Annotated in this window: 106 protein-coding genes (2 of these 106 only partly in view); 48 read left to right on the top strand and 58 right to left on the bottom strand. The window is 47.4% G+C overall.

The features are described from left to right. Both U2F10_RS28510 and U2F10_RS28515 read left to right on the top strand, forming a co-directional pair. Window positions 1-1,144 carry the 3' portion of an IS5 family transposase gene (locus U2F10_RS28510; RefSeq protein WP_499871961.1) on the top strand. The gene continues 407 nt to the left of window position 1, outside the view, so only the last 1,144 of its 1,551 coding nucleotides appear in the window; its start codon lies beyond the left edge, outside the window; it ends in the stop codon at window positions 1,142-1,144. 79 nt (window positions 1,145-1,223) lie between these two features. After that, complete coding sequence (locus tag U2F10_RS28515) at window positions 1,224-3,062, top strand: tetratricopeptide repeat protein (RefSeq protein WP_499873967.1); 1,839 nt, start codon at window positions 1,224-1,226, stop codon at window positions 3,060-3,062. 191 nt (window positions 3,063-3,253) lie between these two features. Here U2F10_RS28515 and U2F10_RS28520 read toward each other — a convergent pair whose 3' ends face one another. The 4 genes from U2F10_RS28520 to U2F10_RS28535 form a co-directional block, all read right to left on the bottom strand. After that, entirely contained in the window at window positions 3,254-4,864 is a 1,611-nt protein-coding gene (locus U2F10_RS28520) for a flavin monoamine oxidase family protein (RefSeq protein ID WP_499873968.1), read from the bottom strand. A 182-nt stretch (window positions 4,865-5,046) separates the two neighbouring features. Continuing rightward, window positions 5,047-5,538, bottom strand: coding sequence for a DUF4079 domain-containing protein (locus tag U2F10_RS28525; RefSeq protein WP_499873969.1), 492 nt, complete (start codon window positions 5,536-5,538; stop codon window positions 5,047-5,049). 115 nt (window positions 5,539-5,653) lie between these two features. Further along, window positions 5,654-6,583 carry a helix-turn-helix transcriptional regulator gene (locus U2F10_RS28530; protein ID WP_499873970.1) on the bottom strand — a complete coding sequence of 310 codons (930 nt, stop codon included), beginning with the start codon at window positions 6,581-6,583 and terminating at the stop codon, window positions 5,654-5,656. Between the two features lie 207 nt (window positions 6,584-6,790). Then, complete coding sequence (locus U2F10_RS28535) at window positions 6,791-7,714, bottom strand: LysR family transcriptional regulator (RefSeq protein ID WP_499873972.1); 924 nt, start codon at window positions 7,712-7,714, stop codon at window positions 6,791-6,793. Between the two features lie 247 nt (window positions 7,715-7,961). Here U2F10_RS28535 and U2F10_RS28540 point away from each other — a divergent pair, with 247 nt between their 5' ends. Then, window positions 7,962-8,849, top strand: coding sequence for an aldo/keto reductase (locus U2F10_RS28540; protein WP_499873973.1), 888 nt, complete (start codon window positions 7,962-7,964; stop codon window positions 8,847-8,849). Between the two features lie 57 nt (window positions 8,850-8,906). On the opposite strand, the gene U2F10_RS28545 is transcribed toward U2F10_RS28540, so the two are convergent. Continuing rightward, window positions 8,907-10,673, bottom strand: a complete 1,767-nt coding sequence (locus U2F10_RS28545; RefSeq protein ID WP_499873975.1) for an N-acetylmuramoyl-L-alanine amidase family protein — start codon at window positions 10,671-10,673, stop codon at window positions 8,907-8,909. Between the two features lie 315 nt (window positions 10,674-10,988). On the opposite strand from U2F10_RS28545, the gene pyrG reads away from it, so the two are divergent. After that, window positions 10,989-12,677, top strand: a complete 1,689-nt coding sequence (gene pyrG, locus U2F10_RS28550) for a CTP synthase (protein ID WP_163663408.1) — start codon at window positions 10,989-10,991, stop codon at window positions 12,675-12,677. Window positions 12,678-12,723: 46 nt separating this feature from the next. Here the strand turns inward: pyrG and U2F10_RS28555 are convergent, their stop codons facing one another. The 3 genes from U2F10_RS28555 to U2F10_RS28565 all read right to left on the bottom strand — a co-directional run bounded on the left by U2F10_RS28555 (window position 12,724) and on the right by U2F10_RS28565 (window position 16,220). After that, the gene (locus U2F10_RS28555) at window positions 12,724-13,041 is read right to left on the bottom strand and encodes a DUF6464 family protein (RefSeq protein WP_284681674.1); all 318 of its coding nucleotides are present in this window, start codon (window positions 13,039-13,041) and stop codon (window positions 12,724-12,726) included. Window positions 13,042-13,191: 150 nt separating this feature from the next. Continuing rightward, window positions 13,192-14,991: an aspartate--tRNA ligase gene (gene aspS, locus U2F10_RS28560; RefSeq protein ID WP_163663404.1), complete on the bottom strand. Its 1,800-nt coding sequence runs from the start codon at window positions 14,989-14,991 to the stop codon at window positions 13,192-13,194. A gap of 200 nt (window positions 14,992-15,191) precedes the next feature. Then, complete coding sequence (locus U2F10_RS28565; RefSeq protein ID WP_006518281.1) at window positions 15,192-16,220, bottom strand: adenosine deaminase; 1,029 nt, start codon at window positions 16,218-16,220, stop codon at window positions 15,192-15,194. Between the two features lie 370 nt (window positions 16,221-16,590). Here U2F10_RS28565 and U2F10_RS28570 point away from each other — a divergent pair, with 370 nt between their 5' ends. The 5 genes from U2F10_RS28570 to U2F10_RS28590 all read left to right on the top strand — a co-directional run bounded on the left by U2F10_RS28570 (window position 16,591) and on the right by U2F10_RS28590 (window position 20,040). Continuing rightward, complete coding sequence (locus tag U2F10_RS28570; protein ID WP_163663403.1) at window positions 16,591-17,928, top strand: adenylosuccinate synthase; 1,338 nt, start codon at window positions 16,591-16,593, stop codon at window positions 17,926-17,928. Window positions 17,929-18,102: 174 nt separating this feature from the next. After that, window positions 18,103-18,393, top strand: coding sequence for a 50S ribosomal protein L25 (rplY, locus tag U2F10_RS28575; protein ID WP_163663401.1), 291 nt, complete (start codon window positions 18,103-18,105; stop codon window positions 18,391-18,393). Window positions 18,394-18,524: 131 nt separating this feature from the next. Then, window positions 18,525-18,824, top strand: a complete 300-nt coding sequence (locus U2F10_RS28580; RefSeq protein ID WP_163663399.1) for a hypothetical protein — start codon at window positions 18,525-18,527, stop codon at window positions 18,822-18,824. 111 nt (window positions 18,825-18,935) lie between these two features. Next, on the top strand, window positions 18,936-19,730 hold the full coding sequence (locus U2F10_RS28585; RefSeq protein ID WP_163663397.1) for a YdcF family protein: 795 nt from the start codon (window positions 18,936-18,938) through the stop codon (window positions 19,728-19,730). A 91-nt stretch (window positions 19,731-19,821) separates the two neighbouring features. Then, window positions 19,822-20,040: a hypothetical protein gene (locus tag U2F10_RS28590; RefSeq protein ID WP_163663395.1), complete on the top strand. Its 219-nt coding sequence runs from the start codon at window positions 19,822-19,824 to the stop codon at window positions 20,038-20,040. A 114-nt stretch (window positions 20,041-20,154) separates the two neighbouring features. Here the strand turns inward: U2F10_RS28590 and U2F10_RS28595 are convergent, their stop codons facing one another. Further along, a complete protein-coding gene (locus U2F10_RS28595) occupies window positions 20,155-20,397 on the bottom strand; it encodes a ferredoxin-thioredoxin reductase variable chain (protein ID WP_006518275.1) in 243 nt (80 codons plus the stop codon). Window positions 20,398-20,569: 172 nt separating this feature from the next. Beyond that, window positions 20,570-22,420 carry a PP2C family protein-serine/threonine phosphatase gene (locus tag U2F10_RS28600; RefSeq protein WP_499873976.1) on the bottom strand — a complete coding sequence of 617 codons (1,851 nt, stop codon included), beginning with the start codon at window positions 22,418-22,420 and terminating at the stop codon, window positions 20,570-20,572. 258 nt (window positions 22,421-22,678) lie between these two features. On the opposite strand from U2F10_RS28600, the gene U2F10_RS28605 reads away from it, so the two are divergent. Both U2F10_RS28605 and U2F10_RS28610 read left to right on the top strand, forming a co-directional pair. Next, window positions 22,679-23,056: an NfeD family protein gene (locus U2F10_RS28605; protein WP_499873978.1), complete on the top strand. Its 378-nt coding sequence runs from the start codon at window positions 22,679-22,681 to the stop codon at window positions 23,054-23,056. Between the two features lie 75 nt (window positions 23,057-23,131). Further along, a complete protein-coding gene (locus U2F10_RS28610; RefSeq protein WP_490794593.1) occupies window positions 23,132-24,088 on the top strand; it encodes an SPFH domain-containing protein in 957 nt (318 codons plus the stop codon). 83 nt (window positions 24,089-24,171) lie between these two features. On the opposite strand, the gene U2F10_RS28615 is transcribed toward U2F10_RS28610, so the two are convergent. Further along, the gene (locus U2F10_RS28615; protein ID WP_163663387.1) at window positions 24,172-24,561 is read right to left on the bottom strand and encodes a Fur family transcriptional regulator; all 390 of its coding nucleotides are present in this window, start codon (window positions 24,559-24,561) and stop codon (window positions 24,172-24,174) included. A 120-nt stretch (window positions 24,562-24,681) separates the two neighbouring features. Between U2F10_RS28615 and purS the strand changes: the two genes are divergently transcribed. Both purS and purQ read left to right on the top strand, forming a co-directional pair. Further along, on the top strand, window positions 24,682-24,948 hold the full coding sequence (gene purS, locus U2F10_RS28620) for a phosphoribosylformylglycinamidine synthase subunit PurS (RefSeq protein WP_006518270.1): 267 nt from the start codon (window positions 24,682-24,684) through the stop codon (window positions 24,946-24,948). Between the two features lie 93 nt (window positions 24,949-25,041). After that, window positions 25,042-25,740, top strand: a complete 699-nt coding sequence (purQ, locus tag U2F10_RS28625) for a phosphoribosylformylglycinamidine synthase subunit PurQ (RefSeq protein WP_499873979.1) — start codon at window positions 25,042-25,044, stop codon at window positions 25,738-25,740. A gap of 127 nt (window positions 25,741-25,867) precedes the next feature. Here purQ and U2F10_RS28630 read toward each other — a convergent pair whose 3' ends face one another. After that, complete coding sequence (locus U2F10_RS28630; protein WP_163663383.1) at window positions 25,868-26,110, bottom strand: hexameric tyrosine-coordinated heme protein; 243 nt, start codon at window positions 26,108-26,110, stop codon at window positions 25,868-25,870. Window positions 26,111-26,307: 197 nt separating this feature from the next. Here U2F10_RS28630 and U2F10_RS28635 point away from each other — a divergent pair, with 197 nt between their 5' ends. After that, window positions 26,308-26,781, top strand: a complete 474-nt coding sequence (locus U2F10_RS28635; protein WP_499873980.1) for a MarR family winged helix-turn-helix transcriptional regulator — start codon at window positions 26,308-26,310, stop codon at window positions 26,779-26,781. Between the two features lie 22 nt (window positions 26,782-26,803). On the opposite strand, the gene U2F10_RS28640 is transcribed toward U2F10_RS28635, so the two are convergent. From U2F10_RS28640 to U2F10_RS28665, 6 genes are all read right to left on the bottom strand, one after another. After that, a complete protein-coding gene (locus U2F10_RS28640; protein WP_499873982.1) occupies window positions 26,804-27,277 on the bottom strand; it encodes a hypothetical protein in 474 nt (157 codons plus the stop codon). 236 nt (window positions 27,278-27,513) lie between these two features. Continuing rightward, window positions 27,514-27,894, bottom strand: coding sequence for a HEPN domain-containing protein (locus tag U2F10_RS28645; RefSeq protein WP_499873984.1), 381 nt, complete (start codon window positions 27,892-27,894; stop codon window positions 27,514-27,516). Continuing rightward, window positions 27,891-28,229 (bottom strand): nucleotidyltransferase family protein, encoded by a 339-nt coding sequence (locus U2F10_RS28650; protein WP_499873985.1) that lies wholly within the window; start codon window positions 28,227-28,229, stop codon window positions 27,891-27,893. Before U2F10_RS28650 ends, U2F10_RS28645 begins: the two co-directional genes overlap by 4 nt. Before the next feature lie 57 nt (window positions 28,230-28,286). Continuing rightward, complete coding sequence (locus tag U2F10_RS28655) at window positions 28,287-29,096, bottom strand: inositol monophosphatase family protein (protein ID WP_499873986.1); 810 nt, start codon at window positions 29,094-29,096, stop codon at window positions 28,287-28,289. A gap of 4 nt (window positions 29,097-29,100) precedes the next feature. Then, window positions 29,101-30,561, bottom strand: coding sequence for a BCD family MFS transporter (locus U2F10_RS28660; protein WP_499873987.1), 1,461 nt, complete (start codon window positions 30,559-30,561; stop codon window positions 29,101-29,103). A 284-nt stretch (window positions 30,562-30,845) separates the two neighbouring features. Beyond that, entirely contained in the window at window positions 30,846-31,283 is a 438-nt protein-coding gene (locus tag U2F10_RS28665) for an Hsp20/alpha crystallin family protein (RefSeq protein ID WP_163703024.1), read from the bottom strand. Window positions 31,284-31,545: 262 nt separating this feature from the next. On the opposite strand from U2F10_RS28665, the gene U2F10_RS28670 reads away from it, so the two are divergent. Continuing rightward, the gene (locus tag U2F10_RS28670; RefSeq protein WP_499873989.1) at window positions 31,546-32,337 is read left to right on the top strand and encodes an SDR family NAD(P)-dependent oxidoreductase; all 792 of its coding nucleotides are present in this window, start codon (window positions 31,546-31,548) and stop codon (window positions 32,335-32,337) included. 10 nt (window positions 32,338-32,347) lie between these two features. On the opposite strand, the gene U2F10_RS28675 is transcribed toward U2F10_RS28670, so the two are convergent. Next, a complete protein-coding gene (locus tag U2F10_RS28675) occupies window positions 32,348-32,668 on the bottom strand; it encodes a hypothetical protein (protein WP_163663367.1) in 321 nt (106 codons plus the stop codon). 191 nt (window positions 32,669-32,859) lie between these two features. On the opposite strand from U2F10_RS28675, the gene map reads away from it, so the two are divergent. The 3 genes from map to U2F10_RS28690 all read left to right on the top strand — a co-directional run bounded on the left by map (window position 32,860) and on the right by U2F10_RS28690 (window position 35,327). Next, the gene (gene map / locus U2F10_RS28680; RefSeq protein WP_284681703.1) at window positions 32,860-33,678 is read left to right on the top strand and encodes a type I methionyl aminopeptidase; all 819 of its coding nucleotides are present in this window, start codon (window positions 32,860-32,862) and stop codon (window positions 33,676-33,678) included. Between the two features lie 35 nt (window positions 33,679-33,713). Then, window positions 33,714-34,256 carry a hypothetical protein gene (locus U2F10_RS28685; RefSeq protein WP_250566026.1) on the top strand — a complete coding sequence of 181 codons (543 nt, stop codon included), beginning with the start codon at window positions 33,714-33,716 and terminating at the stop codon, window positions 34,254-34,256. A 324-nt stretch (window positions 34,257-34,580) separates the two neighbouring features. Continuing rightward, window positions 34,581-35,327 carry an SDR family NAD(P)-dependent oxidoreductase gene (locus U2F10_RS28690; protein WP_163663365.1) on the top strand — a complete coding sequence of 249 codons (747 nt, stop codon included), beginning with the start codon at window positions 34,581-34,583 and terminating at the stop codon, window positions 35,325-35,327. A gap of 52 nt (window positions 35,328-35,379) precedes the next feature. Here the strand turns inward: U2F10_RS28690 and U2F10_RS28695 are convergent, their stop codons facing one another. Then, a complete protein-coding gene (locus U2F10_RS28695; RefSeq protein ID WP_163663363.1) occupies window positions 35,380-35,967 on the bottom strand; it encodes a protein kinase family protein in 588 nt (195 codons plus the stop codon). 322 nt (window positions 35,968-36,289) lie between these two features. Beyond that, complete coding sequence (locus U2F10_RS28700; RefSeq protein WP_163663361.1) at window positions 36,290-37,216, bottom strand: glycosyltransferase family 2 protein; 927 nt, start codon at window positions 37,214-37,216, stop codon at window positions 36,290-36,292. Window positions 37,217-37,413: 197 nt separating this feature from the next. On the opposite strand from U2F10_RS28700, the gene U2F10_RS28705 reads away from it, so the two are divergent. From U2F10_RS28705 to U2F10_RS28715, 3 genes are all read left to right on the top strand, one after another. After that, window positions 37,414-38,622 carry an argininosuccinate synthase gene (locus tag U2F10_RS28705; protein WP_499873990.1) on the top strand — a complete coding sequence of 403 codons (1,209 nt, stop codon included), beginning with the start codon at window positions 37,414-37,416 and terminating at the stop codon, window positions 38,620-38,622. A gap of 89 nt (window positions 38,623-38,711) precedes the next feature. Next, entirely contained in the window at window positions 38,712-39,929 is a 1,218-nt protein-coding gene (locus U2F10_RS28710) for an AAA family ATPase (RefSeq protein WP_499873991.1), read from the top strand. Continuing rightward, window positions 39,922-40,572 carry an HNH endonuclease family protein gene (locus U2F10_RS28715; protein WP_499873992.1) on the top strand — a complete coding sequence of 217 codons (651 nt, stop codon included), beginning with the start codon at window positions 39,922-39,924 and terminating at the stop codon, window positions 40,570-40,572. The genes U2F10_RS28710 and U2F10_RS28715 overlap by 8 nt, the downstream gene beginning before the upstream one ends. 18 nt (window positions 40,573-40,590) lie before the next feature. Here U2F10_RS28715 and ruvC read toward each other — a convergent pair whose 3' ends face one another. Then, window positions 40,591-41,085 (bottom strand): crossover junction endodeoxyribonuclease RuvC, encoded by a 495-nt coding sequence (gene ruvC / locus U2F10_RS28720; protein ID WP_499873993.1) that lies wholly within the window; start codon window positions 41,083-41,085, stop codon window positions 40,591-40,593. Next, window positions 41,086-42,165 (bottom strand): magnesium chelatase ATPase subunit I, encoded by a 1,080-nt coding sequence (bchI, locus tag U2F10_RS28725; protein ID WP_499873994.1) that lies wholly within the window; start codon window positions 42,163-42,165, stop codon window positions 41,086-41,088. It lies immediately after the preceding gene. 158 nt (window positions 42,166-42,323) lie between these two features. On the opposite strand from bchI, the gene msrP reads away from it, so the two are divergent. Next, window positions 42,324-43,307, top strand: a complete 984-nt coding sequence (gene msrP, locus U2F10_RS28730; RefSeq protein ID WP_163703709.1) for a protein-methionine-sulfoxide reductase catalytic subunit MsrP — start codon at window positions 42,324-42,326, stop codon at window positions 43,305-43,307. Here msrP and U2F10_RS28735 read toward each other — a convergent pair. Beyond that, window positions 43,304-43,735 carry a GNAT family N-acetyltransferase gene (locus U2F10_RS28735; RefSeq protein WP_163663355.1) on the bottom strand — a complete coding sequence of 144 codons (432 nt, stop codon included), beginning with the start codon at window positions 43,733-43,735 and terminating at the stop codon, window positions 43,304-43,306. The two genes, msrP and U2F10_RS28735, sit on opposite strands and share 4 nt — an antisense overlap. Between U2F10_RS28735 and U2F10_RS28740 the strand changes: the two genes are divergently transcribed. Further along, the gene (locus U2F10_RS28740) at window positions 43,728-44,009 is read left to right on the top strand and encodes a hypothetical protein (RefSeq protein ID WP_250564899.1); all 282 of its coding nucleotides are present in this window, start codon (window positions 43,728-43,730) and stop codon (window positions 44,007-44,009) included. The two genes, U2F10_RS28735 and U2F10_RS28740, sit on opposite strands and share 8 nt — an antisense overlap. Before the next feature lie 168 nt (window positions 44,010-44,177). On the opposite strand, the gene U2F10_RS28745 is transcribed toward U2F10_RS28740, so the two are convergent. Beyond that, window positions 44,178-44,582: a hypothetical protein gene (locus U2F10_RS28745; protein ID WP_163660576.1), complete on the bottom strand. Its 405-nt coding sequence runs from the start codon at window positions 44,580-44,582 to the stop codon at window positions 44,178-44,180. A 928-nt stretch (window positions 44,583-45,510) separates the two neighbouring features. Here U2F10_RS28745 and U2F10_RS28750 point away from each other — a divergent pair. From U2F10_RS28750 to U2F10_RS28760, 3 genes are all read left to right on the top strand, one after another. Then, window positions 45,511-45,849 carry a hypothetical protein gene (locus U2F10_RS28750; protein WP_006518245.1) on the top strand — a complete coding sequence of 113 codons (339 nt, stop codon included), beginning with the start codon at window positions 45,511-45,513 and terminating at the stop codon, window positions 45,847-45,849. Window positions 45,850-45,966: 117 nt separating this feature from the next. Further along, window positions 45,967-46,437 carry a YchJ family protein gene (locus tag U2F10_RS28755; RefSeq protein ID WP_163660578.1) on the top strand — a complete coding sequence of 157 codons (471 nt, stop codon included), beginning with the start codon at window positions 45,967-45,969 and terminating at the stop codon, window positions 46,435-46,437. Between the two features lie 340 nt (window positions 46,438-46,777). Next, window positions 46,778-47,527: a COP23 domain-containing protein gene (locus U2F10_RS28760; protein ID WP_163660581.1), complete on the top strand. Its 750-nt coding sequence runs from the start codon at window positions 46,778-46,780 to the stop codon at window positions 47,525-47,527. Window positions 47,528-47,675: 148 nt separating this feature from the next. Here U2F10_RS28760 and U2F10_RS28765 read toward each other — a convergent pair whose 3' ends face one another. Then, window positions 47,676-48,668 carry a cysteine synthase A gene (locus U2F10_RS28765; protein WP_163660582.1) on the bottom strand — a complete coding sequence of 331 codons (993 nt, stop codon included), beginning with the start codon at window positions 48,666-48,668 and terminating at the stop codon, window positions 47,676-47,678. A gap of 103 nt (window positions 48,669-48,771) precedes the next feature. Further along, entirely contained in the window at window positions 48,772-49,728 is a 957-nt protein-coding gene (locus U2F10_RS28770) for an ABC transporter substrate-binding protein (RefSeq protein WP_499873996.1), read from the bottom strand. Window positions 49,729-49,885: 157 nt separating this feature from the next. Here U2F10_RS28770 and U2F10_RS28775 point away from each other — a divergent pair, with 157 nt between their 5' ends. Continuing rightward, the gene (locus U2F10_RS28775; RefSeq protein ID WP_499868346.1) at window positions 49,886-51,202 is read left to right on the top strand and encodes an ATP-binding protein; all 1,317 of its coding nucleotides are present in this window, start codon (window positions 49,886-49,888) and stop codon (window positions 51,200-51,202) included. A 27-nt stretch (window positions 51,203-51,229) separates the two neighbouring features. Here U2F10_RS28775 and U2F10_RS28780 read toward each other — a convergent pair whose 3' ends face one another. Beyond that, the gene (locus tag U2F10_RS28780) at window positions 51,230-51,871 is read right to left on the bottom strand and encodes a peroxiredoxin (RefSeq protein WP_163660588.1); all 642 of its coding nucleotides are present in this window, start codon (window positions 51,869-51,871) and stop codon (window positions 51,230-51,232) included. 514 nt (window positions 51,872-52,385) lie between these two features. Between U2F10_RS28780 and U2F10_RS28785 the strand changes: the two genes are divergently transcribed. Beyond that, entirely contained in the window at window positions 52,386-53,084 is a 699-nt protein-coding gene (locus U2F10_RS28785) for a response regulator transcription factor (RefSeq protein ID WP_163660590.1), read from the top strand. 145 nt (window positions 53,085-53,229) lie between these two features. On the opposite strand, the gene U2F10_RS28790 is transcribed toward U2F10_RS28785, so the two are convergent. Then, window positions 53,230-53,655, bottom strand: a complete 426-nt coding sequence (locus tag U2F10_RS28790; protein ID WP_163660592.1) for a DUF1824 family protein — start codon at window positions 53,653-53,655, stop codon at window positions 53,230-53,232. A 141-nt stretch (window positions 53,656-53,796) separates the two neighbouring features. Between U2F10_RS28790 and radC the strand changes: the two genes are divergently transcribed. From radC to U2F10_RS28820, 6 genes are all read left to right on the top strand, one after another. Further along, window positions 53,797-54,564, top strand: a complete 768-nt coding sequence (gene radC / locus U2F10_RS28795) for a RadC family protein (RefSeq protein WP_163660594.1) — start codon at window positions 53,797-53,799, stop codon at window positions 54,562-54,564. 191 nt (window positions 54,565-54,755) lie between these two features. Further along, the gene (locus tag U2F10_RS28800; RefSeq protein WP_163660596.1) at window positions 54,756-55,319 is read left to right on the top strand and encodes a sodium-dependent bicarbonate transport family permease; all 564 of its coding nucleotides are present in this window, start codon (window positions 54,756-54,758) and stop codon (window positions 55,317-55,319) included. Between the two features lie 91 nt (window positions 55,320-55,410). After that, on the top strand, window positions 55,411-57,090 hold the full coding sequence (locus U2F10_RS28805) for a SulP family inorganic anion transporter (RefSeq protein ID WP_163660598.1): 1,680 nt from the start codon (window positions 55,411-55,413) through the stop codon (window positions 57,088-57,090). Window positions 57,091-57,348: 258 nt separating this feature from the next. Next, window positions 57,349-57,558, top strand: a complete 210-nt coding sequence (locus U2F10_RS28810) for a hypothetical protein (RefSeq protein WP_348917889.1) — start codon at window positions 57,349-57,351, stop codon at window positions 57,556-57,558. Between the two features lie 122 nt (window positions 57,559-57,680). Further along, entirely contained in the window at window positions 57,681-58,103 is a 423-nt protein-coding gene (locus tag U2F10_RS28815; protein WP_499873998.1) for a hypothetical protein, read from the top strand. 313 nt (window positions 58,104-58,416) lie between these two features. After that, complete coding sequence (locus tag U2F10_RS28820; protein ID WP_499874000.1) at window positions 58,417-60,270, top strand: pentapeptide repeat-containing protein; 1,854 nt, start codon at window positions 58,417-58,419, stop codon at window positions 60,268-60,270. Window positions 60,271-60,326: 56 nt separating this feature from the next. Here U2F10_RS28820 and U2F10_RS28825 read toward each other — a convergent pair whose 3' ends face one another. From U2F10_RS28825 to U2F10_RS28840, 4 genes are all read right to left on the bottom strand, one after another. Then, window positions 60,327-60,515, bottom strand: coding sequence for a hypothetical protein (locus U2F10_RS28825; protein ID WP_006518231.1), 189 nt, complete (start codon window positions 60,513-60,515; stop codon window positions 60,327-60,329). A 154-nt stretch (window positions 60,516-60,669) separates the two neighbouring features. Continuing rightward, window positions 60,670-61,488 (bottom strand): TolB-like translocation protein, encoded by an 819-nt coding sequence (locus U2F10_RS28830; protein ID WP_499874001.1) that lies wholly within the window; start codon window positions 61,486-61,488, stop codon window positions 60,670-60,672. 75 nt (window positions 61,489-61,563) lie between these two features. After that, window positions 61,564-62,847 carry an adenosylmethionine--8-amino-7-oxononanoate transaminase gene (gene bioA / locus U2F10_RS28835; protein WP_499874002.1) on the bottom strand — a complete coding sequence of 428 codons (1,284 nt, stop codon included), beginning with the start codon at window positions 62,845-62,847 and terminating at the stop codon, window positions 61,564-61,566. A 53-nt stretch (window positions 62,848-62,900) separates the two neighbouring features. Then, window positions 62,901-63,299 carry a DUF4399 domain-containing protein gene (locus U2F10_RS28840; RefSeq protein WP_250564805.1) on the bottom strand — a complete coding sequence of 133 codons (399 nt, stop codon included), beginning with the start codon at window positions 63,297-63,299 and terminating at the stop codon, window positions 62,901-62,903. A gap of 336 nt (window positions 63,300-63,635) precedes the next feature. Here U2F10_RS28840 and U2F10_RS28845 point away from each other — a divergent pair, with 336 nt between their 5' ends. Continuing rightward, on the top strand, window positions 63,636-64,103 hold the full coding sequence (locus U2F10_RS28845; RefSeq protein WP_163660612.1) for a porin family protein: 468 nt from the start codon (window positions 63,636-63,638) through the stop codon (window positions 64,101-64,103). 113 nt (window positions 64,104-64,216) lie between these two features. On the opposite strand, the gene U2F10_RS28850 is transcribed toward U2F10_RS28845, so the two are convergent. Further along, window positions 64,217-65,008 (bottom strand): SGNH/GDSL hydrolase family protein, encoded by a 792-nt coding sequence (locus tag U2F10_RS28850; RefSeq protein ID WP_163660614.1) that lies wholly within the window; start codon window positions 65,006-65,008, stop codon window positions 64,217-64,219. Between the two features lie 441 nt (window positions 65,009-65,449). Here U2F10_RS28850 and U2F10_RS28855 point away from each other — a divergent pair, with 441 nt between their 5' ends. After that, entirely contained in the window at window positions 65,450-66,616 is a 1,167-nt protein-coding gene (locus U2F10_RS28855; protein ID WP_499874003.1) for a 1-acyl-sn-glycerol-3-phosphate acyltransferase, read from the top strand. A 131-nt stretch (window positions 66,617-66,747) separates the two neighbouring features. Here the strand turns inward: U2F10_RS28855 and U2F10_RS28860 are convergent, their stop codons facing one another. Next, window positions 66,748-67,485, bottom strand: coding sequence for a leucine-rich repeat domain-containing protein (locus U2F10_RS28860; RefSeq protein ID WP_499874004.1), 738 nt, complete (start codon window positions 67,483-67,485; stop codon window positions 66,748-66,750). 608 nt (window positions 67,486-68,093) lie between these two features. Here U2F10_RS28860 and U2F10_RS28865 point away from each other — a divergent pair. Together U2F10_RS28865 and U2F10_RS28870 are read left to right on the top strand one after the other, a co-directional pair. Next, complete coding sequence (locus U2F10_RS28865) at window positions 68,094-69,887, top strand: adenylate/guanylate cyclase domain-containing protein (RefSeq protein ID WP_163660620.1); 1,794 nt, start codon at window positions 68,094-68,096, stop codon at window positions 69,885-69,887. Continuing rightward, the gene (locus U2F10_RS28870; RefSeq protein WP_163660622.1) at window positions 69,880-70,875 is read left to right on the top strand and encodes a pentapeptide repeat-containing protein; all 996 of its coding nucleotides are present in this window, start codon (window positions 69,880-69,882) and stop codon (window positions 70,873-70,875) included. The genes U2F10_RS28865 and U2F10_RS28870 overlap by 8 nt, the downstream gene beginning before the upstream one ends. Here U2F10_RS28870 and U2F10_RS28875 read toward each other — a convergent pair. Continuing rightward, a complete protein-coding gene (locus U2F10_RS28875; RefSeq protein ID WP_499874006.1) occupies window positions 70,872-71,147 on the bottom strand; it encodes a hypothetical protein in 276 nt (91 codons plus the stop codon). The genes U2F10_RS28870 and U2F10_RS28875 overlap by 4 nt on opposite strands. A 181-nt stretch (window positions 71,148-71,328) precedes the next feature. Here U2F10_RS28875 and U2F10_RS28880 point away from each other — a divergent pair, with 181 nt between their 5' ends. Together U2F10_RS28880 and U2F10_RS28885 are read left to right on the top strand one after the other, a co-directional pair. Further along, window positions 71,329-73,764: a hypothetical protein gene (locus U2F10_RS28880; protein ID WP_499874007.1), complete on the top strand. Its 2,436-nt coding sequence runs from the start codon at window positions 71,329-71,331 to the stop codon at window positions 73,762-73,764. Window positions 73,765-73,782: 18 nt separating this feature from the next. Continuing rightward, the gene (locus U2F10_RS28885; protein ID WP_499874008.1) at window positions 73,783-76,917 is read left to right on the top strand and encodes an SNF2-related protein; all 3,135 of its coding nucleotides are present in this window, start codon (window positions 73,783-73,785) and stop codon (window positions 76,915-76,917) included. A gap of 163 nt (window positions 76,918-77,080) precedes the next feature. Here the strand turns inward: U2F10_RS28885 and U2F10_RS28890 are convergent, their stop codons facing one another. Together U2F10_RS28890 and U2F10_RS28895 are read right to left on the bottom strand one after the other, a co-directional pair. After that, window positions 77,081-80,227 (bottom strand): efflux RND transporter permease subunit, encoded by a 3,147-nt coding sequence (locus U2F10_RS28890; RefSeq protein WP_499874009.1) that lies wholly within the window; start codon window positions 80,225-80,227, stop codon window positions 77,081-77,083. Window positions 80,228-80,230: 3 nt separating this feature from the next. Then, window positions 80,231-81,511 (bottom strand): efflux RND transporter periplasmic adaptor subunit, encoded by a 1,281-nt coding sequence (locus U2F10_RS28895; protein WP_499874011.1) that lies wholly within the window; start codon window positions 81,509-81,511, stop codon window positions 80,231-80,233. 461 nt (window positions 81,512-81,972) lie between these two features. Here U2F10_RS28895 and U2F10_RS28900 point away from each other — a divergent pair, with 461 nt between their 5' ends. Then, a complete protein-coding gene (locus U2F10_RS28900; RefSeq protein ID WP_499874013.1) occupies window positions 81,973-82,740 on the top strand; it encodes a class I SAM-dependent methyltransferase in 768 nt (255 codons plus the stop codon). A gap of 6 nt (window positions 82,741-82,746) precedes the next feature. Then, window positions 82,747-83,388 (top strand): pyridoxamine 5'-phosphate oxidase, encoded by a 642-nt coding sequence (gene pdxH, locus U2F10_RS28905; protein ID WP_499874014.1) that lies wholly within the window; start codon window positions 82,747-82,749, stop codon window positions 83,386-83,388. A gap of 113 nt (window positions 83,389-83,501) precedes the next feature. On the opposite strand, the gene U2F10_RS28910 is transcribed toward pdxH, so the two are convergent. The 11 genes from U2F10_RS28910 to U2F10_RS28960 all read right to left on the bottom strand — a co-directional run bounded on the left by U2F10_RS28910 (window position 83,502) and on the right by U2F10_RS28960 (window position 98,424). Beyond that, entirely contained in the window at window positions 83,502-86,069 is a 2,568-nt protein-coding gene (locus U2F10_RS28910; protein WP_499874016.1) for a glycogen/starch/alpha-glucan phosphorylase, read from the bottom strand. 191 nt (window positions 86,070-86,260) lie between these two features. Continuing rightward, entirely contained in the window at window positions 86,261-86,914 is a 654-nt protein-coding gene (locus U2F10_RS28915) for a hypothetical protein (RefSeq protein WP_499874017.1), read from the bottom strand. Between the two features lie 699 nt (window positions 86,915-87,613). Continuing rightward, window positions 87,614-88,816, bottom strand: a complete 1,203-nt coding sequence (locus U2F10_RS28920; protein WP_499874018.1) for an HhoA/HhoB/HtrA family serine endopeptidase — start codon at window positions 88,814-88,816, stop codon at window positions 87,614-87,616. Window positions 88,817-88,926: 110 nt separating this feature from the next. Next, on the bottom strand, window positions 88,927-92,046 hold the full coding sequence (locus U2F10_RS28925; RefSeq protein WP_499874019.1) for a COR domain-containing protein: 3,120 nt from the start codon (window positions 92,044-92,046) through the stop codon (window positions 88,927-88,929). A 143-nt stretch (window positions 92,047-92,189) separates the two neighbouring features. Then, the gene (locus U2F10_RS28930) at window positions 92,190-92,591 is read right to left on the bottom strand and encodes a type II toxin-antitoxin system VapC family toxin (RefSeq protein WP_499874020.1); all 402 of its coding nucleotides are present in this window, start codon (window positions 92,589-92,591) and stop codon (window positions 92,190-92,192) included. A gap of 10 nt (window positions 92,592-92,601) precedes the next feature. After that, window positions 92,602-92,832, bottom strand: a complete 231-nt coding sequence (locus tag U2F10_RS28935) for a hypothetical protein (RefSeq protein WP_163702517.1) — start codon at window positions 92,830-92,832, stop codon at window positions 92,602-92,604. A 129-nt stretch (window positions 92,833-92,961) separates the two neighbouring features. Then, on the bottom strand, window positions 92,962-93,105 hold the full coding sequence (locus U2F10_RS28940) for a hypothetical protein (RefSeq protein ID WP_163660650.1): 144 nt from the start codon (window positions 93,103-93,105) through the stop codon (window positions 92,962-92,964). A gap of 7 nt (window positions 93,106-93,112) precedes the next feature. Then, the gene (locus U2F10_RS28945) at window positions 93,113-93,820 is read right to left on the bottom strand and encodes a TIGR02466 family protein (protein ID WP_499874021.1); all 708 of its coding nucleotides are present in this window, start codon (window positions 93,818-93,820) and stop codon (window positions 93,113-93,115) included. Window positions 93,821-94,053: 233 nt separating this feature from the next. Further along, window positions 94,054-95,835 carry a hypothetical protein gene (locus U2F10_RS28950; protein ID WP_499874023.1) on the bottom strand — a complete coding sequence of 594 codons (1,782 nt, stop codon included), beginning with the start codon at window positions 95,833-95,835 and terminating at the stop codon, window positions 94,054-94,056. A gap of 59 nt (window positions 95,836-95,894) precedes the next feature. Next, entirely contained in the window at window positions 95,895-97,436 is a 1,542-nt protein-coding gene (locus U2F10_RS28955) for an OmpA family protein (RefSeq protein ID WP_499057032.1), read from the bottom strand. A gap of 247 nt (window positions 97,437-97,683) precedes the next feature. Continuing rightward, window positions 97,684-98,424 (bottom strand): PspA/IM30 family protein, encoded by a 741-nt coding sequence (locus U2F10_RS28960; RefSeq protein WP_163702521.1) that lies wholly within the window; start codon window positions 98,422-98,424, stop codon window positions 97,684-97,686. Between the two features lie 321 nt (window positions 98,425-98,745). Between U2F10_RS28960 and U2F10_RS28965 the strand changes: the two genes are divergently transcribed. After that, window positions 98,746-99,204 (top strand): DM13 domain-containing protein, encoded by a 459-nt coding sequence (locus tag U2F10_RS28965; protein ID WP_163660660.1) that lies wholly within the window; start codon window positions 98,746-98,748, stop codon window positions 99,202-99,204. Window positions 99,205-99,408: 204 nt separating this feature from the next. Here the strand turns inward: U2F10_RS28965 and ccmO are convergent, their stop codons facing one another. From ccmO to U2F10_RS28995, 6 genes are all read right to left on the bottom strand, one after another. Beyond that, window positions 99,409-100,215: a beta-carboxysome assembly protein CcmO gene (ccmO, locus tag U2F10_RS28970; protein ID WP_499874024.1), complete on the bottom strand. Its 807-nt coding sequence runs from the start codon at window positions 100,213-100,215 to the stop codon at window positions 99,409-99,411. A gap of 243 nt (window positions 100,216-100,458) precedes the next feature. After that, complete coding sequence (gene ccmN / locus U2F10_RS28975; protein WP_499874025.1) at window positions 100,459-101,169, bottom strand: beta-carboxysome scaffolding protein CcmN; 711 nt, start codon at window positions 101,167-101,169, stop codon at window positions 100,459-100,461. 27 nt (window positions 101,170-101,196) lie between these two features. After that, complete coding sequence (locus U2F10_RS28980) at window positions 101,197-103,206, bottom strand: RuBisCO small subunit-like domain-containing protein (RefSeq protein WP_499874026.1); 2,010 nt, start codon at window positions 103,204-103,206, stop codon at window positions 101,197-101,199. Between the two features lie 26 nt (window positions 103,207-103,232). Further along, window positions 103,233-103,535, bottom strand: a complete 303-nt coding sequence (gene ccmL / locus U2F10_RS28985; RefSeq protein ID WP_006518196.1) for a beta-carboxysome shell vertex protein CcmL — start codon at window positions 103,533-103,535, stop codon at window positions 103,233-103,235. Window positions 103,536-103,538: 3 nt separating this feature from the next. Further along, window positions 103,539-103,877, bottom strand: a complete 339-nt coding sequence (locus U2F10_RS28990; RefSeq protein ID WP_006518195.1) for a carbon dioxide-concentrating mechanism protein CcmK — start codon at window positions 103,875-103,877, stop codon at window positions 103,539-103,541. Between the two features lie 56 nt (window positions 103,878-103,933). Continuing rightward, entirely contained in the window at window positions 103,934-104,242 is a 309-nt protein-coding gene (locus tag U2F10_RS28995; RefSeq protein WP_006518194.1) for a carbon dioxide-concentrating mechanism protein CcmK, read from the bottom strand. 683 nt (window positions 104,243-104,925) lie between these two features. Here U2F10_RS28995 and U2F10_RS29000 point away from each other — a divergent pair. The 4 genes from U2F10_RS29000 to U2F10_RS29015 all read left to right on the top strand — a co-directional run bounded on the left by U2F10_RS29000 (window position 104,926) and on the right by U2F10_RS29015 (window position 112,007). Beyond that, a complete protein-coding gene (locus U2F10_RS29000; protein WP_163661709.1) occupies window positions 104,926-106,761 on the top strand; it encodes an NAD(P)H-quinone oxidoreductase subunit F in 1,836 nt (611 codons plus the stop codon). A gap of 10 nt (window positions 106,762-106,771) precedes the next feature. Next, window positions 106,772-108,349 carry an NADH-quinone oxidoreductase subunit M gene (locus tag U2F10_RS29005; RefSeq protein ID WP_499874027.1) on the top strand — a complete coding sequence of 526 codons (1,578 nt, stop codon included), beginning with the start codon at window positions 106,772-106,774 and terminating at the stop codon, window positions 108,347-108,349. Between the two features lie 8 nt (window positions 108,350-108,357). Further along, on the top strand, window positions 108,358-109,485 hold the full coding sequence (locus tag U2F10_RS29010) for a CO2 hydration protein (protein WP_499874029.1): 1,128 nt from the start codon (window positions 108,358-108,360) through the stop codon (window positions 109,483-109,485). A 158-nt stretch (window positions 109,486-109,643) separates the two neighbouring features. Continuing rightward, window positions 109,644-112,007 carry a heavy metal translocating P-type ATPase gene (locus U2F10_RS29015; RefSeq protein ID WP_499874030.1) on the top strand — a complete coding sequence of 788 codons (2,364 nt, stop codon included), beginning with the start codon at window positions 109,644-109,646 and terminating at the stop codon, window positions 112,005-112,007. 29 nt (window positions 112,008-112,036) lie between these two features. Here the strand turns inward: U2F10_RS29015 and U2F10_RS29020 are convergent, their stop codons facing one another. Together U2F10_RS29020 and psbP are read right to left on the bottom strand one after the other, a co-directional pair. Next, window positions 112,037-112,627 (bottom strand): Maf family protein, encoded by a 591-nt coding sequence (locus U2F10_RS29020; protein WP_163660672.1) that lies wholly within the window; start codon window positions 112,625-112,627, stop codon window positions 112,037-112,039. A gap of 3 nt (window positions 112,628-112,630) precedes the next feature. Then, entirely contained in the window at window positions 112,631-113,179 is a 549-nt protein-coding gene (gene psbP, locus U2F10_RS29025; protein ID WP_163660674.1) for a photosystem II reaction center PsbP, read from the bottom strand. A gap of 144 nt (window positions 113,180-113,323) precedes the next feature. Here psbP and U2F10_RS29030 point away from each other — a divergent pair, with 144 nt between their 5' ends. Then, window positions 113,324-113,716 (top strand): 4a-hydroxytetrahydrobiopterin dehydratase, encoded by a 393-nt coding sequence (locus U2F10_RS29030; RefSeq protein WP_163660676.1) that lies wholly within the window; start codon window positions 113,324-113,326, stop codon window positions 113,714-113,716. Between the two features lie 146 nt (window positions 113,717-113,862). Here U2F10_RS29030 and U2F10_RS29035 read toward each other — a convergent pair whose 3' ends face one another. Beyond that, window positions 113,863-115,343 carry the 3' portion of a DUF697 domain-containing protein gene (locus U2F10_RS29035; protein WP_499874031.1) on the bottom strand. 25 nt of this gene lie beyond the right edge of the window, so 1,481 of the gene's 1,506 nt are visible here — the last part of the coding sequence; its start codon lies off the right edge, out of view; its stop codon occupies window positions 113,863-113,865.

Genomic DNA, 115,343 nt, shown 5'->3' on the forward strand with positions numbered 1-115,343 from the left:
CGCCTCCGCCTCATCTGAGGACAGTGCATCCGAGAGCGATGATGACTCAGATCCACCAGCCCCGCCATCGAGTGGCAATCAAGGTCAATTGATTGTGGATGCGAGTTGTGCGCCTGCCGATATTCACTATCCGACTGACCTCGATTTACTCAACCAAGCGAGAGAGCACAGTGAACGGCTCATTGATGAGTTGTATCAACAGGTAGCAGGCTGTCTTCCAAAGAAGCCTCGAACGTATCGACAAACCGCCCGCAGAGACTACCTCAGGATTGTGAAACGGCGCAAGAAGTCACGCAAGTTGATTCGTAAAGGCCTCCGACAACAACTCAACTATGTGCGACGAAACCTAGGGTACATTGACCGGTTAATCAAAGCAGGCGCAACGCTTGCAGCGCTGAATCCACGAGAGTACAAGACCCTGTTGGTGATTTATGAGGTCTATCGCCAACAACAGCACATGTATCAACACAAGCAGCGACGGATTAATGACCGCATTGTGAGTATTTCACAGCCCCATGTACGACCCATTGTGCGCGGTAAAGCCGGAACCCCCGTTGAATTTGGAGCCAAATTCGCCATGAGTTGTGTGGCGGGCTATGTGTTTCTCGACCGTCTCAGTTGGGATAACTTTAATGAATCCGAAGACTTGATACCCCAGATAGAACGCTTTCGCGCCCGCACCGGACACTATCCCGCCTCAGTGCATGCCGACCAGATTTATCGGACACGCGATAACTTGAGGTGGTGTAAACAGCATGGCATCCGTCTAAGTGGTCCGCCCTTGGGTCGACCGTCACTCGATGAAGCTCAACACGCCTTCCTCCGACAACAAGCCCGAGACGATGAGAGTATTCGAGTCACTGTCGAAGGTAAGTTTGGTCAGGCCAAACGACGATTTGGACTCGGACACGTCATGGCCAAACTCGCCCAAACTGCTGAAACCATGATTGCCATCACTTGTTTGGTGATGAACTTGGAGAAACGGCTACGCCGTTTTATTGGCTTGTTTTTGATGGGGGTGATCCGCTTACTCCGCCGCTCTCAGGCAGATGTGAGACCCTTTACAGACACCTTAAGCAAGGACTGGCTGAAAAGGCTCGACCCTGGGAAAGGGGCTACTGACCCTGGCTGGGCTGCTGGATAATCCCTGAGATTTCTATTGAGTTTTTCAGCAAACCCTACTTAGGCTGGCAGAAGCCTACGGACAAATCCCTAAACCTCAAATGGCTAAGGGGATTCTAGAACAGACACTCACCTTAGCCGACTCAATCCCAGAAGAAGAGAAAGTTTTGTTCTTGATTAAGGTTGCAGAAACCTATGGAAAGCTTTCCGACTCTCCAAAGGCACAAGAGCTATTGCAGCAAATGCTGATCACGGTTAGCACAAGGCCAGAAAAAGAGAGAATTCCAGTCTTAAGTAAAATTGTAAAAGCATCTGGCCAAATTCCCGACACTCAGACTGCTCAAGCGCTATTGCAACAGATCGCTGCCGAAGCTAGCCTTATCTCAGATGCAGATGCTAGAGCTTGGGTCTTAAGCAAAATTGCAAAAGTCTATAGTCAACTGTCTAATGATCAAGCTACCCAGGAAGTTTTACAACAGATACTTGCCATTCTTAACGCTGTTTCAGACTGGGATAAGAGGAGTAGAAGACGTACAAGTGCTTTGGAAGGCATTACAGAATTATCTGGCCAGTTCTCTAATCCGAAAGCAGGTCAGGCAGCTCTCCAACATATACTCACAACGGTTAGCTCAATTCCAGCCTCAAGAACTAGAGCTGAGGCATTGTTGGATATTGCCCAAGTCTACAATCAGCTTGCTGACCCACAAGCCGCTAAAGAGGTTTTACAACAAGCAATTACGACAGCTAGCTCAATTCAAGACTTAAATGCTCAAGCTAGATTTTTGAAGAGAGTAGCAGAGGCCAGCGGCCAACTTTCTGCACCACAAGCTACTAAAGAGATTCTACAACAAACGCTTGCCGCAGCTAACTCAATTCCAGAGTCGCGTGACCAGGCGATGGTCCTAGGCAGCATTGCTGAGGTGTCTGGAGAGTTCTCTGACCCGCAAACTGCCAAAGAGATTCTACAACAAATAGTCACGGCAGCTAACTCAATCCCGGAATCTTATGACCAGGCTGTAATCTTAATCAGCATTGCCAAGGCATCTGGAAAGCTTATTGATTCTCAGATCACTCAAAATATTTTACAACAGGTAATCACTACAGTTAGCTCCATCCAGGAGGTGAGTGTCAAAGCTTGGGCCTTAACGGATATTGCCAAAGCACACAGCGAGTTCGGCGACTTACAATTAGTGCAAGATATCTTGCAACAGGCAGTCACGGCAGCTAACGATATTCCTGCCCCGGATACTAGAGCCAGAATCCTAATTGGCATTGTCGAAGCCTATGGACAGCTTGCTGATACTCAAGCTGTCGAAAAGCTTCTACTTCAGACAGTCGCTACGATTGACTCGATTCAAGATTCGACAGAGCAAACGAGAATCTTACTGTTAATCGCTATAACGCCTTGGCAACTCTCCGATACTCAAGTCGCTAAAGCAATTCTACAGCGAGCTACCGCTACAGATAATTCCATTCCAGAACCAGGTGCTGAAGCTTTGGTTTTGACTATAGTCGCAGGGATATCAGATCGTTTCTCCGGATCTCAAGCCACTGAAGAGATTTTACAGGAGGTACTTACCAAAACTGAACTCATCCCGAATTTTGTTACTAGAGCTTGGGTCTTGAGGAGTATTGCATTGTCATACGGAAAAATCAAAGATTTTGAGATGGCTAAAGCAGTTCTACAACAGTCGCTCACTTTGGACATGTCGATGGACTCTGATGCAAAAGCTGTGTTCTTAGATAGCTTTGCACGGGTTAGTGGAAAGCTTGCCGAGAACCAAGTCGTCACGGCATTGCTACAGCAAGTACTCACTGAAGCTAACTCTATCCAAGATCCAGGTAACAAAGCTACAGTTTTAAGGAGTGTTGCCGAGGCAGTTGAGATGGCAAGTGCATTAATCCAACAAACTGAACTACCTAAGTTTGGCCCAAATTAATGGCAACTTGCTCAGAAAACAGCTTCGTGGGCTGGGTTGAAGAATGAAACCCAGCAATCACAGAGCTTTACGTGCCTGACTTTGCGTTGGAGCGGATGTGAAGGCTAAAGCGTCAGGCTTCGTTATAAAATGGCCTCATACCGCTCAATTTTACCGTTGGGCAACAAAAGTGCCTAATGGGTGGAATGTTATTACGCTTTGTTAGCTTCTACCAATATTTCCTGAACAGCCCTTAGCGATGATTCCAGCGCACTTTGCATCCAACCTTGATTGGTTGATGTATGTTCCCCCGCAAAATGAATGCGCCCTTCTGGAACAATCCCATGTTCGTACAGACTCAATTGCTGATAGGGCCTGATCAAAGACCAAGCTCCTAAGCTCCAACGGTGATTGTCCCAACTCCAACTTTTCATACTCTGGATTGTTTGATTTTGATTAACCTGAGGATGAATCTTGGCGAGATTCTGCTGAACAATTTGATGGCGCTCCTGCTCAGGTAAATGCGCTAAATGACGGGCTAGCTTACCTGTCGTGTAGGATGCTAGCAAAACAGATGGAGCAGCCGAGATGGCAGGAGTTTTGGCCTGTGTATTATCTGAAGGATACTGGACTGTAGAGATGGGTAAATCGCTCGACGTACTCCCTCCGTATATCCCATCCTCTATTTCCCAAAAACGGCGATTCGTTACAGCGAATACCTTCGTAGCAGAAACATAGGAAAACTCCCGAATAGCCCGATGCTTAGCGGCAGAAAAGGGATTGTCCAGCCTAGATAAAACAGGGAAGGGAATCGTACAAAGAACAAAGTCTCCGACTTCTCTCTTGATGCTATTTTCTTCTACATAAACAGCTGCCGCCTTGGACGCTGAATCATCTCGCTCTAGGCTAATGACTTCACAACCCATTCTCGGTTTCGATTTGAGTTTGTCTGCCAAAGCAGTTGGGAAGCGATCGCTACCACCCACGATTTCCTCCATCTCGCCATAATTTGCGCCTACCCGGACAAAACTAAGTGCTGAACAATACATCAAACCGCCCAAAAAACCATTTGTCGCCGCCATCATTTCAATGGCATTGTCTGAAAAACCAGACGCTTTACACCACTGAAGCATAGACTGCTGATCCATCTCGCGAACGGCTGGATTTTGAATCTGCTGAGCAAAGATCTCAGCTTTCTCCTGGTCGTTCAATTGAGAAAGACGACTGCCAATGACGGCTCCTAAAACATCATTCGGCGTCAATCCTCTCTCCGAACCAGTTAGATTATAGAGACTACTCAACTGTTCGGGATTCTTCGCCCGTATCCGCTGATTGAGCAGATAGTAATATGCCTCAGGATTGACTGTTACCGATGGACGGAGTTGTAACTCACACTCATTAATGTAATGATGGGCTATCTCATGACTCTTAGCGATTTGCGATGCACCAACTTCGCCATACAGGTCATTCCCAAAGCGCAGGGTACGAACTCGTCCTCCAATATGATTGCGCTCCGCCTCTAGAATGACACATGAATGTCCCCGCTTTTCTAGCTCGTAAGCTGCACAAAGTCCTGCCATTCCTGCCCCCAAAATTATTACCTTCAAAGGTTGACTAGGATTAGGAGTAGCATCTAATTCGTTCAGCAAATTCGTAGACTTGATTTCTGTTTTAGAGGCCTTTGCATGTAATAGCTCTCTTGTGTGAATAAAACGAGATGTGAAAGCTGCACCACTTAAAGCAGCAACACCCCGCAAAAGCCAACGACGATTAATTTGGGATAAGGAGTTGACGTTAAAAAAAAATCGACTATCTTGATTCATTTGTAGTTATCCAAAGTGGCTTTCCAAAGCAAAATGAGAGACGAGTCGCTATTGGTGAAAGGGTTAGCGATTGCAAGATAGGTTTCTGTAAAGGCTGATGAATATAGTGTTGATTGAGTTTTTTCACCCTTGAAAGTCATTAATCGACTTAGTTCCTTTTAGACAGAGAAACCATCTGACCTCTATGGCTTATACTCACCAATAATCTCTAAAATGACTTCAAATCCCGTAATAAGCTGCCAGCCAAACAGACCTGTAATTGAGAATGCAAAAGCCATATGAATTTGACGTGCCCACTCTTTTCCTTTTTGCATAAAGGGAGCTAGGGCTGCGGCATTAGCCATCAAAACTGTCATGACAAGTCCGACGATGGTATGAGGGACGACATATAATTTGCCACTATTAAGATATTCAATCCCTAAAACACCAACACTTCCTATTGTCATAAGAGCTAAAAGTAATGCTGCGCTTTGATAGTGTCTTTGAGAAAACTTTTGTTGAACTAAGGTTTTCTTTGTTTCTCCAGTCGCTTTGCGAGCACGATGAGATTGCAATCCTAAGTAAAGTGCGTAAATCGTCAAGACGAACACAACCCACATCCAGGCTGGATGAATTGCATAAAGCCAATACTTCATCACTTCTGGAAGTGAGCCTCCAAACTGTAAGCCATTCATTTCTGAACCAAATATTTAAGCTTAATCTGTCAAACCCACCATTACCTGAGCATTTACAGTATGCATATGGTTCACTCTTGGTTTCTTGCCAATTTCTCCGATTTTTAGCACGTTCTTACAGAAGATGTTTAAGAAACGTCTTTGGCGTGACTCCAAACCATCGCTTAAAGTGGCGGTTGAGATGACTTTGATGGGCGAAGCCGACCTGGAGAGCAACTTCTGCGATTGGTAGCTTCCCTTCAACGAGAAGTTGCCTCGCCCGCTTAACTCGATGCTGAATCACATATTGATGCGGTGTGAATCCAGTCGATGCTTTGAAGAGCTGAGTGAAGTAGCTTGGACTCATTTGAGCAACAGCCGCAAGATCAGCTAAAGACAGTTTGCGATCCAGATAGGCATCAATGTATTCGAGCACCTGCCGCAATCGATAGCTTGGCAGTCCACCTGCTTGAGCTGGGAGTATTGGTTTTTGTGCAGTGTAATGGCGAATTAAGTGATTAAGCAGCGCGGTACAGAGGGAGTCTGCATAAAGCTGCCCCCCTAAGCCACTTGACTCAAGCTCGGCTTTTAGGGCTAATCCTATTCCATGAATTAACGGGTCAGCTGTTGCGAAATGGGGCACTAGTTCAGCGCTATCCCAGCTTCCCGTTAATTGCACCGCACTGAGAAATGCGGTTGGTTCAAGACTAAGAATCAGATAGCGATGCTCTGTATCCCAGCAAGCATAGTGGGGCATCTGGGCTGGAATAATGAGAATGTCGCCGACCTGAAAGTGATCTTCCTGAAACTGGGTATCTAACCTCTGTTCAGCCCAGGTTGGAGTCTCTAGGTGAACTAAAACCAAATGCTGATTGGAGACAGTTTCAGGAAGTTCATGGGGACGATGTTGATAGTAGCTTAGGTTAACCCCATGCCATTGTTTTGGTTGGCTTGAAAGAAGCGAGGCAGAGGGCAAAACCTGTAAAATCTCGCTATCTCTAGTGAAGTCAATCGCTATCGCGCTGCTTGAGGACTGTTTCTTAGTTCCAAAAGGGGCTTGTTTCACAGCGTCAGCTTATCAAAGGCTATTAAGATAATATAAGCATTGCGATTAGGATTTATCAATCTACACCACGCAAGAGCATTAGTGTTGTTGGCTCTTACAATCTTTTCTCAAGCGCAATGATTGTACATTAACCTTTGCGCTGAAAAAGAAACATGGGTCTTAAATCAAATTACCTATGTACTAAACACAAAATCAACCAGTGCTCCCTTAGCGATCGGGTTTCTGAATGCCAGGAATTTTGCCGATTTCGATCCTCAAACATTCGAGGAAGCGTCGCAAACGTTGAGGTTGGTAACGCCCTGGTAAGGTGGCCACGTGAATGGTGAGCCTTGGTGCACGCCATTGCGGCAGAATATCCACCAAACGCTGATCAGCCAAGTCTTCTTCAATAAACCAGCGAGGCAAGACTGATGCACCCATGCCCGCAAGAGTCGCTTTGTGCAGGGCGATGATGCTGTTGGTGGTCATTTGGGCAAAAGGAGTCACTAAAACCTGCTTGCCTTTGGCATTCGATAGAGGAATGCGATCGCCTTCAAAGGGTGTCAACACAACAAAGGGAAGCTGCCCCAATGTCTGTGGCTTATTGATTGAGCCATAGTTTGCCAGTAGCTGAGGCGAAGCAACAATCATACGCTCTACCTGCCCAAGGGCCTCAACTTTTAGGGAGTCGTCAGGGACAGGGCCAATTTTAATCCAACAGTCACAGCCAACTTCGGCAAAGCGAATATTACTATCTTGCAATTGCCAAACTAGCGAAATCTGAGGGTGTTGTTGCTGGAATCTCAGCATGCTATCCAGTAGTTGGTTTTGTCCCAGGGCGATGGGAGCAACCACGCTAATTTTGCCTCGGGGGGTGGTTTGGGCGTCAAGATGTCTTTCTTCAAGGGCTTCCCAGCTGTCTAGCAACTGACGAGCATCGGCGAGCAGTTCAGTTCCGGCCACAGTTAACGACAGGCTATGGGTCGTCCGGTGCATGAGTTGAGTTTTGAAACGAGTCTCTAACTCTGCCAACTGACGACTGACAGAGGGCTGCGACAGCCCCAAATCGCGAGCAGCCGCACTGATGCTGCCTGCATCGGCAATGCGTACAAAGGTATCCAGAAGATTCAGGCGATCAAGGGATTTGCTCATGCATAAAATGAATAACAGCTATTTTTGTTAATCGTCTACACAATATCAGTTGATCCTGTCATAGTGAATTTATCAACATGATGTAGTTGGATTTCATTCTGTTGTAGATGGTGAGGAGATGTTTTTATAACTATTTCAGGATCTTCGCGATCGCAAAATCATCCCCTAAACAGGAACAGAACAACCTATTTCTAAAAAGATAGGCAACCTCGTCAACATAAACTTTAAAGCTATTAGTCTTAAACCCATGGAGTCTCCCTTCTTTTCCACTTCTAACCCTCTGAACTTTTTACTTGGTGGTGATCTCCCGATCAACCGTTTAGGTTACGGGGCCATGCGCTTGACTGGACAGCCCGGTAACTTTGGCCCCTATGCAGATTGGGAAGGCGGTAAACAATTGCTGCACCACGCTGTAGACCGTGGAGTTAACTTGATCGACACGGCTGAGGCCTATGGCCCTGGTCATAACGAAGAAATTATCGCTGATGCCTTTTATCCCTACCCTGCGGGTTTAGTCATTGCTACCAAGGGAGGGATCAATAAGCCTGCACCTGACAATATTCAAGCAGATGGTAGACCAGAGAGTTTGCGGCAAGGTGTTGAGGGCAGTTTACGACGGCTCAATCTGGAGCGTATTGACCTTTATCAGCTGCACCGCCCTGACCCCAAAGTGCTTTTTGCCGAATCGATTCAGACGCTTGCCGAGCTACAACAGGAAGGTAAAATTCGCCATATTGGTGTCTCAAATGTCACCCTGGCTCAGCTCAAGGAAGCTGAAGCGATCGCACCTATTACCTCAGTACAAAATCGCTATAGCCTGCTCGATCGCACGCACGAAGATATCCTCAACTATTGCACTGCCCATCAGATTGCCTTCATTGCCTACGGTCCCCTGGCTGCCCATCCACTCAGACCTGGTTCTCCCTTAGTGGATGCTGAGGGAACTCTACGTGAAATCGCTAACGCCCATAATATGAGCCCGACACAGATTGCCTTGGCTTGGCTGTTGCATCGGGCCTCCAATATTTTGCTAATTCCAGGAACAACGTCGATCGCCCATCTCAAAGAGAACTTAGCCAGCGCAACGATTAGTCTCTCACAGTCAGAGTTTCAGCAGCTAAACAACCTTGGATAATGTTTAAATCAAAATTCAGGTACTGCATCATCAACATCACCATAACCCTTATCCTCCTCATTGATTGACTACCCACTCAGCCACTCCATTCGCTAACGCTTTAGCGAGTTGCTGCTGTGATTCTGGATTAACAATCCACTCAAACTCATAGGGGTTAATCATAAAGCCCAGCTCTAGTAAGACACTTGGTGTCACACTGGGTCTTGTGAGAGCTAAATTATTCCAATAGACACCGTAGGCTGGGCGATCTAACGTCTCTACTAAGTAGTTGTGCAAAAATAATGCCAGATCATGGGCCTGGGGGTGATACCAAAATGCGCCAATGCCTGCTGTATTGAGGGCATCACCATTATCAGGCAGTGCGTTGTAATGAAGGCTTAGCGCCATGGTGGGCTCTGTTGCCTCAATCACAGCAACTCGATCGCGTGGAAACAAATCATCGTCGCCTTCGCGCACCATCACAACCTCAGCGCCCAACACCTCTAGTTCATCTCTTACTAACTTAGAGATTAATAGTGCAACATCTTTCTCGGGATACCCATTGGGGCCACGGGCACCCAGATCTTCACTGCTGCCATGGCCAGGATCGAGCAATATTGTTGTGCCCTGTAGTGGTGCGACAGTGGCATCAATGGCGGGCGGATGTTTGAGCGAGAGAATCAGATTTGTTCCTTCATAACGCAGTTTATAACCCCACTGTTGATCGGTCTTAAAATGGAATGTATAGGAAGCCTTATCTGGCAAAATGGGCTGCCAGTCCATCCGTTCCACCACTGGGTTATCAGAGAAAAAGATAGTATCCGTTTGGGGGACAGTGTTGTGCAAAATCAGGGTCAGACTGTTGGTGTCTTGTTCCACCGTCATGGGCACTGGCACCTGTAGCGGAAAGATGACCTCAGTCCAGTCTGCTACTTGACGGGATCTGATGCCGCGAATGGTTGTTGTTACCGGGATAGGACTAGGAGAAAGCGAGACTTCTGATGCCCGAATCCAAGCGCCGTAATCTAGACGCACCCAATCCCCTTCACGACCGGTAACAGTAGCGCTGGTGCCTTGGGGAAGTGGTGTTAGACGAGAATAATCGGTGCTGGGGCCAGTGCGAGCAATGCCAGACTCTACGGTAACTTCCGCTACTTGAAAAGAGGTGGGAGAGAGAATCTCTATGGAGCCACTACCCGCCTGGGTGATTGTTTGCCCATTGAGGGTGAGCTGAAATTCGGGGGTGCCAAAGCTTCCCGGTTGATTAAAGGTGGCACAGCTGCCATACTGCGCAGCATTGAGTGCATAGGGCTCAGTTTGTTCAGTTAGTACAGCATAGTTGGGAGGTAGCTCAAAGCTGCCAGGCTGAACCCTAAGAGCGATGCTCTGACCGGCTAAATTAACGGCGACTTGGGCTTGAGGTGGAGCAACGGCTTCAAAACAAACCAATTCTCCTGGCTGACGAGCAATACTGCGGCTAGGCTCTAATGTATTTTCTGCAAAGGCAATGCCATTGATCTGAGGAGGCTCTAAGGAATCACGGGTAATGTTAAACGTGATGCTTTCACTGCCTTGGGTAATGGTGAATTGGTTCTGACCGATGGCTAAGGGGACTGTGGGGGCAAAATGTCCGGCTGAGCTGCGGTCGGTGATAGGGGTGCCGTTAATTAAAACATCACTGTCAGGGGCACCGGTGCCAATAAAGAAAATTCGATCTGATACGGTGGTGTGAGTGGACGGTGGATAGGCAACAAATAATTCAGCCATGGCTGGGTGAACAATTGCAAGCTGGCATGTTAATGCGGGTACTAATGCCCCCGCCAATGTTTTCCAACGATTTGCCATGGTGATTTACCCTCTATTCAACCCACGGGCGAAATTATAGCGGCTGTTGCTCCCCCTATAGGTTTTACGACTAGATGTAAGGACGAATAGAAAGAGAGTGTTACGTTTTAATCAACTAACGGGTCAAACTCATTCTGATTGCTCAGGGGTAAAACCAGGTATTTCTCTCCCATCGAGGGAATAATCTGGCCCTCTGAGGCTATGGCACAATTAACGGGGTCCACTGCATCCAACTTTTAACGGCCTGGTTTTTAAATTGAAACCTGGTTGTTTTGGGTTTGCATAATTATCCAATCTCCGCTTTGCGATCGCATTATGACTAAGTTTGTGTTTGTCACGGGTGGTGTCGTTTCCAGTATTGGTAAAGGCATTGTCGCGGCTAGTTTAGGCCGTTTGCTCAAGTCCCGCGACTATTCGGTGTCTATCCTCAAGTTGGATCCCTACATTAACGTTGATCCTGGCACCATGAGTCCGTTTCAGCACGGAGAAGTGTTTGTGACGGAAGATGGTGCCGAAACGGATCTGGATCTGGGTCACTATGAGCGATTTACCGATACCTCTATGTCGCGTCTCAATAGTGTCACCACCGGTTCGATTTACCAAGCAGTCATCAATAAAGAGCGGCGGGGTGAATACAATGGACGCACTGTGCAGGTGATCCCCCACGTTACCAATGAAATCAAAGAGCGGATTCGTCGGGTTGCTCAAAACCGCAACCCCGATGTAGTGATCGTGGAGATTGGTGGCACCGTAGGCGACATTGAGGGGCTACCATTTTTAGAAGCCATTCGCCAATTCCGTAAAGATGTGGGGCGCGAAAATGTTATCTACATGCATGTGACGCTGATTCCTTATATCCCGGCGGCAGGAGAAATTAAAACCAAGCCCACCCAACACTCGGTTAAAGAACTGCGGTCCATTGGTTTGCAGCCAGATATTTTGGTGTGTCGCTGTGCCCAGCCGATTCCCGAGCACATCAAGGCTAAGGTGTCGGACTTTTGCGATGTTCCCGAGGCCTGTGTGATTGCGGCAAATGATGCCCCCAGCATCTATGAAGTGCCTCTGCTGATGGAGCAGGAAGGCTTGGCAGAACAGGCTATTCGCTTGCTTAATTTAGAGGATCGCATCCCCGCCTTAGACAAGTGGTCCACCCTGGTGGAGCGGCTATACACGCCTACCCAAACCTTGGATATTGCCATTGTTGGTAAGTATGTCAGCTTGAACGATGCCTATCTGTCGGTGGTAGAAGCTTTGAGGCACGCTGCGATCGCAATCCATGCTGAAGTGAGTATCCGCTGGATCAGCTCAGAAGACATTGAAGCGAACGATCCGGCTGACTATCTAGAAGGTGTTCACGGCATTGTGGTACCGGGGGGCTTTGGCAGTCGTGGCATCGATGGCAAAATTCGCACCATTGAATACATCAAAGAACAGGGCATTCCCTTCTTAGGTTTATGCCTGGGGATGCAATGTGTGGTGGTGGAATGGGCTCGCAATGTAGCTAAGCTATCTGAAGCCAATAGTGCTGAAATTGATCCTGAAAGTGAAAACCCAGTCATTAACCTCCTACCTGAGCAACAGGATGTGGTGGACTTAGGGGGCACCATGCGCTTAGGTTTGTATGCCTGTCGTTTAGAGCCAGGTACCCTCGCCAGTCAGCTGTACGACCAGCCAGTCATTTACGAACGTCATCGCCACCGTTACGAGTTTAATAATGCCTACCGCAATCTGTTTTTAGAAACAGGCTATGTGGTTAGCGGCACCTCCCCCGACGGACGTTTAGTGGAGATTGTCGAACTGCCCGACCATCCTTTCTTTATTGCCAGTCAGTTCCACCCCGAATTTCAATCCCGACCCAATGCCCCTCACCCACTTTTCTTAGGCATGATCAAAGCCGCCGCAAAGCGCTCTGGCAATCCCTCTGCCATGGATGAGATCGCGCCTGCACCAGCGATGTCAGAACCAGAAACATGGACCCAATCCATTGCCGATCCGGTGGCTTAGTGCCTTGGGTGATAGCTGTTCAATGAACGGTCCCTAGGCCGTTGGTTCATCGGGCCATGGGTTCATAAGTACGTCCTTCATAGGAGCGGCAACCTTCACATGGCCCCATGGGATTAACGGCACAGCGAATATGGGGAGAACGGGCATTGAGCTGACAGGTGATATCACCAATCACCAAGCCAATGCCGTCGATATAATGCTCATCTGGATCTCGTCGTCGCCACGGGTGAACTGAGGGGTATTGGGCTGATTCTATGGCAAAGTCAAATCGTTCAATGACTCGTCGTTCGGCTCGATACGTTGCCCAAACTGATAGAGCTGGTGGCAGTAGGCCTATCAGAATCAAAAATACCACTACGACCATACAGAGCGATTATTTGAGGGCAATTTCCCTGATCGTAGCGCAGGTTGTTGGAGCGGCGGATGTAGATTTGTGGAAGAGGGGGTGAAGGGAGGAGAGTGAATGTTGGGTCACGATAAACACGACATAAACACGACCCAACATTCATTTTCCCTATTTTTCTTCCTTTTCCTTTGGCTTATAGGTTGACTTCACCTGCAATTCCTTGAGCTGACGCTCATCTACTTTGGATGGTGCCTGGGTCAACAGACAGCGGGCTTGTTGGGTTTTGGGGAATGCGATCGCATCGCGAATCGACGTTTCTTCCGCCATGAGCATCACCAATCGGTCTAAACCGTAGGCAATGCCACCGTGGGGCGGTGCACCAAAATCAAAGGCATCCATAAAGAAGCCAAACTTTTCGCGGGCTTCTTCATCGCTGAGGCCAATGGTGGAAAATACTTTAGCCTGTACATCGGGTTGATAGATACGGAGACTGCCACCGCCAATCTCATAGCCGTTGAGCACCAGGTCATAGGCCACGGCTCTAGCCGTTGTTAGGTCATCAATATCCTCAGGATTGGGCGCTGTAAATGGGTGGTGTAATGCCTCATAGCGATTTTCATCAGCGTTCCACTCAAACATGGGGAAGTCTGTCACCCAGAGGAAGTTGAGCTTGTCGTGATCAATCAGATCTAGCTCGGCGGCAATGGCCTGGCGGACTTTATCTAGGGCGGCATTAACGGTGGCTGTGGGGCCGGCACCAAATAGCAGCAGGTGGCCAGCCTCAGCACCGGTACGCTCTAGCAGCGTTTGCTTTTGCTCATCACTGAGGTTGTCCTTAATGGCTCCAATGGTGTCGATTTCCCCACCTTCGCGAACACGAATGTAGGCCAATCCTTTAGCACCCGCATCAGTGGCCACCTTAAACACATCACCGCCGGGCTTAATGCGCACATTCGAAATGGCATCATTACCGCCAGGAATCGGTAGTACTTTTACCTGACCGCCAGACTTGACAGCGCCGGAAAACACCTTAAATCCAGAGTCTTTAACAATGTCAGAGACTGAAACCAGCTCCAGTCCGTAGCGAGTGTCCGGCTTATCGCTACCGTAGCGATCCATCGCCTCGGCATAGGTCATACGGGGGAAGGGCAGCGGCAGGTCGATGCCCTTCACGACCTTGAAAATATGGGCCACTAAACTTTCATTGAGCGCCAGGATCTCCTCTTGATCCATAAAGCTCATTTCCATATCCAGCTGAGTAAATTCTGGCTGGCGGTCGGCGCGCAGGTCTTCATCGCGAAAACAGCGAGCAATCTGGTAGTAGCGATCCAGGCCTGCTACCATCAGTAGCTGCTTAAATAGCTGAGGCGACTGGGGTAACGCGTACCATTCGCCTGGATTAACCCGTGAGGGCAGTACATAGTCCCGTGCCCCTTCTGGCGTAGAACGGGTGAGGACTGGAGTTTCAACTTCAACAAATCCTTCCTGGTCTTCAAGAAAACGACGAATCGCTTTCATGACCTCATGGCGCAAGCGGATATTACGACTCATGCGCTCTCGTCGCAAATCTAAATAGCGGTACTTTAACCGCAGTTCCTCACGCACATTTTCCTCTTCCGCCGTTGAAATTTGAAACGGCAGTTGCTTACGCACGGCGCTGAGGAGTTCAATGCTATCGGCGTAAATTTCTACCTGCCCCGTTGGCAAGTTAGGGTTCAATGACTCGGGTGGACGCTGGCTAACCCGGCCTTCAATTTTTACGACATACTCATTACGTACCTGATCAGCCGCTGGATAGGAGGCCGGGGTACGTTCGGGATCGCTGACAATTTGCACAACACCATCGCGATCGCGCAAATCTAGAAAAATCACACCACCATGGTCACGGCGGCGATCCACCCAGCCATACAGGGTAACAGTCTTATCGATATGCTCGGCCCGCAGCTGACCGCAGTATAAGGTACGCATGGATATAGAAAGAGGGTGATTTTTCGTAGGTTTCAACAAAGCCTACCTATTATCTAGGATTGTTAGGTAGTTTTGAATTTTGAAGTTTGAGTTTTAAGTTTGATCCTTTTGAGATTTTTCTGGCAAGCCCAGGACATCAACTCAAAATTCAATACTTAAAACTCAAACTTCAAGGCCAAATCTCCCTTTCCGTAAAACCGCTATCGGACGGCTGCACGACCCTGCATCATATCCGACAGCATAGACGCTGGCTGCTTTTGGTGGGGCCAGGCAAAAGCATGACGAAACGCAGCTTCTTGACATGCTCGCAGGCCATCAAAACCAATGACGTCCTGAGTTAGCAGGTTTTCATACTCAAAGGGCAGTCGCACATTGTGCAACCCAGCGTTGTCCGTACAAATTGCAATATCCACACCTGCGTCAAAGCAGCGGCTAAAGACCTCTTTCAGCTGACTAATTTCATCGAGGGTACCCGTTTGCCAGTAGGTCGTCGGACAGACTTCTAAGCATTGTCCCCGCGCAGCTACATCCTTGAGCAGTTCTGGATAATGTAGCGGGATCTGAATACCATGGCCAATCCTCATCAGATAGGGCAACAGCTCTGGATAGCAGCCATTGGACGTTTCATAGAGGTGTCCCGTTGTCTTGATCCCCAACGATTGAGCATAGCGATATAGCTGCACAATCTCATCCAGCTTTTCTCGATAGGCTGCATCTCCACCCGCAATGTCAATGGCACAGACATAGTCTGGGTACTGTGCTGCCAGATCAACGGTGGCTCGATTGATTTCGTAGGGCAAACGGGAGTGCATACATAGAATTTGCCGAGTCACGACTGGATACTCGGTTTGTTCACTGGCACGACCAACGATCTCAACGATCTCCGCCATCATGTCCATGCGCTCCCGCTCGCTCATGCTGTGGGGTGTGCGATAAAACGGCGTATAGCGCAATTCAAGATAAGCCAGGTTTTCGAAGATGTAGGCTCCTCGAATTAGACGATAGATAAAGTAAGGCAGTGCTTCGCGAGTTTGAACACTTTCTACGAGGGTATGTAGCTCCAAATACTCTTCTAGAGAGTCCTTGGGTTGAATGTAGAATTGCTCAAACTCGGCATAATTTTGAAACCGCTCAGCTAAATCAGGACGGTTTCTCTGAAAGTAGCGCCACAGGATTCTGGGTACGACAGAGCCCCCCAGATGGCGATGGAGTTCTGCATAAAGACTCATGATGTCTCAATGTATTGGGTGGATTGGTGAAAAAAATTAATTGCTTAATGTTGCGAGAGCAACGACAACCCCACGACCCTTTCAAAATTACGCGGGGATCAAAAATTACAACGTTGAAACAAAAATTAAAAAAGTGTGAAATGCCTATTAAATTAAGTTTTACCTCAGGATTTAATTTTTTGCCTAAAAAAAACTTCAAAACCCTGATGAGCTTAAACTTTAGTTAACCTTTGGGGTTTGAGAAAGTAGCGCGCAAGTTAGCGGAATTTATTTTTTTACTACGACCAAGGTTTATGTTGCATTTGTTGACACTAGCTACCTTGCCTCATCATAATTGTGATTTGTTTGAACTCTAACGCGCGAGATTCCCTTGGCAAACGTTATTGTAATTGGTGCCCAGTGGGGCGATGAAGGTAAAGGAAAAATCACTGATTTGCTTAGTAAATCAGCAGATGTGGTTGTCCGTTATCAAGGTGGTGTCAATGCAGGACACACTGTTGTTGTAAAAGATCAGACCTTTAAGCTGCACTTGATCCCATCGGGCATCTTGTACCGTGATACGGAGTGTTTGATCGGTAGTGGTACAGTTATCGACCCTAAGGAGTTGATAGCTGAACTTGATAAGTTAGATGGCCTGGGAGTTTCCAGTAAAAATCTCTTTATTTCTGAAACTGCCCATGTGACCATGCCTTATCATCGGCTGATTGATCAGGCTTCTGAGGAACGTCGAGGGAGTAAGAAGATCGGCACTACAAAGCGTGGTATCGGTCCCACCTACGCGGACAAGTCAGAGCGCACAGGGATTCGCATTTGCGATCTAATGGATTTGTCAGCTTTTCGCGATCAGTTAGATTGGACAATTAGCTACAAAAATATTGTTCTAGAAAAGCTCTATAATCTTCCACCTCTCGATGCAGAGGAAGTATTCCAGGAGTATGAGGTTTACGCTGAGCGATTACGCCCCCATGTGGTTGATAGCTCTTTGCACATATACGATGCATTGACAAAGCGTAAAAATGTACTGTTTGAAGGGGCTCAGGGAACTCTTCTAGATCTCGACCACGGTACTTATCCCTATGTGACATCATCCAACCCAGTTGCCGGTGGTGCATGTATTGGTTCCGGTATTGGCCCAACTGCTATTGATCGCGTGATTGGTGTTGCCAAGGCGTATACAACTCGTGTAGGTGAAGGACCCTTCCCCACTGAGCTATTGGATGAAATGGGCAATGCTCTTTGTATGCGTGGGGCCGAGTTTGGTACGACGACGGGTCGACAGCGTCGCTGCGGCTGGTTTGACGCTGTGATTGGTCGTTATGCTGTCCGGATTAATGGCTTAGACTGTTTGGCCATTACCAAGCTGGATGTTTTAGATGAGCTGGACGAAATTAAGGTTTGCGTTGCCTATGAGTTAGATGGTGAACGCTGCCATGATTTGCCGGGTAGTGCTAGTCAGTTTGCTCGGTGTAAGCCGGTTTATGAGGTGATGCCAGGTTGGAAACAATCCACAGCGAACTGTCGTAAACTAGAGGACCTGCCTTCACAGGCTCTTGATTATCTAGAGTTTTTGGCCAAGCTGATGGAAGTTCCCATTGCCATTGTGTCGTTGGGTGCTAGCCGCGATCAGACAATTATTGTGGAAGATCCAATCCATGGTCCAAAGCGTGCCCTGCTCTATGAGAACGGTGGCGCATTTAAGGTGGCTTAGATTATGATCATTGGCCCCCAAACGCTAGGATGATAAAGCTCTAAATTACGGTGTTACTGGGCAGATGCCGTATCGCAAAGGTTTGAGGCCAGTGCAAACTCGATTGTAGGCTGACTGGCTGCCTAAAAAGTTGGACGGACAACAATTTCTTTTTTCATCGATCGGATAATTATAATGGAACTGACTCTCGACTGTAGTAAGCGTGCAGATAATGAAAAACCTGGGGCTTTACGTCGCGCAGGTGTGATGCCGGCTGTACTTTATGGCCACGATGGCACTAACTCGGTATCCCTCAAGGCAAATACCCGTGAAGTTGAAGCGCTGATACGTAATGCTAAGGGGCAGAAAGTGGAGTTGAGCCTGAATGTGACTGATATGCCTTGGAACGGCAAAGTCGTTTTGCAAGAAGTGCAAAATCATCCTTGGAAAAGTGAGATTTATCACATTAGTTTCTTGGCTCAATAAGCTTAATTTTTAGCACAGCTATTAAAACCTCTGATTTCTCTAAGAAGTCGGGGGTTTTAAAGAAACCGGGCTTTTTAATGGCAGCCAGTATAGTATAGGCGTTAACTATTCAGCCCTGTTTTACGACGGATATGAAAACGCCTCAAGGAAAAAAAATTATTAATGACATGACCGATTTGATTGTGCCAGCTGCGTTGCGGATTTGGCTGGTCTTTCTATTGGTCTTTGTGTTGTTAGGGTATCCAGTAACGGTCAGTATTTTGTTCGGGGCTGTGGGTGGTTTTGCAGGTGGCTTAGTGTCTGCCTGGTGGTATGCACCAGGAGGAGAGCCTATGCCTAAAGCAGATGGGCAGACCTTGTCTCCCATGTTGCAGTTACCTAAATTGCGCTGGCGCGGTGAGCGGCGTCATTTGCGGCGGCGGCAGCGCTAATATCCATCAAGTTTAAAAAAGTTGATAGACGGTGGGTAGCATGATGGCTATTACATTTTTTAATTCGGTGATTCCATCTACTCAACAATTGACCCTTGATGGACTACTACTATGTTTTTCTTTTTATCGAAGTTCCTTCCTTTACTGATTTATCCGTTGGGATTGAGCTGTTTGCTCCTATTGATAGCTCTAGTTTCGCTGTGGAAGTTTCCTCGCCGGTCTTTATTTGCGATCGCAACCGCCTTACTCATCCTTTTTTGCAGCAGTAATCCTTTAATTGCGGTCACCTTTGTCAAAACCCTAGAATGGCAATACTTGCCCTTAGACCCTGTACCCGCCGCTGAAGTGATTGTAGTTCTAGGTGGGAGCACCCGCGCTCAGTCCCCACCTCGTCCTTGGGTCGAAGTTTTAGAAGCAGGTGACCGTATTTTGTATGGTGTCAAGCTCTATAAAGAGGGGGTGGCTCCCTCGATTTTGTTTAGCGGTGGTCGTGTCTCTTGGCAAGGTAATGAGGGTGGTTCAGAAGCTCAGGATATGGCTGCGATCGCGAAAACAATGGGCGTGCCTGAACGCAGTATTGTGCTAGAGAATGTATCCTTAAATACGTACCAAAATGCCGTAGAAACAGCGAAAATCCTGCGCCAGAAAAAGATCACCAACATTTTACTAGTGACTTCAGCTATCCATATGCCCAGGTCCGTCGCAATTTTTGAGAAGCAGGGGTTTGATGTGACGCCAGCTCCTACTGACTATTGGGTTGCTCAGGAATCTCTGGATCAGATGCGAGGAATTTCCCCGGGAACATTTCTCAATGTCTTGCCCGACACCGAAGCCCTTCACTTTTTTACAAGAGCTCTTAAGGAATATATAGGACTCGGGATCTATCGTCTGAGGGGCTGGTTATAGTGAGGTGAGTAGCACCTGTTTCCCCACATGATTTTCAGACTATGCAAGGTTAAACGTTGACCTCCACCTTAACTTTCTGACTAGCCCGAGTATGTTCAAACGTTCTTTAGAACCTCCCGCAACGAATGTTGGTGAATCGATTCAACTACAACAAATTGCCTACGAGTTTCGTCAGGAAGTTAGATACCGTGATGACTTTGAAGCCTATTGCCAGTGGTACTACGACACGGCTGAAAAACATCGTACAGAGCTCGCTGCAATGAAAAACGATATCCCTTTCTTTAGTTGGTTTTGTCGTAGTCGTACCTGAGGAGACTGTTGGAGTTAAGAGAGGATGGTTTGGCTAGAGAGTAGGATGCTGACATACCATTAAAGTGTTAGCCAACGGCTCAGCTAGCCTAAGCGGTAACTGTTGAGGGAGATGCTAGAGTACTTCTAATTCTGCTGATGACAGGTGAGCTTTGAACGGTCTTTTGGCACCTTCAATGGCAAATTCAACCACGACTGGAAAGTTAGGGCTAATGGGGCGTCCTTTCCAGTCAGTTAAGACTTCTTTGATGACTCCTTCCATGCCCTCAGCATTGTGAGGTTGATTTCGGTGTTGAGGATGGTGAAACAGAACAACAGGAGTGGAAACCCGTACGCGATCGCCAGCTTTCATAGACATGCAATAATCCCAAAAAAGAAAAAACGTGTGATCGCATTGCGAACCACACTGTTCATTAAGTTGAGAATTATTTTCTCATAAGATAGCACCCTCCATGTAACTTTAACAACTACTGAGTTGTTAAAGTCGGGTAGTCTTAGCTTTATCCTTGGGTAGGTTGCTAAGCATCGGATTAAGAATCGGGTGCCGTGATGGGTTCCTGTTGGGGGGCATCCGGGATGGCAGCAGGGCGTAGATTTTGCCAAACTAAAACTCCGGCTACACCAGCCACACTGACAGCAATCAAGAGCAAAATGCTCAAAACCAGAGCTTGTAAGGATCTTCGCGGTTTCTCTTCAGTCGGTGTCTCCATTTCTGTGGGCTCCTTACTCTCCCCATACAGTAGGGCTTTAGACGCCGCAGTCAGCTCTGTGGGATAGCTTATGTCCTGTTGGGTTGTTATGGATGGAGGTGTGATCGGGTCGTCAATAATGACCGTATCACCTGTCATGGTGCAACTCATGAGCACAACGGCAACATTGTCATGCCCATTCTTTTGATTGGCTAATTCCACCCAAGACTCTACGGCAGTGGGTAACGGCACAATATTTTTCACAATCAGGCCGATATAGTTAGCCCATGATGTTTCCACGCGATGATTGTCGCTGAGGCCATCGGAGCACAGTAACAAAACACCGGTTTCATCCAAGATAAAACGTTCCACATGGGGTTTGAGGCTATCGGCCTCGCGGGTGCCTAGAGCTTGGGTGAGAGCACCGGCATCAGTGTGGGCATAGGCAGCAGCGGGGTAGCTTTTGCCGGATGTGATTTCACGTCCTGCCACATCGTCATCTACCGTAAGTAAATGACAGGCTTCGGGGGTGATCCAATAGGCGCGACTATCACCCACGTGGGCAATATAGAGCTCGTTCACTTCTTCGTAGCCCTGCGGTGTGGGAATGCGTTGGGGAATCATCAGGGCGGCTACCAGGGTGGTGCCCATGCGCTGCCGTTCGGTTCGCCCTTGGCTATCGTTTTGGCTAGCGACCAAGTTATTGGCAACCCTAATGGCGGCTTCAATCTGGCCCATCACCACATAGGGAGGCAGAGGTTCTTCTTGTTCAGCAATTTCTGTCAGCAGCCCCCTGAACTGTAGCTGGAGCGATCGCACCACGGTTTGGCTAGCAATTTCGCCACCCGCATGACCACCGACTCCATCGCAGACCACGGCAATCCGAGGCAAGCTAGGCAGATCAGCAGGGCTAGACCGCTCTAGTTCCACCTTGCTAGGGTAGCAGGCATCTTCATTGTGGGGCAGTTGGCCACTGCTGGTGCTACCCGCTACCTGAGTCGCTAGCGACATATCCATTGCCTGGCTCAGTAGAACTCGATTAAGTTGCTCAAGGATGCGATCAAAATTTGGCTGAGACCCATCGCACTGCTCTAAAACGGGTCGGAGATTATTGGCAACTGCCGGTACTGACTTAGACAGCAGCGCTGCAATCAAATTCGCCAGATTTTGAAGAGGCGGTTGCCCCGGAATCAAATTACTTAACCGTATGCGCCAGCCATCAACATGGATAGCTTCAGGGGCTGTCAAGCTAGCCGCCATATTCATGCCAAATAAGTGGGGCCACAGATTAAATAGCTGCCAGCACCAATAAACTTGGCGAAATGGTGTGGTTCCAGCCCAGGCTGTACCTAGGGTGGGCATCAGCCTGCCATGACGATCAATCGGGGCATTATCGAGCAGTAATACAGGGCCATCAATCAGCTTGCATTCTCCATAAACCGTTGGTAAGTGCAACTGGTGAGGATAGGCTCGCAGGTAGGGTAAAGCCGCCGCTGAAACAGTTTCTGGATGGTCTGGAGGCTCTGGAGCTTGGGTATCATGCCATATACCTGGACTAAGCACCCAATAGCGTTCATTTACGCTTTGGCCAGGTGGCACATCACGCCCAGGTCCCAGGGCTAGAACGTATTTTTTAAATGGGTAGACGTCCATTTGAGTCATGTCAGCCAGCGATTGTGCCGATATAAACATTTGCCATGTCCAGAATTGGAATTTTTACCTAAAGAAACCATAGGCTTCAACCTGGACGCGGTTTAGAACTACAAAGGGAAAAAGATTAGGTTAATGGTAGTCGCAAAGCGCTCAAATGAGGAATTCTTTAACAATGAGGAGTTCTTTAACATCTCTGCCGATCTGGATCTGGCTGGATTACCCTTGAGATAGCTAAAACGTGAAATACCAATGAGCTTGGCGATTTTTTGGATTCTGCTTGGCGTAGCACTCTGTGTTATGGAACTAATGATTCCAACGGCATTTTTAGAATCTGCTTTAGGGGTGAGTGCCATTGCCGTGGGGTTGCTAGTGATGCTGCTGCCCATTGCATTTAGCTGGCAGGTGGCACTGTGGATGGTGCTTTCAATGCTGCTGTTCTGGGCACTGCGACGGTTTTCTCCACGGCGACAACCCCCTGCGCTCATGGATTCAACAGAAGCGAGAACGATTACGTCGATCCCAGCAGGTCAAAGTGGACGCGTGATATATGAGGGGAATTCATGGCCTGCATGCTGTAGTGATCAAGATGTTGCGATCGCGACCAATCAAACCGTCATTGTCGTTGGTCGTCAGGGGAATACGCTAATTGTCATGCCCGAAAGCGCCCTCTTGTAGAGACGGTTGTAGGGGGCATTGCCTGCGACGCCCCTACAAAAATATCCCAAAATATTTTTTAGAAAGACACACATCATGAACCCATTTGCACTTCTGATTATGTTGGCTCTTGGCGGTTCCATGGCCGCTGGCTCAGTCCGTATTGTTAATCAAGGAGATGAAGCCCTAGTAGAAAGCCTGGGCCGATATAACGGCAAAAAGCTCCAGCCTGGCTTAAATTTCACCGTGCCCTTTATCGACAAGATGGTTTATAAGCAAACCATTCGCGAAAAAGTGCTCGATGTCCCCCCTCAGCAATGCATTACCCGCGACAACGTTTCTATTAGCGTAGATGCCGTTGTTTATTGGCGGATTGTCGATTTAGAAAAGGCCTACTACAAAGTTGAAAATCTACAAGCGGCCATGGTCAACCTGGTGCTTACCCAAATTCGGGCAGAAATGGGCCAACTAGAGCTAGACGAAACATTTACTGCCCGTGCCGACATTAATGAGACCTTGCTGCGGGAGCTGGATATTTCCACTGATCCCTGGGGCGTCAAGGTAACTCGTGTAGAATTACGAGATATTGTGCCGTCTAAGGCTGTGCAAGATTCCATGGAACTACAGATGGCTGCCGAACGCCGCAAACGTGCCGCTGTACTGACATCGGAAGGTGAGCGTGAGTCAGCGGTGAACGCAGCTCAAGGCCAAGCGGAAGCAGAAGTTTTAGCCGCTGAAGCGCGCAAAAAAGCAGCAATTCTGGAAGCAGAAGCAGCGCAAAAGAGCATTGTGCTTAAGGCTCAGGCCGACCGGCAAGAAAGTGTTCTGCGGGCTCAGGCCACGGCAGAAGCTGTGCAAGTGCTAACTCAAAAACTAAAAAGCGATCCCGCCGCCCGCGAAGCGCTACAGTTTTTGCTGGCCCAGGGCTATCTAGATGTCGGTAGCAAAATTGGCGCTAGCGATAGCAGTAAAGTCATGTTTATGGACCCCCGCGCGATTCCTGCCACATTAGAAGGCATGAAATCCATTGTGGGAGATTTACAGCAGCAGTAGCCTAGAGGCTGCCCCAAACTGATCGGGAGTAAAAATATGGGCAATATGGGCAAGCTAGTGACCCCAAGTTTAGCTGGAACCCCTTAACCTGAGGCCGCTTGGCATTTAGCGCAGAGTCCGAAGAACTCTAATGTGTGGTAGAAAATGCGGAAATGATGGGAATCGTTGAGGTGCTTCTCCAGCTCATGGACTGGACACTCTTCGATGGGTAGCGATGCACCACAGCGGAGGCAGGTCAGGTGGTGACGATCTTCATGGGTCAGACTGTAGAGTGATTCCCCATTAGATAATGTCCGTACTTGAACCGTGCCATCTAGTTTCAATGCTTCGAGGGCTCGATAAACGGTGGCCAGACCAATGCGGCTACCATCTTGTCGCATCACACCATGCAGATCCTGAGCAGATATGGCTTGCTCCTGATTTTGTAGTGCTTCCAGGATGCGCTCCTGGTTACGGGTCCGACGAATAGCCATGGGATTTAAGGAATGTGTTCTATTAGCTTAGATCGTAGTACCGTGCTTAGGGTAGACCTGCTGGCGACGTGATACCAGGGGTGCGATAGTATTAAATTTGTCTACTTCTGGATTGACATTGTGGCGCAGACTTATCAGGCTCAAGTGTATGTGACTCTTCGTCCTTCGGTGCTGGACCCGGCGGGTACGGCGGTGCGCTCTGGATTAGAGCACATGGGATATGACAATGTGACGCAGGTTCGCATTGGGAAATATATAGAGGTTTCGCTGACGGCGGATAGTGAAGAGGCTGCGAACGAGCAATTGGATCGCATGTGTGATCAGCTTTTGGCAAATCCGGTGATTGAGAATTATCGGATTGAATTACAGACGATGGCGACAGCCTAATATTCGATACTCCGTAGGGTGAACACTGCCCACCATTCAACATTTAGGCCCCCTGCCAATACCCCAACCCATTCCCCACCTATTTTTGGTCCCATGAAATTTGGTGTCATTACATTTCCCGGTTCTAATTGCGATCGCGACGTCGTTTACGTCACCCGCGATATTCTTAAGCGTCCCACCCATCGCATTTGGCATGAAGATAGCGATTTAGGTGATATAGATGTGGTGGTGGTCCCCGGTGGCTTTAGCTATGGTGACTATCTGCGGTGTGGTGCTGTCGCCCAGTTTTCTCCGGCGATGCGGTCTGCTGTGGACTTTGCCAATAAAGGCGGTTTGGTTTTGGGCATTTGTAACGGCTTCCAGATTTTGACTGAGGTGGGACTGTTGCCCGGTGCCCTAATGCGGAATCGAGATATGCGGTTTATTTGCGATCGCACTCCTCTAAAAGTAGAGCGCACTGCTCTGACTTGGACCAGCAACTACACCCAGGGGCAGGTCGTGACGATTCCCATCGCCCATGGTGAAGGTTGTTATTATGCTGATACAGATACCCTAAAGTCTCTAGAAGATAATCAACAAGTTGTTTTCCGCTACAGTAGCTCAGATGGCACTGTTGACAACAACAATAACCCCAACGGATCCCTCAACAACATTGCTGGTATTTGTAACAAAACCGGTAACGTGCTTGGCATGATGCCCCATCCAGAGCGAGCGGCAGATACTAGACTCGGTGGAACCGATGGATTAGCCCTGTTTGAATCTGTCTTACAATCGGCCCTCAGTGTCGCTTAGCGGACATCCCCACAACACAACAGGCTATAAATTGCTAGACCATAATCAAAAGTAGGCTTCCAGCCTCAATACTTACAAACAGCCTGCTCTACACATAGGCATTTTCAGAGCAGGCTATTTATATTTGCTAAGACTTCTGCCAATAATTGTTAGCCGCAGCAACAGTTGCAAACTCAGTCGCAACGGTCTGCCCCACAGCGATTAGCATCATGGCATCCGACGCATAGACATTTCGCAATTTATCTCTCTCGGCTGCATCTGGCTGCGTCATTTTAATAATGAGCCGCGCCATTTTAACAGCTAACTGCCGTCCCTCCTCAGGCGTATCAGTAATCAAAGAATTACTCGGAACCAATGTAATTTCTTCCATGGTAATTGCCTCTGGTTTTCAGAATGTACATCTTTAGCACGCATGAAGTCGTGTGCGATTAGATCGTGTACGACTTGATTGTAGTAAGTGTCACCAAAAAGTCAATCGTGTGCGATTAGATCGTGTATTGCTATAATTGTGGGAGAGCTGATGCCCCTGGTACGGCAGCCTTTGTATGCTCTTTGTGACAAGAAATCATGGCTGACTCCATTTCCCACCCTAATGAATTTCTTCAGTTTGACGATTTCCTATGCTTTGCACTCTATGCTGCCAACCACGCTATGAATCGTGCCTATAAGCCATTGCTCGATAAGATTGGGCTTACTTATCCTCAGTACATTGTGATGGTGTTGTTATGGGAAAAAGATGGGCAAACCGTTAAGGAGTTGGGCGAACGGCTGTTTTTGGCATCGAATACACTAACGCCTTTGCTAAAGCGGTTGGAGAAAATGGGCTACGTCACCCGACAGCGGGATCCGAAGGATGAACGCAAGGTGCTCATTTATCTGACCCAGGTAGGAAAAGCACTCAAGCAAGATGTTCTGGAAATTCCTGGCTGCATTATTAACGCCACAGGTCTGACACCGAAAAATCTGGAGTCTCTTCAGGATCAGCTGTCTCTACTGCGCCGAAATCTGGAAACTGCTCTAGAAACAGGTGCTATTGAATAAAAGCGGCGCAGGTTATTGTGCGCTAGTCTTTAACCCTGGTATTGTCATAGTAAAAATTTGCCTCAATGTCTATCCTCGCTTCAGGTTTGTTGTCATCGTAGTAGTTCACATCTTGTGTTCGGGCAGACCAGTGAACTCTAAATATGTTGAGGCTGTTTTGAGCAGAAATTATGATGTGATTATCACGTAGTGGTTGATGATCATAGTAGTAAAACAGAGCATTACAGGAATCTTCCCTGTCATTGTCGGTTCCTGCATAATGCAATTGCATCCCAGCCAGATTGTTGAGCTTGAATTCAGCAATTTTGATGCCTAACTCCGCATTGGGGTTTGCTGGAAAATTGGAAGTATCTGAATTGGGTTGTGCACCCTGTTCGGTGGTTTCAATCTCAAACCAAAGGGTTAAATCGTTGACCTTGCCAACAGTGAACATTTTGGCTGTTACTATCGGAAATGTTTCAATGCCGTTGAATCGATGGATTATCAGTTGATTCATGGTGTTGATCCTTTAAGCACATTACCTAAAAAAGTAGTAACACAGCCTATCGCACCACTCTCGTCAATCCCAATTCTTAGCTTTGACGCTCCACTAGCCGCCTAGTAGAGATGCCACGTATTCAATTTCAGCATCTACTGGCTAGTCGTCGAATTCATCTTCACGATGCTGAAGATGAACTTGCATCAGATATCAAACCTCTGAAAACGATGGATGAATTTTAATGTCTGATGAGTTTATCCGTTTCCGAGTGCTTGGTGTGCAAACATCAAAACTTCTTCAGCATGATTAATTTCTTCGGCTGCCTGTTCAGGTGTAAGTGCATTTAATTGACCATAATCACCTGTTGTTCTTAGAGCTTGTGCTTCGATAAGGTAACGGTGGAATTTGACGGGCACCTGTTGAGTTTTAGCAAATTCGCGTCCAAAGGCAGCAATAACAGCTGAATGTTTCGAAAAAGCCATTCCTTTACCTTCTAGAAATGCCTGGGCAACGTAGAACATACTGTAGTAAGCACGAGATGTAGCGTAATCGGCAAAGTTCTTGCTCAGTAGGAGTTGAGCAGCCTCTAAACTTTGCTGTGCTTTTAAGAGAAGTTCGCGTTGCTCATCAGTCATATGACAATGCCTTCTCTGCGAATATTACGTAGAAGAGGACCGTTGCGAGTATTATAATGATCTTCATCCATAAATACACAGCTAATCACTACATCATGCTGAAGCGAGAGATCAGCAACCATCTTGCTAGTGTGTTTAATTTCTACTCCAGCATTGACAGGTGGTTTTAGAACAACTAGTACATCAATATCTGAATCAGATTTTGCTTCACCACGAGCCTGGGAACCAAAGAGTGTCAACTGCAAAAGCCGATTTTGATAAAGATCTGTCAACTCTTTTTTTAGGCTAGAGACAATAGACCGAGTTTTAGGGGCAACCGTTTTTGCATCTTCCATGGTGTGTAATGTAGCTACTTGCAAAAGCTTTCTTTGGGAGCCATGACATAAGTAAAGCTATTTACTAATGACATCAACTAGAGGACGAAACTGGTGTTCTAGTTCAGTACGTGCACTGAGTAATGTGGGAAATGGTCGACTACCGTAGTCTTCACCTATTTTTAGGGGAAAAATATCCATCTCTTCTAGTGGAGTCCATATAGCACCAGCCGCTTGAGTAATTGCCCAAACCGCAGCGATATCCCAAATTTTGGGTGTGGCTTCCACTGCCCCTAAGCTAATGCCTGCGGCTATGGTCAGTAAGTTATAGGTGGCTACGCCCAGCATGCGAATTTTGCAGGGGAAGGGGTTTTGCAATACTTTAAGACTGCGGGCACAGAGGCTAAAGAATTGACTGCCTGCAACATCGTCTGACGAGGTATGGATAGGTTCGCCATTGAGAAAAGCACCACTGGGTCCCTCCAGACCGGAGTGATCCATAAAGAACCCATGGAACCGCTGATCTAGGGTGGGAATGTACACATGGCCAAAAACTGGTGTGCCTTTGTATAACAGGCCTAAAGAAATTCCCCACAGAGGCACACCACGGGTGAAGTTTGTGGTGCCATCAATGGGGTCAATAATCCAGCAAAAGTCCTGTTCAGGAAAAATATGGGTGCCTTCTTCACTCAGCACACCATGCTCTGGCAGCTCTTTTTGTAACCGTCGCCGCAATTCACCATCAGCCCACTTGTCTGATTGGGTTACCAGACTGCCGTCTGCTTTTTCTTCTGCTGTAGCTTTGCCAAAATCTTTGAGCAACTGCGCACCGACAACGGTGGTTGCAGTTTCAGCGACGGTGAGAATGTGCTGCCAGTCTGAGGTCATGGGGTTAGTCCATATCACTTTCTAGGGCGGTGGCGATCGCACTTTGCGCAGTGGTCTGAAACTCGCGAATGTTCACACGACTCACAATCGCCACCGCAACTAACATACCAACTGCCTGGGTGCCAAAGACCAAACCATAGGCAGGCAGCAGCTGGGATTCTGGCACAGGTCCACCTGCGATTGCTTCCATAACGTTTTTACCTAAGGTCAATAATCCACCACCCAGGACAGTGGCCACGCCGCGCGCTATGGCCTGGGCCAATCCCCACGCGCCCACAAAGGTGCCGGCCACTTCAGCGATGGTCAAATCTAACATCAGCAAAATAGACCCTGTCGTTAGCACCCCTGAAGCCAGGCCAAATAAGCCCACAGCCGTGACAAGTAGTTTAGGATTGCCCGTTGCACCAATAACAATGAGCAATGTCAGGCAAAAAGCTGCCCACAGACAGCCCATTTTAATCGTGCGTTTTTTGCCTAATTTGGGCGCAAATAAAAAGGCGGTCAATAAAATGCCCAACCCTGTACCTGAGCCAAAGAAACCATTGAGCTGAGTGGTTTCTTCAATGGCCATGCCAAATACCTGCCCACCGTAGGGTTCAAGTACGGCATCTTGCATAAAGAGACTTAAACTCAAAACGAGTAAAAAGCCAAAAAAGAGACCTGTTTGACGGCTGGCTGTTAGAACTTTTAGAGCAGTGCCTAGGGTGATTTGATCCTCTCGACCCGAATTGTCAGAACGTTGGGTCAGTCGTGAGTACTTTTTCTCAATGCCAAACGTACTTGTGATCGCCAGGACGCACACCAGGGATGATGCCACTATAAACAGCCGATTGATTGACGTTCGGATAGCTAACAACGTCGGTGCATTATCCAATGTGCCGCCTACGACTACCGTTGTTAAAATCACAGCCAAAATGATGCCGAACATCAGCATAAACCAGCCAATGCCAATTAATCGTGACCGACTATCTTCATCTGACACATCGACAAGTAAGGCCGTAAATGGTGTCGATGTAGAAGATAAGGCTAATCCATACAGCGCAAACATCAGAGCCAATAGCCCCACCCATGGATAAACATGGGGCCCCCAGCCTAGAAGCTCAATTTGCGCACCAATTTGCCAAACAACCTGTATTGCTAAAAAAGCCGTCACAGCCATAGCAACGATACCAAGCCAAATGTAGCTGCTGCGGTGATGGCCAAAGAGGGGTTTGGCATCTGACATTTGGCCAAACCAAATTCTGGCTGGAGCCATAAACTGATGAACTGCAATAGTCCCTGCTGCAATCAATGCAGGTATTTGAAGCTCATCAATCATGATGCGATTGAGAACGCCTAATGTCAGAACGGACATAATCCCAAGACCGGCATTAAAGGCTCCAAGGCGAAGCATTGTCAGCATGCTAATTTTGGGTATGACTTGGTCTGGTGCCGTATACCTATCGGTCAGATCTGGACTGCTCATAGCCGTCGATTTTGCTCAAAGGATTTATTAATACGCAATACTCAGCTTAAACGCCAACAGCCCTTAACGCGTAACCTTTAGTTCCCAATCTATAACCCCGTAGGGGCTCCCCTGGTGGGTGCCCTGCCAAAACGTTTGCCCAGCAACCAACATCGCAATAAAAAAAGCGGCAGGTATTACCTGCCGCATAGCCAAACTAGGAGAGTTAGAGAAGAGTCATAGAGAATGGGTCAGGCGTGATTAGGTATTCCCAACTAAACACGCCTGTATACACCTAGAAGACGTTATTCAGCAGCTGTGTCAGCAACATTTACCTTAACTACTTGGTTACGAACTTCGGCAGCTTTAGGGACATGTATTGTCAAAATGCCATTGCTGTAGTCAGCTTTCACCTGCTCATGATCAACTGCTACAGGTAGATTGACTACACGCTGGAAGCTACCATAGCGACGCTCGCGACGGAGGATCTGCTGATCATCGCCAACCTCAGTAGCCGTACGCTCACCTGAAATAGCAATGTGCTTGCGGCTGGCTTCGATATTAATATCGTCAGCCTTGATGCCCGGTAGAACCACCTCTAGGACATAATCATCACCAGCATCAACGAGATCAACGGCGGGAATCCAATCTGTTGTTGTGGGGGTGAGATCCTCAAAAATGTTATCGAGCTGTTGTTTGATGGTTTCGATTTCTTGAAAAGGTTGCCAGTAGCGTACGATCATGTGTTGTTTCCTCAGTTCTCGATTGTGTTGTGTCGTAGCAGAAGAGAGACTGTTGCCTGTCTGTTGAACCTCTTCGCTTGCCTTACAGTCACTATGATGCCGTAATGGTTTGACTGTACCCAGGGGAGAGAACCCTACCCGACATTAGGGCTTGCCGAAGAGATATTGCTTCCCAAATAGAATGGGGTGAAGAGAACCCTAATAGTTGGATCGGTTGGCCGTATCTTAGGGCTATGGTGGAGAAGAACTAGAGCTAAAACCTATGGCAAAAACAGCATTAATTACGGGCGCATCTGGTGGAATTGGATACGAACTGGCTAAGGTTTTTGCCACGAACGACTACGATCTGATTTTGGTGGCTCGCAGCACCGATAAACTACAGCAAATTCAAGCTGAGCTTACGCAGTCCAATAATGTGCAGGCCCATGTGCTCAGTTTTGATCTGAGCCAACCTGAATCCCCATCAAAGCTGTTTGAGCAAGTCCAGCAGCAAGGGCTGACCGTGGATGTTCTAATCAACAACGCAGGCTTTGCCGATTATGGTCCCTTTGCCGACTGTAATTGGGCTAAACACAGTGCCCTATTGCAGCTTAATATGGTCACCTTGACCCATTTGACACGGCTGTTTTTGCCGCCGATGTTGGAGCGGGGCTACGGCAAAATTCTCAATGTGGCGTCAACGGCTGCATTTCAGCCTGGTCCCTATATGGCCGCCTACTATGCCAGTAAGTCCTATGTCATGTCGTTTACTGAGGCCTTAGCCCATGAAGTCAAGGGGACAGGGGTGACGGCCATGGTGCTGTGTCCTGGCCCGACCCGTGGTACTGACTTTCAAGCTCGGGCCAATTTGGGCGATATAGAGTTCTTCAAACAGCTAAAGCTACCCAATGCTGCAGATGTGGCTCAATTTGGCTATGATGCCTTAGGGCGTAACCAGGTGGTGGCTGTTCATGGTATTTTCAACCGTCTATTGGTGTTTACCAATCGTCTGATGCCCCGTCAGGCAGTGACTGACACCATTGGGCGGTTACAAGAGCCTAAGGAAAGCGTATAGATCGTAATTCTTAGGGGCGGATATTTTTATTGATCGTAAACGAGATGGATGGAGCGGCTTGGGTACGGGGTTGAGCTGGAGGGGCCGTTGCTGTGGTGGGTTGTGCGGCTTCTGCGGCATCAAGTGGCGTTGAGTTGCTGGTGTCAGCAGCGAGCGTCGTTGAAGCCGATTGGATAAGTTTGGGGGCGGTGTTGCTTGCGATCGCAAGCCCTATCCCTGCTAACACCGACATCGGCAGTGAAAAATCCGCCAGCCAATGTAGCCCGGTTACCCAGTTAAACAGTTCGATCCCTACGTATAAACAGACAATGCAGATCGCCCAGAAGTGCATTCTTCTTTACCAATGCTTTAACGTCGTCCCTTTTTATCACATCCCTTGAAATATAAATCTGAATTCCCAACCCTTGATTCTCTATGGTATGGCTTCTAATTTTTAATCAATTTTTCATTATCTAGCGGCTAGAGGATGGCAATAGCGCTAGAGTGAGGTAAGTGGGGTGACGCCCATTCGATAGACAACCATTGAACGAAACTATTGTGGACGCTGCTTTCAAAGGAATCATTCGGCTATCAAAACGGGAAATTGAACAGATGCGTAAGGCTTGCCAGCTAGCTGCGCGTCTACTGGATCACCTTGAGCCAATGGTTAAACCCGGTGTTAGCACCCTGGAACTTAATGACGAGGCTGAGCGTTGGACCCAGGCTCATAATGCCAAGAGTGCTCCCCTGGGATACCCTGGTGGCGAGGGCGTTGAGCCATTTCCCAAGTCTATCTGTACCAGCGTCAACGAAGTCGTTTGTCATGGTATTCCTAATGCCAAGCAAATTTTGCAAGACGGTGACATTATCAACATTGACGTCACCCCCATTTTGAACGGTTACCATGGCGATACCTCCCGTACCTTCTTAGTGGGCGATGTCTCACCCCAAGCGCGCCGATTAGTGGAGGTCACCCAAGAAAGTATGTACCGTGGGATCAAAGCCGTTAAACCCGGTGCCCGCATTGGTGATATCGGGGCTGCCATTCAGACCTACGCGGAAGCAGAAGGGTTTTCTGTGGTGCGTGACTTTGTCGGGCACGGCGTCCACCGCATTTTTCATACAGAACCTCAAATCCCTCACTACGGTACAGCTGGCAAAGGGAAAAAGTTGGCAACCGGTATGGTATTTACCATTGAACCCATGATTAATGTGGGTACCTATGACGTTGAATTATTGGCTGATGGCTGGACTGCCATTACCAAAGATCGAGCTCTAACCGCTCAGTTTGAACACACAGTTGTGGTGACTAAAGAAGGGGTAGACATCTTGACCCAGTTACCTGTGGCAGCAGCGGTTTAAGTACAGTTACTGCCTCAATTCATACGCTCAAGCCCATGCATAGAGTTTTATATTTACTTTTACTTTTGCCGATGTTGGCCTGTACGGGATCTCCAGATCCCAGTAGGCTAGACTCTGCACCGACTCCTGTACCTGAGACAGTGGCTGAACCTGTGGTTGAACCTCTTTCGACAAACCCTACCGATGCTAGCGGTCTCCCTGTGGCTGATATAGACGCAGTCGCCGTTACTGGTGAAGCAGGCAACTACACATTTGCCGTAACCATTAGCAGTGCTGATACCGGGTGTGAGCAGTATTCTGATTGGTGGGAAGTGGTGGATGCTCAATCAGGCGATCTCATTTATCGACGTATTTTGGCCCACAGTCATGTCAATGAGCAGCCGTTTACCCGCAGTGGTGGACCTGTTGCCATTGAGCCCGATCAAAGGGTCGTCATTCGAGGGCATATGGGGGGGCTACAGAGTCATTATGGTGGTCAGGCGCTGGGCGGTAGCGTGGAGTCTGGCTTTCAACCCGTTGAGGATTCTTTACCCAGCTTAGAGACTGTTGAACCTCTACCAAAAGGCTGCGCTTTTTAGAGGCCCAGCGTTGCTTAGGCGCTTGCAGCTAAGTAACCACCCATTTCCCATCCACAGCCCTAGCCTGGGACTTTATTGCTGGGTAGTCCCCCTAGTGGGATAACTATCGGCCATATTGAGCAACCTCAATTGTTTCAGGCCTCATGTACTGACAGCCTCATGTACTGACATAGGAACTGTTGCTAGAAAATCTCTTTTTTCTTTTTTACAAAGAATCTCTTTGTTACATTTTAAGTTCTCTTTTCTTACAAATTAACCACCCTATAATGCCTTAAGATTTCAAAGCATAGAATCTTTTTAACTGGCCAGGACACGGGGTTAATAATGTTGCTGAAAAACCGCGTTGCTCTCATTACATCAGGAGACTGTCGAGTAGGGCGTCGAATGGCCAGCTTGTTGGCACGTCATGGGGCTAGATTAGTTCTTTGTGGCATCAATAAAGCCCATGGTGACAAACTGGTTCATCGTTTAGAACAACAAGGCGCTAAGGCGAGATTTTGTCTAGTGGATGTGGCTGTGTCCAATGATGTGGAAACCGTCATTAAAGATGCGATCGCTACATTTGGTCGTATTGATATTTTGTGTAATAACGCTAGTTTTAGCCTCTTAGGGAATGAAGCCTCTGTTCTAGATCTCACTACAGAATCATGGGAGCATATCGTTGGCCTAAGTTTGCAAGGAGCCTTTCTGTTCAGCCAGTATGCTTTGCCATTTTTGCAGCGTTCGGCCACGGGTTCGATTATCAACATTGTGCCCTATCCCCATAAAGGAATGCATGTTGTAGAGGGCATAAGCCGGGGTTGGATGATGGCAATGACCCGTGACATTGCCGACGGCACTACTCAGTCAGGAGTGCGAGTTAATTTAATTTGGCCCCATGTGGCCGTCAGTGGAGCGACCCTATCGAGTTATCAGACTGCCCTTGCCCATAGGGTATTTCACATGGCTAAACGCGATAAAGATGCTGCCCGAGCCATCGCCCGAGCAACTCTATATCTGGCATGTGATGCTTCTGTAGATATTACGGGCGCAATGGTTATAGTGGATGCCGACTACCCGCAATGGACATAGTTTTTTCAGAAGGTTTGAGAGCAGTCGTTGGAAATATCCATCAAGTCTGCTACTAAGCAGCCAGATCATCTTGAACTTCTAATTCCCCTGTCCATACTTGTGTAAGCAGCTCAACACCAGCCTCACTTAGTAAAACGTCGCCTCCCTCATAATCAATGTCTTGGGCGGCACCCCCTGCAGCAATGACCAGATCTTCTATCCACAGATTGCAGGGAGTGAGGGGGGTAAGCTTGAGTAGCTGATCCAACTGCTGACATATTGCTGGTGGAAGATCCCGTTGGATGATTTGGTAGAGGGCAATTCCGGTGCGCTGTTCTATTCCACCGAGAACTTGATGCATATACCAAGCGGCTTCGTTCGTGGGGAGTTGTTCTAGCCGCTTTTGCAGTTTTTGTAGGAGGGTCGCTAGAAAATCAACGCCGAGATGTTGATTCAGTCTTTGCACAGGACTATCTAAATCCCGTTCAATGACGTTAGAGATTTCATGCCAGTTAATATCGGGAAATGCAGTTTGCAGCAAAATAAAGCCGCGCTCGTTAATGTGACAAGTTCCTTGACTGAGGTCATAGGAGAAATCCTCCCCCGGTTGGGCCCCGGCTTCAATTAGCATACGAAATAGTTGAACGTTGTCAGAATTCATAATAAGAGCAGTTAGAGATGGTCGCTATACGTTTTTTAATATTTTGATTTTCATATCAACCTAGCTACTACGGATGAAGACTGGTGTATCTGTGGGTACAGAATCCTCAAAAGGATTATAAAATCAAGCCAAAAAATTGAGTTGTCAAAGTGTACGACGTGTATAGCTTTCCTGGTAGCGTATGAATACGTAGCTTGTGTCAGTTTCACCGTGCGTCTACGGAACCTAGGTTAAGCTTAAGTAGGCTTTATATACGATGCCTATCTAAATAATAGATAAATTTAAGTTAGTATAACCTCACCCATAGGGGTACGCCTGCGCGCTATGGCTGCTCTCGATAGGCCGCATAGACAGCGTTGACGTTATACCAGTTCAGAAAAATGCGGGCGACTTCTAGGGAAAGCTGAGGACGTCCTTGGTCAATCAGCCACTGCAATAAAGGTTTGAGTGTGCGTTCGTTCAGCAGACCACCCAGGGAAAGCAGGCCCCATAGCAACCGATGTAACCAGGTCATTTGAATCATCATACGCACGTCCAGGGTGGGGTGTTTTTGATAAAACACGACGCCCATGCGTGCCCGCTGGATTTCTACATCAATGAGTCGGGGTAAATCGTCCAGGCTGAAGGGTGGATGCCAGTGATACCCTACGGCTTCCGGGCATTTGACTAGCTTTAGCCCTAAGTTTTTGAGGCGTACGCCTAGTTCTAAGTCTTCCCAGCCATATTGGGTGAACTGGGTATCAAATAATCCTGCTTCAGTGAGCCAATGTTTTGCGATCGCAACATTCCCTGTTGCAAAAAAGGCTTGGGAATAGTCCGTCACCTTAAAGGGTTCTGACGTAGGTTCGTCAAAATTGCAGGTATTCACCACTCGCCCATAGGTAAATACGCGGTCATTGCCCTGACTAGTGTAATGCTTGGTTAGGGCATCGGCATGGTGCTGTAAAAAGCCATCGAGCACCACTAAATCGCTATCGATAAAAATGATGGTATCGCCGATGGCCTTCTCTACTCCCAGGTTACGGGCAACGGCAGCGCCCCTGTGGTTTTGCTCGTAGAGTTTGACATGGGGAAATTGTTCAGACCGTAACCACTCAACGGTGCCATCAGTGGAGCCATCATCCACCACCACGATTTCATACCCTTTGATTTGTGTATTGGGGCGAACTATCTGGTGTTCCATGGCCCGCAGGCATTTTTCTAGAATGGGTCTGCGGTTGTATGCGGGAATAACAACACTGAAATACATGGATACATGATTAGGGGCATTGCCCTCTATGATAACGGTCTGGTCAGACTATCTCAGGCAAGTTTGTTGGCCTTCTCACTCTTGTCCGTAATAATTGGCGTGTCACGATTTAATCGCAAATATCAAGAATCTAGATACCTTGAGCCTTCTTAAACTGCAATAATAAATGGCTGTGATTTTATTTCTAGGTTAAAACTATGGGTCGGGCTGAACGGGTTGTACTTGCCTATTCGGGCGGTGTGGACACGACTGTGTGCATTCCCTACTTGAAAAATGAATTTGGTGTCAAAGAGGTGATTACCCTAGCTGCGGATCTTGGCCAAGGCGAGGAACTCGGCCCAATTCAAAAAAAAGCACTGACGGCTGGTGTGATGGAATCGTTGGTGGTCGATGTGACCGAAACCTTTGTCACCGATTATGCGTTCCCGGCCATTAAAGCTAATGCACTCTATGAAGGGCGCTATCCTCTATCTACTGCCCTGGCGCGTCCGCTGATTGCTAAAGCGCTGGTGGCAGCGGCTGAAAAGTACGGGGCGGATGCGGTGGCCCATGGCTGTACGGGGAAAGGAAATGACCAGGTGCGGTTTGATGTTGCGATCGCCGGTCTCAATCCCAAGCTCAAGGTATTAGCCCCCGCGCGGGAGTGGGGCATGAGCCGGGAAGAAGCCATTGCCTACGGCGAGAAATTTGGCCTCACGTTTCCCGTGAAAAAGTCTTCTCCCTACAGCATTGATCGCAATCTTCTCGGTCGCAGCGTCGAAGCCAGTGTACTGGAAAATCCCTGGACTGAACCCCCCGAAGAAGTTTACGCGTTGACCAAGGCCATTACTGACACCCCCGATCAGCCCGAGTACATTGAAATTAACTTTGAGCAAGGTGTCCCTGTTGGCATCAACGGACAGTCTTTAGGGCCGGTTGAACTGATTAGCCAGCTCAACACTGTAGCTGGTAACCATGGTATTGGCCGTCTCGACCTGATTGAAAACCGAGTTGTCGGTATCAAATCTCGCGAGATTTATGAGACACCGGCCCTGATCGTGCTAATCACTGCCCACCGAGAGCTTGAAAGTCTCACCCTCAATGCCAAGGTCACCCAATACAAGCGAGGCATTGAACAAACCTACAGTGAATTGGTGTACAACGGACTTTGGTTTAGCCCTCTCAAAGACGCACTAGACGCGTTTATCGAGAAAACTCAAGAACGGGTATCAGGCACTATTCGCCTCAAACTCTTTAAAGGCAATGCCACCGCTGTCGGTCGTAAGTCTGCTAACTCTCTTTATACCGAAGAGCTAGCAACCTACGGCGCGGACGATCAGTTTGACCACAAAGCCGCTGAAGGATTTGTCCACATCTGGGGTCTACCCACCCGCATTTGGTCCGAAAAAATCCGTTCTTCATCATAAAATCAAAACCGGTAAATATCCTAAACTCAAGGCTATTTCGCTATCCTGGGTTTAGGATATTTCATATGGAGATAGCAACGGACTTAACCATGCCTTATCTCTCTAGAATTAGTATTGACGACTACCGTCATCTGAAAAATATTGATATTGACTGCGGTGAAGATGGCAAGCACCTGATCTTAACTGGCCCAAATGGTTCTGGAAAATCTACGATTCTGACTACTATCCGGAATGAGCTACACTATCAAATTTTTGATTCTAGGTCAGGAGGCGCGTGGCGTCCTGAGCCCTGGGAACCGGAAGTGACCAGCCTGAAATCGAGGATGAATAACTTAGAATCCAGGATGACTAACCATACAGTCGATGAAACCAGTCTAAATCGTGATCATTTTCCAGAATGTAAGATAACTTTTACTGGCAGTTCAATGCCAAGAAGAGATACTCCCAATCAGAGTATTCTTACCTACTTTGATCCTTATCGAAAACCTCATTTTGACGAGCCTGCTGGACCAAAGTCTTATAATTTATCTAGTAATCAATTCAGGCTTGATACACCTATTAGTGACTTGTTGTTGCAAGTGTTTGTGAATCAAAAAACGCAACAAGCCTATGCAACCGTAGAAAATGAGTATGCGACCGTTGAAGCGATAGAAAGCTGGTTCGAAGAAATGCGAACCGCTTTATCAGTTATATTTGACGATCCAAAATTAGAACTTATATTTGAACGAGATAGGTTTTTATATCGCATATGTTTAGACGATCATCGTGTTGTTGATTTCAATCATTTAGCCGATGGTCATAAAGCAGCTTTGGCCATAGTTGCTGATTTACTGATTCGTAAAGATATTATTATTCGGGAATCTGGTTTTCTTGAGCCTGATGGTATTGTGCTTATTGATGAAATTGAAACTCATCTACATCTCAAGTTGCAAGAGATAATTCTTCCTTTCCTGTGTAATCTATTTCCAAAAGTTCAGTTTATTATTGCTACGCATTCTCCAGCTGTGATTGCCAGTGTCGATAACGCAGTGATTTATGACTTACAACTAAAGCGTCAGGTGAACAGTAGCGAACTTCAGGGTATTCGTTACGGTACTCTCATGACCTCTCATTTTGGTATATCGTCAGATTTTGATTTGCAAACAACCGAAAAACTTGAAGAGCTAAAACAACTTTATCAAAAGCAACGGGATGAAGCCGAAAACCAACGAATGCGGCAGCTAGCAGAAGACCTCTCAGCCACTAGTCATACCCTTGCCCTAGAAATTTTACTGGACCTAAAATCATCACAGTCATCGAATGATTAATGTTAACCGTTCCCCTGAGCCGCCAATATCCTTAGCAATGTGTAAATCTTGGCGGAGCGATGATGTTTTGGAAAGACTCCATAGTGATTTTTTAGGTAAATGCTATCTCACTGAAGAGGTGCTGACGCTTGGCAGGATTTCAGTCGATCACTTTCGACCAAAAGGAATGCCAGAGTTCGAGCATCTTACCTATGAGTGGAGTAATCTATATCCAACATCTGTAGATACAAATTCACGGCGGCTAAAATGGCCAGAAGGTGGCTTGCTTGATCCTGCTGCTCCTGATGAAGATATAGAAAAGCGTTTACAACAATGGCTAGACGATCACTGTCTGCCTAAATTTGCGGCGACAGACCCTGATGATCTAAAAGCTGTCAATACAGCCCATCAGCTTGATCACATCCACAATGCTCGTCATCCTAAAGCTGCTGATCTACGAGAGGCTATTCGCACTTATTACATCAAAGTATTGGAAAAGCTTCACGAGTTACGTGATGCAGTTGATTCTCAGCCTCAAAAATCCGTCGATATTACTAAGCTGAAAACGGAGCTTAGCGATATGCTAAGTCGACATGCACCTTTTACAGCATTGATCCGCAGCAAGTTGATAAACAGATGGCCATATTCTGAATACTTCGATTAAAACTCAAAAATTTTGCAATCAAGCCAAATTAAACCACCCCGTCATTGCCACTGCCAACGCATCAGCCGCGTCGTCAGGACGAGGAATTTTGTTTAGTTTGAGTTCTCGTTGGACGGCTTCTTGCACATCTTGTTTATCGGCATTGCCATAGCCTGTGAGCGCCTGTTTGATCTGAGCCGGAGTAAACTCCACAAATGGCAGCTGGTGCTGTGCTAAGACAAGCATCACCACACCTCTGGCCTGGGCCACCAAAATGGTATTGCCCATGCGATAAAAGAACAACTTTTCAATCGAAACAGAATCGGGCTGATAGGTCTCAATTACACTATTGAGATCGTCATAAATGGTACACAGCCGTGAACCTACTTCTGTGCCAGCAGGTGTTTCAATAATGCCAAAATCAACCACCTCAAGATCGGGCTTAAGATCTCGGTTGGTGGCTGGATCATATTCAAGAATGCCGAATCCTAGGATAGCTAAACCAGGGTCCAATCCTAGAATTCGTTTGCGCATCTATCGGGCACCCACAGGCGTACGACCATTGCTGGCAGGATCAGGAATGGTCACACCAAAGACATTGCCAAAGGTCTTCTCTACCTTGTGGCCAGAGTCGATAGACTCCAGCGGATCCTTCCGTAGACGATGGCGCAGGCACAGGGCAATTACCGTTTGAATATCGTCAAGGGTAACCTCTGTACGACCTTCATAGGCCGCCAGGGCTTTGGCCGCTCGGTTTGAAACAATATCGCCTCGCAAACCATCCACATCCAGTTCAGAACACACTTGGGAAATCTGAACCCGATATTCATGGTCGATGGTGACAGCTTTGAGACGCTGCTGCGCACCTACAATTTTCTCCTGTAGGGCAGTTTGCTCAGCTTGGTATTTTGATAAAAATGCATCGGGATCTTGGTCAAACTCAGAGCGCTGCTCCACAATTTGGACACGCTGGGCGGGATCTTTGACCGTACGGATTTCGGCATGCATACCAAAACGGTCTAGCAGCTGGGGTCGCAGTTCGCCTTCCTCTGGGTTCCCTGAGCCAATCAAGACAAACTGGGCCGGGTGACGAATGGAAATTCCCTCACGCTCCACGGTATTGCGACCTGAAGCGGCTGAGTCCAGCAGGACATCCACTAGATGGTCATCTAACAAGTTGACCTCGTCAACGTACAGCAGACCTCGGTTGGCCTTAGCCAGCAGACCAGGTTCAAAAGCTTTAACACCCTCAGATAGTGCTTTTTCAATGTCAATAGTGCCGCATACACGGTCTTCAGTTGCACCCAGGGGAAGGTCCACCATGGGTACTTTCATGGTTCCTTCTGGAATAGACTGACCTTCGTACTCACGCTTAACCTCAGGATCTTGAGGCTCACGGTTAAACGGATCGTTCTCTACCACACTGATCTCAGGCAGCAGGTCTGCCAAGGCACGGATTGTCGTGGACTTGCCAGTACCGCGATCACCCATGATCATCACCCCGCCGATCTTAGGGTCAATGACATTCAAGATCAGGGCCAGTTTCATATCTTCTTGGCCGATTACCGCAGTAAAGGGAAAAACGGCGCGCCGGGTAGAGGTAGCAGTACTCACAGGGCTTCTTAAATGCAGGGTTATTTAACGACTAGGTTTTATTGTGCCACAGTGCGGTTCGCCTACTGCTGTCATTCAGTTTCTGCTCATTTAGGCCTCAGGTGCATACGTTAATCTATCAGCAGCTGCATTTGTCACGTTCTCTGTTCGCCGAAGTCATGAGCTTTATCCACATTCGTCCCAACTGGCAATTGCCTGAAAAATTCGCAACGTCAAAAGCTGCTTACCTAAACCGTCGTCGCTTTCTAAAGAACTTGGCTGGTGTGGGGCTGGGGATTGCGGCTACGAGCTGTACCGGTCGCCCCTTAACTGCACAAGGGACCGAGGAACTAGCCAGCACGTTTGGTGACCCCCTCAGTAATTTCACAACGAATTCGGTATTTGCAGATGCTGGGCGTTCGGTGACTAACCAATTATTTGCCAGTCGTTACAACAACTTTTATGAATTTGGCCTTACTAAGAATATCTGGTCGAATGCCCAAAGACTGCCCACAGATCCCTGGAAACTGGAGGTTTCAGGGTTAGTCAAAAACCCTAAAACCTATGATCTAGACGATCTCTATAATAGGTTTCCTCTAGAAGAACGCATCTATCGATTTCGCTGTGTTGAAGCGTGGGCCATGGTGGTTCCCTGGTTAGGGTTTCCCATGCGTAAAGTTTTAGAAGATGTAGAACCGACATCAGATGCCAAATTTGTGCGCTTTGAATCGTTCTATGACGAGAACATTACCGAAGGTCCCTCAATATCGTTCTCAAACTTACCTTGGCCTTATCACGAGGGGTTACGCATTGAGGAAATGGCCAATGACCTAGCCTTCTTTGCTGTGGGTATCTACGGTCGCACCATGCCCAAACAGCACGGTGCTCCGATTCGTATGGTGGTGCCCTGGAAGTATGGCTTTAAAGGCGCTAAATCCATTGTCAAAATCGAGTTCCTAGCAGAGCAACCAGCCACCTATTGGAATACAATTTCTCCCAACGAATACAAATTTGAGGCTAATGTTGAGCCTGACGTCCCTCATCCCCGCTGGTCACAGAAACGAGAACGCTTGGTGGGTGCAGGCGAAGCATGGGATTGGGAAAAGCAGGATACGTTGATTTACAACGGCTATGGTGACTATGTAGCTGACCTTTATGCCTAGGTGGGGAAAGTTTTGCTCATTTTGCAATGAACAATACCAGCTTCTAAAAACTCAGGGCTCGTAATGTCATAGCCCAGGGATTGATAAAACGGGACTGCCATTTTCTGTGCATGGCACCATAGTTGGGATAGCTGATGGTCGCGACCAATAGATTCGATTTCTTCCATGATTCGCCGTCCCAGTCCTCGACGTCGAAAGCTAGGTAATACGGCTAGGCGACCAATTTTTCCATCATTACGGATGTCTAGGCGGGCTGTGCCTGCAGGGCAGCCGTCAACCAAGGCCAGTACATGCTTGGCAATGGGGTCACGGTCATCCATCTCAAGTTCTACAGGTACACCTTGCTCAGCTACAAATACGGTTTCGCGGATGGTACGAATGGCAGAATCGTAGGCCGAAAGTTCGCAACGGACAATTTCGATGGCCATAGAGAGGGCTGAATTGGGTTATAAAAAACGAGTGCCACGGTCACTTTGCCATATTATGCATATTGCTGACCCCGACTATATCAATCCTGTTTTTTCCTTTCCCTATCGCGGTGTGACGATCCAAATTACCCGTGGCACCTATCTGGGAGCAACGATTTATACAGCCTGGGTTGACTATGCTACAGGCAGTGCGGTAGCTGTACCCAAGGCCTATAGCCGAAGTGAAGCAATTAGACGCGCAAAGGATTGGGTTATCAAGAAATTTGTGTTCTGAATAAAAAACAATTAGTGAGTGATCAGCCACTGGCTTACCCACTAATTGTTTTCATGTGACAAGAATTAAATATCATTGCTGATTTAGGGATGAGTTGATCTAGCAAAATTACCTTAGCCCTCATATCTTGCAGATCAAATCCTCCCGAAGATAAGCAATGGTAATAATTTAGTCGATTGAGTCGGTTGATTCTTCAGTACTTACATCTTGAGCTGAGGAGGCATCTTCCTTCTTGTCTGGAATGAATAACTTTTCCAAACGTTCTTTCGACCAGCTTTCACTGACAAATGAGACGGCACTGATCTCTTCCAGACGCACTAGCCAAACGGTTCGGCGAGAGACTTCGTCGTCGGGCTCATCGTCTTCATCAGGCTCGTATACATGAACATAAACGATTTCAACACAGGTATCGTCCAGGTATACAGGAACACCACTTAACCCCCCCCAAGGAAGGCGAACCTGAACTTCAGTGCCTTCTTGCATCGCCTCATCTAGACGCTGATGTAAACGCCCAGAATAGGACTGCTTTTTATTATCCCCAACGAGGTAAGGTCCTTGCCGATTAGTAGTCATGGCGATCCCTGTCAGCTAATGAACAAATTAAATTAATCAATAGTTACGTTGAGGTTGACCAACGCGTTCAAAATGCAGCTATCAAAATGCTACTGTTTCGTTATGGTTATAGATCGATAACGATTGAACTTCATTAGATCCCCTTATTAAAGGTTTGGTTTCTTATTTGAATTACATCGCTAAACATGGATTTAGGGGTATCTTAACTATGAGCTTAGGACGATCATCCTGTATATCTAGCTTACTCAGTTGGCTTAGGCGTGACAGTAAGTATTTCTGCACATTGTGGAAATAAGCTATGGGGGGGCATCTGCTCACCTGGCTAATGCTTTCAGGCAGCAAAATGTCAAATGTCTTTAGAATTTTGGGCGGATTAGGTTGGGGGGACCTAAATTACCTGTGGTTATTGATGCTTGCACCGTTGCAAATATTCATGGGCAATTTCCTAAAGATTGCCTAGATATGTGACACATATTATACACAGGCAGTATGTTGCTGATTTCGCAATTCTAGCTGATCTTTTTAAGAACGGTTTGCTTTGATTTAATTAGCTTTGATGGTTATTGAGAACAATCTTTTTGATTGGCCTTTACCCAGAGAAAAAACTCTTGATATGTACGATTTGTCACATCTGTCAAAATTCGAGAGCGATACGTGAAATGGCCTATTAAAATGAGTCAATTCTGCAAATGTTCTTTAAGATTAAAGCAATCGAACAACCAGTTTGTAACCTGTCCTAGTAGTGGCTAGAGGCATGGAGCTGAACGCTACTGTAGTAGAAGTACATTGGGATATTATGGCGTTTGCCTTAAACCAGTACAGAAAAAAATTCCATAGGGGATGTAAACTCAGACTTACGGTTTCGAACTTTTTGTACTACAACTGTAGTATGTAAGTGTCCATTCTATATAATTCCTAAAAACGATTAATGAGCCTGAATACCAAGCTGCCCACTACTGATATGCAAGTCACTAGCATCCGTTTCGAGCGGGAGCTGATTGATAAGCTCAAAACCCTGGCAGGCAGTCGTGGGTATCAGTCACTGGTACGCGAGGTGCTGTGGGATTATGTGCGTCAACATTCTGATGATCCTGGCTTTCAGATACAGCGTCAGCAAATTCGTGCCATTATGGCTGCCGAAGCGCAACGTCGTGAGCGCTGTGCCCTAACTGGAGTCACCATTGAGCCTGAAGAGGAGATGTGGATGGCGTTTACAACGGATCATGAATTAGTGCCATTAAGTGTCGATAGCTTGGAAATAGACTAGAGTAGCGGTTTTGTGGCAAAAATTCTTGGTAGGACTACACCTGTTTGTGTATGGGGTTAGCCTTGTTCAACCCTATGTCTGGTAGTCTGGCGGCTATATGCTTCAATCTTGCCGTCAATGCTTTTAAATCTTTGCCCTTGTGGAAGTGGATCTGCCTATGCCAGGTGCTGTGAGCCCTATTTGATAGGGGGCGATGTAGCACCTACGGCAGAGGCTTTAATGCGATCGCGATATACAGCCTATTGCGAGGGTAATGTGGATTATCTACTCGCTACCCATCATCCAACCAAGCGGACGTTTGACGATCGCATTAACCTGCTTAAAAGTATTAAGACTACGGTTTGGCAATCCCTGACCGTGGTCAGCACCCGCAAAGGCCGTGCTAATGACACCGTTGGCCAAGTGGAATTTATGGCGGTTCACAGCCAGCCAGAGTGGGGCCAACTGCATGAACGTTCCAGGTTTACCAAAGAAAAGGGTCGCTGGTTTTATCTAGATGGTGAGATGCTGCCGCCGATACTACCAAAACGTAATCAACCCTGTTGGTGTGGGAGCGGTAAGAAGTTTAAACATTGCCACGGTAAATAGATTGTGAAGTATGGGTTTTGAGTTCTAAGGAGCAAGCCATAAATAAATTCCAAAAGTAAATGCTGAAGAGACGTTCCATGGAACGTCTATACATCCAAAATTTGGAAATTAATTAATTTTTGCTTCCTAAGTCACTTGCTTTACGGCAAGTTAGGGCCAAATAAAGGACGCCAACTCTCATAATTCATCATTCAAAACTAAGAACTATTAACCTCAACCTGTTTACTACAAACTACGTAGCCAATTTACGCACTGGCCCTCACTCGATACCCTCCTCATTACGCTACGTTAGTCTCAGTGAGGAGACATCGGCTAAGTTTACGGTAATAAGGAGCGAATCATGGGCTGGATGACAATGCCTCAGATTTCAGGTTTGAAAATTCTCCCCTTCTCCCATATCCTATCGATCACTAAGGTCAGCGTACTTGCCTTAAGTGTGACATTGGGGCCTACTCTGGGGGGGGGTTTGGTTTTAGCCAATGACGGTGAAGAGGCTCCTGAACCTGTTAGCTCTCGGTTTACCTGTGAGATTCAAGATGGTGAGTACACAGTCATGTATCGTCCCAAGAGTGAGCCTGGTCAAGCATATCCTTGGGCTGTGCCCGCAGAAATGGGTGGTGGCTGGACTCCTGAACGTCGTTGTGAGACTATTAGTGCCCGACTAGAGGAGTATCGTCCTGACGGTCTTGTCGAGCTACGTACAGATGTTGAAAATGGTTACAACACGGTGTGTGCGACTACTGAAGAATCATTAGAATCTTGCCGCATCGTCTTTACTGTACCCCCCGGTCAAGACCCAGTAGCAACACGGGATGCTGTCTTTTCTAACATTACCCTAGCGGATGCTGGAACAGGTACTAACGCAGTCAATACCTTTGTGGGTGGTGCAAGATTGCCCGAGACTGATTTGTTCGGAGTCGGGGCTTTGGATAGTGAGATTTTGGGAGCGGTGGATGAGATTTTTGGAGGTCGTTCCTCCACGCAGCATCACGGTATTTATCTGAAGCCTTATCTAGACCCTACAGATGGTGGTACTGGTGAGTATCTCAATCAGGCAGGTCGCAGTTTCAATCCTGACAATTTCCGTTAGGTATTGGTCTATACAGTTACATAAATGGGGGTGACACCATCGTGGTGTCACCCCCATTAGGTTGTTACTCTGACTAGCTGAGCCAGCCATTTATATCTTTGTGCCCATAATCTTTGTGCTCATAGTTCACACCCTATTGGAGCCTGCCCTAATAGGGTGGCAGTAACTGATCGGACCAAAGGCCTTTAGTCTCTAGCCATGCTCGGTTAAATATTTTTGACTGATAGCGAGAGCCACTATCACACAGTACGGTGACGATGGTGTGTCCGGGGCCTATTTGCTTAGCCAGGGCAACTGCTGCGCCTACATTGATACCTACGGATCCACCCATGTAGAGACCATCTTTATACAGAAGCTGATAAACCACGCGCAACGCTTCAGGGTCATCAATTTGAATGGCATCATCGGCAGGGGCTCCAGCCATGTTGCCGGTAACGCGACCGTTGCCGATGCCTTCGGTAATAGAGTTGCCTTCAGCCTGGATTTCACCTGTTTTGACGTAGCTGTATAGACCGCTGCCCATGGGGTCGGCTACTACACACTTAATGTCAGGATTTTTTTCTTTAAGAAACATCGCGGTACCGGCATAGGTACCGCCGGTACCGGTTGCCGCAACCCAGGCGTTAATTGTGCCATCGGTCTGCTGCCAGATTTCGGGGCCAGTGGTTTCATAATGAGCCTGTCGGTTGGCCAAATTTTCAAACTGATTTGCCCAAATAGCATTGTCCATTTCTTCGGCTAGACGGCCCGATACTTTAACGTAGTTGTTGGGGTCGCGATACGGAACAGCTGGAACCGTGCGTACTTCTGCACCTAAGGTGCGGAGCAGATCAATTTTCTCTTTAGATTGTGTTTCGGGAATGATGATAACGCACCTGTAGCCCTTGGCATTACAGATGTGTGTTAGGCCAATACCGGTATTGCCAGCCGTTCCTTCAACAACGGTGCCACCGGGTTTGAGTAATCCTTTCTTTTCGGCGTCTTCAATAATGAAGAGAGCCGCTCGATCTTTCACCGAGCCACCGGGGTTAAGAAATTCAGCTTTACCTAAGATTTCACAGCCAGTTTCGTCGGAGAAGCTATTGAGCCGAATCAGCGGGGTGTTGCCAACGGTGCCAACAAAACCTTGCTTGATATCCATAGGAGCCTTCGTGCAGTAAACGTTGGTAATAATCAGTCTTTTTATCCTAATGGGGAATGGGACGTGGTTAACGATGGAAAAGAATAAAAAGAAACGTAACGCCTTATGGCCAAAGGCTAAGGTCAATGGAGGTGGTTAACGGTGGCAGTGTATCAATTAAACCGGCCTGGGCAAATTGCTGAGCAGAGTGCTGCCACCGTGTTGCATTGAGGGTGCCGATAGTCTGGTTACTGTTTTGTACATAGTTGGCAATAATCTTGAGGGATTGGGTTTGATAATCAAGATCTTGGTAGTTTGGTTCAACGTATTGCTCTACCAACAGACGAGCGGTTTGTTCGGGATGATTGATGGCCCAGTGCCAGCCTGCAAACGTGGCGGTCAAAAAGCGTTTTATGGTTTGGGGGTGCTTGGCGACTAACTGGGTAGGGGCAAAAATTACTTGGCTGTAAGCATCGAACCCGTAGTCATGGAAGGTCAACACTGTTGGTGATTGGCCCAGACGACGGGCAAAATCTAGGGGTTCATCCAGGGCATAGCATTGGACAGCATCGAATTCGCCATTGATTAGACGCTGATGCTTATTGCGATAGGGAATGGTGACAATATCGATTGGGTCTGAAGGGATATGATTTTGGGATAGAACCTGTTCTAAGGCTTTGCGCCCGTCGCTATGGACGCCAACGCGTTTGCCAGGTAGCTGTTGGAGCTGGCTGAAGCCTTTTTGGGGCAGACTCATGAGGGCTAACGGAGATGCTTGGAGCATGGTTGCGATCGCAACCACATCCACTCCCTGAGCCTGGGCTGCTAAAATCAGCGACTCCTCAGCACAGCCAAGGGTATGGGGCTGTGAAGCCACTGTTTTCACCACATCCAGATTAGGCGGTGCCGGCTTTAGGGTGACGGCCAGTCCCTGGCGGCGATACTCTCCATGGGCTTCTGCTACACAGAGTCCAGCAAATTGAGCATTGAGTCGCCAGTCGAGCTGCATGGTCAATGGCTGTGTCCTGCGCCAGGGAATTAGTCCGAGCCCAGCTTGCAAAAAAAGGCGACGCGATAGCACTCCTATCTCTCTCCATAACAATTACCTGGCCGCTTTACATCGTAAAGACATTTACCCTCAACCACATCTAAAACAAAGGGGGCATTGCCCAATTTTGAGTTTTGGTCATCGACAATCCGGGCAATCTAAACCCGTGGGTATGAAGTAGGAAAAGTTGATGGTTCAAGGCAGCGCAACCTTTGAAACCCTGGCGAATAGCCATCAGTTATGGACAACGCTATTCAACCATTTGAGCACAGCGATTCACCTTAAAACCCTTAAGGGAAAATGGCTCTATGCCAATGATGCCAGCTATCGCCTGTGGGAGCACGATCCGATCAGAGAGGTGAGGACCCAGCTTCCTCAGACCGATCGAGAGCTCTTGCCCCTGGCCCAAATCGCAGACTTTGCCCAGGCAGATGCCCAGGTCATTCGCCACGGAGACTGTATTGAATTCACAACGCGATACTCACGGCGCGCCAGCACAATTTTCGTTCGCAAATCTTTGATTTCATTGCTGCCAGGCAATCGGTTAATTTTGACCGAATGCCAGGATGTGACCCAATGTTATGAGCAGTCTGCCGCCGTTGGTCCTGAGGCTTTGGCAGATGCCTTACAAGAATTACAGCAAACCCAGCTACAGCTGGTGCAGAATGAAAAAATGTCCAGCTTAGGGCAACTAATGGCTGGAGTTGCCCATGAAATTAATAACCCCGTTAATTTCATCTATGGCAATATTCGCCATGCCCAATCCTACACAGAGGAACTCATGGATCTGATTGATGCCTATCGGTCTGGGCATACCCAGCCTACGGCTAGTGTGCAAGCTATGCTAGATGAGATCGATTTTGATTTTCTCTCTGCTGATCTACCTAAAGTATTAGCCTCTATGCAAGTGGGGGCTGAGCGCATTCGAGCAATTGTATCGTCACTACGCACATTTTCGCGCATGGACGAGGCGGAAATGAAAACTGTTAATCTCCATGATGGCATTAACAGCACGTTGATGATTTTAGAGCATCGATTTAAGGCTAATAACCAACGTTCTGGCATCGTTGTTCAAAAACAGTATGGTGATCTACCTGCCATTGAATGTTACGCAGGACAGCTCAATCAAGTTTTTATGAATCTCTTGACCAATGCTATTGATGCGTTAGAGGAGACCATTGACCACAATGCTACACCCCTGGAAATTAAGATTTCGACTCGGTTAGAGCAGCAGCAGGCAATTGTTGCTATTCATAACGGTGGACCAGGCATTCCACCTCATATTCAGGCACGGCTGTTTGATCCTTTTTTCACGACTAAGCCGGTGGGCAAGGGGACGGGTATGGGGCTGTCCATTAGTTATCAGATCATTCATGAACGGCACCATGGCCAGTTAACCTGTGAGTCCAGCGATGCCACAGGGACAACATTTACAATTGCAATTCCCGTGAAGCAATGTTCCTGTACTATGGCACGAAAAAAGGATGCCCCAGTGGAGCATCCTTGATGGTTCCAGCAGAGTGGATGTTATTGCCTACTTGTTAGGCTGGGGAGTCATACGCAAATAAGGCTTGAGTTCTGTAACCCCCTTGGGAAACTGCTGCTTCGCATCTTCAGTAGAGATTGAAGGTACAACGACACAGTCGCCACCATCTTGCCAGTTAGCAGGGGTGGCAACCTTGTGGTAGTCAGTCAACTGTAGGGAGTCAATGACCCGTAGAATCTCATCAAAGTTACGGCCAGTGCTAGCTGGGTAAGTAATGGTGAGACGTAGCTTCTTGTTGGGATCAATGACAAATACGGAGCGTACAGTCAAGGTGTTACCAGTGCTGGAGTTGGGGTGAATCATCCCATATAGCTCAGACACTTTCTTGTCTTCGTCAGCCAAGATGGGATAGTCAACGCTAGTACTCTGGGTTGTGTTGATGTCACCAATCCAACCCTGGTGAGATTCTACACCGTCAACGCTGAGGGCGATAGTTTTAACGTTGCGCTTGTCAAACTCAGCTCGATACTTGGCTACAGTACCTAGTTCAGTGGTGCAAACGGGAGTGTAGTCAGCAGGGTGAGAGAAAAGAACGACCCAGCTGTCGCCAGCCCATTCATAGAAATTGATATCCCCAGCGGAAGATTTCTGGGTAAAATCTGGGACCTGATCCCCTAGTTGAAGAGCCATAACCGAATTTCCTGATATTTCCTTACATCAACAACGCTTGCATTAAAGCCATGTGATTAGGCTAGTTGCGCTAAGAATCTCATAAACCCCGGTATTCCGGTCGGAGTTTAGATGATTCTTAATCATCCTATCGTGAAAGGACCCAAATGGTATCAATTGCAGCAGTTGTCTACGGGCAAATATGTATATTTTTTAACCTTGCACAGACTGCTGTGTGAGTTCTGAATACAGGTCTACAAGGAGTCTTATGCCCCAATGTTGCCATTGGTAATTTACTGATAAATGTCAGGACTTGATATCAGTTCTTCTTAAATGACAGCGATCGCATCCTGGTTTTGTGGGGCTATCCAGGTGTCGTGACCCTGAGCGAAACGAATGGAATTTTGACGAACTTTGCACAAACGATGGTCAACAGTGAAGTGGGAAGATAGTATTTCCCAGAGTTGGGGACTACATATGATGAGAGTGCCCAATTCCGATTAAGCTTAGGAACTGTAGCATCAAAGGAAAAGCCATGGCAGAGGCAGCTAAACGAGTCCTGTTGGTAGATGATGAGCCCGGCTTGCGTGAGGCGGTTCAAGCCTATTTAGAAGACAGTGACTTTCAGGTGCGCACGGCCAGCAATGCCACTGAAGGACTAGAGCTATTGCAGCAGGAACCCCCGGATGTGCTGATCTCAGACATTATGATGCCTGAGGTGGATGGCTATGCATTTCTTAAGCAGGTGCGTGAAGATCCTCGCTACAAATCGCTACCGGTAATTTTTCTGACAGCCCGTGGGATGACTAGCGATCGCATCCAGGGCTACAACGCTGGCTGTGATGCCTACCTATCCAAACCGTTTGATCCAGAAGAGCTGGTGGCCATGGTCAGTAATCTGATCGAACGCCAGGCCGCACGTACGCCAGAAGCTGGAACCGTGCCTGATATCGCTGCTATGGCCCGCCAAATTGAGGAAATTAAGGCTCTGCTCACACAGCGAGGAACGATCCCTCAAAAAACATCGCCGATTCGTATTGATCTGACGCCCCGCGAACAGGATGTATTAAACCTGGTGGCAGAAGGCCTCATGAATAAGGAGATTGCGAGTCGTCTGGGCACCACAGTCCGCAACGTCGAAAAGTACGTCAGTCGTTTATTTGGTAAGACCGGTACTAATAGCCGTACAGAGCTAGTCCGATTTGCCCTAGAGCATGGGTTGGTAACTACGTAGGTCTCGCTTTGTAAGGATGCACTGCTGCTGTGCATCCAATCGAGTGCATGGTGGATATGTGCTGACATCTTGAAGGGCGTACGTCGGTACGCCCCCACTGGAGGCTGGTTGATTGTTAACCGCTCCCTTGTGCATCGACTAACGATCATTCATCAAATAAGTCCAATGGAAAAGGTCCATAGGTGCCATTAACCAGGTCATACTCGGGCTCACTAGCGTGGAAGGAGACCAAAACGCCGCGATTTGGCCCCCCATAGTCATCTAGATACCAAGCGCCTTTGAGGGTATTGAACTTCAGGTAAATAGCACCGTCTCGTTCAGGCAAGTCTAAATTGATGGGACGGCTGAGGCGACCGACATAGGCTTCGGTTGCTGCTTTGCCTTCGGCCAGGGTATCGGTACATACACCCAGGGTTTCGTAGTCAGCTAAATCGCTAAACCATAGCAGAGCATTAATGAGATCACGCTTCTGCGCTTTAGACAGCTGGGGGGGAACTGCCAAACAGCTAAATTGCGCTAACTGCTGGCGGACTTTTTTAAGGTTGGTGGGTGACGGGGTGAGGTTTAGCATAGCGTCTGAGTAAATGTAGGCTTCGCTATGATTTCGTGGTGATAAGGTCGCTCTTAGGCGGGCTGATGGGCTCACTAAATCATGATGCCGCGCTGCCTTAGAAAACAGTGCGGTGATTATTATGCCATTGCACCTCTATCTATGACACTTACCTGCGATCGCAGCCAAGAACAGATTCACAAACGCTACAATCTGCGGGTTAAAGATATGCCGACGGAGCAACGTCCCCGCGAGCGATTGATGGCCTATGGTGCTAAAAATTTAACGTTGGCTGAACTGCTGGCGATTTTGCTGGGCACAGGGGTTAGCCGTGGTCATAAGCTATCAGCTGTGAATCTCGGTCAATGTATTCTCAATCAACTTGCCCAGGATAGTGCCACAGCCCTGGATGCTTTACGAACTGTTACACCGCAGGAGCTGATGACCATATCCGGTGTCGGAGAGGCGAAAGCTGCTGCCATCTTAGCCGCATTAGAACTGGGAAAGCGAGTTTTGCAAAATCGTCCTGCTGATCGCACAATAGTGGATGATCCCGCCGTAGCTGCTGCTGCCCTCAGTCAAGATTTAATGTGGCAATCGCAAGAGAGATTTGCGATCGCACTGCTCGATGTTAAACATCGACTCCTGGGCACCAAAATTATTTCTCTCGGTACTGCCACTGAAACCCTAGCCCACCCAAGAGAGATTTTTCGTGAAGTCATTAAACAAGGGGCTACCCGTGTGATTGTCGCCCATAATCATCCCTCCGGTATTCTTGAGCCCAGTGATGCTGACTTAGCGTTGACCCGCCAGTTGCTGGAAGGAGCAAATATTTTAGGGATTCCTCTGTTAGATCACCTAATTTTAGGAAATGGAGACTTTGTAAGTCTACGACAAACTACAGAGCTATGGAATACGCAGGCTGAATAAGCTTGGCGGCACAACAACTTGTGGAAGTGATCATGGAGTATTTAAACCCCATTGGCTACGTATAACTCAATAAATATTCGTAAATAATTACCTAAAAGTATTCTTCAATACTCTGCTTCACATTCGATGATAGGTTTGAATTTACTTGACACACAGCTGCTATCGGTCGCCGCACTTTACTAAAGTGAGCTATGGACTCTAGCTTGATTCTTTCGAATGTTTTAAACTCACCTGTCTTGTTTTTCGTTATTGGCCTGACAGCTGTGTTTCTCAAGTCAGACTTAGAGATCCCTCAGTCGATCTCCACGCTGTTCTTTGTGTATTTATTATTTGCCATCAGCTTTAATGGGGGGGACGGATTCTACGAAAGCGGTTTGAGTTCTGAGGTGGCTATAGCCTTAAGGTCAACTGTGGTGGTGGTTGCTGTCGTCTCTGTTTATTCTTTCTTTATTTTACGGCTAAAGCTTGATCTCTACAATGCTTCAGCGATTGCAGCAATCGATAGCTTTCTCTGTGCGGTAACGTTTGTAACCGCTAGTTCGTTTCTCTCTCCAGTAAATGTTGACGTTGGCAATTATCTGGTAGCTACTTTAGCGTTGATGTCATCACCAGCAATGATTATGGGTCTTTTATCGGTGAGAGTGTTTGTCAATCGACTCAAGGATAAGAGTTTGCAAGACACACTTGATTGGGGAGAATGTTTCAGGAGTCCTGCCCGAATGGTTTGGCCTTTTTGTTGGTGGGTAGTTTGTTAGTGAAGCTAGTTGCCAGTGATTTTTTCCCTTCAATACCGGCATTTCTATTTACTTTCATTTAATTCAAAACGTTTGGAGTTAGATATCGATCATGGCATTGTCTCCATCTGTTCTACTGCCAAGTCTCAATTTCAAGAATCTGCGGGGAGACTTATTTGGTGGTGTCACGGCAGCGGTTGTTGCCTTACCTTTAGCTCTGGCCTTTGGTGTTGCTTCTGGAGCAGGACCCATTGCTGGGCTATATGGAGCCATGTTTGTTGGCTTTTTAGCTGCTCTGTTTGGGGGTACTCCTTCCCAGGTCTCGGGGCCTACAGGCCCAATGACGGTAGTCATGGCATCTACCTTTGCGGCACTGACGGCTAAGTACCCAGAGGCCGGTCTCGCCATGGCCTTTACGGTGGTTATGTTGGGTGGTCTGTTTCAAATTTTGATGGGGCTTTTGAGATTAGGAAAATACATTACTTTCATGCCCTACACCGTTATCTCTGGGTTTATGTCAGGGGTGGGGGTGATTATTATCCTGATTCAAATTGGCCCTCTGTTTGGGGCTGTCGGGCAAGGTGGTGTTGTTGATTCAATTCTGCTGTATCCAACTGTTTTTAGTAATATCAATCCTGTTGCTGCCGGGCTGGGGTTGCTGACTCTAGCGATTGTGTTTGCTGCCCCGCCAAAGCTGAATCGCATCTTGCCAGCGCCTCTGATTGCCCTGGTTCTTTGCACCTATCTATCAGTGAGATTCTTCCCCAATAGCGGTATTCCTCGCATTGGTGATATTCCTTCGGGCTTGCCTAGTCTGCATATGCCCTACTTCTCTTGGGGGGCTATGAAGGACATGCTGGGGTACAGCATTATGCTGGCTGTACTGGGAGCGTTAGATTCACTGCTCACCTCCTTGGTAGCCGATAGTATTACACGCACCCAACATGATTCTGACCGTGAGCTAATTGGTCAAGGTATTGGTAATTGTGTGGCTGGCTTGTTCGGTGGTTTACCCGGAGCTGGAGCTACTATGCGTACCGTGATCAATGTGCAGACGGGGGGTAAAACTAATCTTTCGGGCATGATTCATGCCCTTGTGCTAGCGGCAATCGTGCTTAAGGCTGGTTCTTTGACTGAACCAATTCCCCATGCTGTATTGGCAGGAATTTTGATCAAAGTCGGGATTGACATCATTGACTGGGGCTTTTTGAAGCGAGCCCATCGCCTGTCTACAAAAGGGGCAAGCTTGATGTATCTGGTCATGGGACTCACGGTTTTTGTGGACCTGATTACGGCTGTGGCCGTTGGGGTATTTTTAGCCAATCTGCTGACCATTCAAGCAATTACCGATATTCAGGTACAGGATATGCGGGCAGTGACCCATGGGGATAATGAAAACTGGCTCACCCCTGAAGAACGCTCCCTGCTAGAAGCTGCTAAGGGACGAGTACTCATGTTCCATCTCAGCGGTCCCATGAGTTTTGGCGCGGCCAAATCCATCGCTCGGCGCATGGCTATCGTAGAAAATTATGAAATCCTGATTCTAGATTTGAGCACTGTCCCTAGATTAGGAGTAACGGCTTTGCTGGCGATTGAAACCATGATTAAAGATTCCTTGGCTAAACGGCGAGAGGTATTTTTGGTAGGTGCCCATGGCCAAGTTGCCCACAGGCTTGAACGGTTAGAAATTTTGCAGAAGCTGCCTCCAACCCATCAGGTTACCGAGCGCATTATTGCCCTAGAGCGCTCGATAGAGCTGATTCGTGACTATGCTCCCCGTGCAGAGGTTTAGGTGAATCAGACTGGGGTCTCCTGGGGGGATAAATGACAGATCTCTCATAATTAGTTCATTCTCAGTGCACAACGGTCTTAACTCATGGTTAGTACGTTGGGGGCATTGATGATATTTCATTGATATCCCCCAACGTATCCTTGGAACGCATGAAAATGATGCTTTCTGAGCATGCTGAATCCCTGTGCCTAGTTTAAACATCGGACGTTTGAAGGATTATATATACGTCACGTTGTTGCTTGTTTGGAAAGTCTTTTTATGCAAGCATGCTCGATCTCGGATATTTCAGGTTTGGCAGATTTAGGTCGGATGGCGGATTTAATTGGGTCGTTTAGCGATCGCAACTATCTTCAAAAAATACCCGCTCTCTTTTATGAATTTGAGCAAAACTGCGCTAACGACAGCTTAGGCTATCGCCAGATTAAACAGGCCAATGTATCGGCTGATAAAGCTCGTCTATGTACCTAGGACGGCCAATTTAGCCTTGTCAATGGAACCTTAAGTAAGTTTTAGTGATCGTATCTCATAACATCCGTATCCATATCGGCGGAAAGCACCTAAACTAGGTGCTGTTCTTACCTGAGAGACCCATGGCACCACGCGATGCGAGTAAAACGTCCACTGCTGCTTCTGAAGCCGTGGATACTGCCCCAACCAAAGCAGCAACTCCCGCTAAAGCAGCAGATCCTGCTAAAGCAGCAGATCCTGCTAAAGCAGCAGCTCCTGAAGCTGCACCCGCTGTAGATACTGGAAACTTGGACACGATCTTCAGCGCCCTCAAAACGTTAATGACCACAGTGGATAAGCTACAGAAGTCGCGCCAAGAAGTGGGCGATATCAAACCTTTAATTGTGCGGATGCTGGATGGAGAATTGCTGTCGGGAGATGAATTAGATCAGTTAAAGACAGGTGTCAGTGGCCTTTCTAAATTGGTGCGCATTTACAGTGACTACCAAACTGCCCTGGAAAAAGCTCAGCCAGCTAGAGAGATCTTAGATACGGTGCTGAAATAGCTATCATTCTCGTATCTGGAACGTTTGAGAGAAGACTGACTCGATCAACTATTCAGGACCTATATTTGTGGCAGAGAGAAGGTTGTTAGGTCTTGAATAGTTCTCCTTAGAATTTGACTTTAGCGCTGTGTTACGGCCAGAGATGTCTGTAAAAATCGACATCTGTATGAATGACATCCTTGATTGCAAGGCATGATGATTGGCTATGGGTCGTAGATCTCTTGTCCTTGGGGCTCGCTATACTTTCAATAACTCCTAGATAATGCTGAATCACAGCTTGGGTAGCATTAGGTGATTGATTGAGGGTGTCGTTGTGGCTAATCTACAGCATTTAGAACGGCTACATCAGGGTGTACAGCGATGGAATCAGTGGAGATTAAATAATCCTGAAATAGTGCCTGATCTAAGTGGTGCAACCTTATTGGCGGCTCAATTGAGTGGAGTGAATTTCAGCGGTGCCAAGCTCCATAGAGTGCAGCTAGATAAAGCGGAGTTAAGCGGTGCTAATTTGTATAAAGCTGATCTGACTCAGGCTCATCTATCGGAGGCTGACCTAAGCGGTGCAAAACTACGTAAAGCCAGGTTACGGGGTGTTAACCTAGCCAGAACCGATCTGCGAGGGGCCAATCTAACCAAGGCGCATTTACCTGACGTGGATCTAAGTGGTGCGAATCTGAGTGGTGCGAATCTGAGTGGTGCGAATCTATGTAGGGCTAACTTGAGCAGTGCCAATTTGAGCAGTGCCAATTTGAGTGGTGCTGCTTTGATGCAGACGCAAGTGTTGGGTACTGTATTTGCCAAGGCAATGCTTACCGGTGCCTGTATACAAGACTGGACTTCCAATGGTGCGACGATCTTGGAAGGGGTTATTTGTGATCATATCTATCTCAAAGATGTGCCAAAAGAGCGACATCCCAAGACAAGAAATTTCAAGCCTGGTGAGTTTGCTAGGGGCTTTCAGCAAACTACACGTGTGATTGATCTTGTTTTTCAGGGGCGTATTGACTGGCAAGCGTTTTCCCAGGCTTTCCAAACGCTTTGCCAAGAATATGTTGATGCTAATCTCTGTATCCAATCGATTGAAAAAAAGCAAGGTGGTGCTTTTGTTGTTCGTTTAGCCATGGCTCCTGATACCGATGCTGCTGTGATTGAAAGTCGGGCAAAAGAACAGTACATGGTTGAAATGCATACACTGGATGCACAGTATAAGCGGCGATTGCGATCGCAAGGATATCCTTTTAGCATGGCCCGTCATAGTATCAACATGGAGCGTCGGGATAAAGCCACCCTAATGGGCGTGTTGACCACGATGGCCAATAGTCAGCAGGGGCCCAAATATCGGATAGACAATACGTCCTTGTTGAATAGTTTGACCACGACGGGGCAAAACATAGAACTTAACGGTTATGACAAACATCCGGCTCATATCATAGATGCCCTCAGGAAAAAGGCTCTGAAAACAAGGACTTGTAAGCTAAAGGCTTTCAAGAACGTGGAACCTGTCCAAGCCAAAATTATTGAAATGTTGTTATCTGGTATGTCTCCATCGAGAATTACCAAAGTGATGCAGCTTGATCGGGGTCAGGTCAACCTTTACCAACGGCAGTCAACCTTTCGCACAGCCTTTTGGCGAGCCTTTCTCAAGAAAATGCTGGATTTTGTTGGGAGATTGCTAACCATATTGCAAAATCTGACTACTGATGCTCAGATCTCTTCAAAGTATCGTCTATGGCTTATAAAATGGTGGTTAGGCTGTTTTTTCGCAACTGTTGACTACCAAGGCCCCCCCCATGTACCTGTTTTACAGAGCGAGATTATTCATCTGTTGCTGTTTGGTATGACCCTCACAGAAGTAAGCGATGCTCTGATGATTGATCCTAGACAGGTCAATAAGTACCGACAACAACCTGCATTTCGGGTCGCCTTTTGGCATGCCTATTGTCAAAAACTGCTGGTTTTAATCAGTAAGGCTACCGATACTGCTAAAGCTCTGCTAGCTAATCCTCAGATGAATTTTAACTATCGTCTGCTCGCAGTTGGCTACTTATTCCAGAAGTGCCCCACCGACTTTACGCGCACCCTTGAAAGAATCGAATTAGAACAGATGGCCTGCGTGCTGATATCCATCAGTGCGGGACAAATTTCTGGCGTATTATCATTGTCATAGTCAACATGCTGTGTTGCTCCGCAATTCGCCTGGATAGTTTTCTTCGCAACGGCTACCTATCGTGTCCCACCGCTGAGTCGTCTTTGGGGCACACCGGGGGGAGCTGGCTGAAACGAACGCTCTACTGAAAGTTCCTGACATGGCCAATCCGTTCTGATATTCAGTGGTTGGGCAACGGCATCTGCCATCAGACAATTGGGGACAATGATTGTGGCGCATGCCAGGTTCCGTAACAGACCACCCATGGGCAGATTTCCAAACAAACAAGGTCAATTCGGTGCCCGCAAGCAACCGCAATGACCTATCGGTGGTTAGTTAGACTTTACGACCAGGTTGTTGCAAAACTTAATTAAAAGCCGTTTCTGCTTTATATAGCTTGGCGCACATAGTTCACAACATCTACTGAAGACTAATGGTCAGATTATAGGAAGCATCGCTAGAGATGCCGCCGACAACTACTTGGTAATCGCCGGTGTGAGGTAAGAAAACCGTCTCATTGTTGGCGCTAAATGCCAGGATGTAACCGCTGGGGGAAATGATATCAAAAGCAGCGTTATTTTCTGTGGCCTGGAGGCTGATACTCATCTGCTGGCCACCGTTAGCGTTTAACAGGTAAATATCCCGGTCACCTCGCACTACCCTATTGCTAGCAATGGCATAGCGTTTGCCAGGGTCGAATTCAATCCGTTCGGTTCTGGCATTATTAGCTCCTGCCAGCAGGTCCTTGGCTTCAATCCCATTGTGATCTTGGAAGGCCGGATCAACAAGTTCACAGTCCGTTAGATTGAGAACGTTGTCTTTGGTTTGCAGTGTATTGCTGGTTAATATCCAGGTATCACGGGTGTCTTTGACGTCTTTGTCAATCCAGGTGGTAACGTCGACTATGGATGTGTCTTCGATTAGTGCACCTGAAAACACTTGGGCATAGGTTGTTGAACCGTTTTCTGCTTCGGTTTGAACCGATGAGCGTACGTCGCCGCTAAGCTGATCGTTGTCGAGGGTTAAACGCAAATACGTTGCGAGCATGCCGTTGTTTAATAGGTAGCAATAGCGACCTGGATCCAGCTCAAACGTCTCCGAGATGGACTCTGAGATGGTTTGAGGTGTGGATGCTTCAGGTGCGATCGCACCTGATCTAATCGTTTCCCGAGGGCTACATCCTATCAGCAGGCTGAGCAAACTAACAGTCAGCAGACTAATTGAAGTAAAGCGCATCATGATGATAAGCCTATCCTGGATCGGAATTGTGACGATGAATTTTAGTCGTGGTAAATGCGACTGCTCACCACAACATTAACGAGTCAGTTCAACTATTGCCTGGGTGATGCAACTCAACTCGGCAGGTTCAATGATATAAGGCGGCATCGTGTATATAAGTTTGCCAAAGGGACGTAGCCATACACCGTGCTCTACCACCTGTGGCTGAATTACAGCCATATCCACCGGTCCATGCAGTTCGACAACACCAATGGCTCCTAACACCCGCACATCTTTGACTAAGGATGATGCCCGGCAGGGGGCTAGCTCTTGCTTCAGCTGTGCCTCAATTGTCTGGATTTTAGCTTGCCAATTGTAGCTGTCTAAAATGGCAAGATTCTCTAAGGCGACGGCACAGGCTAAGGGATTCGCCATAAATGTCGGGCCGTGCATAAAGACCCCTGCTTCGCCCTGGCTAAATACCTGACTAATGTGGGGTGTGGTGAGCGTTGCCGCCAGCGACATAAACCCACCAGACATGGCCTTGCCGATACACAAAATGTCAGGCGAAATCTTTGCATGTTCGCAGGCAAAGAGCTGCCCCGTACGCCCAAAGCCTGTGGCAATCTCATCCAGAATTAGCAGCACACCATACTGGTCACAGAGCTCTCTGGCACGACGTACATAGTCAGGACTGTAAAGCCGCATGCCCCCAGCCCCCTGCACCACAGGTTCAAAGATGGCTGCGGCGATCTGTCCATGGTTTTCCGCCAAAAGTTGTTCAAAACTAGTAATATCGCTGTCATCCCACACTCCCCAGAAAGGAATCTGAGGAATATCGGCAAAATACTGTTGTCGTAGAACCTTGCTAAACAGATGGTGCATGCCGTTGACGGGGTCACACACCGACATGGCATCAAAGGTGTCGCCATGGTACCCGCCGCGCACCGTTAGAAAGCGATGCTTCTCAGGCTGGCCCAGGTTATACCAATACTGAATCGCCATCTTCATGGCCACTTCCACAGACACTGAACCAGAGTCGCAGAAGAACACCTGCTGGAGTGGTTCTGGCGTGAGTTCCACTAACCGCTGAGCCAGTTGTACCGCCGGTTGGTGGGTAAGACCGCCAAACATCACGTGGGACATGCGATCAATTTGATCGCGAGCGGCCTGGTTAAGCCGGGGATGGTTATACCCATGAATGCAGGTCCACCAGGAGGACATGCCATCCACCAGGGTCAGCCCTCCCTCTAGCTCGATGTAAACGCCCTGTGCCGACTTGACCGGAAAAATGGGTAACGGATTGGGCATGGCGGCGTAGGGATGCCATACATGTTGGCGGTCAATGGTGAGTAGCTGGTCCGTGGGTAAGGATTGCATAGGTGTTTGGATTGGGAGGGGGGGAACCGCTGACGCTATGGGCTAAGCACTAGTTATTCAACAGTGACTGTGATTTTCTCTGAGATAACGGGTTTTTCGTGGGGAATATGGCTATAGTTGCCCAGTACCAACTGTAAAGTGTGTTTGCCCGGTTCTAGGGTCAGCTGAGTTTCGGTTTGACCGGCACCATAATGGAGAACTTGTTCAGAACCTTGCAATGGCTCTGTTAGAGGAGGTAGCTCATCGACATCGACGAGTAAATGATGATGACCTGTATTGGGACGATCTATCCCGGCAGGGGCAATTCCCATGCCCGACAGGCCAAACCGCACGGTGAAGGGTGCTGCGACCGTATCACCATTGCTGGGAGAAATAATATAAGCGGCAGCAGATTCGGGTGCAGGGGAGAGGTCTGCTGCATAAACTGGATGTACAAATGGGCCGACTAGCATAGTCAGCCATAGGGCGGCAAGGGCAAGGCTATACCGAAGACAAATCACCATGAATAACACACTCGGAAACAAACATTATCACAAACATTATCTATGGTAAGCCGTTGCGTTGCCACCACGGTCATATCCCTAACTGTCACAGTTCTAATGAATGATTTTTCAGTGGTTATAGCGTTAAAATTATAGTCCACCCAGAAAAAGTGTCCTCTGTTTTTACGCGTTCCTAGGGACTAAACGATACAACAAGACCATGCAAGCGAGGTTCAGTAATCTCTGGTACTAAATACCCATGGAAAACTAGCCCGTCTGCCATAAAACGTTTCGAGGAATTCAACCATGATGTTCAATCGTATTCTTTGCACGCTGGGGCTAACGGCTGCTGTTCTTGCTGCAGCTCCCCTCACCGCATTTGCTCAAGAAGCACCTGACTATAACTATGTCGGGATTGGTGGCGGTGACGAAGGATTTGTTGTTAACGGTAAACTCTCTCTTTCTGATAATCTTTCTGTCCGTCCCGCTGTCAGCACTGACTTTGACTTTGATGATGGCGAAGATGTGGCCTATGTACTGCCCATCACCTATGATTTCAATTCTCTTGATCCCGCTGGTCGCCTTAATCCCTTCCTAGGTGCTGGTATCAATGGTGAGCTAGGTGATGATAGCTCCATTGAAGCTGCTGTGACCGGTGGAGCAGACTATCGTGTTAATGACAAATGGTTGGTTAATGGCTCTGTTGTGTGGTCTCCATTCCAGGATGGTGACGATGATGTTGACTTCATCGCTGGTGTTGGATATAGCTTTTAACTAAAATCTCCTAGGCTGAAGATTTTAAAGCAAGGTTATGACATCAGGGTAGCTCCCCATCTCAACAAAACAGCCCTGCCACGGCGGGGCTGTTACCAACACCAAGGATATTCTTAAATGTTGTCTGCTTCCGCAATCTCTGTGTTATTGGGAAATGTTGCAGTGTCAAAAAACTCAGAAAATGCCTCATTTAAGACAGTATATCCCTGGGCATTGAGGTGTAACTCATCTTTGCCGAAATCTTTGGGAATCATGCCTTTTTCATCGGCAATGGCTGAAAACCCATCAAACACCAGTACTTTATCACTTTGCAAGGAGTCAATATATCCGTTGACCTCATAAATGGCCTGGGCTATGTCATCTGACCAAACGGGTTTGCGTACAAGCGGCACTTCTCCCACTGGAAGAATAGTGGATATGATGACCGTGGCTCCCAATGCCTTAGCATCTTCTGTTATTTGTCGAATATTAGCGCGGCAAAGATCGATGATGACATTGCGTTCATCGGGCATCAGTGGAATGGCTTTGAGATCATTTATGCCTACTTGAATGACAACAATGTCTGGTTCTAAATCTCCTAAATGAAAATCGAATCGTTGACTTGTTTGTGCAGAGGTTTGACCGCCAACACCACGGTTGACAAATTCATATCCCTTAATTTGAGGGGTAGGCCAATCAGCAGCTCTAGAGTCTCCGAAAATAATGACTCGTTTATTGTCTCCCTTGTCATTCAAGTTAGAGTTTGGTTTATAGTAGCTAAGGCCCAGCGGATCTAAACGAACTTGATTGAGTTCAACGTAGTATTTTGTGAGTTGTCCGTATAGGAAAAAATTGAGCGCTACTGAAGCACCTACAAGAGGGATCCCCAAATACAGCAGCAGTGAGCTAACCTTGACCATTTTCATAGGGCCGTTTGCGGTATAAATTTGTTTGATCTAGAAGGACACTGTAATAAACCTTGATGACTAATGGTCCAACATAATTTGTTCCAAGCTACAGTATGTAACGTTATCGCTAACACCCTGAATGAGTTATGGGGAGATGCTTTTTGCCTGCTTTAAATCTTTGGCAAAATTTTGTAAGGCTAAGGTGTTGTACTTAGGCGGTTAGATACGGCGTCAAGATTTAACTATTGATAAGGGTGTATATGGATAGTTTGTCAGAAGTGAGTTTTCTGGTAGTCATATCAGGTGAACTACTCATGACTAGTTCACTATTCAGTACTCAGTTGTCTCATCCGAAATTTTCAGTTTGAGGCCGCTGTGTTTAAACGGCAACTGTTGCCATTTAACCCTGAGGCAAGGCATAACCATATATGACTGTTGGGTCTATTCACCGTTTGCTTTATGGTTGCTGAGACTGCGTTATTCTTTCCACCTAAACCTAAACCGTTACTGATTCGGTTGGTGCAGAGTGTGTCATATCTGGTGCTACAGCGGTTGTACCGATGCGGATTAGTGGTGTCCGATGACGATGTAGCTAAACTGCGGGCATTGGATGGCGCACGGGTGGTTTATGTGTGTAATCATCCCACTATGGAAGACGGTATGGTGCTATTTAGCCTGGCGGCACGGGTAGGCCAACTGTGGCACTATATTGTGGCTCGGGAGTCGTTCAAAGGGCTGCAGGGACCATTTTTACAATGGATGGGCTGTTACTCTATTCGTCGGGGATTGGGGGATAGGGCTAGCATTGCTCAGACGCTGAGTCTGTTAAGGGAACCTGGGGCGCAGGTGGTGATTTTTCCAGAAGGTGGCTGCTCTTATCAAAATGATACGGTGATGCCGTTTCGGTCGGGGGCAATCCAAATGCCGATGCAGGTAATCGCGCAGCTGATGAAGAAGACCCCCGATGCGGATTTGTATGTTATGCCGATTTCGCTGAAGTATCGCTATACTCAGCCGATGACGTCAGTTATCCAGGAGACATTACAGGGTCTGGAGGACGAACTCGGTTTAGTATCTGAAGATCCCCAGGATTTTTATCAGCGGTTACTTGCGATCGCATCCTTGATCATCACACGTATAGAAACAGAATTTGGCTTAACTAGGGAACCGGATCAAGACTGGAATCAACGGATCAGCCGTTTGCGGAATCATGTCATCAGTCAGTGTGAACAGCAGCTGGATCTAGAATCCAATGGAGCACCGATTCGAGAACGAGTTTATCGGATCCAGGCATTATTAGAGGCAGAAGAACCGAAAACGGTTGCTGAAGGGGATGCCCTCTATTGGACGACGGTAAGATTGCTGAATTTTGATGCCATTTATGATGGTTATGTTGCGGCTAAGCCTACTCCGGAGAGGTTTCTAGACACATTGATGCGTTTAGAACGAGAGGTGTATCAAGTGGAGCATATTCAGCCTAAGGCTCATCGCCAGGCTGTTTTCCGAGTCGGTGAACCGATTAATCTAAAAGATTACGTAAAAGAATTTCGAGCTGATAAGGCAGGAACCGTGGCGCGGCTCACAGAACAGTTACGCACAGCTGTGCAAGACAATTTAGCTGTGTAGTAGGGGCTGTGCCTTGTGCTAACCCTTACAAAATGTTCGTTGTGATGGGCAATTTTCTCTCTCTTTTGTTTCCTGGATTGCTGTTATCTAAACAGATTAATAACAAAACAGCGAGTTTCTTTTGCCTCGCTTCATCCACAGATGTCACCCAGATTGTCGGGACAGGTTTGATCGTCAATATCAATGCCGCTGAGGTCGAGCAGCTGCCATTCTCCTTCTACGGCGGGGGTGAGAATTGCACCGATGGGACTAATATCTGTAAAGGGGTTGTAACCAACATTGAGGGAGCGAATGGTGGGGATCTCAGCCACAGGTGCGATATTGTCGATTTGGTTGTAGCTAATATCTAGGGTGGTGAGTTGCCCTAGGGCGGTGAGGGCAGTAATGTCCTGTAGCTGAGTGTTGGCAAGACGTAGGGTTTGCAGCTGAGTGAGCTGAGCAATGGGGGCTAAGTCGCCAATGACGTGCCCGCTCAGGTTGAGAGCAGTGAGATTGGGGGTTGAGATCGCAATTATATGCAAATCCACACCCGTCGGAAAATCTACCATCAAACCGTTGTCTGGCAAGTAGTTCCTCTGTATCTGTGCCCCCCGTAAAACCTCCATCGCAGCCAGCTGCTGTGCGGCTACATTACAGTTGCTAATGCCCAATGCCGACATCAAAGCTTCCACCGTTTGCCAGGAATACGGGCGGCTGTATAGGGCGCTACTCCACTCGCCTGCCCCCCCTTGAAATGCTTCGCACAAGTCAGCAAATGTGGGTTGAGGCAGTTCTATTCCATAGGTTGCAACTGGTGTAATGGCTACAGTGCACCAGACGGTAGCTGCGCCAGCTAGTAAATGCATTGCCAAATGGTTGAGTTTGGGCATAATTACCTTTTGGGCACTAGACTCACCAGCATTGGACCATTAATTTCTCCCAATAGTCATTAATCTTTAATAACCATTCATATTTCGCAGATTTTAGAATACTCAAGCAGATATCTCGTCTTTTTTATCCCGATAATTTCTTAAACGTATCAAAGAACTCTCTTTGGCCTAAAGCAGTCAAAAGAATTCAAATTCAGAAACTAAAATGGGAACAATCAAAACGATCTTCTTCAGTGCTATTGTTCTCATTTTAGAAAGTATCGAAAATTACATAGGGTTTTGCCCCCTGTATGACTTGCAATAATGAGTGGTTTGGTCATTTCGTAACCACCATCACATGACAGAATCGCTATCATAGGAGAGAATGAAGTATGGCATCTAGGATCCGGTCGCAAGATTGTCCCATCAATGGTGGGGAATGAAGTTTATCTTGCTATGAGATTAGGTGGGGTGAGGGTCTGTCGGTAATTACGTATTTTAATACGACGATATAAAAAGGCCCGATAAATTCTTCCGCAAATTCCGTATTCATTACTTCATGATGTGCGGAAGTCCCTATAGGACCAGGGTAATCTTAATATCAGGTAGTCTTGTCAGTCAGGTTTTCTATGGAAGGAGCGCAGCCATCGCTTCAAACCCAGCAGCGTGTCCTTGCCGCAATTGTGGTAACAGACGCTGTTGGGTTTAGTGCCCAGATGTCCTCTGATGAAGAACGGGCACTGGCGATTATTAATCGAGATCTTAAGCAGATTGCCGGACTGTGCAATGTGTTTAAGGGCCAGGTGCTTAAATCAACTGGCGATGGCCTATTGATGTGCTTTTTTAGCGCAGCTCAGGCCGTGGCTTGTGCACTGAATATTCAAAAAAAACTGCGCGGGGATAGCAAGCGGGATAGCTTTGACCATCGCATTGGCATTCATCTAGGCGATGTGTACATAAACAATTCCGACGTTATGGGGAATGGCGTCAACATTGCGGCTCGTTTAGAAAGCTTTGCCGCCCCTGGTGAAATCTGTGTTTCTCAGGTGGTCTATGATGTCGTCAAAAGTCGCCTAGATTTAGATGCCACATTTCTTGGCCCGCTAAATCTTAAAAATATTCAAGAATCAGTCCCTGCTTATCAGCTACGGCCAGTCATTGAGCTGGAGGTGTCTGATGCGGAGATGACCCGACCATTTTTTGCTGAAGGGTTTGAAGGTTATGCCTTTGAGAGCCCAATTGATCAGGCTTTACAAAGTCTAGGTGACCATCCCGACCATCTGCGGATCAAAAAACTGATTTTTGGTACCTGTCAAAACCTATGGGAAAACGACACTACCGTTCTGGATCAGTTTTCATTGCAGCATCTGATTGACGCATTGGTGCAGCGCAATCCGTCAGTGGAGCATTGCCGTGCGAGTCTTTACCGCATTGTGGCTACCCTCAACCATAAAGAGGTCTACTCTGATGTGGCTGAGGTAATTTTGCAGGCCATTACGCCGTTATATATAGAACGGGCGGCCAGTTTACTTCCTGGTGGGGAGCCAGAAGAAGCTGAGGATGCGGCAGAAGAAAGTGTAGAGGAATCTAAGGATCGCTATCAACAGGTGGCGGATGAGCTAGAGCGAGATTCCCAGATTATCCGGATAAAAAAAGTTTTATATTGTCTGTGCCATAAAGTTTGGGAAACGGATATCCGTAAAATTGAGCAAGCGGATACGGCGATTTTGATACAGCAGCTGTATCAGCTGACACCAACACCCAACGATCTTAAATATCGGTTACGTCATTTATTGCACCATCTAAATCGCAAAACTAAATACACCAAAATTGTAAATATTATTTTTAAGGCCTTTCATCCCCTTTATAGTGCTCAAACTGAGCTGATCCCGATGTCAACACCGGGGTTCTCCACTGCCAACGACACCGATAGTCCAGAAACCTGTTTTGGGGATCTGCCAGTTGGTATTCATCCTGAAAATACCGTCGCCTATTCAGCGAAGTCTTTAGAAGGACCTTCTATGGAGGTGGCCCAGGTGAAAGACCGGGCCGATTTGTTTGAGCTCAGGCTCGATATCATCAAATATTGCAACCCGCTACGGGCTAAAATCTTGCTGCATTCCACCCTTTACAGTCCCTTTACCGGAAGTTCACAAGAGTGGTCATTGCTACGTAGTAAAACCTTAGAAGACTTTTTACGAGAAGTTTTCAACTATTGTTCTTCATTCCAAGACTTGGAAAGTAAATTATCTATTATTGTTCACTGTTTAGAAGACACCGATGACAATGAGCCCGTTGTCACTGCTATTTTGAATGCTATTAAACCCTATTACGCTGAACCAGACGAAGTGGTAATCCCTGTCGATAGTGCTAGAGCTGCTGTGTCTGCTGTTACCTCAATGAGGCCTGCATCCTATGGATAATGCTGCTGAACTATTAGCCTGTTATAACAGTGGCCAAAAGGACTTTAGTGGTCTGTGCCTAGCGAATTTACAGATGCCAAAAGTGGATCTGATCGGCGCGAACTTTTCGAAAGCTGATCTAGAACGTACAGATCTGATGTTTGCCTATTTGAGCCGGGTGAATATGCAGCAGGCGAACCTTAGCCATGCCAACCTGAGCGGCGTCAATCTGAATCAGGCGAATCTGATTTATACCAACCTGAGTGATGCTAATTTGCACGGCGCGAGTTTACAGGGGGCCGACCTGCGGGGGGCTGATCTCACCCTGGCCGATCTATTTGATGTGAATTTAGCCGACGCTGATCTCCGTAATGCTGACCTGAGCGGCGCTAACTTAACTGGGGCTTGTTTACGGGGGGCGAATCTGCGGCAAGAACTGCGCAGTGAGCAAACAATTTTGCGGGGAGCCCATTTGCGTCAGGTGGATCTGCGCGGGGCTAACCTGAAAGGGGCGGATCTGGCCAATGTCGATCTGAGTGGTGCCAACCTGAGTGAGGCGTTTCTCAAAGATGCTGATCTGCGCAATGCCAACTTGAACGGTGCCAACCTTAAGGGTGCATCATTGGCAGATGCTCAGTTAGAAGGTGCTAATTTGCGCTATGCCAATTTGACCCGCACCCGTGCCCAGCGGGCAAATCTATCTGGCTGCGATTTTACTGGTGCTGATCTAAAGGGTGTGAATCTTACTGATACTAAGCTTTGTGGTGCTCAACTTTTCCAGATTGTTATGGTTGATGCCCGGTTGCTGCGTTCTGACCTGAGTCGAGCTAATCTAAGTGGTGCTGACCTGACCCAGGCTGACTTGACTAATGCTTATTTGGGACGCACTAATTTAGGTGAGGCGAATCTGACTGACGCGATTTTGTTTAAGGCTGAACTGAGTAGTGCGAACTTAGCTGGCGCTAAACTCAGTGGGACAACTATGCCTGATGGAAAAGTGCAGAACTAATAGTGAATTGTTAATCTAGACATCCCCGCAAGTGAGTGCCCCGTTAGGGAGGTCATCATAATGTCCTCTTTGGTGGTGAACCCTGTGAGGGGATTGTTTTCTGCACCAAAGATCAATGTGCCGTGGAGTTGATTATTGGGCTGGGGGGCCAGAACAATGTGGCTATTGCGGTCAAAATTTGAGGTGTGTGATCGGGAACTTGTTGTCTGGGGCGGTTCTGGCAAGAACAATGGATTTGTAGGGGTCGGGGACGTAGGTTTGTTTGCAATCATGAATAATATTAAATTGCGTAGTTGATTCTCTGAGTTGACTTCTTGCCCCTGCATTAAACGTTGGTAATGCACGTAGTATTCAGTATTCGTCAGGAACTCCTATGGCAAGCTTTCAGCCTCTGAACATTCCTATATCAAAGTGAACGAATACAACTAATTTTTCAGCTAGAGCATAATGCCTGTGAATAGCTATAAATTTCTACGTCTAACTGAATATGCTAGTGTTGCTGCTACTGTCGTTGGTGCGATCGCAACCATATCAACTCAGCAAGTCGCCTATACAGCGGTTCCTCTAGCCTTTAGCGTTAGCCTGAATTTAATCAGCCGTCGCCAGCAAGAAAAACGTTTAGAGCAACGCTTCAGCCAAACCCAAAAAGAGACTGATCAGCAACTACAGCAAATTCAGCGACGACTAAAAAAATTAGATCTCTCAATTGTCGATGTAACTTCCTCTGTTCAGACCGATAGTCAAGCCCTATCTGAGCAAGCTACCCAACAGATTCAATCGCTCTCCAGCGAGATTAGCTCATTGCAAGAGCACCTCGCTCAACAAAGCACCACCAGTCAAACTAGCGTTGACCAAGTCGTAGAGGAGTTGCGGCAGCTACAGCTATCGGTTCCAGAGGCCATCTCCTCAGCTCAACACGATAGCCAGTCGCAAGTTGAGCGCTTGGCTGAGCGAATTCAAGACCTGTCTAACGATACCCAATCGCTACGGAAGCACCTAGCTCAACAGAGTGATATCAGCCAAACAAGTATCGGCCAAGTTGCTGAAGAGTTACGGCAACTACAAGTATTGGTCACAGAAACAATTGCATCGACACAGAGCGAGCGTCAGTCTCTATCTGTGCAAGCTACCCAGCAGAGTCAATCACTTTCCAGCGAGATCAACTCATTGCGGGAGCAACTCGTTTACCAAGGGACCAGTAGCCAAACTAGCCTCGATCAAGTTACTGAGCGTTTTCGGCAATTACAAGTATCAGTCACTGACCTCACAGTTCGTTCTGAGAGAGTGCTTGACCAAGTTGCGAGTACCCTAGCCGAGACCCGCGAGCAAGTTATCCGTGAGCAGCAGGCTAATCTGGAGGCAACAACTCAGAGCCTAAGCAACAACATTACTCAGTTACAGGATGAACTCAGTAGTCTCAAGCTAGATGTCGATGAGTTTAGATCTCGGCTTGAAGCTAGTCTCTCTGCTACTCAACCAGATTTTCCACACAATATTGTTCCAAATCTACCTACTGAGGATGAGTGCGATCGCGTAATTGTCTTAGGTATTGATTTTGGTACTGGTTTCACTAAAGTCTGTTTTTGGGATGTGGGAAGTGACCAAGCTGAGATTGTCACATTTGCCTCACCAGCAACAGAAGAATCTACGCTCGAACAGGCCTTGATTCCTACTAAGTTGGCTATTTTGAGTGATGATACTCTGCTTACTGGACTCACTATGACTGAATGGGAAAACAACACCTGTTCGATTAAGCACTCAGTAGACTTTATCAAAATGCGTTTAGCAGACTTAGATATGCCTGGGACTAATTCCTGGCGACTTGAACAGGTGCCTGAGTTAGATAAACCTGCGGCTGTTGAAAACATCTGTGCCTATTACCTCAGTCAGGTCATTACCAGAGCCCAAACTTGGATTCAAGACAATCGTCCCGATCTTTTTAAAAATCAAACGGTTCACTGGAGCGTCAATATTGGCGTTCCAGCGGCCTATTGTGATTCACCAGCCCTAGGACGTTTCCATCGAGTTCTCTCTTTAGCCTGGGTCTTAAATCACAGTTCTTTAGAGTCCGTAAAGCTTACACTACCAAAGCTTCAACAATTGAGTGACCACATTCAAGATTGGATGGATACAAACGTTACCTTAGATTCCCTAGATTGTATTACTACTCCAGAAATTTCTGCAGCGGCTTGGTCTTTCTTAAGTTCACCCGCTGCACAGGACGGTTTTTACACCCTATTTGACATTGGGGATGGGACGCTGGATGGTTCTGCATTTCGATTTTGGCGAGATGGCGGAACCCGGCATGTGGATATTTATAAAACTGAGGTACAGCCTCTTGGAGTCACTGCGCTAACAAAACAGGCCGCAGATGAACTTCACAGGTCAATTGAATCTGTGCGCCACAGTTTAAACGATCCTCATGATCCGGAATTGCAGCAGCAAATTCAAAAAAGCGACAGTAGAAGGAAGGTGCAAAGCCTTGTTGCTCAGATTGTGATCGGTGGAAATGAAAAGCATCAAGATGCACGGCATGTTCTTACCGAGGATGACATTGGTCAGAATCTAAGAGTGTTGCTCGGCGGTGGTGGCAGTAATACTTCGTTTTTCCAGGATACAATCGAGTCTACTCATGGTGAGTTTAAACATGAGAGTATGGATATTCCTCCCTATCGACTTAAAAAGATTCCTGTGCCGGATAAGTTAGCGACTAATGGACTCGCACCCAAAGAGTTTGGTCGATTTACGGTTGCCTACGGCCTTTGTAAACTTCCTTATGAAGAAACAGAACTTATTCGCCTACCTAGTCAAGTAGAAAAGGATGAACCTCCTATACGTCCGACATACTTTCGCCGAGAAAGTTACGAAAATACGCGGGATATGATGTAAAAGTTGACGACCAAATCCATGACATCGACTAATAGCTGGAATCCAGAAATACCAGGACAAGATGTACGCTTGAAGGCCAATCCTGGAAAACGGGGTAAAACAACTGGACGAATCAGACGACTGGGTAATCTTACCCTGGTAGAAGTTGAATTTGGCCCTGCCGAAAAGATACACCGACCTAAAAGCCTCCTTGAACTCTGCTCTGATGACGAAAGTATTGAAGGCTTAATGCGGCAGGGCCGATTTGGCGGACCAGATGATCTGCGGCGTATTCTCACCTTTGAGAAAGTGAAAGGTCAGCTGACAAACGTGTTTTACAGTATGGAGGCTAGCCAGACAGATTTCTATCCCCATCAGTTTAAGCCCGTTCTTAAGTTCCTTAACTCTCCGGTAGGGCGTCTTTTGATTGCAGATGAAGTGGGCCTTGGTAAAACCATTGAAGCCATGTACATCTGGAAAGAACTCCAGACCCGAGAAGATGCCAGGCGCTTGTTGATTGTGTGCCCGGCGATGTTACGCCAAAAATGGCAAGATGACCTGCGACAGCGGTTTAATATTTTCGCGGATATTGTTGATGCAAAAGAGTTGTTGCGTCGAGTGAGGCTATGTCTTGAGCACCAGAAACCGCAAGCGTTTGTCTGTATCGCAAGTCTTGAAGGATTACGTCCTGGACGTAACTGGGAAGCTATTAATGCTGCCAATGCCCGTGATGAGCTAGCGCGTCTACTAGATGCTAACCCCAGCAGTGAGTCCCTGAGCCTGTTTGATCTGGCTATTATTGATGAAGCCCACTACCTGCGTAATGCAACAACGGCGAGCAATCAAGTAGGGCAGCTGATTCGCGATGCCACCAAACACCTCATTCTGCTTACGGCCACACCGATTCAAACAGATAGCGCTAATCTGTATCAGATACTGCGCATCATCAGCCCTGACGATTTTTTTAATGCTGATATTTTTAACAATATGCTGGAGGCAAACGAACCCGTTGTTCATGCATTGCGCCATTTGTGGGCTAGCCCGCCAGAGCCTGCCAAAGCTCGCGAAGCTTTACAGCGGGCCTCCACCTCTGGTTACTTTGCGGATAATCCTTTACTTGAGCAAATCCAGCAGAGTTTATCAAATCTGAACCAAGTTGATGAAAGCGAACGGATTGAACTTGGCTACAAACTTGAAAAAGTTTCTTTACTAGGACAGTATATTACCCGTAGCCGTAAACGCGATGTCTTAAGCAATCGGGTTAAGCGTGATCCACAGACACTTGAGGTCAGGTTTTCATCCTTAGAACAAGAGGTCTATGATCGCGTTAGTGAATATATTCGTGAACAGAGTAAGGGCAAAAAAGGGGCACCACTCTTTCAGCTAATCTCAAAGCAGCGTCAAATGGCCAGTTGCATGGTAGCTGCGCTGGAAGCTTGGCAGAATGATGCTTCTCTGAGTGCTCTGGTTGACGAAGCCCTGTGGGAAGATTTTGGCAAAATACCGGAGCAAAGGAGTACTAGTCCATTATCTGTTGCCACACCTTCAGCCCTGAAAAAAGTCAACATTCGAGAGTTAGAGGTCTGTGACAGCAAATATTTGAAGCTACAGGGCTTTCTTAAAGAACAGCTCAAGGAAAAGCCTGGTGAAAAATTTGTTATTTTTGCCTACTTTCGAGGGACATTAAAGTACTTACAACGTCGTTTAGAAGCCGCTAATATCTCTAACTGTCTGATTATGGGAGACATGGGAGATGATAAGTGGACAGCCGTCGAACAGTTTCGCCAAGATAATGGCCCTTCGGTTCTGTTATCTTCTGAGGTGGGCAGCGAGGGCATTGATCTTCAGCATTGCCGTTTTCTGATCAACTACGATCTGCCCTGGAATCCAATGCGAGTCGAGCAGCGTATTGGTCGTTTAGATCGATTAGGGCAACCAGCAGAACGCATTTCAATTATTAATTTTAGCCTGGTCGATACTATTGAGGAAAGAATCCTCGAACGACTTTACGATCGCATTCAGATATTCAAAGAGAGTATTGGTGATATTGAAAGCATTTTAGGCCAGGCTACTGAAAAGTTGTTAGTCGATCTTTTTTCCGCAGACTTGTCTCCTGAAGAGAAAGAAGAACAGGCAATCATAACAGGTGATGCGCTCATTAAAAATCGATTTTTTCAAAATGAGTTAGAGACCGAAGCTGTCAATATGTTAGCTTTTGCAGATCACATTTTGGACTCTATCAATCAGAGTCGAGATCAGGGACGATGGCTTCAACCCGACGAACTGCTAGCCTTTGTAGAAGATTGTTTTTCTCGTTACTACCCTGGCACGGTCATTGAGCCAAAACCCAATGAACCTAAGCTTTATAACATTACATTATCCGAGCAGGCCAAGATTGATCTACAATTTTTTATAGGTAAAAATCGCTGCGCTACGCCGACACAGCTACATAAGTCAGGTAGACCCGTGAGCTGCTTTTTTGACCCTAAAATTTCAGGCAGTATGGGTAAGCGCAATGAGCTTTTAGACCCCACCCATCCGCTGATCCTATGGATTCGTGAGCGATATACTACGTCGGAGCAAACTCTACATCCAGTGTCTGCTATCAAAACACAAGCAAACGAGATCGATCTATTATCAGGGCTTTATGCCTATTCGGTGCATCGCTGGACATTTTCAGGCATTAAAACAGAAAGTCAAATCGCTTACAAAATTATTCGTATAGACGATGGCCATGTCCTATCCGATCAAGATTCTGAGGCCATACTTTCTACGCTAATGAAACAAGGGCAGATAAAGCCCAATGCACAAAATTTCATTGAGGATATTGACGATGTGCTTGCCCATCTATCGACCTGTAATGAACATATTGACCAAGCATTTAACCAGGCACTTGAAGATTTCTATATTGATAACGAGAATCGCTGTAATATTCAAGAAAAGAGTGCGCGTGCCTTTGCTGAACGTAAACAGCGTGAATTAGAATCTCGTTTAGAACGTTTTCGTCAGGCGGGTAAAACCCAAATTATTCCAGCAACAGAGGGACAACTTAAAAAGGTTAAGCGAGAGCTGGAAGTTAAGCTTAAAAATATTCAAGAAAAACGTGATGATCTAACCTGTGAGCCTAAACCTTTAGCTGCTGGTGTTATCTTCGTTGAAGCAAAAATCGGTTAGCTAGATTCTCCCTTATGCAGTGAGATAATCTCGTAGGGGTGGTGCCTTGTGCCCGCCCCGCAACATCTAAGGCCATTAACCAGAATTCTTGCTGTGCGAGATCGAGTGGGTAGCGTTGGTTACCCAGGATAGGTACAAGACCTTCTGCCTCTACAAATATCTCCTACAGGCGTAGCCTGGGTGGAGTGTGCTCAGCCAGAGGCTGGGCAGTAGCTTGTGCTGGGTGAGCAGAGCCGAAGCCAGACCCATGCAACAACGTATAAAAACAAGGAATTACAAATAACGTCAACACCGTCGCCAACGACAATCCCCAAAAAATCACCACCCCTAACGGTTGCAAAAACTCCGATCCCTCGCCTAGACCCAACGCCAACGGTAACATCCCCAACGCCGTCGTCACCGTCGTCATCAAAATCGGTCGCAACCGCTGCGGAGCTGCCTTAAGCATCGCCACCATGCGACTACACTCCTCCGTCACATAAATCTGATTCGCCAGCTCCACTAAAATAATTGCATTGTTCACGACAATGCCCACCAGTAGCACCGCCCCCACAACCACCGTTGCGCCAATGGCTGTCTCAGTCATATACAGTCCCAAAATCCCGCCCGCTAAGGCCAAGGGCACCGTCAACATGATCACTAACGGATCAATCAGTGAATTGTACTGCACTGCCATCACAGTAAACACTAAGAAGACTGCCAGACCCCCCAGCAACCCTAGCCCATTTTGAATGGCCTCATTACTTTGGGCACTAAAGCTAGGTAGACGAGTGACTCCCTGCGGTAGCGTTACTGTTTCCATTACCCGGTCCACCTCATCCAGGGCCTCACCCAGGCTAGCCTCTTCTGCTAAACGACCTTCGATAATAAACACCTGTCGCTGGTTAATCCGCTGAATTTCACCCAGCGACTGACCCTTTTCAATACTGGCCACATCACTCAGGCGTACTTGCTGATTACTACTCAACAGCGGCAGCTGACTGAGCTGAGCTGGATTCTGTACCAGACTATCCGGTGTTTGTACCCGTACATCAATCAGCCGATCACCGCGCTGTAGTTGTGTGGGCACCACTCCCGAGAGAATCGTCTCAACAGTACGACCAATCTCCTCAGCCGAGAGACCTACATCAGCCGCCCGCTCCCAGTCAGGTCTAATCTGGATTTCCGGCTGAGGCGGATCAGCATCGGGTAAATAACTAGCCAGTGTAGCTTGCTCACCCAGCGCATCAAGCACTTGCTGTCCTGCTTGTTCCAACAGTTCTGTATCACTACTCTGCAAAACAATGTCCACATCGCTGCGAACAGGAGAGTTACTTAAAATCAAGCCCCGCACAGAACCAGGCGAAACCCGTAAACGCGTTTTCACTAAATTTAACTGACCTAACTCCTGGTTCATGCGGTCAGTAAACGCTTCCACATTGGTTCCAGGCTTTAGCGTGAGCGTACTTGAACCCCGCAGAGCATTGTCGATACTCGTGCTACCAAACAGAAAACCACCGGACGTACTAAACACATAGTCAGATTCCGGCTGTTCTATGAGAATGTTGTCCAGAGCTGCCATCACCTGACGGTTTTCCTCTAGGGTGGTTCCAGGTGGCAGCTGCACCCACACCCTGGCTTGACCATTACTAATGCTGGGCAAAATCTCCTGGGGAATCTGGCGCATCATAAACCAGCTGCCACCACCAAAAAGAAGAATAATTGCAGCTATTACGGCTATTCTCTGCTGTAGTACCCAGCTCAAGGTTCTGGCATAGCTCAATGTCAAGCCTTGCAGACGCCGACCAAACCAGCGTATGGGCCAGAAAGTACCGACTTTGCTGGAGGCTTTGATTGTTAGCAACCGTGCGGCCAGGGCAGGTACCACCGTTAACGCCACTAACAGCGAAGCCGCTACCGCCAGGCTGATGGTAACGACTAGCTCGCTAAACAACAGTGAGATAAATCCGCCCATTAGCAAAAATGGCAACACTGCTACTAGATTTGTTGTTGTGGAAGCCACCAGTGCTGATTCTAATTCTTGACTGCTGGTTTCTGCCTGACGAATGGCAAGGCGCGGACTACGAGCTACACCCTTAGCAATGTTTTCTAACATTACAATGGCGTTGTCTACAACAATGCCAACGCCCAGGGCTAATCCTCCCAAGCTAAAGACATTGAGTGATAGCCCAAATAGTCCTGATAACAACAGCGTCACCAGGGTGGCTAAGGGAATCGCTAATACAATAATAAATGTCTGTCGCAAAGAGCCCAGAAACATTAAGACAGCAATGGCAGCCAGAACAGTACCCGTTAAACCCGCCGTTGCTACGTTTCGAATCGAGTTTTGAATAAAGACAGATTCATCCAGGGTGACGTTGATGATCAGGTCGTCGGGCACCAAACCAGAGGCTTTAAACTGCTCTAACTGCTGCTTAACTCCCTCTACTACAGCAATTGTGTTTGCTGTTGGCTGTTTCTGAACACTCACTTTCACGGCTGGCTGACCGTTCAGGTTCACAAAAAGCCGCTGCTCTTCGGTGCCATCTATCACATCAGCAAAGTCTCGCAGATACACCTGCTGATCACCCACCTCAAACAGCAAATTCCGAATCTCTTCTGCATCACGGAATTTACCAGAAACCCGTGTCAGAGGCTCGCTGTTGGGTCCTTTTATGCGACCTCCAGATGTATCTTGATTACGCTCTTCAAGAACATCCAGGACATCGCTAATTCCTAAGCCCAGTGCCTGTATCCGAGATGGATCCAGATTGACCTGAACTTCTTCCTGTACACCGCCCGATACATCGACACTCGCCACACCCGGTACAGTAGATAACTCCCGCGCTAATTCCTCGTCAGCAAACACCCGCAGATCCATGCCCTGCAGTTTCTCTGAAGTGAGGGCCATCTCATAGACCGGCAACTGAGACGGATCAAACTTAAACAACCGTGGCTGATCAATGTTATCTGGCAAACGGTTCCGAGCACGGTTCAGCGTTGCCGTAGCATCATTCAATGCCTGGTCAATGTCGCCACCCGGTTCAAAATATAGGTCAACACTGACCCGTCCTTCTCGTGTCTTCGAAACGATCTGCACTACACCTTCCGTAGCGGCGAGTGCTTGCTCTAGAGGTCGGGTGATTTCATCCACTGCTACGTCGGGAGACACTCCGGGTGAATCAGCTCGCACTCCGATGCGTGGATAGGTAATGGACGGTAGCAGGTCTACTGGTAGTTGAGTGGTGAAGAATAGACCTAAGATGATGATGGCTACGGAGAGCATCAACGTAGCAATGTGACGACGAATGGCAAGTTTGCTGAGGCTCATTATTTACTCTCCCACACCCTCAGACAAAATGCTTAACCTGACTGCCTGCCCATTTTTCAAAGGCTTATCACTCTGCACCACAAACGGCTCACTTGCCTCCAGCCCAGAGAGAATTTCGACTCGCCCTTGTTCGGTCTGGCCCACTTCCACTGACCGGGCAACCACCGTAGTCTGTTCATTGTCTTTTTCAATCACAAAGATTGTGTTTTCTTCTGTTCCACTCTCTAAAGCACTCACAGGCACAACAATTCGCGTTCCATCCGGTGGTGTAAATTTCACCCGTGCCAATAGACCGCTCCCAATACGACTATCTGGGTTTGGCATGGTCACTTCTACTGTCACCAGGCGGGATGTGGCATCAGCCACTGGGGAAATGCGGGAAATGCGCCCGATGATAGTGTCTAGATTTGGAAAGGCATCAAGACGAATCTGGGTAGGTTGTCCAATGGTGAGTTGCCCGAGGTCTAATTCAGAAACTTGGACGGTAACTTTTAAGGTGCTGAGGTCGCCGAGTTCTAAGAGTGTTGTTCCGGGTTGCACATAGTCACCGGGGTCCACCAGTCGAGTGAGAACAGTGGCAGGGGTTTGAGCTGTTAACTCTACCCATCTAAGTTGCTCTTTGGCTTCGGCAACGACGGCTTGCTGGGCATCGACCCGACCGGCGGCAGCTGCGATCGCATTCTGTCTGGTCTGCACCTGAGCCTCAGCGGAGTTAACAGCCTGCTCTGCATTAATTAAGGCTAACTCAGCCGCCTCAGCCGCCTGTTGGGAAACGGCCCCTTGGTTGGCCAACTGTCGCAGCCGATCGGCATCAATTTTTGCCTGGTCCCTGGTCGCTTTGGCTTGGACAACAATTGCCTCGGCATCAGCGATGGATACCTGGTCTTGGGCAATTTCTGACTGTCTGACTGAAAGTTCTGCTTGGGCTTCATTCACCCGAGCGGTGAGGAGCCCACCATCTATTTCGCCTAAAACCTCGCCTGACAGTACCAGATCACCCACGTCTACAGTAAGTGCAATCACCTCACCTGCGGTTTGGGCTCTTAGAGCAATCTGTTGCTGTGGTTGAGTAGTGCCCGTATATTCCAGTGCTTCTATGAGGGTGCTGCTTTGGGCGCGGGCGGTTTCTACGGCTACGAGCCTATCTTCTTCACCAGGGCCACCTGGACGACCTGCCTGGGCTTCGCTGGGGGCAAAGAAACCACAGCTGGATAGCAACATAGCCAACCCGAACCCGGCAGTCAATTTAACACTGTGCTGAAGTCTTGTATGCCAAATGATCATGGGCTATTCCTTAGGTTCCCAAATCTCGGTCTAGGCAGGTTTAAACAATGGCTTCGTATCCCAAAACGCAGCCCGACACATCAGATTTGTTTTGCTAGGATACATCGATATTTTAACTTTTGTTAACAAAAACAGACACATAAAATTTTGCAGCCACTACTGTAAAGACAAAGTTAAATAGCATGCGTGTGTGGTAACTCAGCTGCCTACTCTTTTTATCCGTGTGTTGGCTAACACCATGTTAACGAGTGTAACGAATCCCTGGTGCTAGCCGCAGGTAATAAGACGGGCAGACAGCTATATTTATTTAGCCGTGCGTTCAAAGAGGTGGTATAAGCAACCTTTTCTATTCGTCTAGACGTGTGTTCCACTGATGATATGTGAGTGTGCTGCGATCTTCAGCAGACGCAAACTATGATGGCTTAGCAATCGTCACTGAGTTCAAATGGAGTACTGGATCGATGACTCAACCCATTAAGTATGCCGATGTCGCAGATATTTACGATAATTATGTTCAAACGACCCTAGATATTCCTTTTTTGCTTGACCAAGTTAAAGGTGTATCGTCAGAAGTTTTGGAGCTCATGTGTGGTACAGGACGGATTTCCCTGCCACTGATTGAGGCAGGACTGAGGCTTACCTGTGTCGATAAGTCCCCTGAAATGCTGGCCGTTCTAGAGCAAAAGCTTGTTCAACGAGGCTTCTCTGCGACGCTGCACACTGGTGATGTTTGTGACCTTGATCTAGGTAAACAATTTGACCGTATTTTGTTGCCGTTTCAATCGTTTGCAGAGATCATTTCTCCAATTGCTCAACAGCGAACACTTGCTTGCATCCATAAGCATCTATCCTCAAATGGGCAGTTTATCTGTTCACTGCATAACCCCAAAATTAGGTTGAAGACAGTCGATGGTAGATTGAAGTTAAAAGCCCGTCCACCCCTGCCCAATGGAGCAGGCTCACTAATGCTTTGGGCTATGGAGACCTATGATCCTGAGAATAAAGTTGTCCATGGTCTCCAGTTTATTGAAACCTATAATCAGTATGGTATTCTTCAGTCTAAAAGATTTATAGATATTCAGTTTAGTGTGCTTGAAAAGGAGACATTTGAGAGCATGCTCAGCGATGCCGGGTTTAAAGTGTTAGCGCTATATGGAGATTATTTCTATGGAGACTTTCAATCCATGGCAAGTCCTTTTATGATTTGGATACTTGGGAAGAAACCATAAAGCAGCATGGATGTTAGTGAATTAAGACAAGAATATATTCGAGAAGGGCTCAGACGAGAAAACCTCAACTTAGATCCCTTTAATCAATTTGAAAAGTGGTTTCAGCAAGCTTGTGAGAGCGATGTACCAGAGCCTAATGCCATGAGTCTTGCAACAGTATCGGCGGCTGGTGAACCGTCACAACGGATGGTGCTGCTCAAATATTTTGATCGCCAGGGGTTTGTGTTTTTTACTAACTATGAAAGTCAAAAAGCACATCACATAGATGAAAATCCTCACGTGTCCCTCTTATTTTTCTGGATTGCCCTAGAACGGCAGGTGCGCATATCAGGACGTGCTGTCAAGGTTTCCACAGGTGAATCCTTTAAATACTTTGCCACACGCCCACGGGGTAGCCAAATAGGTGCCTGGTGTTCACAACAAAGTTCAGTTATCTCGTCTCGTCAGGTTCTAGAACTAAAGCTGGATGAGATGAAACGCAAGTTTCAGAACCAAGAGGTTCCCCTACCTTCAGCATGGGGTGGTTACCGTGTTGTTCCCAGTCGATTTGAATTTTGGCAGGGCAGACCCAATCGATTGCATGATCGCTTTGCATACTCGCTTACAGAAGACCCCTCTAGCTGGCAGGTTAAACGGTTAGCTCCTTAAAGGATTCTTGGGACATTTCTGGTAAAGAAGTTACCCGTTATCCAGGCCCCCAACCCCCCGTAATTCTGTAGGGTTGACTCTTTAATCAAAAGGGGGGCCTGCAACACTGTTTGCTATGCTGGATCGCTCCTTAACTTACAAGCCAGTTCTCCGCCGCCGCCATGCCCTGACTTAGTATAGTTATCAAAATTAATAGGCGATGGAGCAACCTTCCAGATATTTTGACAATACTCCTGGATAGAGCGATCTGAAGAGAAATTACCCATGCGAATAGAATTTACAATGGACATATAGGTCCAATCTTCTATGTCACGATAGGTCTGACCAACAACCTGTTGCCAATCAACATAAGACTGATAGTCAGCCATCAGCATGAAAGGATCTTCGGTCAGCAATTTATTTAGGATGGGTCTAAACAGTTCAGTATCTCCCTGGGAAAAATGGCCCGAAGCAATCAGGTCGATAGCATCCTGTAAATAAGGATTAGCTTCATAATAATCCCGAGGATTGTAGCCTTTAGCTTTCAGCTCAGTGACCTGAGTAGCCGTTAAACCAAATAGAAAGAAATGGTCTTCTCCTACGGCTTGCCGAATTTCAACATTAGCACCGTCCAATGTCCCAATAGTGAGAGCACCGTTCATGGCGAACTTCATATTGCCAGTGCCAGACGCTTCAAATCCAGCGGTGGAAATTTGTTCTGATAAGTCAGAGGCTGGATAAATTCTCTGGCTGTTGGTGACATTGTAATTGGGTAAGAAAACCACCCGTAATTGATTATGCAGATCAGGATCTTTGTTGATCATATTCCCCACTGAGTTAATCAGTTTAATGATCAGCTTAGCCATGTGATATCCCGGAGCTGCTTTACCCCCAAAGATAAATGTGCGCGGTGTAACTTCTAAGTTGGGATTTTGTTTGAGCTGACTATACAGAGTAATAATGTGCAACACATTCAAATGCTGACGCTTATACTCATGGATACGTTTCACTTGGACGTCGAATAAGGAGGCGGGATCTACCAGAATGCCAAATTGATCATGAATACGACTGGATAAATCTCGCTTGGCAGATTGTTTAATCTTTCTCCAATCTTCTTGAAATGCAGCATCGTGGGCTAAAGATTCCAACTGCTGTAGCTCACCCAAGTTTTTGAGCCAGTTATCGCCAATATGTTGGTTAATCATCTGAGTTAAACGGGTGTTACTCAGAGCAATCCAGCGACGGGGGGTAACCCCATTGGTCATGTTGCAAAACTTTTCTGGAAATAGGTCGTAGAAGTCTTTGAGGACGGTCTGCTTTAACAATTCGCTGTGGAGTTTTGCCACACCATTGATGGTATGGCTACTGACACAGGCTAAGTTTGCCATGCGGATATAGCGTTCGCCACTTTCATCGATTAGGGACATCCGAGCTTGGCGAGCTGTATCTTTAGGAAATCGTATGCGGACAAGCTCTAGAAATCTGGCGTTGATTTCATAGATAATTTCCAGGTGACGCGGTAGCAGCTTGCCAAAGAGGCTGACTGACCATTTTTCTAGGGCCTCAGGCATTAAGGTGTGATTGGTATAGGCCAGGGTCTTTTGGGTGGTTTCCCAGGCTAAGTTCCAATCCATGTGGTACTCATCCACCAGTAGACGCATGAGTTCTACAGATGCGATCGCAGGGTGTGTATCGTTCAACTGAATCGCAAATTTCTCAGGAAACTTCTCAACAGGAATATTTTGTCCCTTTAAAATACGAAACATATCCTGTAAAGAGCAGGAGACGAAGAAATACTGCTGCTCTAACCGTAGCTGTTTACCAGCCAAGGTTTCATCGTTAGGATAGAGCACCTTGGTGAGATTTTCCGAAGACACTTTTGCTTCAACGGCACCGTAATAATTACCCTCGTTGAATACAGCGAAATCAAAGGACTCAATTGCTTCCGCTTTCCACAGCCGTAGCGTATTTGCGGTATTTACCTGGTAACCAAGAATGGGGGTATCGTAGGGAATTCCTAAAACCTCGCGGTCTGGCGTCCAATGAACCCGATACTGGCCTTTGTTATCCACATGGGCTTCAGTATGTCCTCCAAATTTGACTTCCATGGCCCATTCTGGGCGGGCTACTTCCCAAGGGTTGCCGTAGCGTAACCATTTGTCAGTGCGCTCTACCTGCCAACCATTACGAATCTCTTGGTGAAAAATGCCAAACTCATACCGAATGCCATAGCCTAACGAAGGTATTTCCAGAGAGGCTAGAGAATCCAAGTAGCAGGCCGCCAGTCGTCCTAGGCCACCGTTACCTAGGCCTGGTTCCTCTTCTTGGGCCAATAATGCGTCAAAATCTAACCCCAGCTCCTCTATGGCTTGCTTAACTTGATTGTAAATCCCCATGTTGATCAGGTTATTGCCCAAGTGGGGACCCATCAAAAACTCAGCCGAAAAATAGCAAACCGTACGAGCCCGATCCTGGGTATAGCTTTCTGCCGTGCTATTCCACCGATAGAGCATGCGATCGCGCACGAGATGTGCCAGAGCCATGTAATAGTCATGCTGAGTTGCTAAGGCAACGGGTTTTCCCTGGACAAAAAAGAGGCTGTCCAGAAAAGCCTTTTTCAATACTTCAACTGTGATACCTGTGCGATTTTCTGAAAGGGGTGTGGTGATCTCGGCAGATTGAGTTTTGAGAGAATCGCTCATAGGAATTCACAAAGCTTCCAAAATGAAAGCTCTCTAGGGTTGCTACTAATTTAATCAGATCAAATAACACGCAAAAAATGTGTTGTTTAAGACACAGTTTTATTGAGTCTTAAGCTTTGCAGCCTAAAACAAAACTAGTGATACAGTAATTCCTTGCGTCTCGTTTCAGGCTTGGCAGTAACAAAAGTCTACTATTTTACTCTACATAAATTAAACTTATTGTCACTATCGTTTTTCTTTTCTGTAGAACAAGACTGTTGGTTTTGAATGATGGGGTCACTAATTTGAGGAGAGAAAACCTGGTTTTGATATCCTTTGTTGAATATGGGATAGGGTATTTCTTGGAGCTGCTGCAACTTAACTAAACGCCATGTTTTTGTAGACACCAATTTGGGCAAGACTAAAAGAACAGTCTGATCGCCAGCATGGATCAAGTCCATGAGTCTCTGCATTGCAGTAGTTCTGAAGGTATTGTCAACCTCATGCTCTAATAATTGGCTTAAGCCAATTATTAGAGCATGAGGTGCTAGTCTGTCTAGACTTTGTTGAACTAAGAGCTGAATTTCTTCCTGTGTTTGCATTTGATGCAACGTTTTAATGAGAGGCGAGACAATGGCGCTACCAAACTTGTGCAACTTTAATGCAAGTTGTTGGCGAACTTGCTGTGCTTGAGTTGTAATAAAGAGATGGACGGTGAGTCCGAGGAAGTCGTCAAAACTATAAGTTGAGAAATTATCGTCTACGCCTTCACTATGAGCAAAAGCACAAATTTCCCATAAGTCTTGGCTTTGAATGGAGTGCTGACTATGTAATGCAACTAAGGAAGCATCAAACAAGATAGACATGATCAAAAATACTAGCTGTAGGCTATGACGGATGGTGGCAGACCAAACTAAAGTCTCTCTTCGAAGTCAGACTGTGAATTGAAAATGTTAGTAATAATGAGGGCTGTAACTTCAAGAACTGAGGCGTTTCCTAACCTGCCAAGGCTAAATCGTCACTTTGTACCTTGGTTCTAACTGGTCAATCTGGATAACTGGATATTAATTAGTGCGTTTTGCTTAACATCTAAAGTTGTACAATGTGTTAAAACGTATTGCAAGTTACAGATACAAAAAACTTTGATGTGGCGTACTGATCCCCTGACATTATGAAGCGTTAATTCTGGGGGTATTATCTTGTGCTACCCCAGTCAGTTTACGTAGTGATGTGCATGCTAGTCCAGCTAGGGGAGCATGCAATTGCAAGTGGTTGAGAGCTTACTGGGTAAGATTAGAGGCGTAGGTTGGTAGCTCAGTACCCTGGTAGATAAGAGCGATTGCAACTGCCAAAAATAAAATATAGCTTGGCGCACATAATTCAAAACATCAGTTGTTGCTGAAAGCTTAAATGGCAACAGCTATGTACGCAACAAACGGCTGCATGTATGCATGCAGCCGTTTGCCATACTACCCCTACAGTAAAACTTAGTGCTGGTACCTCCTGGCAGCAGATTCTCTCTCGTTAGACAGCATCCGATAGAACCTTCTCATCCTGCATTTATCTTATTGAGGTAGGTTCTCGGGCTTGACATTAATTGTTCTAACTGCGCCATTCCTTTTCACTTCAAGGGTGAGTTGCTGACCTACCTTGCCATTGCTGACGATCCGTTGTACCTCTGCCGATTCGTCTACAGCCTGCCCGTCAATCGCCGTAATCACATCTCCAGCCCTTAAACCACTGCTGGCTGCGGGGGAATCTGACAGTACCCGAGCAATCAAGATACCGGTGTCTTCTTCTACGGTTAGACCACTATTGGGATTAGCATTAATATCCTCTTTCACATCTGGACTCAGGGTAATCATCTGAATGCCCAAAAATGGATGCTGGACCTCGCCAGTGTCAGCGAGTTCCGTCGCAATCCGTTCCACCATGTTGATGGGGATGGCAAACCCTAATCCCTGGGCACCGTTGATGATAGCTGTATTCACACCGATGACTTCGCCTTGTTGGTTTAGCAAAGGACCACCAGAATTTCCTGGATTAATCGCTGTGTCGGTCTGGATAAACTCCACCCGTTTATCAGGTACACCCACCTGATTGCTAGAACGACCGACAGCGCTGACAATGCCCACTGTGACCGTGTTATCGAGGCCCAGGGGGTTGCCGATGGCAATGGACCATTCCCCTGGTTGCAGCTGATCTGAGTTACCCAGGGGGACAGTAGGCAGATTGCGCTCATCGACCTTAATCACTGCAATGTCAGTTACAGGGTCACTACCCAGCACTCGACCATCCAAAATGCGACCATCTTTCAGGGTGACGGTCACTGTATCAGCGCTATCGACCACATGGGCATTGGTAATAATTTTGCCGTCATCGCTGATGATAAAGCCTGATCCCAGACCGCGTTCGGTGCGTTCTTGACTTCCCTGAGGCAAACGTCCCCCAAAGAATTGACGAAATGTAGGATCATTAAAAACATCTGGAATCCTTTGACTGACGGTGCGTGATGCATCGATACGCACGACGGCAGGGCCGACGTCAGTGACAACATCGGTAATAAAGTTAGGGTTTGCCGTTGGGGCAATGGCTGGCGTTGCAGGAGCTGTCTGGGCAACGGCAACTTGATTTTCTTGCCGCAGCGGTGACTCTGGTGACCAGGCCAAGAAGCTACCGGCAGTTGCTATGCCAGCTCCCATCACGAGACTGCTGAGGACTTGCCAGGAGCGGGACGGGTTAGGTGTATGAGGATGCGAATGGGACATGGTTGGGACACGTTTGATTCAGTTGTCCACAGCTTAAATAGTCGATGTGACATTCTTGTGACATCGGGTTGTCAATATCGTGTTGGCTGAACGAAGCCGAAGCCAATACCTCATCGATACCGCTGAGCCTTAATAGCTTCAACTGCATCTCTAATGGCTGTTTCCACATTAAGCCAGGCTTCATCGCGATCAGACCATGAGGTAATGGGCGTGGCATTGGTAGGAAATGCCTGGAGGTCGCTAAATGGTGTATTTTTCCAGTCGGCAGGGCGCAGAATAATAGGAATCACCCTGGCTTTGCCAGCCTGATAACGCTCTATCGCTTGTTGAAGTTCAATTTCGTAGCAGTAGTCCGAAGCGATAAAGTCAGCGCTAATCAATAACAGGATAATGTCTGCTCTTTTTAGATTGTCGTCAATTTCTTTAGCCCAGTCTGTACCGGCAACAATGCAGCGATCGTGCCAGGGTTGAATGAGTTTTTGGCGCTGGAGAATTTTGAGGTGTGTGTCTAGCTGATTGCGAAGGGTTTCGTCTTTATGAGAATAACTATAAAACAGTTTGATAGGCTGATCACGGTGTTCCATTACTGTAGGGGTCTGACGACTACCTTCGATATCTACACCGTTGAGTAAATCTTGAACATTGAGATCAATGAGCTCGTCACCCACTACTTCCTCAAAAGATTGTCTACCCTTACTTTCTCGTATCAGCAAATCTTTGTAGCTGACGGTAATGTTGGGATAGCCAGGGACAGGTACCAGTTCTTTGGGGGTGAACTTAAAGTTGCTGTGGATGCGGTCAAAGTCAGACCGGATAATGCCTAGTAGGCGACGACGACTGGATAGGGGACCGTTGACGCTGATGCTGACGGATTTGGCTTGGGGGTCTGCTTTAACTAAGGCTTGATTACCTTCGAAGTTGAGGATAACGCCTGTGCGCCAGCGGAGTTGATGGTCGCTTAGTACATGGGTGCGGACGATAAAGCGGGGGAGCAAGCCCTCTGGCAAAATCGGGTACTCGTAGCGAAAATTCAAACAGTCAGGCAGTTCAAACTTTGATGCTGCTTCGGGTTGTTGTTTGTCCAGCAGGTCTGGGATGAGATAGCGCTTTTCATCCTCTTGGAAGGGAAAACATAGCTCGAACTTACGCATTAGGCCCAATAAGAAATCGTGGCGTTCTAATGGATAGTCTTTGGGATCTAATAGCCTGTTGAGACAGTTAATTTCCAGTTCACCGTTGGCTTTGGTCAGGTCGTGATCATTGAGGAGTTTATAAATACCGTTAGTAACCCAGTGGGGATTGAGGACATGGGTGTCACGGAGACGGCTATCTTTTCTGTAGTTAAGAGCAATGCCGAGGCTATGGAGATGGACTGCTAGCGAATCCTGAGCACTGGGATCAGGTTCTCCATCTGCCTGACAAATTTCTCGGTACTTTTCAAAAGAGATGTAGTTTGCGGCCATATCTGATAGGCGTTTTTTGATCTCAAACCAACTGCCGGGAAATGGATCTCGCAGGTGCTCTAGTCGATCTGTTTCTCGTTCAATAGCTGCTCGTAAAGTATCGATGCCAATTTCCGTATCACAGTCAGTTTGGATGAACTCACGGATAGTAGGGAATTTTTGTTGCAGAGCGCGACGGTTGATGTCAAAGGAGTGTTCTGCGACTTTGTTGAGGACAACAATGACAGGTGAATCACCTCCAAAGCTTTGGATGAGTTCCAGCCAGTATTCGGCATCAGCATCTTCATGACCTTGACGACCGTTGAGCACTAGTAGATAAAGGCTGCGCTCAGTGAGAAAGAACTGGTGAGTGGAGTGCATGATTTCTTGACCACCAAAGTCCCATACGTGAAGGGTGATATCCTCACTCTGATTAAATTTTAATGGCCATTGAGTAATGTTGATGCCTTCGGTTTTCTTGGAGTCTGGGTCAAATGTGTTATGAATCAAACGATTCACTAGAGAGGTTTTACCCACAGCACCAAAACCGACGAGAATAAGTTTTGCTTCATTTAATGGTTGACAATCGGCCTGTATGCGGAAGTAATAATTGAGAATATCTGCTGGTTTAGTTGCAGTTACACCATTATTAACTTCTTGATATGTCGGACCTAAAAGCTCGTTAGAAATGTTTAGCAACACATTATCGTGCAGCAACAATGCTTCTAGCTTAGGAAGTTGTTCTAAAAAATTGGGTAAAGATATAAGTTTATTCTCATTGAGATCTATTCTTTCTAAATTCGTTAGTTGAGAAATAAATTTGGGTACTTTTGTTAGTTGATTTTGATCGAGGGCAATTCCTACTAACTGGGTAAGCTGACCCAATTCACTTGGAATTTTTGTTAGTTGATTCTTAGCTAGGTCAAGTCTTTCTAGCCTGACGAGTTGCCCAAGCTCTTTAGGGACCGAGGTAAGTTGATTTTGTTTGAGGTCAAGCCTTGTGAGGTTGTTAAGCTGTCCGAGTTCTTTGGGGAGCGAGATGAGTTGATTGTGGGAGAGGGAAAGGGATGTGAGGTTGTTAAGCTGTCCGAGTTCTTTGGGGAGCGAGATGAGTTGATTGTGAGAGAGGGAAAGGGATGTGAGGTTGTTAAGCTGTCCGAGTTCTTTGGGGAGCGAGATGAGTTGATTGTGGGAGAGGGAAAGGGATGTGAGGTTGTTAAGCTGTCCGAGTTCTTTGGGGAGCGAGATGAGTTGATTGTGGGAGAGGGAAAGGGATGTGAGGTTGTTAAGCTGTCCGAGTTCTTTGGGGAGCGAGATGAGTTGATTTTGGTGAAGTAAAAGTGATGTGAGATTGTTAAGCTGTCCGAGTTCTTCGGGGACCGAGGTGAGTTGATTGTGGGAGAGGTCAAGTTGGACCAGGCTGGTTAGCCGTCCGAGTTCTTTGGGGAGCGAGGTGAGTTCTAAATCTGATAGGGTCAGTTCTGTCGCTTTATTGTCTATCGCTTCCTGAATGCGTCTTTGGGCCTCAGCTAACCCGTCTTTCTGTGACATTTTTTCAGCAGTAACTATGTCTTCTGGTGTTACTGCCAATACCTGAGCAATGGCTGTCAGGCTTGCCTCACTTACCCGTTTACCCCGCTCCGGGTGAAATAACCGACTTACCGTATCTGCACTCACGCCAGCCTGTTTAGCAATGGCTGCAAAGCTCAGATTCAGTTCAGCTTTAGCAGCTTCTAGCTTTTGTAAGCCTTCAGGGCTGGCCAGAAAACTGCGCGGTTTTGACGACATAGGGGGCTTTGGGGCGGTATCGTTACCAAGATACTCGGCGTAGCCCTGGGCTGCCAGGTATCCCTAATATTTTTAATGGGCGGTGTGTGATGTAGCTCTACCAACTGAAACGATCAAACAGCGCGTGTTACATACCTGACAAACTACTGCCAATCAACAAGTTTAAGATTTGGTACCCTTACAAACTCTCTGGTATTGTGAGTCACTAAACTCAATTCGTTTGCTAATGCAGTTGCAGCAATTTGCAAATCATAGGCCCCTATAGGAGTTCCTTTATCCTGTAAGTCAGCACGAACAGCACCACAGATTGCAGCTGCCTTGCCATCAAAGGGTAAACTTGCAAACTCAGCAAATAGTATTCTTAAGTTTGCCAGGTTCTTAGTTTTACGCTTACTCCTGTAAGCACCGTAATATAGTTCAAACTTAACCACATCACAGATGCATACATCATCAGGAGATTGCGCAAACAAATTTTCATAAACTAATTGACTGCTGCGATTAAGATACGCAATACAGGTGTTGGTATCCAAAAGGTAGAGCATCATTTCTATCGCTTCAAAGCAGAGGCTCACGCTCTGGCTGATTACCTTGTGGTGCCCTCACTAAAGGCTCTCCTTGCCACGCACCAAACAGATCCAGAAACTTTTGCGACCACTGACGCTTTTGCGTGGCCTGAACCGGTTGATAAACAATCAGAATCTCAACCTCTTCATTATGATGATCTGGTAGTTGAACCTGTAACAAACCGGATTCATTAACATGGGATCTCAAACGAATCGTTTTCATGTAGGGTTCCCTCCATTCTGACTGTCGTCATTGGCCTACATCCATTGTAGACGTAGCATTCACTAACTGTGAATGCTGAAAATCACCGAAGCCACCGCACATGTGATTGTAAATCTGTAGTCGCTGCCATTAAAGGTTCTCTGGATAATTAATCGATTGGGTTGATATCGGATAATAGCTGAAACGATCGAACAGGGCTCGTGCAGATACCGTTGGCTGAGCGGAGTCGAAGCCAACATCCCCTTCGACTCCGCTCAGGGAACGTTTACCCATAGGAACGCTACTTCTTGCCAAATCTCTTCCATTGCCCCGGCGGCGGCAATAAAAACTCATATGATCCAGCTGCACTTCCCGGTTTTGCCGCTAGCACAATATCAAACGACAACGAAATCCGCTCTCCCTCCGTATGATTCATCGTCACCCCATGACGCTGCTTTGAAGGAAACAAAATCAACCGCCCCTCCACAGGCACATACATCGCCTGATCCTGGTTTAAATCATTCCAATCTACAATGATGTTTGTGTTCTCACTACCTAACCCAGGGCTCACCTCATTGGGCCGCATATCATCAAAAAACACCAGGCTGCCCGCCTCATCACTACCTGAATTCGGCACCGATACATAATACACAGAACTAATGTGGGATGTATTATGACAATGGGAACCCACTTCTTGTTGTTGGCGAGAAACCACAGGCCAGGCCCGCTGAATATAGAGATCAATTTGATTTAGATCCACACCCAGCGCTTTCAGATATCTCTGCACATGCACTTCTACCTGACCCACAATCCAAATAAATCGGGGGTCAGTATGGATTTGTTCTGCTCCATGCAGGTCCCCCGTCCAGGCCATCTCAGGAAATGCCCGCCGTTCGTAGCCATCTTTTTCCAACTGTAATGCTGCATCCATCAGCTGCTTTTTATGGGCTGTGGCGTCTGGTAGATCTTCATAGTAAACAGCGAGGGGAAACCAGGTATCAACGGGCATTTTTTAGCTTCGAGGGTAAAGGTATCCGGATTGAGTAGCTTATCAGACTTCAGCTTTGACCGGAGGTTTGATGAAGAGTGAAGGGTGAAGAGTGCCTCTTTATCAGTTCTGTAGGCGTTCCTTGAGTGGAGTCAAAAGGATGTATCGGCTGGGTTTTAGCTTCGACTTCGCTCAGCTAGCGGGAGATGTGGGACAGTTACACCTACTCTTTACCCCCTTTACTATTACTCCCTTTACTCATCACTCACTACTTGCCCATCTCCTGCAATCCACTCCTGCAATAAATGCCAGCAAGGCAGAAAATGCTGAGCCAATACCGCATCCATCTGCCAGAAATGACTATAGCCGTCGCCGGAACAATGGCAGCCAATAAAAATCATTAACAGATCGTGATAGAGTGGTTGCTCAGCAGACTCATCGGCTAGGGATGTGGTGACATCGCGACAGGCATCGACACATAGATGGTTGATTGTGTTTTGTAGGTACACCAGGTTTGTGGCAGCCTGGCAAAAGATCCCTTCGCTTGATTTGAGAGAGGATAAATAGTGCTGACGATAGTTGTCTAAAAAGATCTCATGGAGACGACTTAGTTTTTGTTTTAGATGGGTGCGTAACTCTAAAGAAAAAGATTTGATGCCCTGATGCTTCCAGTTAGAGAGAATATCCTGTTCTAAGGAGGATGTTTCCAGTGCAGAAATGTTGATTTTCATCAAAGGGTTGATCACTCTGATGAATAAGAAATCGAGATCGATTAGGCTCAGATCTAATTTGACAGGAGTTGTCTTAAATGCCGATGAGCTAGGCAGTTCATCGCTTGCATGGGGATTGCACCAGATAAATTTAAACTCAGCTACATCCGCCATCATTTCCCCAATCAAATGGGTGAACACCAGACCTAATCGTTGGCGTACCTCACCATGGAAAAAGGCATGGGCCTTGTTCTCATTTAAGGTGACTTCATCTGCCACTGGGGAGAATAGCTCTCGGCAAGTGACTGGGCCACTGTCTGTATAGGCTGTTTCTCCGGCTCGTAAAGGTTCATCACAATGGGCCAAACTGGCATAGTCTGCTTCAAACTGGGTCATCATTAGCTGCCAGTAATGGCCCCAAATGTCATGGATAAGAAAGGCTTCGGCTTTTGCGGTGGGTAGAACACTGACCGAGCTGGATAACGCTTCGATGACGTGGTCTATAGATTCTCCTAACTGTTGGGCAATGGGGGTAGCCCAGGCAATATCTATGTTTTGAGGCTGACAGGGGCCAAACGTGGGAAAGCGCCGAAATTGATCAAAGCTGAAGCTTTGCATTCTCTCGAATAGCTCAGAAAGGCGTTGTTGCTCTGCTGTAGGGATTTCAGCCCAGACTTCAGCCTGATCGGTGGGCAGACAAAAGTAAATCTGCAGGGGTGTGTAGATGATGTCAACAATGTTGGCTGGCAGTGTAATGCCAAAGAGATGCTTGAAAAGCACTGTAGCTTGGATACGACTGAGCTGAATCGAGGCTGCACCATTGATGCTGGCGAGACCCACACTGTGTAATACGGTTTGAATAGTGGCAGCTTGGTCTTTAATGCGCTGATCGATCTGCTTTAATGTGTCTTTTAGTTCTTGTTGCTCTTGTTCAGATAATTGAAAGTGTTGGCATAGGCCAAGGGTAGCTGCCTCTGATTCTAGAGCAGGAGGAATCTTATCTGGAGTTTGCTTGCTCAACGTGGGGGAAGATAATGTCCCTTGCCATTGGTGCCCAGCGAGTTGGCAATAGCGTTTGCTCAACAAAGCTGCTCGGACAAATGACTGCCGTACAGCTGTGGGAATAGTCTCAATGGCTTGTACCTGGTGCTGAACGGTATGTCGACGCAGGATGGCTAATTCGTTATGTAAACTCTTGAGTCGCTGTTGTTGTCGTTGGTGAAAGGTGTCGTTGGAGAAATCTCCACGTTTTCGTAAACAGCGGGCAATCTCTAGTGCTTCTGTTAATAATGCTTGATGGGTTTCGACCAGTGGTTCGAGGTGCATGGGTTTAACGGTAGACGGTGCTGACTACCGACTCCTGATTTTTTAAAGAATCAAAATTGCTATTGATTAATACGGACTAACCGAATTTCTGTGCGCTGGTTACGTGAGTCGTTGGCTGGGACTCCTGACAGCGGCTCGCTAAAGCCTTTCCCTTCGGCCAAAATATTGTGATTTACGGCTTGATTCTTTAAATACTGCACGACAGCTTCGGCTCGCTGCTGGCTGAGGCGCTGATTGAGTGTGGCACTGCCGGTTTGTGATGTGTGGCCAATGACTCGAATGGCAACCGTTTCGGTATTAAATTCGTTGATTTCAACGGCTAGTTGGGCTAGGGTTTGCTGGCCTTCGGTTGCGATCGCAGCCGACCCTACTCCAAACTTGACCTCACCCCTCACTTCCAAATCACCAATGGGTTGAGAGCTTTGAATGGTCTCAGGTGTCAACTGCTGCGCCTGGGGCTGCTGGGTATTGGTTTCCCCAGTGAGGAATGTGGCTAATTCCGGATCGTCAGCTTTGACCAGTTCGATCAACGACTGGGTATTGGCTACGGCCTCAGCAATAAAGCGATCGCTATAGAGTTCATTCGCTAAAGGGACCTGGGGCAGCTGACCCGATAGCACCAGAATGGCGGCTGTTGCCTCAATCCGCTTTGACAGAATGCCATCCTCCATCCAGCGTCCAGCTTCCACTGAGGTAAAGAAATCAATACCGTCAATCACTAAATCAGCCTGGGATGCTGATAAATTACCATCGGTTTGAATCAGAGTTTTTAATTGACTGTTATCTCGGGCTGACTGATCCATCCATCGATAGTAGGTAGATAGAAAATCTGTGAGCTTTTCTTCGTCTTCCTGGATGAGATCATCCGAAGCCACAATCACATCCAAAATGGCATTGGGCGCATCTTCACTGGAGAGCACAATTGTGTGACCTTGCTCACGGGCCTGGCTCACAAAGGGTTCCCAGAGGACAGCAACAGCAATATTTTGATTGGGATCTTGGAGTTCTTGCCAGGCTTCAGAGGCTTCTGCCACTTTCAGCTGATTGAAGTCCGACAGATTAAATCCGTCAAACCGAATGTCGAGCACTTGCGCCAAAAACTCGCTAGGGGTATCCGCTGCGTAAGCCAAACTCAGAGGCTGACCCTGGGCGATTAGCTGACTGAGATCATTGAGGGATTTTAATTGTGAATACTTTGGTGTATTTAGCACGACTGCATCGGCACCCACAGTCCGATCAATCAGACCAACAATCTTTCCTTCTGGCTGATGCTTCAGGTATTGATCCAAGGTGGTGACAATGAGATCGGCACTGTCTTTTTCTAGACGAGTTGCTCGTTCACCCTGGTCAAATTCATTTTCGAAGCGTATAGATATACCTGATTTTTCCAGCTCTTCATTAAACTCCGGAGATCGAAACGTGCTGTAGCCACTGAAGGTGTCTCCTAGAATGAGCAGTTCGTCTGGGTCACTACTGATCACTGACAAAGGTTTGTTTGCAAATGAAAATAGCGTGTCTTTTAGACTCCAAAAGCCTAAAGAAATCGCAATAATACCCAAAATATAGACAATTGGTGGGGGTCCACCTGCACGATTTGACACTAAGACTACCTCCAGTAATTTCTCCTAAAGTACCTACAACCCATGTCACTTTTGGTCAGCATGGTACTTAAATTCCTGTATGGTCTTATGTTATTTAACCCTAACGTTAGGGTGACCATAACGCCGGTTATGATTTCTGATTTTTCAATTGAGCAGCTCGTTCTTCACAAAATATGAAAGTGATGACGGAGAGACGTGGAAGGCAACGTCTCTCCCTTCCAAGATTGGAATCTGGTACTTTTGTTTCCTAGGTGTTTTCTCTAGGTGTTTGTTGACGTTGTTTGAGCTGCTGCAGACGTCTCTGAATTTCTTGCTGTTGAGCAACTGGATCAATGTCTGCCATCGCTTGCTCTGTTGGGTTGACCGACAGTTCTACAAAGGCACGTTTTTCTAAGTAACGGGTGTGGACGGAATTTTTGGCGGCCTCAAACTGAGCACGGGCAGAAGCCATATCTTGTTCGTTATGGGTTTCTGCAATTGCCGCGAGTGCTTCATTCACCTCAGTTAAATTTTTCAGGGCTTGTAGATCGCTCTTGTAGCGTTCTAGCCGCGCTCGCTCCTGGCGTAATTTGGCTAGGGATGTGTTGACTAATGTTTCGGCTTGTTCAACCTGGGCTTCAACTTTAGGTAAAAGCTGCTCCAGATGAATAGCTGAAGCGATAGCGGCCTCGGCGTCATCATGCCGTCCTTCTTTTTCGGCATTCAGTGCTGATTCTTCAGCCCGCTTGAGTGCGCCCACTTTATATAAGTAAATTTTTTTTTCCCGTTGGAACGTGGCGTATTGTTGGTTGGTGGCTGTAGCAAGTTGGCTGACTGACTGTTGCATTTGTTTGATGGCAGCTTCGGCGGTTGCGATCGCGTCATCATCCAAATCCGCATGACTGTCTGGCCCTGGAGCTTCTTCAGAAATTCCCCATAGCCAGTTCCATACAGCCAGGGTTGCCTTACCTCCACGCTCCCCCATCAACCAATAAACGGCCTTTTTCATGTGTCGTTACAGCGGAAATAGTACAGATACAGCGGTTGCCCTAAGTCAATGATTCAATCAAGTTATCCCATCTGAGCATGGGCCAATTAGAGCATGCTCCTATCCTAATCAATGGGATCCGCGCTATAGGAATTACTTCAGACAATTCACATATAATTCCTCACGGTTCCTGGCGATCTCGATCACACACTTAGCTCAGGTGGGCTCAGAAAACCCTTACCTAACCCTTAGAAACCCATCAACTCAGACTCAGGCATGCCCTGGATAGTAGTAATCGAAGCACAGCGCATCGCGCTTTTAATCACTAGGAGAACGTAAACCATGAAAAATCTACTTTCCACAGGTCTATCTGCTTTGATGCTCGCTGCCGTCATCGCTCCTGTTGCGCAAACTATCAATATCGCTGATGCCTTTGCTGCTCAACCTAGCATTACGCGAGCGGCTAAAACGTTGCTAACTTCGGGGCAATTTGTCACCGTTGACCAGGCCAAAGACACCACTGGCACGGCCCGTATTGTTGAAAAAGATGGCCAGCGTATTCTCGAATTTGATGGTGCGTTTGACACAGCCCGTGGTCCTGACGTACAAGTAGTGCTCTACAGAGGCGATTCTGTTCCTGTGAGCATAGATGAAGCTGATTACGTGGTCATTGGTGATCTCAAGAGTTTTGAAGGCTCCCAAGGCTATGTTCTACCCGCTGATATTAATCTTGCTGAATACGGTTCAGTTGCCATCTGGTGCGCAGAATTCAACGTTACCTTTGGCTACGCTGATATTTAAGGCTTAATCCGATATGAAAATTTTTGGCATAGGTCTGCACTAATAAGTGAATAGACAAAACTATCCATCAATCCGGACTATCTCCGTGGGAGACGCTTTGCGAACGACTCCGCTCAGCCCTCATTTCTCTAAATTAGCTGGTTGAGCGGAGTCGAAACCAATTGATTGATATCGTGTGAGTCATAATTGGACTCCTTCGCCAGACTATTCAAACTCTGGTAAATCTAATGGCTTTTGGATTTGTACATCTATCGTAGGTGGCTGCGCTTGCACCAATTCCGGCTCTGGTAAATCTAACTGCTTTTGCTTTTGCACTTCTACAGCAGGTGCTTGAGCAGGCATCAATTCCTTCTGACGCTCTTCTAGTTTCAGCGGTAGCTTGACCTTCTGAGGTTTCTTCGCTTGCTTAACCTTCGGTAGGCTACGCTCCAAATCATTCAACGGTCGCGGAATCACCATGACGGCACTCAGCTCACCAATGCGCTCAGCCTCATGCATACCCGCTTCAACGGCAATTGCCACATTTGATAGCGATCCACGAATCAAAATTGTACACAGGCCTTCGCCGATGGTTTCGTGGGAAATTAGCTCAACTTCAGCCGACTTAGTCATGGCATCGGCTGCCCCTACCATGGCTGGAAAACCACGGGTTTCTAATAACCCAATGGCACCACTACTCATCTGGGTTTCACCGACACCGTCCAACTCACTCAGGCGGGGCAAAATGGGTAGCACCTTCTCCATATCTGCCATCGGTCTAGGAATCAGCGATGACGATACCAGTTGTCCAAATTGCTTAGCCGTTTCCACCCCCGCATGCACCGCCATGCGTACATCTGCTACTCCGCCCCTCACAATAGCGCTACACTGGCCACCACCCGTCTTTTCGTAACCCACTAAATACACATCAGACGACTTGATCATGGCATCAGCAACACCGATGATGGCTGGAAAACTCGTTGTTGAAACCACACCTAAAGCTGAGTCCTTTACCCGCCGCAGTAACGACATGGCTTTATCATTTGAACTAGCGATAGAGGAAAAGTCTACTGGCATTGTAAGTCTCAAGTAGCTTTGGAGAGCCCTTGGGTGCTTGTGGTAGTTGGGGTTATATCAACACTCTAAGGTGAAAGTTTCAATAGGATCTGCTAAAAACGATGTCACTTACTAATCTTTTAATAGGATCTTAAAAACTTTTGTGAGAGAAATATTTTGTCTGCTTGTATAGAAAATAACTATTTATTATCCTCTATTTTAAGAGCCTTTTTCAGATTGACCACTAGAATCGCCATTATCGAGTGGTTGTCTATGGGGAAAAAGCGCTGACAGTAAGCTATTTAGATGATCACGGCCATAGACATGCTCGTTAGGAGCAGCCGCCATGGTTGATGTATCGTCCCCGCTAGATGCATTTGATGGGGCGATCGGGGGCTCGATATTAGGCACATTGACAGCCTTCGGTGAAACAGATTGAGGCTGAACCGTTGACGTAGTCCTCGGCGGCATTGGCATCGAGGGTACAGGGTTGTTTTCAGCCTGAAAGTTAGGTGGCTGAAAGTTAGAAGGGGTAGACTCACCATTGTCAGGAGCCGCAGTCGTTGGTTGAGATGCCTGAGATGCCTGCGCTTCTACTAAAGAGCAAGAAGGAATAATGGTGTTGGGTGCGATCGCAGGATTAATTAGTGTGCTAGACGGTCCCACACAAGCGCCTTTACCCACATAACCGTGGCCGACAATCAACACCCCTGTCCCCAAACTTGCCCCAGCCTCAACATATACACAACCCTGCTTTGCCTGGATCACCACACCAGCACCAACACAAACACCAGGGCCAATGCGAATCGCCGCATTAGATGCAGCTCTGAAGACTACACCTGGTGCGATTGCTGCCGATGCATCAATAACAACGTCGCCGCCGCGATAGTAATGGGTATGACTCACAAAATGCAGAGGCGAGGGTTCCATCGCGACGGACTCAGATACGAAGTGTAACTACGGACGCTGAATGGTGGTTTCTAGAACGCGACACTTGGCACGGGGATCAACACCTACCAGGCGCACATAGTGACCCGAGTGTTCAGCCAGCTGAGCTTTCAGAGCAGAAATTACTTCCGATGGACGATTCCCACTGATGGGAGCACCGGTTTGCCATGCACCGCTGCTGTAGCGACGCTTATCGGCATATTCCGTGCTAACGCGATAGCCCTGATTGACTAGCTGAGTTACTTGCTGGGCTAGATCCGCACTGACAGAAGCACTGCTACCGTTGCCATTGGCGCTAGCCGCTGATCGGCTGCTGCCATAGGACGTGGGTTGAGCGCTAGTAGCGTTGGAAGTCACCGGTGTCTGTCCAGGCTTTTGAATAGTAACGGCGCGACCACGCTGCTTGACTCGTGGATCAATGGCAAAGATGCGCACATAGTCATTGGTATGGGCTGCCAACACCTGCTGCACGGCAGCTACCGCCGCCGATTCGCTAGATGCAGAAACAGCAGGTGCCGTTTGCCAGATACCACTGCGATAGCGGCGCTTATCAGCAAACTCAATCCCAATTTTTTGTCCCTGAGCCAAAATGGAGCGGATTTGGGGGACTAAATCACCGCTAGTGACCGGGACAGATGCACCATTCTGGCTCGCTGTAGGGGTTGCAGCGCCATTGCTACCGGTGCTGAGGGCGACAGGCTTGCCATCGCCTCGTTGAATCGTAACAGGAGATACTCGACACTTAGCAATGGGGTCAATGCCAAACATGCGTACATACTCACCAGCATGTTCGGTCATACAAGCTTCTAAAGCCGCAATGGCTTCAGATGCATGAGTAGTTTGGATAGGACTGCAAGTCTGCCAAACACCACTGCGGTAACGGCGTCGATCGGCATGCTCAGTACCAATCTTGTAGCCCTGACGCAGCCAGGCGCTCACTTGACTAGCAATATCTCCACCCACAGGGGCACCGTTACTGGCTGGGGTAGCAGTAGGGGCAGTCCCCATAGAACGCTTACTAGCAGCGACAGGCTGGCCGTCAGGACGTTGCACAGTGATCATGCCCACACGGCGCTTCCCGACCGGGTCGATACCAAAGATACGCACATAGCTGCCCTGATGCTCAGCCATGCAGCGCTCTAGAGATGAAAGAATTTCACCTTCACGGCTAGATTGCACGATTGGGCAGCTCTGCCAAACACCACTGCGGTAGCGGCGCTTGTCGGCATACTCTGAGCCAACTTTGTAGCCCTGCGCTAAAAACTGACGAACCTGTTGAACAATTTCGGGTGCTAGTGCTTGCATAGTATCTATACCAACCTTATCGATGGTGTATGGGGTGTGTGAGCTACTCGCCGAATGGCGTGCAGAGTGAATGGAAACAGCATTTGCTGCACCATCGGGATACCTAAACGCTTTTGAAGCGCTACCTGATTGAGCTGTTTGCTCTTGGGCACGCTCACCAATGTGGGGCTCAACAATGTCTCGAACGAGTGCCAAATCCGCCTCAGTCACCCGGGGCAATGCATCTGCCTGAGCCTGGGTTGTAATTACCGAACCAGATGGAACGCATCGTCCTGGGGGCACCTCAACATCCTGAACAAGGGCGTGCATCATGACAATGACACCATCACCCAATCGAGCGTTAAAAATTGTTGATCTAAAACCAACAAAGCTGGCTTCACCTAAATAGGCAGGACCATGGATCAACGCTTTATGAGTGAGTGTGACATTTGGCGATAGCCAAACAGCATATGAATCGCCATTATCTCCTAGTACGCAACCCTTACTAAGACCGTGAATAACAACACCGTCTTGAATATCACAGTGACTACTGATGTAAAAGGGCAACCCCTCATCTGCCCGGATTGAGGTGCCAGGGGCAATCGACACTTCGGCCCCAATATAAACACCACCTACGACCTGAGAAAAAGAATGAACGAAAGCAGTAGGTTCAATGACCGGCTTAGCCGATGATTGATATTGGGCTGGGGATGCTGCCATGGCTGACTTAACCATTGGCCCATATCCTCCCAGAAAAAATATTAACTAAAATCCTCACGTTTGTTGTAAAGCGAGCCAGAATCCAAACTAACGGTGTCAACAATGGCAACGACAGCTGCATCCACAGGCCTCTCGTTATATCCAACATGTTGGCGAGCAGCACTGCCGCGGGTAACCAAGACCCATTCTCCAGGCCCGGCACCCACAACATCGGCTGCAACTTCGTAGTCAGGAAGTAACGCACCGTCTTCACTAATAAACTGAATTAGTAAAAACTTTACGCCCGTTAAGCTCGGCTCTTTGCAAGTACTAACAACTGTGCCGCGAACCTTCCCTAGGCGCATGCCTTATCTACCATAGGGGCGAATACCACTTACGCTCTCGCGAAACTGCTCAACAGCTTCGGTATAGCGGATAGGTAGTACGAACTCTAGGTTCTCGTGAGGACGGGCAATAATGTGAGTTGACAAAGTCTGGCCACCATTAACCCGCTTGACGTTCTCAACGCCAGCAGCAACAGAAGCCTGGACTTCAGAAACATCGCCTCGAACGATAACAGTCACACGACCACTACCAATTTTTTCGTAGCCAACTAGGGTTACACGGGCTGCCTTCACCATGGCGTCGGCTGCCTCAACTACCGCTGGGAAACCCAGGGTCTCAACCATTCCTACTGCGATTGCCATCGATTTTTACCTTGGTATGCTATCTATCTGGACTTGGGTAATCGAAATCAAGAAGCCTAGGTTCTAAACTGTTCGACTGCTTCGGTGTAGCGAATGGGCAGTACAAACTCCAGGTTCTCGTGGGGGCGAGCGATGATGTGAGTTGATAGAACCTCACCACCATTTACACGCTTAGCAGACTCGATACCGGCAGCAACTGACGCCTGAACCTCAGATACGTCGCCACGAACGATAACGGTCACGCGACCGCTACCAATTTTTTCGTAGCCAACTAGGGTTACACGCGCGGCCTTAACCATCGCGTCAGCAGCTTCTACAACAGCGGGAAAACCGCGAGTCTCAATCATTCCTACGGCAATCGGCATTGTCGTAAATCTCCTAGAAAAACAGCTTTAGTTCAAGCATTTATATCTCGGCCAGATGAAATTAAGAATTCTTTTCGAATTACTTCACACAGCGAGATGTACCTTGCAAACCGTTAGTCTGCAATAACTCCATGACTACAATTCAGAATACGAGGGGGCTAGCAGTTTGACAATATAAGTCTCAATGATTGTTTCTAATGTTAAGCATTATAAAAACTGATAACCATTTGCTACGGAACGTAACTAAATAGTTGCTTCCTGTTGAAATATAAGTGATGCAGCGTGCTGGGTATTTGTGCTTATGGTATCGGCTGTAGGGTTTCTTGGATAAATTAACGCTGACATATTTCAATGGTTCTTAGCCAATCATTGAAGATTATTCATGAATCCAGAAAGGCTCTTATTGGGGTAACTCATCAGGTACCATTAAGAAATATAAGTAATCTTAAAACTAGTCATAGATTTTTATCTGGGCTAAGGGTTGCAATTGAATCCAATTTTTGAGTCTTTCACATGCCTGGTATTGTGACTATCCACACATTAGTAAGTGAGGATGATTCCGGGCAAAGCTGTGTCGAAAATTCTTGGGTTGTTAAAGTCCGAGGAGCTGACGCTGAGAGTGTTGGTAGATTGGCTCGATGCTTAGGGTGTTTTATGGTTTGCCGGTGGGCTCTTTGATGGCAATGATGCAGTCTCTGATTGAATTAGGTTGGCTGATCCCGATTTATGGGTTTTTGGGGGTGATTTTGGCGTTGCCTTGGTCTATGGGCCTAGTGCAGCGGACGGGGCCCAGGCCAGCGGTTTACATCAATATGTTTATGACCGCCCTCGCATTTGCCCATGGCACTTGTATTTTTATGGGCATTTGGAATGTGGGCTCAGTTGAGCTGCATTTTCCGTGGTTGCAGGTTGCTGATCTCTCGCTGAGTTTTGATCTAGATCTGTCGGTGCTCAACCTGGGGGCGATGGAGCTGTCGACGGGGTTGGCGTTGTTGGCTCAAATCTATGGTTTGGGATATATGGAAAAGGATTGGGCCCTAGCTCGTTTCTTTTCTCTCTTGGGATTTTTCGAAGGGGCTGTCAATGGTGTTTTACTCAGCGGTTCTTTCTTCCTGGCCTATTTCCTGCTGGAGATGCTGACGCTATCTACGTATCTGATCGTAGGTTTTTGGTATGCTCAGCCTCTGGTGGTCAAGGCAGCTAGAGATGCATTCCTCACCAAGCGGGTCGGAGACATTCTGTTGTTGATGGCAGTTCTGGGGCTGGCTAGTTGGGCTGGGGATCTCCATTACAATGAGCTGTACGAATGGGTTAAGGTTGCGGATTTGACTCCGTTGGCGGCGACATTGCTGGGCTTAGCCTTGATTGCGGGGCCTACAGGAAAATGTGCCCAGTTTCCGCTTCATCTTTGGTTGGATGAGGCGATGGAGGGACCCAGTCCGGCATCAATTCTTCGAAATTCGGTGGTGGTAACCTGCGGAGCCTATGTACTGATTAAGCTACAGCCCATTGTGATTTTGTCGCCTGTGGCGCTGACGGCTTTGATCGTGATTGGCACGACAACGGCCATTGGAGCTTCGCTAGTTGCGATCGCACAAGTCGATCTCAAGCGTGCCCTTTCTTACTCCACCAGTGCTTATATTGGTTTGGTTTTCATCGCCGTGGGGGCTGAGTGGCCTGGTGTTGCCATTGGTTTGTTATTTACCCATGCTGTGGCAAAAGCCTTGCTGTTTATGAGCACGGGGGCAATTATTAATAACACTAGCTGCCAGAACATTACAGAGCTAGGCGGAGTGTGGTCTCGGATGCCAGCCACCACGATTGCGTTTGTTGTCGGTAGTGCTGGCATGGTTGGTGTGTTACCGCTTGGTGGTTTTTGGGCGCTACAGCTTGGTGTCGACTTTTTGCGTCGCGAGCATCCTGTCTTAGCCGCTGTCTTCTTGTTGGTTAACGCCCTAACAGTCTTTAATCTGGTGCGAATATTTCGACTGGTGTTCTTAGGGGACATCACGCCTAAAACCCGTCGTTCTCCATCGGTTAACTGGTTGATGGGGACTCCCATGATCGGTCTAAGTATTTTTATTATTTTGTTGCCCTTGGCTTTGATGCGAATGTCATTGCTGCCACCTTTGCAGTATTGGCATCCTTTAGTCTTCGGCTCGTTGATTGTATCTGGACTCATGGGTTTAGCCCTTGGTTGCACGGTGCAATTAAGTCGTTCTTTAGCTCGTTCTACTCAGCTACCGATGCGGCTGATGCAAGACCTTCTGGCTAACGATTTTTACACCGAACAACTGTATCGAGTCACTGTAGTGTTTCTAGTGAGTCAGTTCTCCCGAGTTGTTAGCTGGTTTGATCGCTATGTGGTCGATGGAGCCGTTAATTTGGTAGGCATGGTTTCCTTGATGAGTGGAGAGGGTCTGAAATACAGCATATCTGGCCAATCCCAGGGTTATATTTTCACCATCGTGTTGGGGGTGAGTCTGTTGGGATTGTTGATGACATGGGCGATGTGGTGAGGGGAAACTGATGCTAAGTGCACTGTTATTGATTCCATTACTGGGAGCCATTCTTGTTGGCTGCTGGCCAGGTAAGTTAACCAGCAAGTTAGCTAAAAATGTCAGCGTTGGCTGCTTGTTAGTTAATCTTGCGGTCAGCTTGTATCTGCTAACGCAGTTTGATTTGACAATTACCGGACTACAGTTTCAAGAGTCGCTTCCTTGGCTCGAGACGTTGGGGCTGGGATATGAGTTAGGTCTGGATGGCTTATCGTTGCCGCTAGTGATTATTAATAGTCTTCTGTCGCTAGTTTCGGTCTATGCCAGCGACGATGACACTCGACGGCCCAGGCTTTACTATTGCCTTTTGCTGATGATTACCTTTGCCGTAGCCGGTGCGTTTGTTGCTCAAAATCTCTTGCTCTTCTTTATCTTTTATGAGCTAGAGCTGATTCCCCTCTATCTCTTGATTGCGATTTGGGGAGGACCTCAACGGGGCTATGCTGCTACAAAATTTCTGATTTATACGGCTATCTCTGGAATTTTGATTTTGGCTTCATTTCTGGGTCTAGTTTGGCTCAGTGGGTCTTCTAGCTTTGATTACAGTGCGACCATGGGCCATGGGTTGCCCTGGATTCAACAGGCAGTTTTGTTAGCGGCGCTGCTCATTGGTTTTGGTATTAAAATTCCTCTTTTCCCACTTCACACGTGGCTACCCGATGCCCACGTGCAGGCGTCCACACCCATCTCTGTGCTGTTGGCTGGTGTGTTGCTTAAGTTAGGTACCTACGGTCTTTTTCGATTTGGTGTGGTTACCTTTTCCGAGGTTTGGGTGGATTTAGCTCCCTACCTTGCCTGGTGGGCTGTTGTGAGTGTTCTCTATGGCTCACTGGCAGCTATTGCCCAAACTGACATGAAGAAAATGGTGGCCTATAGTTCAGTAGGTCATATGGGCTATGTGTTGTTAGCGGCTTCGGCGTCTAATCCTCTCAGCTTTGTCGGTACTGTTTTTCAGATGGTGAGCCATGGCTTTATTTCAGCGTTGCTTTTTTTAGCAGTTGGCGTGGTTTACAAGAAAACGGGAACGCGTGATTTGACTGTACTGCGAGGTCTGTTAAATCCAGAACGAGGTTTGCCCATAATTGGTAGCGTTATGGTGCTGGCAGTGATGGCTAGTGCTGGTATCCCTGGTATGGTGGGCTTTATCTCTGAATTTATTGTCTATCGTGGCAGCTTTGCGAGTTTTGCACCTCAAACTCTTTTATGTTTACTGGGGTCTGGTCTCACGGCAGTGTATTTTTTGCTGTTGGTAAATCGTGCGTTCTTTGGGCGTTTAGCGACAACTAAAAAACAAGCTTTAGAACAAGATCCTGTTTTACCTGTGGTCACTTGGCAAGACCGAATGCCTGCTTTGGTTTTAGTGGGTTTGTTGTTTGTGTTTGGTTTGAGCCCCAGCTGGATGACTCGTTGGATTGAGCCGACAACAACGTCCATGTATGAGGCGATGCCAATTAAGTTAGAGCTGTCGTCAGCTCATCTGGCGACAATGCCGCTTGAAAATCCTTCTACAGATTTAGCTAGCTGTTCGGATGAGGACTGTGCCTTATGATCCAAACTATGCCTTCTCAATTGAAAGATATTCATCCATTTGCCCACTATGCTGACCGCCTGCTGTCAGGTGGTACCTTGTTGCCGGATACTCCGGATAATGTAGTTCATGTGATGGGTGCCCTCGATAGTTATGGCATTGTGTTGGATTACTATTCCATTAACCTGATTCACATTGCCGATCATCAGTTTTTGAACCTATTTCCAGTGTTCAAATACTTTGATGGAGAGATTAACCCTGCAAGAATGTGGCGACATTTTTGCCATGATCGCATTAACTATGAGTATGCCGAATACATCATGAGAGCCATGATGTGGCACGGTGGTGGCGGGTTAGATGCCTATTTGGATACGGATGAGTTTCGGGAAAATTGTCAGACTGCGATCGCAGCCAAAATCAAATACAACCCGGTGCTACAGTTTTTCCATAAAGCCTTTCCTGAGTTTCTGATTGAACAAATTCGTCAGCTTTCCTACTACAGTGGGTTGGGGCAATTCTGGCGAGTGATGAGCGATATTTTCACGTCGTTAGCGGCTCGTTATCGCCGGGGAGAAATTAAGCATATTCCCCAGATCGTCGACTATATTAAGGATGGCCTGGTGGCTGATGCGGGCCGACCCATTACCTACAGTGTTGAAATTGGTGGCAAAACCTATGATATTTTGCCTGCCTCTGCTGGCCTAACCTTCTTGCCTGACACGGCCATTCCCTATGTAGAATCTATTTTCTTTCGGGGACTGCCTTTCTTGGGGACGGTGTCCTATAATGCCCAAGCTCAGCAAATTTCTCCGGATAAGAGCCGCTTTGCCTATGGTGCACTGTATGCTGATCCGGTACCCGTTGGGGGTAGCGGTATTCCTCCCACATTATTGATGCAAGATATGTTCCGTCATCTGCCGGACTATTTGGAAGAGCATTACCTCAAGACCGAACGCGGCTTGGGAGACGTGCGGGTCAAAATTTGCGCTAGTTTTCAGCGTTCTATGTTCTGTGTGACCAATGCAGCTTTGATTGGGCTATTACCCAAAGGAGCTGATGCAACGGCACCTGAAGATATTGCTGCCAATCGGGAATTTCTACTGAACTGGCTGGATCGTCTGGTTCCCTCCCAATTAGAACAGGTTCAGACTCCTTAGAATTTAGGTCAAGCTCATTAGAAAAATCATGTAGGGGTACGCCATGGCACAGCCCTACATGATTTTGGTGGTTGAAAATTTTTCTTGAGAGTTTATGAGTCTTACGCCAAATTTCGGTGATCGACGTTAGGCTCAAATGGTCTGCTTTCTATCTAGTTATGTCCTCAACGGTTTCACCGCCTTCTCTTGCAACATCGACATCTGAACAACTGTCTCCAGCGGTTACCGTCCTAAATGTAGACGGCATGATGTGTGCTGGGTGTGCGCGGGCAGTGGAAACCCAACTGCGTCAGTGTGATGGTGTGGCGACAGCGACCGTGAATTTGGTCACCAAGGCAGCAGCCATCCAATATCAGGCCGAGATTGTGAAACCTGAACGGCTGGCAACTGTACTCACAGATGCCGGTTTCCCCAGCCAGGTACGGCAAGGCGAAGACCCTGGCAATTGGGCTGAGCAGCAAGAGGCCGAGCAGCAAGGACAGGTATGGCGGGTTGCGATCGCACTTACTCTCTTAGTCCTTTCAATCCTTGGCCACATAGAACATGTGGGCGATCCAGATAGCAGTTTTTCAGGACCTATTCTCAGCAGCCTGAGCTTTCACTTTGCATTAGCCACCCTCACCTTAGTGGGGCCTGCGCGAGAAATTCTACAAGATGGCTGGCAGGGAGCACGCCGTGCCCGTCCTAACATGAATACTCTAGTGAGTATTGGTGCCCTGAGTGCCTATACCGCTAGCGTTGTGGCCTTAGCCTTGCCAAAATTAGGCTGGGAGTGCTTTTTTGATGAGCCCGTCATGTTGCTCAGCTTTATTTTGTTAGGGCGTACGTTAGAAGAACGTGCTCGCTTTCGAGCCACTGAGGCTCTTCGTAGTTTGATTGCACTGCAACCCCAGGGCGCTCGCCTGGTGACAGGTGATTCACCAGGCGACAATGTCGAGATTCCCATTAATCAAGTGCAGGTCGGTGACATCATCCAAGTCTTGCCTGGCGATAAAATCCCAGTAGATGGGGAGATTGAGGTGGGGCAAACCACCATTAATGAGGCAATGGTCACTGGAGAAGCGTTGCCTGTCCTGAGGCAGATTGGTGATCCCGTAATCGGCGGTACCCTAAACCAGTCGAGTGTGATTTCCATTAGAGTCAGCCGCACTGGCGCGGATAGTACCCTGGCCCAGATGGTCAGTCTGGTTGAATCTGCTCAAACTCGTAAAGCCCCCATACAAGGCTTAGCAGATACATTATCCGGTTACTTTACCTACGGGATTTTAATCCTCGCTCTACTGACATTTTGCTTTTGGTACGGCGTTGGATTTACCATCTGGCCTGATGCGATCCAAGCGGCTCTCAATCCGCACCATGTTCATTACAGTCACCATGTTATAGAAACTTCAAGGCTGTTGGTGAGTCTGAAATTAGCCATTGCTGTTGTGGTGATCGCCTGTCCCTGTGCATTGGGATTAGCCACTCCCATGGCGATTCTAGTGGGGTCTGGTATTGGAGCCCAGAGGGGATTATTGGTGCGTGGTGGTGATGTTCTAGAAACGGCCCATCATTTAGACACCATCATTTTTGATAAGACCGGCACCCTGACAACGGGGCAGCCCTGGGTGACTGACTGCATTAGCTATGACGCCAGCTTGACTGAGGATGATGTGATTCGTCTAGCAGCTAGTGTTGAGCAAGGAACCCGCCATCCTTTAGCCGAAGCCATTCTCAACGAGGCTGCTCAGCGACAGCTTCCTTTAACTAACGTGACAGATAGCGCAACAACTCCGGGACGTGGAGTTGTTGCACAGTTAGGCAATCAAACGCTCCACCTCGGCAATGACGCCTGGTTAGCTCAAGCCAATATCGCTACTGATATGGCTAGTGATGTTGCCAATACCTTGAGTGCTGAGAGTAAAACTCTGGTTTATATCGCTGTTGATCATCAATTGGTTGGCCTTCTAGCTGCGGCTGATCGCTCCCGCGAGGAAGCCAAATCAGTGATTGAACAACTCCACCGCAAAAATCTTCAGATCCAGCTCCTGAGTGGTGATCGACCAGCCGTTGCCCATCGATTAGCCATGGATTTAGGGATTGCTGTGTCAGAAGGCAGTATGACACCAGCCGACAAAGTCAATGCCATTGAAAAGCTACAGCAAGCGGGGCACTGTGTTGGCTTTGTGGGTGATGGCATCAATGATGCGCCTGCCCTGGCCCAGGCTGACGTCGGTATCGCCATGCACTCAGGCACTGACATTGCTATGGAAACCGCTGATGTTGTGCTGATGCGTGATGACCTAAACGATGTGTCAGCTGCCCTGGAACTCAGTCGCAGCACCTTTAATAAAATTCGTCAGAACTTAGCCTGGGCCTTTGGCTATAACCTGATTTGTATTCCCCTGGCGGCGGGCGTTTTGTTGCCGAACTTTGAAATTGCCTTGAGTCCTGGCTATGCAGGTGGTTTCATGGCGTTTAGTTCGATTAGCGTAGTGCTTAATTCTCTGCTGTTGCGCTGGCAGTTAAGGGAGAGTGTTTAATATCGAACTCAAACCGCAATTTTTTGGCCTTACCAAAAATCCGTCACCCGATACCCTAAGGATCCCAGCATGTCACGTAGCATCGGCATACTCAGACCGATGACATTGGTATGGCAACCCTCTAGCTTTTCCACAAAAAAGCCACCTTTGCCATCGATGGTAAAAGCACCGGCACAATGCATTGGTTCGCCTGTGGCCACATAGTCCTCAATTTCGCGATCGCTAACCCAGGCAAAATAAACCCGAGTCACCTGACATCGAGTTAACGTTTTCGCTGCCTGCGGAGATATTAGTGTGTGGCCAGTAAATAACTCGCCCACTTTACCGCGCATCTTCCACCAGCGTTTGACAGCATCTTCTGGTGTTTCAGGCTTACCGTAAATGGCCCCATCAAATGCTAGGACTGAATCGCATCCTAACACCACTGCATTTGGAAACAGAGGCGCGACAGCTTCTGCCTTGCCCAAGGATAGCGCCTTTACCAATGCACCTGGCTCACTTAGGGTAATTTGATCCTCATCAAACTTGCTGGGGGATACAAAAGGCTGAACCCCGGCATTTAAAAGAAGCTGACGTCGTGCTGAGGAGGCTGACGCTAGGACAAACTGAGGAGCAGACATTGTCTAGTAAACCGAGAATGACGCTACCGACTGAGTGATTGAATTCTTAAGGCGCTTCCAGCGAGCTTCGGGAACAGATGCATTAAATGTAAATAGCTGACCACGACGTACGATGGCACTAGCTAGATTATGGCGTTGCCCTTCGGATGTGGTCGCTAAATACTCCAGAATGTAATAGATTTTACCCTCGTCAGTCTCTATATTTTGAGCATTAATAAGTTCCACATTGCGACTATCACCAGCCATCTCTGTGATGCTTTTAGATAACTTGTAGCCAACTTCAGTGGGGCCACCCAATTCTTCCAGGGTTTTGCCCTCTGCCACTGGGCTCACAACGACGCTAACGTTCTCAGTTACGTTAATGATGTCGTGAAATACAACATCTGGTCCACCGGATACCTTAACTTCTACCCAGCCAGTTGGATAGCTGAACTGATAGCCCTGATAGCTATTAACGTAGTTCAGCAAACTCACAGGAGCCGAACCGCTACAGGCCTGGAGGCCAAACATCGTGGCAAACACAATCATCAGAGCAGCTAGTCGCTTTAGCATTGGGAATACCAGTTAATTAATGTAAAAAGAATTGACAATTTCCATTGTCGCATTTTGTGGAAGGTCTTTGTACCCTTTGCAGGGGGAGCATCGTCCCCTGCTGTTGAGTCAATCACTATACCAATGCTAATGCGGTTGAGTTCAATGAATTGTATTCTTAATGCTTTGATAATTGCGAATGTTGGTGCCCAAGAGATACTTGCGATCTTTCCCAAGCTAGTTGAGGGCAGTGAGCATTCTGTTGTGAGCACTAAAAATAACCTGACCCGTCTAAGTCCATTGGAGGTCAAACTCCGCATAGGAAATTTACCAAACTGGACAACAGATGGCAACACATTATTCTATACTCGAACATTTGAAGATTTTGTTGCGGCAATCACGTTTGTCAACAATTTAGTTGAGCCTGCTGAACAACTTAATCACCATCCTGATATTAGTATCAGCTACAACCGAGTTTCACTGGAGCTAACGACCCATGATGCTCAGGGTTTAACAGACTTGGACTTTCAGCTTGCCCGACAAATCTCTCAACTTTAATCATTATCGTGATTGTGTCCTTGAGAAGCCATGGTTTTGCTCGTTTATCTACTTTGGTCTAGCCTTTAATAGGAGGCATTCTTATCCCTTGTCATGTGATTGATACAGACTTTGTTAGAAAGCTAGACATTAAACTTAAAATGTGGCTATTGAGCCCGTTGCTTAATATCTTCTTCTATTGATAGTCGGACTTCTTGTTGCAGCCGCTCAAGGACAGAATCTGTATTAGCATTTTCTACAATAGTGTGCATCAGGGTCTTAATGCCTTGAGGTCCCCAAGAACAACCTTGTTCTAGATAAACACGGGCAGCCTGGCCGACAGCGTAAGTGCCATAGCCTGCCGCTGCCGCTTGGGCTCCCATTGCGCCAGCATAGGCGGTTAATCCAGCAGAGCCATCGATCATGCTCCATAGGGCAGCTCCACTTTTGCCAAGACCTAGGAGCAATCCGCTGCCTAGCTCACTTAAAAGTAGTGTGCCAGAACTGCGGACAATTGCTTGCCATAGTTTGCTAGCTTCAAAACTAGTCATGGGAAAGCCGTAAAGTTTGGCCAAGTTACGGATCATAACCAGGTCAGAGCCCACACCGCCTAGGAGATCCAGCACGGCGACAGGGTTCAAAGCCACCGCAGCAGACTTGTATTTTGCAAATTGCAAGATGATGTTATCGGCTGCAGTCTGGTTTAACTCTGCGGTTGCTTTGGCTAAGTTGGTGTTGACTTGATTTGCTTGATGCAAAGTATTGAGGGCGACTAATGTCGGACCTTCCGCTTGAAGAAGATCGATCAGCGCTGTTGTGAGAGGCTCAATTTCTGGTGCAGAGGTTTCCCATTCTTCAGTGACATGACCATCTGGCCACTCTACACGCACCTTCAGAGGGGCAGGGTCTGCAGCCACCAGGATAACGTCGTCTACGATGGGAACGTCCGATGATTTAATGGTTGTTGTGTCATTGGTCTCTTCTCTAGTGTCTTCATCAGACGCTAGTTGACATTTAAGGTGCTGGAGATTGTCGTAAACAGCCTGACGGTCTATGTCTGGATAGAGATCCGTTTTATTAAAGACTAACAGCAATGGTTTACGGGTTTCGTGCAGCGTTTGTAGAGCTGTGTACTCAGTGCGTGTAATATCACCTGCCACTACAAATAAGATTAAATCAGCTTGTTGGGCTACATCTTGCGCGACTTGTCCCCGTTCAGCTCCTTCTATTTCATCTAGGCCAGGCGTATCAATAAGTTCGATTTTGAGAGTTGTTTCTCCCTCAGATGCGGACGGTGTCCAATAGAGAGACCGAGGCCATTGGGTAACACCATTTAGAGGCCCTGTTTCAAGGATTTTTTCGCCGATCAAAGCATTGAGTACAGCTGACTTACCGCGACTGACTAGACCAAATACGGCGACCCGAAGTAGGGTGCTATCTAGCTTGTTTAATAGGGTTGTCAGCTGATCAATACCGGCCTTAACGGCAGCCTGACGTTTGAGTTCGTCGGCATCGGAGCGAGTTAGCTCTAGCTGTGGAATATAGCGATCAATTGTTTGTCGCAAACTGTCGCGGGCCCTCTCGACAAGGGGCTGGACTGTAGTCTCTGCAATCCTCTGGGACGCAGTGCTGACATTAGTAAATGTTT

The organism is Leptothoe sp. EHU-05/26/07-4 (genome assembly GCF_043421015.1).
Lineage (GTDB): Bacteria > Cyanobacteriota > Cyanobacteriia > Phormidesmidales > Phormidesmidaceae > Leptothoe > Leptothoe turfae.

What these genes read in the sequence shown, in the direction of transcription:
- U2F10_RS28515 (WP_499873967.1), top strand. Translation starts at nt 1,224, where the DNA reads ATGGCTAAGGGGATTCTAGAACAGACACTCACCTTAGCCGACTCAATC.
- U2F10_RS28520 (WP_499873968.1), bottom strand. Translation starts at nt 4,864, where the DNA reads ATGAATCAAGATAGTCGATTTTTTTTTAACGTCAACTCCTTATCCCAA.
- U2F10_RS28525 (WP_499873969.1), bottom strand. Translation starts at nt 5,538, where the DNA reads ATGAATGGCTTACAGTTTGGAGGCTCACTTCCAGAAGTGATGAAGTAT.
- U2F10_RS28535 (WP_499873972.1), bottom strand. Translation starts at nt 7,714, where the DNA reads ATGAGCAAATCCCTTGATCGCCTGAATCTTCTGGATACCTTTGTACGC.
- U2F10_RS28540 (WP_499873973.1), top strand. Translation starts at nt 7,962, where the DNA reads ATGGAGTCTCCCTTCTTTTCCACTTCTAACCCTCTGAACTTTTTACTT.
- U2F10_RS28545 (WP_499873975.1), bottom strand. Translation starts at nt 10,673, where the DNA reads ATGGCAAATCGTTGGAAAACATTGGCGGGGGCATTAGTACCCGCATTA.
- pyrG (WP_163663408.1), top strand. Translation starts at nt 10,989, where the DNA reads ATGACTAAGTTTGTGTTTGTCACGGGTGGTGTCGTTTCCAGTATTGGT.
- U2F10_RS28555 (WP_284681674.1), bottom strand. Translation starts at nt 13,041, where the DNA reads ATGGTCGTAGTGGTATTTTTGATTCTGATAGGCCTACTGCCACCAGCT.
- aspS (WP_163663404.1), bottom strand. Translation starts at nt 14,991, where the DNA reads ATGCGTACCTTATACTGCGGTCAGCTGCGGGCCGAGCATATCGATAAG.
- U2F10_RS28565 (WP_006518281.1), bottom strand. Translation starts at nt 16,220, where the DNA reads ATGAGTCTTTATGCAGAACTCCATCGCCATCTGGGGGGCTCTGTCGTA.
- rplY (WP_163663401.1), top strand. Translation starts at nt 18,103, where the DNA reads ATGGAACTGACTCTCGACTGTAGTAAGCGTGCAGATAATGAAAAACCT.
- U2F10_RS28580 (WP_163663399.1), top strand. Translation starts at nt 18,525, where the DNA reads ATGAAAACGCCTCAAGGAAAAAAAATTATTAATGACATGACCGATTTG.
- U2F10_RS28585 (WP_163663397.1), top strand. Translation starts at nt 18,936, where the DNA reads ATGTTTTTCTTTTTATCGAAGTTCCTTCCTTTACTGATTTATCCGTTG.
- U2F10_RS28590 (WP_163663395.1), top strand. Translation starts at nt 19,822, where the DNA reads ATGTTCAAACGTTCTTTAGAACCTCCCGCAACGAATGTTGGTGAATCG.
- U2F10_RS28595 (WP_006518275.1), bottom strand. Translation starts at nt 20,397, where the DNA reads ATGTCTATGAAAGCTGGCGATCGCGTACGGGTTTCCACTCCTGTTGTT.
- U2F10_RS28600 (WP_499873976.1), bottom strand. Translation starts at nt 22,420, where the DNA reads ATGTTTATATCGGCACAATCGCTGGCTGACATGACTCAAATGGACGTC.
- U2F10_RS28605 (WP_499873978.1), top strand. Translation starts at nt 22,679, where the DNA reads ATGGAACTAATGATTCCAACGGCATTTTTAGAATCTGCTTTAGGGGTG.
- U2F10_RS28610 (WP_490794593.1), top strand. Translation starts at nt 23,132, where the DNA reads ATGAACCCATTTGCACTTCTGATTATGTTGGCTCTTGGCGGTTCCATG.
- U2F10_RS28615 (WP_163663387.1), bottom strand. Translation starts at nt 24,561, where the DNA reads ATGGCTATTCGTCGGACCCGTAACCAGGAGCGCATCCTGGAAGCACTA.
- purQ (WP_499873979.1), top strand. Translation starts at nt 25,042, where the DNA reads ATGAAATTTGGTGTCATTACATTTCCCGGTTCTAATTGCGATCGCGAC.
- U2F10_RS28630 (WP_163663383.1), bottom strand. Translation starts at nt 26,110, where the DNA reads ATGGAAGAAATTACATTGGTTCCGAGTAATTCTTTGATTACTGATACG.
- U2F10_RS28635 (WP_499873980.1), top strand. Translation starts at nt 26,308, where the DNA reads ATGGCTGACTCCATTTCCCACCCTAATGAATTTCTTCAGTTTGACGAT.
- U2F10_RS28640 (WP_499873982.1), bottom strand. Translation starts at nt 27,277, where the DNA reads ATGAATCAACTGATAATCCATCGATTCAACGGCATTGAAACATTTCCG.
- U2F10_RS28645 (WP_499873984.1), bottom strand. Translation starts at nt 27,894, where the DNA reads ATGACTGATGAGCAACGCGAACTTCTCTTAAAAGCACAGCAAAGTTTA.
- U2F10_RS28650 (WP_499873985.1), bottom strand. Translation starts at nt 28,229, where the DNA reads ATGGAAGATGCAAAAACGGTTGCCCCTAAAACTCGGTCTATTGTCTCT.
- U2F10_RS28655 (WP_499873986.1), bottom strand. Translation starts at nt 29,096, where the DNA reads ATGACCTCAGACTGGCAGCACATTCTCACCGTCGCTGAAACTGCAACC.
- U2F10_RS28660 (WP_499873987.1), bottom strand. Translation starts at nt 30,561, where the DNA reads ATGAGCAGTCCAGATCTGACCGATAGGTATACGGCACCAGACCAAGTC.
- U2F10_RS28665 (WP_163703024.1), bottom strand. Translation starts at nt 31,283, where the DNA reads ATGATCGTACGCTACTGGCAACCTTTTCAAGAAATCGAAACCATCAAA.
- U2F10_RS28670 (WP_499873989.1), top strand. Translation starts at nt 31,546, where the DNA reads ATGGCAAAAACAGCATTAATTACGGGCGCATCTGGTGGAATTGGATAC.
- U2F10_RS28675 (WP_163663367.1), bottom strand. Translation starts at nt 32,668, where the DNA reads ATGCACTTCTGGGCGATCTGCATTGTCTGTTTATACGTAGGGATCGAA.
- U2F10_RS28685 (WP_250566026.1), top strand. Translation starts at nt 33,714, where the DNA reads ATGCATAGAGTTTTATATTTACTTTTACTTTTGCCGATGTTGGCCTGT.
- U2F10_RS28690 (WP_163663365.1), top strand. Translation starts at nt 34,581, where the DNA reads ATGTTGCTGAAAAACCGCGTTGCTCTCATTACATCAGGAGACTGTCGA.
- U2F10_RS28695 (WP_163663363.1), bottom strand. Translation starts at nt 35,967, where the DNA reads ATGAATTCTGACAACGTTCAACTATTTCGTATGCTAATTGAAGCCGGG.
- U2F10_RS28700 (WP_163663361.1), bottom strand. Translation starts at nt 37,216, where the DNA reads ATGTATTTCAGTGTTGTTATTCCCGCATACAACCGCAGACCCATTCTA.
- U2F10_RS28705 (WP_499873990.1), top strand. Translation starts at nt 37,414, where the DNA reads ATGGGTCGGGCTGAACGGGTTGTACTTGCCTATTCGGGCGGTGTGGAC.
- U2F10_RS28710 (WP_499873991.1), top strand. Translation starts at nt 38,712, where the DNA reads ATGCCTTATCTCTCTAGAATTAGTATTGACGACTACCGTCATCTGAAA.
- U2F10_RS28715 (WP_499873992.1), top strand. Translation starts at nt 39,922, where the DNA reads ATGATTAATGTTAACCGTTCCCCTGAGCCGCCAATATCCTTAGCAATG.
- ruvC (WP_499873993.1), bottom strand. Translation starts at nt 41,085, where the DNA reads ATGCGCAAACGAATTCTAGGATTGGACCCTGGTTTAGCTATCCTAGGA.
- msrP (WP_163703709.1), top strand. Translation starts at nt 42,324, where the DNA reads ATGAGCTTTATCCACATTCGTCCCAACTGGCAATTGCCTGAAAAATTC.
- U2F10_RS28740 (WP_250564899.1), top strand. Translation starts at nt 43,728, where the DNA reads ATGGCCATAGAGAGGGCTGAATTGGGTTATAAAAAACGAGTGCCACGG.
- U2F10_RS28735 (WP_163663355.1), bottom strand. Translation starts at nt 43,735, where the DNA reads ATGGCCATCGAAATTGTCCGTTGCGAACTTTCGGCCTACGATTCTGCC.
- U2F10_RS28745 (WP_163660576.1), bottom strand. Translation starts at nt 44,582, where the DNA reads ATGACTACTAATCGGCAAGGACCTTACCTCGTTGGGGATAATAAAAAG.
- U2F10_RS28750 (WP_006518245.1), top strand. Translation starts at nt 45,511, where the DNA reads ATGAGCCTGAATACCAAGCTGCCCACTACTGATATGCAAGTCACTAGC.
- U2F10_RS28755 (WP_163660578.1), top strand. Translation starts at nt 45,967, where the DNA reads ATGCTTTTAAATCTTTGCCCTTGTGGAAGTGGATCTGCCTATGCCAGG.
- U2F10_RS28760 (WP_163660581.1), top strand. Translation starts at nt 46,778, where the DNA reads ATGGGCTGGATGACAATGCCTCAGATTTCAGGTTTGAAAATTCTCCCC.
- U2F10_RS28765 (WP_163660582.1), bottom strand. Translation starts at nt 48,668, where the DNA reads ATGGATATCAAGCAAGGTTTTGTTGGCACCGTTGGCAACACCCCGCTG.
- U2F10_RS28775 (WP_499868346.1), top strand. Translation starts at nt 49,886, where the DNA reads ATGGTTCAAGGCAGCGCAACCTTTGAAACCCTGGCGAATAGCCATCAG.
- U2F10_RS28780 (WP_163660588.1), bottom strand. Translation starts at nt 51,871, where the DNA reads ATGGCTCTTCAACTAGGGGATCAGGTCCCAGATTTTACCCAGAAATCT.
- U2F10_RS28785 (WP_163660590.1), top strand. Translation starts at nt 52,386, where the DNA reads ATGGCAGAGGCAGCTAAACGAGTCCTGTTGGTAGATGATGAGCCCGGC.
- U2F10_RS28790 (WP_163660592.1), bottom strand. Translation starts at nt 53,655, where the DNA reads ATGCTAAACCTCACCCCGTCACCCACCAACCTTAAAAAAGTCCGCCAG.
- radC (WP_163660594.1), top strand. Translation starts at nt 53,797, where the DNA reads ATGACACTTACCTGCGATCGCAGCCAAGAACAGATTCACAAACGCTAC.
- U2F10_RS28800 (WP_163660596.1), top strand. Translation starts at nt 54,756, where the DNA reads ATGGACTCTAGCTTGATTCTTTCGAATGTTTTAAACTCACCTGTCTTG.
- U2F10_RS28805 (WP_163660598.1), top strand. Translation starts at nt 55,411, where the DNA reads ATGGCATTGTCTCCATCTGTTCTACTGCCAAGTCTCAATTTCAAGAAT.
- U2F10_RS28810 (WP_348917889.1), top strand. Translation starts at nt 57,349, where the DNA reads ATGCAAGCATGCTCGATCTCGGATATTTCAGGTTTGGCAGATTTAGGT.
- U2F10_RS28815 (WP_499873998.1), top strand. Translation starts at nt 57,681, where the DNA reads ATGGCACCACGCGATGCGAGTAAAACGTCCACTGCTGCTTCTGAAGCC.
- U2F10_RS28825 (WP_006518231.1), bottom strand. Translation starts at nt 60,515, where the DNA reads ATGGGTGGTCTGTTACGGAACCTGGCATGCGCCACAATCATTGTCCCC.
- U2F10_RS28830 (WP_499874001.1), bottom strand. Translation starts at nt 61,488, where the DNA reads ATGATGCGCTTTACTTCAATTAGTCTGCTGACTGTTAGTTTGCTCAGC.
- bioA (WP_499874002.1), bottom strand. Translation starts at nt 62,847, where the DNA reads ATGCAATCCTTACCCACGGACCAGCTACTCACCATTGACCGCCAACAT.
- U2F10_RS28840 (WP_250564805.1), bottom strand. Translation starts at nt 63,299, where the DNA reads ATGCTAGTCGGCCCATTTGTACATCCAGTTTATGCAGCAGACCTCTCC.
- U2F10_RS28845 (WP_163660612.1), top strand. Translation starts at nt 63,636, where the DNA reads ATGATGTTCAATCGTATTCTTTGCACGCTGGGGCTAACGGCTGCTGTT.
- U2F10_RS28850 (WP_163660614.1), bottom strand. Translation starts at nt 65,008, where the DNA reads ATGAAAATGGTCAAGGTTAGCTCACTGCTGCTGTATTTGGGGATCCCT.
- U2F10_RS28855 (WP_499874003.1), top strand. Translation starts at nt 65,450, where the DNA reads ATGGTTGCTGAGACTGCGTTATTCTTTCCACCTAAACCTAAACCGTTA.
- U2F10_RS28860 (WP_499874004.1), bottom strand. Translation starts at nt 67,485, where the DNA reads ATGCCCAAACTCAACCATTTGGCAATGCATTTACTAGCTGGCGCAGCT.
- U2F10_RS28865 (WP_163660620.1), top strand. Translation starts at nt 68,094, where the DNA reads ATGGAAGGAGCGCAGCCATCGCTTCAAACCCAGCAGCGTGTCCTTGCC.
- U2F10_RS28870 (WP_163660622.1), top strand. Translation starts at nt 69,880, where the DNA reads ATGGATAATGCTGCTGAACTATTAGCCTGTTATAACAGTGGCCAAAAG.
- U2F10_RS28875 (WP_499874006.1), bottom strand. Translation starts at nt 71,147, where the DNA reads ATGATTGCAAACAAACCTACGTCCCCGACCCCTACAAATCCATTGTTC.
- U2F10_RS28885 (WP_499874008.1), top strand. Translation starts at nt 73,783, where the DNA reads ATGACATCGACTAATAGCTGGAATCCAGAAATACCAGGACAAGATGTA.
- U2F10_RS28890 (WP_499874009.1), bottom strand. Translation starts at nt 80,227, where the DNA reads ATGAGCCTCAGCAAACTTGCCATTCGTCGTCACATTGCTACGTTGATG.
- U2F10_RS28895 (WP_499874011.1), bottom strand. Translation starts at nt 81,511, where the DNA reads ATGATCATTTGGCATACAAGACTTCAGCACAGTGTTAAATTGACTGCC.
- U2F10_RS28900 (WP_499874013.1), top strand. Translation starts at nt 81,973, where the DNA reads ATGACTCAACCCATTAAGTATGCCGATGTCGCAGATATTTACGATAAT.
- pdxH (WP_499874014.1), top strand. Translation starts at nt 82,747, where the DNA reads ATGGATGTTAGTGAATTAAGACAAGAATATATTCGAGAAGGGCTCAGA.
- U2F10_RS28910 (WP_499874016.1), bottom strand. Translation starts at nt 86,069, where the DNA reads ATGAGCGATTCTCTCAAAACTCAATCTGCCGAGATCACCACACCCCTT.
- U2F10_RS28915 (WP_499874017.1), bottom strand. Translation starts at nt 86,914, where the DNA reads ATGTCTATCTTGTTTGATGCTTCCTTAGTTGCATTACATAGTCAGCAC.
- U2F10_RS28920 (WP_499874018.1), bottom strand. Translation starts at nt 88,816, where the DNA reads ATGTCCCATTCGCATCCTCATACACCTAACCCGTCCCGCTCCTGGCAA.
- U2F10_RS28925 (WP_499874019.1), bottom strand. Translation starts at nt 92,046, where the DNA reads ATGTCGTCAAAACCGCGCAGTTTTCTGGCCAGCCCTGAAGGCTTACAA.
- U2F10_RS28930 (WP_499874020.1), bottom strand. Translation starts at nt 92,591, where the DNA reads ATGATGCTCTACCTTTTGGATACCAACACCTGTATTGCGTATCTTAAT.
- U2F10_RS28935 (WP_163702517.1), bottom strand. Translation starts at nt 92,832, where the DNA reads ATGAAAACGATTCGTTTGAGATCCCATGTTAATGAATCCGGTTTGTTA.
- U2F10_RS28940 (WP_163660650.1), bottom strand. Translation starts at nt 93,105, where the DNA reads ATGGGTAAACGTTCCCTGAGCGGAGTCGAAGGGGATGTTGGCTTCGAC.
- U2F10_RS28945 (WP_499874021.1), bottom strand. Translation starts at nt 93,820, where the DNA reads ATGCCCGTTGATACCTGGTTTCCCCTCGCTGTTTACTATGAAGATCTA.
- U2F10_RS28950 (WP_499874023.1), bottom strand. Translation starts at nt 95,835, where the DNA reads ATGCACCTCGAACCACTGGTCGAAACCCATCAAGCATTATTAACAGAA.
- U2F10_RS28960 (WP_163702521.1), bottom strand. Translation starts at nt 98,424, where the DNA reads ATGAAAAAGGCCGTTTATTGGTTGATGGGGGAGCGTGGAGGTAAGGCA.
- U2F10_RS28965 (WP_163660660.1), top strand. Translation starts at nt 98,746, where the DNA reads ATGAAAAATCTACTTTCCACAGGTCTATCTGCTTTGATGCTCGCTGCC.
- ccmO (WP_499874024.1), bottom strand. Translation starts at nt 100,215, where the DNA reads ATGTCGTTACTGCGGCGGGTAAAGGACTCAGCTTTAGGTGTGGTTTCA.
- ccmN (WP_499874025.1), bottom strand. Translation starts at nt 101,169, where the DNA reads ATGGAACCCTCGCCTCTGCATTTTGTGAGTCATACCCATTACTATCGC.
- U2F10_RS28980 (WP_499874026.1), bottom strand. Translation starts at nt 103,206, where the DNA reads ATGGTTAAGTCAGCCATGGCAGCATCCCCAGCCCAATATCAATCATCG.
- ccmL (WP_006518196.1), bottom strand. Translation starts at nt 103,535, where the DNA reads ATGCGCCTAGGGAAGGTTCGCGGCACAGTTGTTAGTACTTGCAAAGAG.
- U2F10_RS28990 (WP_006518195.1), bottom strand. Translation starts at nt 103,877, where the DNA reads ATGGCAATCGCAGTAGGAATGGTTGAGACCCTGGGTTTCCCAGCGGTA.
- U2F10_RS28995 (WP_006518194.1), bottom strand. Translation starts at nt 104,242, where the DNA reads ATGCCGATTGCCGTAGGAATGATTGAGACTCGCGGTTTTCCCGCTGTT.
- U2F10_RS29000 (WP_163661709.1), top strand. Translation starts at nt 104,926, where the DNA reads ATGATGCAGTCTCTGATTGAATTAGGTTGGCTGATCCCGATTTATGGG.
- U2F10_RS29005 (WP_499874027.1), top strand. Translation starts at nt 106,772, where the DNA reads ATGCTAAGTGCACTGTTATTGATTCCATTACTGGGAGCCATTCTTGTT.
- U2F10_RS29010 (WP_499874029.1), top strand. Translation starts at nt 108,358, where the DNA reads ATGCCTTCTCAATTGAAAGATATTCATCCATTTGCCCACTATGCTGAC.
- U2F10_RS29015 (WP_499874030.1), top strand. Translation starts at nt 109,644, where the DNA reads ATGTCCTCAACGGTTTCACCGCCTTCTCTTGCAACATCGACATCTGAA.
- U2F10_RS29020 (WP_163660672.1), bottom strand. Translation starts at nt 112,627, where the DNA reads ATGTCTGCTCCTCAGTTTGTCCTAGCGTCAGCCTCCTCAGCACGACGT.
- psbP (WP_163660674.1), bottom strand. Translation starts at nt 113,179, where the DNA reads ATGCTAAAGCGACTAGCTGCTCTGATGATTGTGTTTGCCACGATGTTT.
- U2F10_RS29030 (WP_163660676.1), top strand. Translation starts at nt 113,324, where the DNA reads ATGAATTGTATTCTTAATGCTTTGATAATTGCGAATGTTGGTGCCCAA.